A 109,805-nucleotide genomic window follows, 5' to 3' on the forward strand; every position below is an offset into this window, starting at 1 on the left:
GTTCGGTGCGGGGATCGAAATAGTCGAGCCGCAGGGCCGGCGCTTGCAGCCGGCCCGCGGTTTGCGGGCGCAGGTAAAGGGTAATGTCCCAGGTGTCGCCTGCTTCAGCGGAGGGTTCTTGGGTGCGGGTTACCTGCACGCCAGCAGGGCCGAAACGGGCGGGCAGCGCGGCGTTCCAGCGGTTTGCCACGCGCAGCACCTGCGCCCGGTCGAGGCCGGGGGCGGACAAGCGCAGCCGCCACGCGGTGGTGTCGCCCAAGGGCAGTTGGGCCGGGGCCGAGAGCACCTGCAACTGCGGCGCGCCGATCAGGCCGTCGGCCGGCCACCACTGCGGCAACGCCCGCGCGGTAAAGCGCAGCGGCGGCGGGGCGTAAACGCGCAGGCTGCCGAAGGCATGGGCGCGCAGCAGCCCAAAATCCATAGTCACCTCGCCAGCCTGCAAGGGCAGCACACGCCAGGCGAACACTTGCACGAGTTGAGGCGCGCCGTCGATGACTTCGCTGCGCACCGAGTCGGCCAGCGGCGCGATCTGCGCCTGCGCGCTGCGCGGCTGCGGCGTCGTCCACGCCAGATTGCCGCCGCCGATGGTCCACAGTTCCACGCGCAGCGCTTGCAGCGCGTAGGGACGGGCGGGCGTCATGCGGGTGCGCCATTGCAGCGGGGCTTCGCCGTTGGCGGCTGCGGCGACATCGAGCGTTTGCGCTGGGCAGCGCCCGCCGCCCGCTTGCACGGCGGGCAGGGGCAAACGCCCGCTGCGCAGGGGGTAGAGCGTGAGGGTGGCGGTCTGCTCGCTGTGCCCGTCCGTGCTGCCGCTGGCGCCTTGCTGGTCGGTCAGTAGCCAGTCGGGCGCGAACTGCGCGGAGGTGAAGCTGGGCAGCGGCGCGGCGAGGTCGCGCGCGATGAGCGTCCAATGCAACGGGTGGCCGAGCACGGCGGCAGCGGGCTCAGTGCGGCATTGCAGGCTGGCTTGCGCGGCGGCGGGGCGCGCGGCGGCGAGCAGGCCGAGGCTCAGGGCCAGCGCGGCGAGGGGGCGGGCCAGGGTCATCGTGCGCCCTCCTGCGCGGCCGCGCGGGTGTCGATGGCGGCGCGCTGGGCGAGCAGTTCGGCGCTGGCGTCGCGCAGCAGCTGCAAACGCTTGTCGGCCCCGGCCCAGTCGAGCGTAGGCGGTTGCCAAGGCGCGGGGACGGCGGCGGTTGCCCCTGCCGTGGCGAGCTGCCCGCCGGGCGCCAATGGCGCGGTTTGCTGCAGCGGCGCCGAAGCCTGCTTGGGCGGCTTGCGGCGCAGTTGCGAAGGCGTGTTCGAGCCCTGCTGGCCGAAGCGCGAGTGGTGGATGGGCGGCGCGCGTTTGGCGATGCCCACCAGATCGCTCGGCGGATGCTCGATTTCGTACTGCCGTTGCGCCAGCCGGGCGTTGCGCAGGGCGTTGGCATAGCCGGGGCGGATGCGCAGCGCGGCGTCGAACGCCTGCACCGCTTCCAGCGTGCGTCCGGGCAGGTGCAGGCTGGCATCACCCAGGTTGTAGAACGCAGCGAAGCGCTGCTCGGGCGTGTCGGCCTGCAGCAAGGCGCGGTGGAAGGCCTGCGCCGCAACCTGAAATTGCCGCAGCCGATAGGCCGCTGCGCCTTCGCCCATGCGGGCCGCGTAGCCGGGCAAGGCGGCATATAGCGCCTGCGCGCGCGCGAAGTCGCCCTGCTGCCAGGCCTGCCAGGCTGCGTGTTCGGCGCGCAGTGTGTCCGGTCTCGAAACCAAGGCGGGCGGCTGCGCCTGCGCGGGCGGTGCAAGGGGCAGACCGAGCACCAGCGCCAAGCCCAGCAGGGCCACGGCGGGCGACACGCGGCGCGGGCGCTCGCGCCAGAACAGTAGCGCCAATGCGGGCAGCAGGAACAGGCCGTAAAGCTCGCGCCAAGCGGTGATTTGCTGCACCCGACCAGTTGCCCCGACCGGCAGGCGGGCGATGCCGCGCGCATAGAGCGCGTTCCAGTTGTCCGCGCCGGTCTGGCCTGCGGTCACGGAAGCAAAACCGCCGCCGCTGATCTGCGTCACTGCGCGCAAAAGCGCCGCGCTCTCGGGCGGCAGACCCGGCAGGGCGAGGACGAATAGCGGCAGCCGGGCGCGGTGTAAAGACTCGCCCACCGCGCTGGCGTCGAAGTCTGCGGGCACTGGAACGCCTGCACCAGCCAGCAGCAGCACAGCGCCGCTTTCGCCCTCGGCTTGTTGTTTCAAGCGCTGGCGCGCGAGGGCGAGCAGGCCGGGCAGCGCGGTGGAAGCGGGCGTGTCGGCGAACACTTCGGGGCGGGCCTGCTGCGCGGCGTGCGCGAACAGGGCGGGGTCATTCGTCGGCGGCAGCAATTGCGCTGCGCCCACCGGTCCGCCCGGACGCGCTGCGCCATAAGCGATTAGTCCGAGTCGTTCGCCGCGCAGTTGCGGCCACAGCGCAGCCAGCAGCAGGCGCTGCTGCTCCAGCGCGGAAATAGGCGCTGCGGTCGCCGCTGCGGCGTCGGCGCTGGCATCCATCAGCACCATCACGGCGATGCGGTGCAGCCCGCCCGCCTCGCCGCCGCTCACCGGCTGGCGCGGCCCGGCTGCGGCGGCAGCGAGCAGCGCCCACAGCAGCAGGTCGAGCGCCAGCGCGCGCCGCAAGCGCTGCGGCGACGGCAGGCGGGTGGCGAAGGGCAGTAGCGCGGCGTCGGCATAGGCCAGCGCCCCGGCGCGCACACTGCGCGCGCGCCACAGCCGCAGCGCGGCCAGCAGCAACGGCACGGCCAGCAGGGCAAAGGCCCAGGGCCGCGCCCAGAACCAGGGCTGGGTGAGGAGCACATCCCAAGTCGTCATTTGCGGCTCCTGGGTGCGGCGCTTTCAGCCCACATCGCCAGCAACCACAACGCCGCTCCGGCAAGCAAAGGCCAGAGGAACAGCGGCTGCACGGCGCGACGCGTGGGCGGGGGATGCAGCCGGGGATTGAGCGCACCGATGTCGCGCACCGCCGCCTGTTGCGCCCCGGCGCTGGCGGCGAAGTAGAACCGCCCGCCAGTGGCTTCGGCGATGAGGCGCAGATCGGGCTGCGGCCCGCCGTAGGCCGGCACGGTGTAGGGGCGCCCGGGGTCGGGGGTGGTGCCGACTTCCACGGTGTAGGTGCGCACGCCCAGATGCCGCGCCAGCGCCACCGCGTCGGCCGGGCTGATGGCGCCGGTATTGCTCTGCCCGCCGTCGGTGTAGAGGATGAGAATAGGCTTCAGGTCGAGCTGCAGACGCACCTGCCGCAGCCCCAGAGCGATGGCGTCGCCTAAAGCGGTATCGGGGCCAAGCTGTCCCACGGCGAGCAGCCCGGCCATCTGGCCCGCGGCGCGGGCGTCGAAGGTGGGCGGCAGAAGGGTGGCAGCATGGCTGCCGAAGGCCACCAGCGCGAAGCGGTCGCCCTGGCGCGCGCGGGCGAAGTCGGCAAACACGCGCTGGGCCACGGCCAAGCGCGAGGCCGGCTTGCCCGCCCAGGTGAGGTCGTGCAGGCTCATGGTGAGCGAGGTGTCGAGCAGCACCACAATGTCGCGGCCTTCGGGCGCGGCGGCGATCCATGCGCCTTCGCGCTGCGGTTGCGCGAGCGCCAGTACGAAAGCCAGCAGCGCCAGCGCGCGCAGCACTGGCGCGATCCGGGGCTTGCGGTGCGGCGGCGACGCCTGCAGCAGGCCGTGCAGATCAGGGTGCAGCAGTTGGGGCGCTGGCGCTGCCTCGCTCAGATGCGCGCGCCGCGCCGCCAGCAGCGGCAAGACCGACAGTGGCAGCAGCGATAAGGCCAGCGGCTGCGCCCATTGCAAAACGGCCAGGCCCGAGGTGAGATCGGCCCAGGCGCTCATTGGACGGCCTTCAACGCAGCGTGCTGCAAACTGTGGACGAAGGCCGCGTGGGCGCGCGCTCTGCCCCACCAGGCGGCGCGCAGGGCTTGGGTGGCGGCGGATTCGAGCGTCTGCGCGGCGGCTTTCAGGTCAATCGACGTTTCTGCGCTGGCCGGGGCAAAGCGCAGGGCATCGAAGGCGGTGCGCAGGGGCTGCGGCCAGTCAGCCTCCGGCAAGGCGAGGCGTAATTGCGCGGCCAGATGGGTCGCCAACTGCGTTGCCAGTTCCGTCGCCAGCTGCGTGGTCTGCGGCCCTTGCGTTTCGCGTTGCAAAACCGCGCGAGCCTGCGCCCGCAGCAGCCGCCATGTCCGCCCGCGCCCCCAGCCCAGCACGACCCAGACGCACAGCGCCAGCGCAAAGACCAGCGCCAGCCACGGCTGCGGCGTCTGCCACCACGGCGCGGGCGGCAGCGGCGCTGGCGGAAGGGGCGGAAGAATGTCGGCGAGCGCGGCCAGACGATCCATCACATCCCCGCCACGCGCAGCGCCCGCAGCACGGCGACATCGCTTTGATCGACTCCGGCGGCTATGCAGCGCAGGCCGCGGGCGCGCCAGCGGGCCAACAGGGCGGTTCGGTGCTGCGCAGCGCGCCGCGAAAAAGCGGCGCGGGCTGCCGCATCGGGCCAGGGGCCGGATTGCTGGCGCGCCAGATCGACGAAGATGGCACCGTCCAGCGCAGCGTCTGCAGGCAGGCCCGCCTCGACCGGATCGGTCACGCGCAGCAGCAGTACCTCGACGCGGCTGCGCAGCGTCCAGAGCGCGGCGTCGATGTCGGGGGCGTCCTACCCCGCACCGTCACTGGCGAGCAGCACGCGTGCGCCTTCGGGCAGGGTGCGCGCCAGACGCAGCGCCCATGCGGCGAAAACACCGGCTGAGGTTTCAGGCGCTTCGGCGAGGTGATCGGCCTGTAGCGCTTCGATGCGTTCCTGCTGCAAGCGCTGCGCCAGGCGCTGCACCGCCAACAGACCGCGCCCGAGTTCAACACTGCGCACCGGCCCGCGCCAAAGGCTCAGGCCCACAGCACCGGCGGCGCCTTCGGCCGCGAGAGCTTGCGCGGCGCAGGCCAGCAGCAGCATGCGCGCCGCCTGCTCGGCCTTGGTGCGCACGCGGGTGCCGAAGACCATGCCCGGACGCAGGTCGAGCAGCAGATGCAGCGCCGGTGCGTGCTCTTCGCGATGCACCTTCACATACGGCCTGCCGGTGCGCGCGAGCAGGCGCCAGTGCAGGTCGCGCAGATCGTCACCGGGTTGATAGACGCGGCTTTCGGCATAGTCGAGCCCGCGCCCCGTCCAGCGGGAGAGGCTGTCGCCCGCTGCGCGCTGCGATACCGGCTGAGAGGCCGCGGCCAGACGCAGCCCGCGCGCCCGGGCGATCAGGGCTGCGGCGTCCGCCGCCAGCAGCAAGGGACGCGAAGCCTGCGGTGCGTGGCGGTCTTCCGCTTCGCCCCGCCAAATTGCGGACATCGCCTTCACGTCAGTCCAGCGCTCAAGGCCACTGGGTGGCGGCCAGCAGATCGGCGATCAGCGCGTCGCAGCTCACCGCGCGCAGCCCGGCGTCGAGCGAGAGCACGATGCGGTGGCGCAACACGTCGGGCGCCAGCGCCATGACGTCGTCGGCCAGCACGAAATCGCGCCCGCGCAGATAGGCCAGCGCCCGCGCCGCATGCGCCAGCGCCAGCACCGCACGCGGCGAGGCGCCCGCAGCCACCACGCCTTCCATACCCGGCAGGCGCTGCTGCGGCGCGCGGGTGGCGCGCACCAGATCGACGATGGCGCGCTGCAGGCTCTCGGCCACGTGCACTTGCAAGACCTCTTGGCGTGCCGCGAGCACGGTGGGCACGTCCACCGCCTGCGCCGGGCCCCCGCCCAGGCTGCGCGCCGGGTCGCTCGCCTGCAGATGCATCTGCAAAATGCGCAGCTCCTCATCGGCTGCCGGATAGTCCAGCCGCACATGCAGCAAAAAGCGGTCGAGCTGGGCTTCGGGCAGTGCATAGGTGCCCGCCTGTTCGAGCGGATTCTGCGTGGCCAGCACGAAGAACAGCGGCGGCAGCGCGTAGCTCACGCCGCCCACGGTGATCTGCCGCTCCTGCATGGCTTCGAGCAGCGCCGACTGCACCTTGGCCGGCGCGCGGTTGATCTCGTCGGCCAGCACGATGTCGTGAAACAGCGGCCCGCGCACAAAGCGCACCGTGCCTTCGGCGGGGTTGAACACCTCGGTGCCGGTGAGATCGCCCGGCAGCAGATCGGGGGTGAACTGCACGCGCTGAAAACTGGCATGCACCCGGCTGCTCAGCGCCTTGACCGCCGTGGTCTTGGCCAGCCCGGGCAGCCCTTCGAGCAGCAGATGGCCGCCGGTGAGCAGGCCGATGACCAGACGGTCGAGCAGCGCCGTCTGGCCGACGATGTCGGTGCTGAGTTGCTCGCGCAGGGCGGCGACTTCGGTCTGGTGCGGGTAGGTCATCGTGTTTGTGAAATTCAACGCATTGAGCGCATGCGCATGGGCTGATCATAAAAGTCTCGCCAAGCGCGACGTAGCGGAGGAACCCGAAGCCTGGCACGCGGGCCCTCATGGAAACTCTTGATGGACAAACATTCGCGCGTTCGTTAGATTGTTCTCCATGAACTCACGCGAACTCAAAAACAATCTGTATGAACAAGTCGCCCGCATCGGCGCGGCCGTGTCCAGCCCCAAGAGGCTGGAGTTGCTGGAAATTCTGGCGCAGGGCGAAAAGCCGGTGGAGGCGCTGGCGCGCGAAGCCGCGATCGACATCAAGCTCGCCAGCGCGCATCTGCGCGTGCTCAAGGGCGCGCAGCTGGTGCAGGTGCGCCAAGACGGCAAGAGCCGCATCTATCGCCTGAGCGGCGCCGACGTGGCCGCGCTTTGGGTGGCGCTGCGCAGCGTCGCCGAGGCGCATGTGGCCGATCTGCAGGTGGTGATGCAGCGCTTGTTCTCCGGCCCCGAGCGTCTCACGCTGGAGAGCAGCCAGACCCTGCTGGACAAGGTGCGCAAGGGCGATGCGGTACTGATCGACGTGCGCCCGGAGGCCGAATACCGCACCGCGCATCTGCCCGAGGCGCGCTCGCTGCCGCTGCCCGAGCTGGAGGCGCGGCTGCGCGAACTGCCGCGCAGCAAGGAGATCGTGGCCTATTGCCGCGGGCCGTTCTGCGTGATGTCCGACGCGGCGGTGAAGCTGCTGGTCGAACGCGGTTTTCGCGCCCGCAAGATCGCCGAGGGCGTGCCGGAATGGCAGGCCGCAGGGCTGCCGCTGGAGCAGGACTTCGCGCCCTGACAGCGATGCGCCGCGCGATGTCCCCTCCGTCCGCAAGCCGCTTGGGCACAGCCGACCTTAACGCGTCCGCCTCGCCCGAACCCTACCTGCAGGGCATCCGCATCAACCTGCACCAATTCATCTGGCAGGCGGTGCAGGTGGCTTTCGTCGGCCTGGTCATCGGCATGGAGCGCAATGTGCTGCCGGTGGTGGCGCAGCAAGACTTTGGCGTGCCCAAATCGTCCTTTCTCTACCTGATGAGCTTCATCATTTCGTTCGGACTGGTGAAGGGCATGCTCAATTTCGTCGCCGGGCGGCTGTCCGAGCGCATCGGGCGCAAGCCGGTGCTGGTGATGGGCTGGCTTGCGGCCATCCCCATCCCGCTGCTCATTTATTTCGCACCCAACTGGTGGTGGGTGGTCGCGGCCAATCTGTTCCTCGGCGTGAACCAGGGTTTCGCCTGGAGCATGACGGTGACCAGCAAGGTGGACATCACCCGCGCCGAGCAGCGCGGTTTAGCCACCGGCATCAACGAGTTCGCGGGCTATGCCGCAGTAGGGCTGGCGGGCATCGTCACCGGCTACCTCGCCACGCTTTATGGGCCGCGCCCTGCCCTGCTGGGCTTCGCCCTGGTGGTGATTGCCGCAGGACTCGGAACCGCGCTGCTGTTCGTGCGCGAGACCCTGCCCTGGGCGCGCGCCGAGAGCCAGCGCCATGCCGACGGCAAACATCAGGGCCTCAAGCCCAGGTTCGCTGAGGGGCTGCCCGCGCATCCATCTTCGCTGCAGGTTTTTGCCTTCGTCTCCTTCCGCCACGCCACGTTTTCTGCGCTCTGTCAGGCCGGGGTGGCCAACAAGGTGGCCGACACCCTGCTGTGGGTGCTGTTTCCGCTGTATCTGCACGGCCACGGCCTGAGCGTGGTGGACATCGGTTGGGTCACGGGGGTCTATGGCCTGACATGGGGCGCGTCTCAACTGTGGACCGGGCCGCTGTCGGACCGCATCGGCCGCAAGCCCACCATCGTTTTCGGACTGTGGCTGCTGGCGGCGGGCGTGGCTTCCGTCACGCTGGTCGCGGGCACAGTCGCCTGGCTGGCTGCCGCTGTGGTGATGGGCGTGGGCATGGCGTTGCTCTATCCCAACCTCATCGCCGCAGTGGCCGACATTTCACACCCGAACTGGCGCAGTTCCTCGCTGGGCGCCTACCGCTACTGGCGCGATACCGGCTACGCCCTGGGCGCGCTGGTGTTGGGCGGCATTGCGCAGGTTGCCGGGCTGATCGCCCCGGCGTTCTGGTTCACCGCGGCGCTGCTAACTGCATCAGGGTTTTGGGTGCTGCTGCGCGCGCAGGAAACTCACCCGCGACTTACTTCACCGTCACCGTCCCGGTCATGAAGGTGTGCACCGCGCAGTGGTAGGGAAAGCTACCGGGCTTGTCGAAGGTGTGGCTGAACGATTTGCCCGGTGCCAGCACGCCCGAGTCCCACAGCTTGGTGTCGCTGGTCGTGGTGTGGCCGAAGGCATCGTCGTTGGTCCAGGTCACCGTGGTTCCCGGCGCGACCGTCACCGTGTCGGGATGAAAGTTCATGCCCTTGATCTGAATCTGCACCGTGGCCGCCAACACGCAGCATGGCCAGACGAGCAAGGTGAGAATCGCGGTTCTGATGAACGGTCTGCGCATGGCAAGCTCCTGTAGAGCCGTTCAAATTAGGCGCACCGCCGCAACGTCGCAACAAGGACATTCCCCATGCCAGACGATCAACCCCCTCGCACACCACCGCCGGAGGCAACGGCGGCGATCTTCCTCGCATTCCTGCGGCTGGGGCTCACGGCGTTCGGCGGACCGATTGCGCATCTGGAATACTTCCGCCGCGAGTTCGTCGAGCGGCGCGGCTGGCTGTCGGCGCAGGCGTATGGCGATCTGGTGGCGCTGTGCCAGTTCCTGCCCGGCCCGGCGAGTTCGCAAACCGGCATCGGGCTGGGGCTGATGCGCGGCGGTTTGCGCGGCGCGCTGGCCGCCTGGCTGGGCTTCACCCTGCCTTCGGCACTGGCGATGACCGCCTTCGCTCTGCTGCTCACGCATGTCGGCGCGCTGGCCCACGGCACCTGGCTGCACGGGCTCAAACTGGTCGCCGTCGCCGTGGTGGCGCAGGCGCTGTGGGGCATGGGCCGCAGCCTGTGCCCGGATCGGGAGCGCGCTAGTCTGGCGGTGGCGGCTGCGGTGCTGGCCGCGCTGATGCCCGGCGTCAGCGGCCAACTCGCCGTCATTCTTCTCGGCGCGGTGGTCGGGCGCTGGCTGCTGCGCCCCCCGGTGGAAGCGGTGCATGCGCAGCTGTACGTGCCGCTGCGTCATCGCAGCGCCGTGGTGCTGCTCGCGGCGTTCGGCGCGCTGCTGGTCGGCTTGCCGCTGCTCGCGGCCAGCTTGCATCAATCCGCGCTGGCGCTGTTTTCCAGCTTCTATCAATCCGGCGCGCTGGTGTTTGGCGGCGGCCATGTGGTGCTGCCGCTGCTGCAGGCCCAGGTCGTTCCGGCAGGCATGGACAACTCCACCTTCCTCGCAGGCTACGGCGCGGCGCAAGCCGTGCCGGGGCCGCTGTTCACCTTCGCCGCGTTTCTGGGCGCCGCTTCGGCGCAGGGGCCGGGTGGCTGGCTGGGCGCGGGCGTGGCGTTGCTGGGTATTTTCCTGCCCAGCTTTCTGCTCGTCGCCGGCGCCTTGCCGCTGTGGAGCGGCCTGCGCCGCCACCCCGCCATGCGCAGCGTCCTGATGGGCATCAACGCCGCTGTCGTCGGCCTGTTGCTGGCCGCGTTCTACGACCCGGTCTGGACGGCCGCCATTCACTCCCCGCGCGACTTCGCCCTGGCGCTGGCCGCGCTGTTGCTGCTGCAAGTCTGGAAGGTTGCGCCGTGGGCGGTGGTGGTCGGCGGTGCGGTAGTCACCGCGATTGCGGGCTGGGCGTGAGCCCTCAAGCCAAGCCCGACTCCTGCCCTACCAGCGCCCGTGCGAACGCCTTCGCGTCGAAGGTTTGCAGATCGTCCAGGCTTTCGCCCACGCCGATGAAATACACCGGCACCGGCCGCTCGCGGGCGATGGCCGCGATCACTCCGCCCTTGGCGCTGCCGTCGAGCTTGGTGATGACCAGGCCGGTAAGTCCCAGCGCATCGTCGAAAGCGCGCACCTGCGCCAGGGCGTTCTGGCCGTTGTTGGCGTCGATCACCAGCAGGATTTCGTGCGGCGCGCCGTCCATGGCCTTGGCCGTCACGCGTTTGACTTTTTTCAGCTCTTCCATGAGGTGAAGCTGGGTGGGCAGGCGCCCGGCGGTATCGACGATGACCACGTCCATCTCGCGCGCCTTGCCTGCGCTCACGGCGTCGAAGGCCACGGCGGCCGGGTCGCCGCCGTCTTGCGAGATGACTTGCACCTGATTGCGCTGCCCCCACGCGACGAGTTGCTCACGCGCCGCGGCGCGGAAGGTGTCGCCTGCGGCCAGGAGCACTTTTTCATCGGCGCGTAGCAGGTGCTGGGTGAGCTTGCCGATGGTGGTGGTTTTGCCCGCGCCGTTCACGCCCACCATCATCAGCACGGTGGGGTTCTGGCGACCGATGTCGAGCGGCTTTTGCAGGGGACTGAGCAAATCGGCCAGCGCGTCGGCGAGCAGGCCGCGAACTTGGGCGGGGGTTTCGGCGCGGGCCGATTTCACGCGCCGACGCAGATCAGCCAGCAGCGCGGTGGTGGCGGGCATGCCGGCGTCGGCCATGATGAGGGCCGATTCGAGTTCTTCGTACAGCGCTTCGTCGATCTTGCTGCCGCCGAACAGGCCGCTGATGCCCGATCCGGTCTTTCGCAGGCCGGAGCGCAGGCGGCTGAACCAGCCGGAAGTCGGCTGCTCTTCGGCGACGAGCACGGCAGCCTGCGATGTCTCGGCCTCAGACCTCGTCGCAACGGCGGGATCCACGGCCGGTGCGGCTTCAGCGGGCGCGTCCAGTTGCAGTGCGGCAAGCGCGGTGATCGCCTCAGGCGCAACCTCGGCCGTCGCCTCGGGCACGGCGGTTTCGGGAGCGGATTTGCGTTTGAAAAAGCGGAACATGGACAACCGATCGAAGAAAAGAGAACAAGATGATGCACGACAGACTCCTACAATTTACCTGCCCATGAATACCCAGTCTCCAGGCCATCGCGCCCTAAGCCCTTCCGTCCGCCCCCGCCGCGCGCACAGCGGCGAAGTCCGCATCATTGGCGGGCTGTGGAAACGCAGCAAGCTCGCCGTGCCCGATCTGCCGGGCCTGCGCCCCACGCCAGACCGGGTGCGCGAGACCGTGTTCAACTGGCTCGGCCAGACGCTCGCCGGTCTGCGCGTGCTCGATCTCTACGCAGGCAGCGGCGCCCTCGGGCTGGAGGCGGCCTCGCGCGGCGCGGCCTCGGTGTTGCTGATCGAACAGCATCCCCGCTGTGTGGCCGCGATTGCCGCCGCCGCGCAGCGCCTCGGCGCGACCCAGGTGCAGGTGCGAGGCGCCGATGCGCTCTCCTGCGCGCACAGCCTGGCGCGTGCTGGCGAACGCTTCGACATCGTGTTCATCGATCCGCCCTATGTCAGCGCGCAACAACTCGCCGCGCTGCAGGCGGTGCAGCCGCTGGTCGCCTCACAAGGTCTGGTTTATGTGGAGACCGATACGGCCGAGCTATTCGATACGCTGGAAACCGAGGGCTGGGCTGTCTGGCGACGGGGTCGGGCCGGTCAGGTGCACTTTGCTTTGCTGCGACGCAACACTGTCGACGCGCTGGCGCCGCAAAACCCCTAAACTGCACTTCCTTTCCACGCTTACAACCCGTTGCCATGCTGCTCGCCATCTACCCCGGCACCTTCGACCCGCTCACGCGCGGCCATGAAGACCTGGTGCGTCGCGCCAGCAAGTTGTGCGACAGGTTGTTGGTCGCCATCGCCGCCGGTCACCACAAGAACGCCATGTTCACCCTGGAAGAGCGGCTGGACATCGCGCGCGAGGTGCTCTCGCCCTATCCCAACGTTGAAGTCAGCGGCTTTACCGGACTGTTGCGCGATTTCGTCGTGGCGCGCGGCGCCCAGGTAGTGGTGCGCGGGCTGCGTGCGGTCAGCGACTTCGAGTACGAATTCCAGATGGCCGGCATGAACCGCCAGCTCATGCCCGATGTCGAAACCCTGTTTCTCACCCCGGCCGATCAGTACCAGTTCATTTCCGGGACGTTCGTGCGGGAAATCGCCATGCTCGGCGGCGACGTGAGCAAATTCGTAGTTCCCTTGGTCATGGAGCGGCTGCAGGCCAAGGTGGCCCAGCGGCGCACCGCCCCGACCTGAAAATCATCATGGCCCTGTGGATCACCGACGACTGCATCAACTGCGATGTGTGCGAGCCCGAATGCCCGAACGAGGCGATTTTCATGGGCCCGGAAATTTATGAAATCAACCCCGACCGCTGCACCGAGTGCGTGGGGCATTTCGACACGCCGCAATGCGTGCAGATCTGCCCGGTGAACTGCATTCCGGTGCGGCCTGACCGTGTGGAAAGCAAAGATCAGTTGATGGAAAAGTATCGTCGGCTGACCGCGGCGAAGGCGCCCGTTTCCTGAAAGAACCGTTGCTGCGTCAGGGCGCCGCGTCGGGGCTCGGCGGAATGACTACGCGGCGTTCCCGTGTTTGTGGAAAGCGGTGTTTGTGGCGCACTGCGTGCGCTTTCTCAGCCGCCCTTTTTGCTTTTTTTGCCTCGCGCTGCTGCAAGGCCAGTAGGCGCTTTTGCTCGCGATAGACCGCTGCCGCTCTCTGCTGCTCTTGCGCCGCCTGCGCAGCGCGTTCCTGGTCGCGGGCATCGAGCAGCGCATTCAGCCGCTGCTGTTGCACTTGGGCTTTTTCGCGTTGTTCGGGGGTGCGGGCGTCCTGAGTAGGAACGGTCTGGCCCGATCCGCAAGGCTGGTGCGAGTAGGTATTGCCGCAACGCCAGACGGGTGCGGTGGGGCTTTCGGCTGAAGGTTCGGCGGTTTGGGCCCCGGCGGATACGGCGCCCAACGCCATCAGCACGCCCACGCCGAACCGCACCAGATTGCGCATGGCTTCATCCCCTCCCCGGCTGGGCCGCGGCGGCCGACTTGCCGCCGTCGCTGCGGTTGCTGCGATGAAGCTGCATCATCGCCGCTTCGAACTCGCCTTTGAGCAGTTGCGGCAGCACCGCCTGCGATTGCTCCATGCCCTGCTCGATCAGCTTCAGCTCGGATTGCGGCGGCTTGCCCAGCACGAAACCGATCACCGCGTCCCGGTCGCCCGGATGGCCGATGCCCAGGCGCAGACGCCAGAAGTTGGGCGTGCCCAGATGAGCGATGAGATCGCGCAGGCCGTTGTGCCCGGCGTGACCGCCGCCCAGTTTGAGCTTGGCCTGGCCCGGTGGCAGATCGAGTTCGTCATGCGCCACCAGAATGTTCTCCGGCGCGATTTTGTAGAAGCGAGCGAACGCGCCAACGGACTGGCCGGATCGGTTCATATAGGTGCTGGGCTCGAGCAGCCAAAGCTCATGCCCCTGCAGACGCACCCGGGCGACATCGCCGAAAAAACTGCGCTCGGGCTTGAGGCTGACGCCCGCGGCGGTGGCGATCTGATCGACCAGCCAGAAGCCGGCGTTGTGGCGATCGAGGGCATGTTCCGGCCCGGGATTGCCTAGGCCGACGAGAAGCTGAATCATGCGAAATCCACAGAGATGGAGAGGGACTCATTCTCCGCGCGGCTGGCGCTGGAGCAGACCACTGAGCGCGGCCTGCGGCGTGAGTTTGCCGTCGAGCAAACGGCTCACCGCTTCGGTGATCGGCATGGACACGCGGTGCGCGCGGGCGAGTTGCAAGGCCGTCTGCGCGGTATGCACGCCCTCGGCCACATGCCCCAGCGTGGCCACGATATGGTCGAGCCGCTGCCCCTGCGCCAGCGCCAGGCCGACGCGGCGGTTGCGCGACAGATCGCCGGTGGCGGTCAGCACCAGATCGCCCAGACCGCTCAGGCCCATAAAAGTATCGACCTGCCCGCCCAGCGCCACGCCCAGCCGCGAAAGCTCGGCCAGCCCTCGGGTGATGAGCGCCGCGCGCGCGTTGTGGCCCAGGCCCATGCCGTCACTCACCCCGGTGGCGATGGCCAGCACATTCTTCACCGCGCCGCCCACCTCCACGCCCACGACATCGGGCGTGGCGTAGATGCGCATCGCTCCGTGATGCAGGGCCGCCACGGCCGACTGACGCAGCGCGGCGTCGGTGCTAGCAAGAGTAAGCGCCACGGGCAGACCGCGAGCGACCTCCAGCGCAAAACTCGGGCCGGAGAGCGCACCGGTCGCCGGAGGCGCATCCATGCCAGCGAATACGGCGTCGATCACCGCATGCGGCAACAGCCCGCTGCCCTGCTCAAAGCCCTTGCACAGCCAGACCAGTTGCTGCACGCGCGCGCCTTGCGGCTTGTCGGCGTTGAAAATCCGCACCGCCTGCGCGGCGGCCCGCAGGCCGGAGACCGGCACCGCCAGCAACAGCAGACCGTGGGGGCCGGCTGCGTGGCGCAGCGCCGCGTCGAGGTCGGCCGTGACGGTCAAAGTCGGCGGCAAGGGCACATCCGGCAAATAGGCGGCGTTGACCCGCTCCGCCTGCAAGCGCTGCATCTGGGCCGCGTCGCGTCCCCAGAGCAAGACGGCCTGATGCGCCGCGATCTGACAGGCGATGCCCGTGCCCCAGGCACCGGCGCCGAGCACAGTCAGCGAGCGAGGCGGTTGTGACGACATCAGCCGTTAAAACGATCAGAACAAATCAGTTCAGGCGGTCGGGGGTGATGATGGAAGGCGCGTCATTGGCGGCCTGCTGTTGCGCCTGTTGCTGCTCGTACATGGCCTGGAAGTTGATTTCGGCCAGATGCACCGGCGGAAAGCCCGCTCGGGTGATGGCGTCGGCCAGATTGGCGCGCAGATACGGATAGACGGTCTGCGGACAGGCAATGCCAAGCAGCATGTCGGCATGTTCCTGCGGAATGTTGCGTAGTTCGAAAATGCCGGCCTGCTTGCCTTCCACCAGAAACAGCACGCGGTCTTGCATGCGGGCCGTGATGGTCGCCGCCACGGTAATTTCGAACAGCCCCTCGACCACGGGCTGCGCTTCCACGCTCATTTGCACGTCCACATTGGGCTGCTGCTGCTCCAGCAGGATTTGCGGCGAATTAGGCTGCTCCAGCGACAGGTCTTTCAGATAGCAACGCTGCAGCATGAAAACCGGATCGGCAGACTGCGTGTTCTCGGGGGTGGCGCTCATCAAAAATTCTCCATGGAAAAAAGCCCGCAGGATGCGGGCGTCGATTGCTTGTGGCTGATTCTAGGCCCGCCTCATGACAGCCCCGCCAGACCCATTGGCAAGCCGGGCTGCTGGATGAGCCGAGCGGGCTTCAGGCGGCGTCGCGCAGCAGGGGCATCAGGCCGCCCCGGGCGTCGAGGGCGTAGAGATCGTCGCAGCCGCCCACATGGATGTCGCCAATGAAAATCTGCGGCACGGTGCGGCGCCCGGTGGACGCCATCATGTGCTGGCGCTGACCCGGATCGAGATCGATGCGGATTTCTTCAATGTCCACCACGCCGCGTTTTTGCAACAGCGCCTTGGCGCGGATGCAATAGGGACAGACGGCAGAGGTGTACATGCGAACCTTGTTCATACGAAAGTCATCCTTTTTCAACCGGCAGCCCGGCTTCGCGCCAAGAGCGCATCCCGCCCGACACCGCCGCAGCGTTAACAAAACCCTGCTTGCGAAGTTGGGCCGCGGCGCGCTTGGCCCGCATGCCCGATGCGCACATGATCAGCACCGGCGTGTTTTTGTCTTTGGGGAGATCACTCAAGCGCTTATCGAGCTGGCCCAGCGGAATGCTCTTGCTGCCCACGGCATGGCCGGCCTGAAATTCATTGGGCTCGCAGACGTCGATGATCACGCCCTTTTCGCGGTTGACCTTGAGCACGGCCTGAGCCGCACTGACGCCATCCGACCCGGACGCGCCGCCGTAGGAACTCCACAGCAGCATGCCGCCGGAAGTCAGGGCAATGAGCACGAGCGCCCAGTTTTCGATGAGGAACTGCACTTCGGTTTTCTCCTTGAGAGGGTGAAATTCTAAAAAATCAAATCTGCTTGCGCTGATGTATGGTTTTGTTCCATCTGCCGCATGGCGTGCGTAGGGCACCGATTGCTGCAGTGCAGCGACATTCTGCAGCTGGACTACTATTGTCCTGTGCTCCGCATTGTTTCACTCCTTCGCACTTCGAGACCTCCCATGTACAAACTCGTCATGCTGCGCCACGGTGAATCCACCTGGAATCAGCAAAACCGCTTTACCGGCTGGACCGATGTCGATCTGACCGAGCAGGGCATCCGCGAAGCCCGCGCCGCCGGGCGCCTGCTCAAGGAACTGGGTTACAGCTTCGACCTGACCTATACCTCGGTGCTCAAGCGCGCCGTGCGCACCCTGTGGCTCACGCTCGACGAGCTCGACGCCATGTGGCTGCCCGTGGTGCACACTTGGCGGCTCAACGAGCGCCACTACGGCGCGCTGCAAGGTTTGAACAAGGCGGAAACCGCCGCCAAGTACGGCGACGAACAGGTGCACATCTGGCGCCGCAGCTACGACACACCGCCCCCGCCGCTCGACGAAACCCACCGTCTGGAACTGGCCGCCGATCCGCGCTATGCCCGCCTCAAACCCGAAGAGCTGCCGCTGACCGAGTGCCTGAAAGACACCATCGCGCGGGTTCTGCCGTTCTGGCACGAGTCGCTGGCTCCGGCCATCAAGGCGGGCAAGCGCACGCTGGTGGTGTCGCACGGCAACTCCATGCGCGCCATCATGAAGTACCTGGAAAACATCTCGGACGAAGACATCACCGGGCTGAACATCCCCAACGGCATTCCGCTGGTGTACGAGCTCGACGCCGATCTCAAGCCGCTGCAGCGCTATTACCTCAACGCTGCGGGCGGCAAGGTCTGAGGCAAGGTCTGAGTTAGGCCCGCGTGCCTTGTGTCTAATCAGTATCTGTTGACGTTATTCCGCAGACGCCCTGCGGGATGTGCAGTGCTCGCGTCACAAAAATAGCGCTACCCCTATACTGCCCGCTCCTTTAGCAGACACTCCGTTTGATCCACCATGGCCAGTAAATTTCGAGTCGCAGCCTGGGTTGTCGTTGGTGCCATCACCGGCATCATGGCGACCCTGCAAGTCCAGGCGCTGGCGCGCAACACCGTTTCGCCGCTACCGCTGGAAGAACTGCAGCAGTTCGCCGCGGTGTACGGACTGATCAAGGCCGACTTCTTTGAGCCGGTCGAGGGCAAGAAACTGATCGAAAACGCCATCAACGGCATGGTGAACAACCTCGATCCACACTCGGAATATCTGGACAAGAAGAACTTCAAGGACTTCAAGGAAAGCACCAGCGGCAAATTCGTCGGCGTGGGCATCGAAATCGCCGCCGAAGATGGATTGGTGAAAGTGGTTTCGCCCATCGAGGGCTCGCCTGCTGCCCGGGCTGGCATTCATGCGGGCGACCTGATTACCCGCATCGACAATACCGCCGTCAAGGGTCTGAGCCTGAGTGACGCGGTCAAGCTCATGCGCGGCAAGCCGGGCACCAAGGTCACCCTCACCGTGCTGCGCAAGTCGGAAAACCGCACCCTCACTTTCACCGTGACCCGCGAGCTGATTCAGGTGCAGAGCGTCAAGGGCAAGATGATCGCCCCGGGCTTTGGCTGGATTCGTATCACCCAGTTCCAGGCGGACACGCTGAGCAGCTTCGTCAAAAAAATCGACGCGCTGTACAAGGAAGACCCGAACATGAAGGGCCTGATCCTCGATCTGCGCAACGATCCGGGCGGTCTGCTCGAAAGTGCCGTGGGCGTGGCTTCGGTGTTCCTGCCGAACGACGCCGTGATCGTCAGCACCAAGGGGCAGATGCCCGAGGCCAACTCCACCTACCGCAACACCCCGAGTGACTACATGAGCCGCCCGGGCGACAACCCGCTCGACACCCTGCCCGCGGGCGTGAAGACGGTGAAGCTGGTGGTGCTCATCAACGGCGGATCGGCATCGGCCTCCGAAATCGTGACCGGCGCCTTGCAAGACTACAAGCGTGCAGTGGTCATGGGCACGCTGTCCTTCGGCAAGGGCTCGGTGCAGACCGTGCTGCCGCTCGGGCCCGACACCGCGCTCAAGCTCACCACGGCGCGCTACTACACCCCCAACGGCCAGTCGATCCAGGGCAAGGGCATCACCCCGAATTACGAGGTTGATCCGTTGGAAAGCGGCGACCCCTACGCCGCGCTGCGCATGCGCGAGATCGACTACAAGAACCAGATCGGCACCGGCAACGAGTCGGCCGACTCCAAGCGGGTCGAAGAAGATGTGCGCAAGCAGGAAGAAGCCCGGCGCCTGCTCGAAGCCGAACTCCAGAAAGACCCGAACAAGTTGCCGAAATTGCCCGAGTACGGCAGCAAGGAAGACTGGCAGGTGACGCAGGCGATGAATTATCTGGAAGGCAAGCCGGTCATCACGGCCAAGCAGCTGGCCAGCACCGCCAAGGCGAAAACTCCGGCCACGTCGGCTGCAGCCAGCGGCCCGAAGGCGGACGCCAGCGGCGCCACCAAGAGCAAGTAAGGACGAGCCATCGTCCGAGAGGGCGATGGCACCCGGCATGTCTCTCGACGATCGCCAACTGCTGCGTTATTCACGGCACATCCTGCTCGACGAAATCGGCATCGAAGGCCAGGAGCGCATCTGCGCGGGCCGCGCCCTCATTCTCGGCGCCGGCGGTCTGGGTTCACCCGCAGCGCTCTACCTGGCCAGTGCGGGGGTCGGCCGTATCACCCTGGTCGACGACGATACGGTCGACCTGACCAACCTGCAACGGCAGATCGCCCATACCGAGGCGCGCATCGGACAGCGCAAGGTCGATTCCGCGCGCGAGGCGATGCGACAGATCAACCCGTCTATCGAAGTCGATGTAATCGCCCGCCGCGCCGACGCAGCCTTGCTCGACGACCTCGTCTCGGCCGCAGACGTTGCCCTGGATTGCAGCGACAACTTCGCCACCCGTCAGGCGCTGAACCGCGCCTGCGTCGCGCGCAGCGTGCCTCTGGTCAGCGGTGCGGCCATCCGCTTTGCGGGCCAGGTCAGCGTGTTCGACACCCGCCGCGATGCGCAGGGTGAGCGCGGGCCCTGTTATGCCTGCCTGTTTCCGCCGGATGCGCCGGTGGAAGAAGTGCAGTGCGCCACCATGGGCGTGCTCGCCCCTCTGGTCGGTCTAGTGGGCAGTCTGCAGGCCGTTGAAGCGCTGAAAGTCCTCAGTCAAACCGGCAAAACCTTGCGCGGCAAGCTGTTGTTGATCGATGCACTGGACACTGATTTCCAGACCATCAACCTGCCGCGCAACCCGCAATGTGCGGTCTGCGGCGACCTGCACCTTCACGACTAAACACCAGCAGTCAAAACCCCGTTGCCAACGCCTGCCGCAAGTGCTCGACCAGCAGTTGGATCGCGCGGGGCGTATTGGGACTCCAGGGGCGGATCGCGTAGATCGCCTGCCCGAAAAACCCCACGGCCCGCCATTGAGGCAATACCGCACGCAGCGTGGATGAGCGCCCGCCCAAGTCGAGGCTGAAGTCGGGCGCCAGGGCGATGCCCAGGCCGGCGCGTGCCGCCTCGCGCAGCACTTCGCTGGTATTGGCGCGCAGCGGCCCCTGCACGGTGACGCGCACGCGCTGGGGCTCCGCGTCTTTGGCGTTTGGCTGCTCGAACATCCACACCGCCGCTCCGGGCCGCAAATAGGTCAGACAGGCATGCTGCGCGAGTTCTGCAGGATGTTGCGGCTGACCATGCCGACGCAGATACGCGGCACTGGCCACCAGCAGCGAGCGCGTGTCGCACAGTTTCCAGGCCACATGGTTTTCGGGCGGCGCGGCCACATGGCGCACGGCCAGATCGAAGCCTTCCTGCGGCAGATTGCTCAACCGGTCCGACAACTCCAGCTCCACCTGAATATCGGAATACTTGCGCAGAAAGCTCAACAAGTGCGGCGCTACATGCTGGCGTCCCAAGGCAACGGGCGCGGTCACGCGCACCAGACCCCGCGGCGTTTCCGCCAGATCGTGCACCGCCCCCACGCTGCGCACGATGTGGGCGAATGCGGGGGCCGTCTCGTCCACCAGTCGCTGCCCGGCCTCGGTCAGACGCAGGGTGCGCGTGGTGCGGCGCACCAGCGGCACGCCGATACGGCGCTCCAGTGCGGCAAGCTGCTGACTCACCGCCGCCTTGGAGACCCCGAGTCGCTGTGCGGCAGCCGTCAGGCTGCCCTGAGCGGCAATGGCGCCCAGCCAGTGCACTTGCTGCCAGAGCAAGTCGTCACGCGGGGGCGAAACGGTGGACATGGCGATCTCCTCCGGTCTAATTGTTCGTTTTTCAAAACAATGTTGTCAGTTTAGATCGCTATGCAAACGCGCAGGCGGCTCATAGACTTGTCGCCATTGCACATTCTTCCGTTCACAGGAGACTCGCTCATGGGCGCACCTCACCCGTTCACTGGCGCCGCCGATGTGGCGCATTTCATCGCGGGCCGCATCGTCTCGGCCGAAGGCGCGCGCAAGCAGGCCATATTCAACCCGGCCACGGGTGCGGTATCGCGACAGGTGGAACTGGCCGACGCGGCCCAGGTGGATGCCGCCGTCGCCGCCGCACACGCCGCGTTTCCGAAATGGGCCGATATGCCGCCTGTGCGCCGCGCCCGGGTGATGTTCAAGTTTCTCGATCTGCTCAACCAGCACCGCGACACCCTGGCCGCCATGATCACTGCCGAGCACGGCAAGGTGTTCACCGACGCGCAGGGCGAGGTCACGCGGGGTATCGAAATCGTGGAGTTCGCCTGCGGCATTCCCCAACTGCTCAAGGGCGACTACACCGAGCAGGTGTCCACCGGCATCGACAACTGGACCATGCGCCAGCCGCTGGGCGTGGTGGCCGGCGTCACCCCGTTCAACTTCCCCTGCATGGTGCCGATGTGGATGTTCCCGGTGGCCATCGCGGCGGGCAATACCTTCGTGCTCAAGCCCAGCCCGCTCGATCCGTCTCCCAGCCTGCTCATGGCCGAATTGCTCAGACTAGCCGGCCTGCCCGACGGCGTGTTCAACGTCGTGCAGGGCGACAAGGTGGCGGTCGACGCGCTGCTGGCGAACCCGGACGTCAAGGCCATCAGCTTTGTCGGCTCGACCCCGGTGGCGCATCACATTGCGCAAAAGGCCGCGCGCCGGGGCAAGCGCGTGCAGGCGCTGGGTGGCGCCAAGAACCACATGGTGGTGATGCCCGACGCCGACCTCGACCAAGTCGTGGACGCGCTCATCGGCAGCGCCTTCGGCTCGGCGGGCGAACGCTGCATGGCCATCTCGGTGGGTGTGCTGGTGGGCGATGTGGCCGAAAAAATTCTGCCCCGGCTGGTCGAGCGTACGCAGGCGCTGAAGGTGAAGAACGGCATGGAGCTCGATGCCGAAATGGGCCCCATCGTCACCGAGGCGGCGCGCGAGCGCATCACCGGCCTGATCGACTCCGGCGTGCAGCAAGGCGCGAAGCTGCTGGTGGACGGTCGCGGTCTTGCAGTGCCCGGACATGAAAAAGGTTTCTGGATCGGCGGCACGGTGTTCGATCAGGTCACCCCCGACATGCGCATCTATCAGGAAGAAATCTTCGGCCCGGTGCTCTCCTGCGTGCGCGTGCCCGACTTCGCCTCGGCGCTCGAGCTCGTGAACGCGCATGCCTACGGCAACGGCGTGGCGTGCTTCACGCGCGACGGCCACGTGGCGCGCGAGTTCGGCCGCCGTGTGCAGGCCGGCATGGTGGGCATCAACGTGCCCATCCCGGTGCCCATGGCCTGGCATGGCTTCGGCGGCTGGAAAGCCAGCCTGTTTGGCGACATGCATGCCTATGGCGAAGAAGGCGTGCGCTTCTACACCAAGCAAAAGAGCATCATGCAGCGCTGGCCGGAAAGCACGCCCAAGGGCGCCGAGTTCGTGATGCCCACGTCCAAGTAAGCGCAGCGTGGCCGATACCCCCTTCGACTACATCATCATCGGCGCGGGCACCGCGGGCAGCCTGCTGGCCAACCGCCTGAGCGCCGATGCCGACAAGCGCGTGCTGCTGATCGAGGCCGGGCGCAAAGACGACTACCCCTGGATTCACATTCCGGTGGGCTATCTGTACTGCATCGGCAACCCGCGCACCGACTGGCTCTACCAGACAGAAGCCGATCCCGGGCTCAACGGCCGCACCCTGCGCTACCCGCGCGGCAAAGTGCTGGGCGGGTGCAGCAGCATCAACGGCATGATCTATATGCGCGGCCAGTCCCGTGACTACGACGCCTGGGCCGCCCTGACCGGCGACGAGGCCTGGCGCTGGGACGCCTGCCTGCCGGACTTCATCGCTCACGAAAACCACTGGCGCCGCGATGCCAGCGCCGACCGCGCGACCGATCCGTCCTTCGCCGCGCTGCACGGCCACGGCGGCGAATGGCGAGTGGAAAAGCAACGTCTCCGCTGGGACATCCTCGATGCCTTCGCGCAGGCGGCGCAACAGACTGGCATTCCCGCCACCGACGACTTCAACCGCGGCAGCAACGAGGGCGTGAGCTATTTCGAGGTCAACCAGAAAGGCGGCTGGCGCTGGAACACGGCCAAGGCCTTTTTGCGCCCGACCTGCTATGGCCGCCCGAACTTCGAACTCTGGAATGGCGCCCATGTCACTCGCCTGCTGTTCGACACCGCGCCTGACGGCAGCCAACGCTGCACTGGCGTCGAAGTGTGGACGGGCCAGGAAAAAATCACGGCGCACGCTACCCGCGAGGTGCTGCTCAGCGCGGGCGCCATCGGTTCGCCGCAAATCCTGCAGCTCTCGGGCGTGGGGCCTGCGGCGCTGCTGCAGCAACACGGCATCACCCCGCTGATCGATCTGCCGGGCGTGGGCGCCAATCTGCAGGATCATCTGCAGATCCGCGCCGTGTTCAAGGTGAAGGGCGCGCGCACGCTCAACACGCGGGCGGCGTCAAACTGGGGCAAGGCGATGATCGGTCTGGAATACGCTCTCAGGCGTACCGGCCCGATGAGCATGGCGCCCAGCCAGCTCGGCGTGTTCACCCGCAGCAGCGCGCAGTACGACCACCCCAATATTCAGTACCACGTGCAGCCGCTCAGCCTGGACGCTTTCGGCGAACCGCTGCACAGCTTCGATGCCTTCACCGCCAGCGTCTGTAATCTCAACCCCGGCAGCCGCGGAACGGTGCGGATCAAAAGCCCGCGCTTTGCCGATGCACCGGCCATTTCGCCCCACTATCTCAGCACCGACGAGGATCGTCAGGTGGCGGCCGACAGTCTGCGCCTGACCCGCCGCATCGTGGCGCAACCGGCGCTGGCGCGCTACGCGCCGGAAGAGTTCAAACCGGGTCCGCAGTTTCAGACCGATGCCGAACTCGCCCGACTGGCTGGAGACATCGCCACCACCATCTTCCACCCGGCGGGAACGACGGCCATGGGCCGTGCCGACGACCCCGGTGCGGTGGTGGATACGCGGCTGCGCCTTCGCGATGGCCGCGGCGGCGTGGTGGCCGGGCTGCGCGTGGTCGACGCCGGGGTGATGCCCCGGATTCCCAGCGGCAACATCAACAGCCCGACGCTGATGATCGCCGAGAAAGCCGCACGCTGGATCCGCGCCGATGCGCAAACCCCGAGCTGATCACAGCGCTTCGGCGCTGTAGCGCACGCTCAGGGTGTGGGTTTCGCCGGGCTGCAAGGTAAGCGCGTTGTCTGCCGCGTTGGCCGACTCCACGCACAGCATGTTGCACCAGCCCTGCGCGGTGAAGTCGCCCATGGCGGCGGCTTTCTGCTCCCACGGCGTCCAGACCACGGTGGACGCCGACCCCTGCTTGGCAATGCGAATGCGCCGCTGCAGCAGCGGATCGACGATGACGCATTCCGCAGCTGTATCCACATACACCCGGTCGGTTTCGGCGGCGAAGCGCACCGCGCCTTGTTGCTGCTTGCGGGCGAAGGCCTCGGTCTTGTCGAGGTAGCTGCAGCCATCGAGCCCCAGCAATTGCACCTCGGCAATATCGCCGACCTGGAAATAAGTGTGCAGCGCCTCGCTGAGTGGCAGCGGCTGCGCGGTGGCGTTGTGCGTGATCAGGTCCATCTCCAACACCTCCGACACGCGGATGCGCAGGGAAACCGGCGTGTCATGCGGCCATTGCGCGCGGGTGGCGTCTGAAGGCTGCAGTTGCAGCGTGAGGTGCGTCGCGCCTTGCGATACCCCGCTGTACACCACCGCCCAGGGCACGGTGCGGGCAAAGCCGTGCGCCGGAAAACTGCTCTCGCTGGCGTGCGGCCCGAACCAGGGCCAGCACACTGGCACGCCGCCACGAATGGACTTGCCCGGCAAATAGCGCGCCGCCTCAGACACCCACACCACCGGCTCCGGCTGCGACTTGGGGCGAAAGCTGGTGAGGTGAGCGCCCTGCAGACAGAGGCTGGCCACGCCTGCGGCATGGTCGATTTCAGCGAAAATCAGCCCGGTTGGATGGGCATGGAACCGAAGTTGGCCGGGGATGGAAAAACGGCTGAGCGAGTCGAGGCTGTGCATGGCGGTGGAGCTTGCGAGTGGGAAGGGAAATGACATTTTCCACCGACCCGGGCGCGCGTCGTCAAATCGCCACGCGCGGCACCCGGGTGGAGGTCCAGGCGGCGAGCAGCGTCAGCCCGCCGGCACAGAAAAACGCCAGATGGAAAGCGCGAATCACCGATTGAGCCGCGGCGGGGTCTGCCGTGTGCAAAGCGGCCTGTAAGTCGGCGCTCGACGTCAGGCCGAACACCAGCGAACCAAACACCGCGGTGCCCACCGCCGCCCCGGTGGAGCGCGCCAGAGACACCGTGGCCGCCGCGGCGCCCAAGCGGCTACGCCCCGCCACCGTCTGCACCACCAGTTGCGCCGTCGGCATCACCGTGCCGAATCCCAGCCCCGCCGCAACCCCCAGCGCACCGATGACCCACGGCGCCGCAGGCACCACGCCCAGCAAGCCCAGCGCCATCGCCGCAACGCTCAACCCCCAGCGGGCCGGCACATCGGGACGGCCCGTGCGCGCCACCACGCGGCCTGTGGCGTTGGAGCCGAGCACCAGCCCGGCGGTGAGCGGCAACAGCAGCAGGCCCGCGTGCGCCGCGCCGGTGGCGTGTCCCACCTGCAGATAAACCGGCAGAAAGAACACCAGAGCGAACAAGCCCGCCGCAAACAGCACCATGGTGGCGGCCGTCCATCCGATGGCGGGCAGATGAAGCAACTCAAGGGGAAGAAACGGGTGGGGATGCCGCCGCTCGCGCCAGAACAGCACTATGCCCAGCACCAATGCCGTCCCCGCCATGAGCGCGCTGGGCAGCGAAGCCCAGGCGAAACGGTGCCCCGCCAGGGTGAGCCACAACAGCAGGGTGGAAGCCGAGGCGGCGAACAACAACACGCCCAGGGCATCGTGCGACTGCCCCGGTTGCGCATAGCGCGCGCTGGCCGGCAGGCGCGACACCCGCCACACCGCCAGCGCAGCCAGCGGCAGATTGCCGATGAATAGCCAGCGCCAGCTAAAGTGACTGACGACCAAGCCGCCCAAAACCGGCCCCGTCACGCTGGCCAGCACGAACACCACGCCGAAATACGCCTGAAAGCGCGGCCTTTGGCGCGGCGGCACCACTTCGCCGATGAGTGCCTGACTCATCACCATCAAACCGCCACCGCCCAGACCCTGCAGCAGCCGCGCGCCAATCAACCACCACATGCCCTGCGCTGCAGCACAGGCCAGCGAACCCAGCGCAAACAGGCCCAGCGCCGCCATGAGCGCATCGCGGCGGCCATAGCGATCTCCGAGACGTCCGTACAGCGGCGCCATGATGGTGGAGGCCAGCAAATAGCCCACGGCGATCCAGGCGCTATCGGCAAAGTCGCCCAGATCACGCGCGATGGCCGGTGTGGCGGCCGCCAGCAAGGTCTGATCGACGGCGGCCAAAAAAATTGGCAGCATGACCGCAGCGAACAAGCGCACAAATGCGGCTCGGCTGACGACAGCATCATCCGACTCTGTGGCGGGAGAAGAAACAGCAGTTTGCGACATGCAGAGCATCCCTCAAAACAACGCGCGGCCCAGTCGGGCCGCAATGCAAGCTTAGCCCGTGAACGCTAATCGCCGCCGATCTTGCAGGCCGCACACGGTCTGCAGATCGTTCTGCAAACCCATGCTCTGGCACAAACCCTTCAGCGCCTTGTTCAGATATTGAATGGCCCTGGCATCGCCTTTCATACTGCATTTCCAGAGGGTTTTATGGGCTGCGGAAAGTACCAAAGCGCAAGCGTAGCCGCGCGGCTCGTTCCAGATGTGATGGAGGGTGTCTCGCTTACCCACATCACCCACCTTCGCCCGCTAAGATGTCGCCTTTTGCGCGAGACGTTCCCGCGCAATCCAACAAGTTGGGCCGTTAGCTCAGTTGGTTAGAGCAGAGGACTCATAATCCTTTGGTCGCTGGTTCGAGCCCAGCACGGCCTACCAATTTTTTCCAAGTCAATACAAGAAGTTAGAGAAAATTCCGCTTGCAAGACAGCGCCTATTTGCCTCAAAATTTGCTCACACCCGACCGGGCGTGAGCAAACGTGAGCAAAAAGGAGTGGACATGGCATCCGTAGTGCAAATGCCCAGCGGGCGGTTTCGAGCATTCGCTCGCGTCAAAGAGATGAAGGCCGTTCAGTCCTTCGACCGCCGAGATGAAGCCGAAGTTTGGGCAAACGCGACCGAAAAACGGATGCGGGCTGGCAGATGGGTTGCGCCAACCGTCAAACGCCAGGACGTTCGCAAGACCGTCAAAGAAGGCTTCGCTGCCTATGTTGAATCTGAGGACTGGCTGAGCAAGGCTGAGGTGACACGACGGGTCGAACTCGCGAAGCAACTTCCAGTCATCAAGGAACTCGGTTCGAAACGCCTCAGTGAGTTGTCGCAAGACGACGTGCGCAACTACATCGCGATGCGGCGAAAAACGCGTCCCGCCCGAGTCAAACAGAGTGACCCGGATGCGCGCCTGAGCCCAGACCAAATCAGGCTCGAAGTCGCGGCCCTCTCCGCGATGTGCAATTTCGCTATCAGCCAGCACTGGATGGAGTCAAATCCGACTCGTGACGTCAAGCGCCCCACTTCAAATCGGCGGACTGCGCGCATCAACGACGAGCTAATCGGCCAAATCCTGTCCCATCCAAAGGTGCGGGGAGACACGCGTGCCTATGTCTTCTTTCGGCTGCTTTTCTCGTCGGTCTGCAGACCTGGCGAACTTGCAACCGCAAAAAAAGATTGGTATCGACGCAACCCTCCACAAATTCACATTCCACGGACGAAGAACGAGGATGAACGGGCCATCATCATCCCCAACTCAATAGCTCTCAGTTTCGAACGCTACATCGACTCCGACGACACAAATTCACCCTACATCTTTACCACTGCAGCACGCAAAAAAGGAACATGGAAGCCGTTCAACTACGCAAGTATCTGGGCTGTCGTCGCTCGCGACTTGAACCTCAAAGAGATGGGCATCGTCCCGCATGTCGCACGACACGAGGGTGTTTCACGTCTCTTTGAGAGGACTACCTTGTCCGACGGACAAATCGCGGCAGTCTCCGGCCATCGCACCGCTCAAGCACTATGGCGTTACAAGCACCTCAGGGCCGAGCATTCTCGTGGCGTCCTGAACGCGCTGGACAGCCTGATTCATAACGCTGTAGATGCCGCCATTAGCCCCGGAAAACACACATCTCGGGAACTCGCCCCAGGTGAGATGCTCGTCCCCATCAACCCGCCCCTCGAGCGGCGCATCAATCCCAAAAAGATGCAACAAGAGCTCAAAACCAGACAGGAATTTGAACGTCGCCACGGGGCCGTGTATTTTCATGAAAATCCGGCAAGAAAAGTGGAGCGGGAGAATCGGCTGCAGCCAGATGACGGCACCTCAACGGCACCGAATAAGCCCCTCACGCTCGAACAGTTCGAGGAATTGAGAGCGGCCTTGGTTCCTCGCACCGAATCAGATGGAGACTAATCCGTTAACGAGCGCACCGACTAGCAAATTTTCGATGGTTTCTCTGCAGGCTCGAACGTCCCGCGCGTTGCTTGGGCTGTGCGCACCGGCAGTTGGCTAGAAATGAATCGAGAGCGCATCGGCAGCTAGCAGGTTCAGTCCACCCACCCCGTCGGCAACATCTCTGCCGGCCGAACCGCCGACTCGGAGACATCCTCCTGCTTGTCAGGCGGGTGATTGGGTATTCGTAACGACGTATCTGACGTCTGTCCACCGCACTCCCGCCCAGCATGTTCCCATTGACTGCATCCGTAAGGTGCAACCGCTGACGCACGATGTTCACGGATGCATAACGACTCCCTGGTCAATCTCACCATGTATCACCAAGCCGGAATTTCCGGTTGCCCCAGAGGTCTGATTGCCGCCGAAATCTCCCGGGGCACCGCCAGCTGCACATGCGCTCAAAAGCAGCGGCATCAGCAAAATAATAATTATTCGCATATTGAACGGCGCTTCCTCATTCAATTCCTCATCGACCGCGGACAGTCGTGCTGGGCCGCCCGGCCCAGCGACTCGGTGCGCCCTGCACCACCCGCCCAGCCTCTTTGGCATCACGCCCTGAGTCGTCTGCAAATGGTCCGCTACAGGCTCGTTCGATGACTTCGGCTTGAGTAACGCCAAGGTCCAACTTGAGTTCCGATGCACGGTCGGTCAGCATCCTCGCTAGTGTCCTGTCCCGTAAATAACTGGCATTAATCTTGCATGCCAGTGCGGTATCTTTGAACCCGAGATACCGCGATGAAAACAGGCAGGCCGAAGGCCGAACTTTTGCTGACGGACGCGGAGCGTTCGCAGCTTCAATCCTTCGCTCGCAGCCGCTCGCTGCCGGCGGCGCTGAGCATGCGTGCGCGCATCATTCTGGACAGTGCGAGCGGTGAACAAAACAAGGACATCGCCGAGCGGCTCAAGCTGAGCATGGCCACGGTGGGCAAGTGGCGATCGCGCTTTGTCGATCGCCGCATTGCCGGCCTGTACGACGACATGCGCCCGGGCAAGCCGCGAACCATCGACGACGAACGCGTGGCGCAGTTGATCAAGACCACCCTGCATACCAAGCCGGTCGACGGCTCGACGCACTGGAGCGTGCGCTCGGTGGCCGCCGAGACTGGCATCTCCAAGAGCAGCGTGGCGCGCTACTTCCAGCTCTTCGGCTTGCAACCCCATCGCACCGAAGGCTTCAAGCTGTCCAACGACCCGTTCTTCATCGAGAAGCTGCGCGACGTCGTTGGCCTGTACCTGAGCCCGCCCGACAACGCGCTGGTCATCTGCGTGGACGAGAAGAGCCAGTGCCAAGCCCTGGAGCGAACACAGCCCATGCTGCCCATGGGCTTCGGCTACGTCGAGGGCGTCACCCACGACTACAAGCGTCACGGCACAACCACGTTGTTCGCCGCGTTGAACGTGCTCAACGGCGCGGTGCTGGCCAGTTGCAAACCGCGGCATCGTCATCAGGAGTACCTGTCCTTCTTGCGGGAGATCGAGCGAGCTGTACCGGCCGCGCTCGAAATCCACTGCATCGCGGACAACTACGCCACGCACAACCACCCGAAGGTCAAGGCCTGGCTGGCTGCACATCCGCGCTGGACCATGCACTTCATCCCGACGTACAGCTCCTGGCTCAATGCGTATTCCGGCGAACGTGACCGCTGATTCTGGCAACGTGACCGGCATTGCGGTGAACGTGACCGAGGGTCGGTATTGCGCGTTTTGAGTTTATGCCGGCTTGCATTTCCGGCTGTTTTTCCTTGTCTTTAAGGGGTTCGTTTTTAAATCAATAGGCCCCCGGCAGGCCGCCGGAGGCCCTCCTTGAACGGGCTGGATTAGCTTTCGGTGCTCTCCTCTTTTGCGGGGCGATTTTTCTTGCGCAGCGATTCCCCCGTGAGCGTGAAGCGGTGGTGGTTTTGCATCAGCCGGTCCAGCATGGCATCCGCCATGGTCGGGTCACCGATCCACTCGTGCCAGTGCTCAATCGGCAACTGGCTGGTGATGATGGTGGCACGCTGGCTGGCCCGGTCGTCAATGATCTCCAGCAGGTCCGCCCGGGTTTGGCTATCCATGCCAGCCATGCCCCAGTCGTCAAGCAGCAAGACGTCGGTGTTTTTGAGCGTATCGAGCCAACGCGTAAATGTGCCGTTGGCGTGGCGAATACGTAACTCTTCACCCAGGCGTGGAACCCTTTGGTACAGCGCGCTGTGGCCACGTCGGCAGGCATGCTGGGCCAGCGCGCACGCCAGCCACGACTTGCCCGCGCCGGTGGCTCCGGTGATCAGCACGGCGTGCCCGCACTTGACCCATTCTCCCAGTGCCAGGCTCATCACCGCGCTGCGCTCCAGGCCCCGCGTGGCGCGGCTGTCCAGGTCTTCAATGGCCGCTTGCGGGTATTTGAGCTTGGCCGACTTCAGCAAACGCGCACAGCGCCGGTCTTGCCTGCCATGCACCTCGCGGTCCACCAACAGGGCCAGCCGCTCTTCAAAGCTCATGGCGCTGATGCCGCTTTGTATGAGCTGCTGCTCCAGCGCCTGGGCCATGGTTTCCAGGCGTAGGCTGCGCAATTGGTTCAAGGTGGTGTTCATCATCATTTTGGAGTTCTCCGTACGGGGCTTGTTCACGCTAGGTTTCATTGGTAGTAGCTCGCGCCCCGCACATGGGCGTGTGCGGGAGAAGTCCACTCAGGAGTGGCGCTAGCTTGCAACAGGTCGCGCCGGTTGAGCAAGATGTCGCGGATGTGGGTGTATTTGCTGGTGCCCAGGCCCAGAGCCATGGTGCAGGCCGCCTCCAGCCGGGCCGGGCTATAGCGCTTGGAGAGCGACAGCAGGCCCAAGCAGGCGCGGTAGGCATGCTCGGGGTGGGGTTGACGCTCCAGCATCTTTTGCACCGTGGCCGCACAGGCCACGCCGATACGCTGGCCCCAGGCGATGAGCCGCTCGGGTGTCCATTGCGCCTGGTGTTGGTGGCGCTCGGGCAGGTGTTCGGTCACGGTAGTGAAGCCGCCCTTGTGCGCGCAGCGCATGTGGCTGGCCACCCGCTCTCCACGGTGCAGGGCTTCGAGCGCATGGGCCGTCACCCGCAACTCCAGCGTTCGCCCCACCAAGGCGGTGGGCACGCTGTAGCGGTGGCCTTCAAATTCGACATGGCTGTCGATGTGCACGCGCACCGTTTTGAAGACCGACCACTCCCAGGGCTGAACCGGTAAGGCCATCAGCGCCGGGGCGTCGATTTGGGCAAACACACTGGCACGGCTTCCAGGGAGCTTTTGAAAGGCACGCTGGTTAAGCCATTGCAGCAGGGGGGCAATGGCGTCGTTGACCTCCTGCACGCTGGCGAACTGGAATTTGCGCAGGCGCGCCAGGATCCAGCGCTCCACCAGCAGTACGCTCAATTCGACCTTGGGCTTGTCCTGCGGGTGGTAGGCGCGCGCGGGCAGCACTGAGCAGCCGTAGTGGCGGGCGAAGTCGCGCACCGTTTCGGTGAGCACCGGCTCGTAGCGATCGGCCTGGGTGACCAGGGCGCGCGGGTTGTCGGGGACGATGAGCTGGGGCACGCCGCCATAAAAGCGCAGTGCCTGTGCCGTCGCATCCAGCCAGTCCTTGGCCGCTTGTGCCGGCGTGGCCGTGCAGAAGCAGTAGCCCGACACCCCCAGGGCGGCCACGAAGAGATTGGCCCGCCCCACTTCCTGGCCCCCATCGATCAGGGCAATGGTGGGGCCCGCATAGTCGATGAACAGCTTCTCTCCTGCACGATGTACCTGACGCATGGAGCGCTTGAGAAGCCTGGCAAATCGGCGGTAGTTCTCGCAGAACTGCGAATAGCGCCACGGCTTGACGGGGTGGTCTGCACTGTGCTCGTCGCCAACTTGGGCGCAGTATTCCTCCCACAGCAGCGTGAGGGTGACGCCCTTGCGGGCAAGTTCCTGGTGGATGCGCCCGTAGTCGGGCTGGGCGTAGGTGTCGCTGGGGCGCGGTGAGGCCAGCAGGCGGCGCTCCAGCGTGGCCTCATCCATGGCGGCGATGGATTGCCCGTTCAATCCAGCCGCGACGGCCAGGCCCACGTACTTGGTGACCACACCTTTGGAGATGCCCAGGGCAGAAGCGATTTGCTGGTGAGACAGCCCACTTTCGAATTTGAGACGCAGGGCGTCTTTGAGTTTGCGCATATTGATCCTTAAAGCAGGCATGGGGCTCCTTGTCTAAAAAGGCAAGAAACTACCCGACCCGCGGTTGGGCTTATGCGCAACACCGCACTGGCGGCGTATACCGCCGCGCCGATTGGCGTGGCCGTTTGCAGCGGTCACGTTCGTCGGAATCACCGGTCACGTTGGGCCGGAATACTCATCCACGCCGGCCTGGGCGTTGTCGCTCTGCTCGAAGCCGCCGCCGGACACCGGCATGATGCGCGACTCCTCGTCCGTCAGGTTGATCTGGTCGCTGTCCTTGGGGCCAGCCTGGGGCGGCTCGGGATCCCTCCCGCGCGGCTTCTTGCCAGCCTCGCGCTGGGCCCGGCGCTTGGCCTCTTTGGCCTCAAACTCCTGCTGCTCCGCCTTGAATCGTTCGGCGGCGCGTTGCGCAATCTTGGCCTTGGCCTGCGCGATGGCGCGCAGACGGTCCTCGCGGCGGGCAATCTCGGCGGGCACATCCATGCCATCGGGCGCGCTGAGACGGTCGCTCTGCTCAGCCAAGGCCAGCAGGGTCTGGACTTCCTGGCGCAATTGCGCCTCAATCTTGTGGGCATGCGCCCACGACAGCGCCTTGTGCTTGCTCGCGTTGGCTCGGATCTTCGTGCCGTCCAGCGCAATGTGCCCAAGCTTGAGCAGCTTCATCTCGCGCGCCAGCACCAGCACCTGCACAAACAGCGCCTCAATGTCCTTCAGAAAGCGCCGCCGGAACGACGCCAGCGTGTCGTGGTCGGGGTGCGTATTGGCCGCCACATAGCGGAACGCCACCGAGTCGTAGGTCGCGCGCTCAATCTTGCGGCTCGAATGCACTCCATTGGCATACCCGTAAATCAGCAGTCCCAGCAGCACCGCAGGGTGATGCGCGGCCGAGCCCCGGCCCGCGTACTGCTTGACCAGATCATCCAGATCAAGCCGATCAATCACTTCGACCACAAAGCGCGCGAGGTGATCACTGGGCAACCACTCGTCCACCGACGGCGGTAAAAGGTAGGCTGTGTCTCGGTCGACACAAACGAAGCGGCTCATCGCGGGGAACTCCTCAATGGACTGTCGCCATTGTCTCGGATTCATCCATCAGGCGAAAGCCTGGAAAGTCCGACAGCCTCCTAGTGGATCGTGTGACGGCTAGTGCGCACAAGGGAGACATTGACGTGAATGCCGGCGTCGCACACCTTGCGTCTCATTCGCGGCGCTCTTAGCTAACAACCTGCCTTATCAGGCAGTGTTTGACGAAGCCCAAGGCTGTCAATCGCATCGGCGACGGTGGCGGTTCTTCTCAGCACACTTCCAGCACCACACGCGCCCGATCTCCACATTCGATCTCGGGGTCATGCGTTGTCTGCGGGTTGAATTGCTCTTCGAACGACTTGGCTGACTTCCACATCGCCACGTTGACGTAAGTGACGCCTTCACCGCCGATGGGCAGGCTTCTCATCGAATCAGGCAACTCGCTCGAATTGCCGACCTTCGTCAGTGTCTCTGAGACAAAGTCTGGGTGATCTGGTTTCTCGCGGGCCTAGGCCGCTAGTGTAGTGTTCCATTCTGTTTGGAACTTAAGCGTCTATTCGCGCGAATGACCTTCTGCAGGATGTCGCGAGCGCTCTTGGTCCAGATGAACGGCTTGGGGTTGACGTTGTGATGTGCGACGTATTCGTCGATGGCAGCCACGAGTTCGGGCACGCTGGTGAACACCCCGCGGCGCAGCCGCTCGGTGGTGATGTCGCGGAAGAATCTCTCGACCATGTTCAGCCACGACGCAGAGGTGGGCGTGAAGTGCATGTTGAACCTGGGGTGCTTGGCCAGCCACTCCTGCACAGCCGGGTGCTTGTGTGTGGCGTAGTTGTCGGCGATCAGATGCAGCGTCTTGTCCTTGGGCGTCTCGCGGTCGATCTGGCGCAAGAACTTCAACCATTCAACGTGGGTATGGTGCTGCTGGCACTGGCCGATGACCTGGCCGTCAAGCACGTTGAGTGCGGCAAACAGCGTGGTCGTGCCATTGCGCTTGTAGTCGTGCGTCATGGTGGCCGCACGGCCCCTCTTCATGGGCAAGCCCGGCTGCGTGCGGTCCAGCGCCTGGACCTGGCTCTTCTCGTCACAGCACAGCACCAGCGCATGCTCGGGCGGGGACATGTACAGCCCCACGATGTCTTCGAGCTTCTCGACGAATTTCGGATCGCGCGAGACCTTGAAGCCACGCACGATATGAGGCTTCAGACCGTGCGCCTGCCAATGCCGCATGACAGTGCTCGCACTGACGCCCAGAACCTCACCCATCTTGCGTGTGCTCCAGTGCGTGGCGGTCTCGGGCGTGCTTTGCGTGGTCAGCTCCACCAGCTTGGCTGCGTCCACCTTGACCGGCGGCGCGCCACGTGGCAGGTCGCGCTCGATGCCTTGCAGCCCCGCTTGCAGATAGCGCTCGCGCCAGCGCGCGACCTGCACGCGACCGATACCAAGCTGCTCGGCGATCTCCTTGTTCTGAACGCCCTTGGCGGCCAGCAGCACGATGCGCGCGCGCTGCGCCAGTCGCACGCTGGTGCGCTTGGAACGCGCCAGCCGCGTCAGCTCGCTTTCCTGCTCGGTGGTCAATTCAATCGCCGGGGCAACGCGCACTTGCTCTCTCCAATGCAAACCGTAGTAAAACATTGGAGACAAGCAACTCAATTAAGTTCACTCAAGAATCAAACACTACACTAGAAACTCCGCTTCCCTCTCTGGCCGTACGGAGCGGCGAATCAACACGATGACCACGAAACCTTCTCCTCTGCGCAGCAGCGCTCTGATGGTTTAGACGACATAGCCCGGCAAAGCAAGCACCAGCGTTCCCGCTGCGCTGCGCAGAGGCGTTACGGCACTGGCGGCAGGGCCTTCACCAGTGCGGCAATCGCGTCCTCGAAGCGTTGCAACGTGTCAGCAGAAAGTTTCGGCACAATCTCATGCTGGTGCGTTAGGAAGTACCCTGCCACGCGACCGTGATCGAACTCCCCGGCAACGCGCTCGATACGCTTGACGATGCGATCCTGACCCTTGAGGTCTTCCATCTTGAGCGATTGCTTCGTCGCACCGTTGTATATGGACAGATACTCATCCGCCTCGAAAAGGTCTTCAATGTCCGCGCCCTTGACTGGGCAAAACTGCTCGACGCTGAGAATGTTGCCGGCCTTGAGCCGGCCCTGCGCGATAGCGGCGTCGATGCGCTGGCGCTGGGCCTTGCCATCGAGCAGAACCACGATGTCCAGTTTGCCGCCGAGCAGCGCGATGAAAGTCGGAATGTTCGTGGCACCGCCTGCCGGAAGCAGGCGGCAGTTCGTTGGGAACGCCGCGCGCCCGAGCGAGCCTAAGTGCGACGAGAAAGCAACCAAGTAGATGAAATCCGACGTGCCTTCCAGCAGGATGTTCCGGTTCCCGATGAACAGGTTCTGCGCAATGTCATAGCCGAGCGCGGCCTGCAGCGGGAACAGCGTGTCGGGGTCGGACGTGGTGCCGGCATCGTTGGTTGCCACGGCGCCGAGATCCGGCCCCTTGTCTTCGACGATGCGCACACGGCCCAGCGATTCCGTCCGCACCATGAAAGGCGAGTGCGTCGTATACACCACCTGCCTACCGTCTGTGAGGTTTGTGTCGATAGCGTCTAGCAAGTCTTTCTGCGCCCGCGCGTGCAGGCTGAGCCCCGGCTCGTCCAACAGCAGGATCAGGTTCTTGTCCTTTTGGAACTCGAAGAACGATGCGATGAAGGAGACGAACCATCTGAACCCCGTAGACCGACGGTCGAGGCGGTTGCTGAAATCATGCCGCGTGTCCTCGACGCGGAACTGCAGATAGCGCTCAGTCTGCCCATTCGGCCGCAGTTCGGGCTCGATCTTCACCACGAGCCTCAGATGCTGGTTCTGCTTCCAGTTGGCTTTCACCATCCGCGTAAGCAGGCTAGAGATTGCCTCCAATTCGGCGTTCGACTGCTCGAAATCCCAAGTCTCGACGTTTGTCGGCGCCACTTTGGCCAGTGTAAGGAAATCGGCCGCGGCCTGAATCTCCTCGTCCGCGGAGGGCGTGCTCAACGCCTGCAACACTTCAGTGCCGAGGTTGTAGCGTCCGCGCAGTTGGGAATACTGGCTGAAGTAGAACGTTTTCGGGATCAGGGGGCACAGTATCTTTTCCAGCGCCGCGGTGAGCCCCTTGGATCCGTCCAGCAATGATTCAAGCTCGGTCTTGGCCTGCTTTGCCGCCTGGGCTTCCGGCGTGGGCTCGCCGCTTTCGCTCTTCTCTGCAGTTGCCGCCGTCAATTTCTCCAACAGTTCCGACGCGTTGCCGGCCCCGGCGACCTTCGGGCCGAGCAGACCAGCATCAATGTGCTGATCGCTGAACCACTTGACGAACCGGCCATTGTCGATGGGTAAATGTAACTGCAAATCGCCGCCGTACTTGCGAAATGCGGTAAGCGTCGGTGCGCTCAGCACCCCCTGCCCGAACTGTCCGTCCAACATGGCCATCTCGTCAGCCGAAAGCGTGAAATCGGCAGTGATCGGGACCGCATTGTCGATCTCACCAGAGATCTCGTGCTGCTTCTTCAGCCATCGCGGGTAGTCATCCAGCAGGACGAGCGGACACGGCTTCGCCGGGTTCAGGCGATGCAGCGCCTCAATGATGGATGTCTTGCCGGCCTCGTTCTTACCAACGATGCAGGTGCTGTCGGCCACCTTGATCGGCCCTGAGTCGATGACGTTGCGGAACAGACGAACTTGGAACGACTTCAGGCGCATGGGCGATCTCCTTGCTTCTTGGTCCTGCAATTCGGCGTGCAGCCGCACCCACCATCACACTTGGTTGACCAGTTTGAGCGAGATGTTAAGGCTTGGGTGTTGATGGGTCTCGATGGCTCTTTGGTGGCCGGTGTTCTCGTGAGCAGTCACCAGAGATATTGGGTCCGAGCGACTGCTACCGCTGCAAGGCGGCAGCCTGGTTCGGCTCGCTCAGTGCCCGCTTCGGCCGAGTTGCTGCCACTGGCCGGTCCTCGGCCACTGCTGACATTAGCGGAGGATCGTCGCAATGCCAGTAATGCACCGGAAGCTGCCCTTCCCCGTCAAGTTGTCAACAAATGGTATGAGTAAGAGGCGTCCTTCATATATATCGACCAAAAGACATAGAGAAATGCGAGACAGACCAAGTACGTGACAGACGCGATCGAAAGTGCAGCTCGGACAAACAGTGCAAATGAGAAAAAACCGGACAGAACATTTTTTTTCCGGTCCGACAAGAAATCGTTCATCGATATCGCCCAATCCGCTACGTAGTAAATAATGTACGTAAGAATCACGTTTGCTGCCAATGCAAATTCCCACCACGGCCAATTTCGAAGCTCAAGAAATGAATCGACGAACTCCTTGCTGACGTATTTATCTATAGCTGCTTTCTCAGTGATGAGACCGGCGTTCAAACCGATCTTGTAAACAAAAAAGACAAGCACGATAAGAGACACCTTGCGAACATCGGCCTCGAATTTTCCCTTCGAAATTCTTTCGGCCGTGTACGGCCACGGATTCGAATTTCGGAGCGTTATCTGAGACGCCCAAACCAAGGGCATGTAAACGATTGACGTTGCTTTGAATGAAATCCTGTAAATGATAGAAGGAATGTAGGGAAAAAACATAAAAAAAAGAAAAAAATAATACCAGATCTGCGATCTTCCGTGCCCGGCAACAATTAGCTTCACCTTCCGCGCGTTGCGCAGCATTTCAGGGAATGTTGGCAACCTGCTCCTGAAATTGTCGGCCAATATATTCTCGGATTGAAAAATCTCAGGGGGGTGGTAAATATCAGTACAGAGAGCTTGTCGAATCCAATTTCCGGGCATAGATCGAATCGCGACAATTGGCTGATGGAAGAATCCATTGATCGTGGTGATCACACGCAATAAAGGTCCGCCGATTAACCATATTAGAATAATCTTCGGTAGCGTTTTTTTCCCAGTGAGGAGGAGTCTTATCGTATACCCACCGGCCATCGCAAAACTGCTCGATAGTTCTGTTCGAAGTAGTGTCAAAGGAGCGAGAACAATCGCAATGCAGTAGAAAAGTACCGTGTGCAGATAAACACCTATCGCTGTATAGAGACAAACCGCGGCGATGCACTCGCCAATGGCAAGGAAAGTTATCTCTCCATCGTGAGCGGATGTGGGAGTTGAGTGCAGTCGCATAACTTCGTCCTTTTGTGGCCAAGATAATTTCTGACCGAGCCAACGTCAGAAAGTGGCCAGCGTAGTATTTCGCGACGGGCGCGAAAGGGAAGCCGAATCCCCGGCGCGCACCGAGTGGCACTGCACGCAGGATAGACCGTGTGCCTTTAGTTACTCTAGCAGGCCGTTGGAATGCCGCCCTCTGCCATTCGGCGAATGAATGTTGGCCATCTTAGAATCCCGCGGTAGGCGCCTTCCCCAGGAGAAGCCATTTCTCGGTAGTGCTGAGACGTCGTTTCGATAGTCGCAATGCATCTGTGAGCACCCTTCAAAACGGCATTTCAAAAACGTGCAAGAGAAAGCGCTCCGTAGTAATCAATCACCGCCGTTCCAATGTTTATCGACGTCTTAAATCCTCCGATTTTTCCTGCTTCGGCGATAGCGACGCGCCCCCCATATATCCCCGGAGTCCCTCGATCTATATGTTCCTGCACTTTCTCTGCAAGAGTCTTTGCAAGTTCGGAAAAAGGTGTAATATCTCCGGGCCTTGGGAGCCACACTTCTATGATCGGGCCAGCCACCTTTCCTATATTCGTGCGAAAATGGGATTCTAGGCGCCACCCTCCAAAATAATGTAAGTTCGGGGCCGAAATAACTATTGCAAATCTATCAGATTCGCCTGGGTGCAACAACTGCGCAACATCGCATTCGACCGAGTCCGAATATTCTTTTAGATCGCTAAAATCGACGTCGTACGTTGCAGAATAAGAAGCCTGACCTAGCGGCATACGCATCATAGATTCAAGCACCTGAAATTCGACCGAATTGATCAGCACGTCGGAATCTCCCCCATTGGAAGCTCTAATGTCGAGTATGCACGCTTTTCGATTTTCGGTCCAATTTACTCCAATTCTTGAGATTTCTAGTATGCCGGGGTGGCGCCTACCGATTGGAATTGAGACGCCAGCCATGTGTTGTTTAATCCGGTTTTCTTGGTTTCTTTTCCAGATTCGAAGTAATTCCTCTGTGTATTCTTTTAGATCTACGTCGATCAATCTTGCGCAATTCGAGCAAAGCCAAATTCCATTGATTATCGACGAGCGCTCTGGCGCGGTCAAAATCGAGTTGTATCGAGGGCCGCCGGCAGCGGCCGCAGTAATATGGGCCGCCACTCCGATGCTAACTGAACGATGTTCGTCCTGATGGGGGCCACTTGTGGGGATGCCACAACTCGGATTTGAACAATGCTGAGCCGCGCGGCGTGCGAGGTGTTCGCGGACGCCAGCGGGAAAATCGTCTCGATTTGTTATGTCGGCCTCCCTTGCGCTTGCCGACGTGGCTTGCCAAAAATCCCGTCTTGAAGTGAGAATCGGCGCATCGGTTGGAGTATGTCGGCTATCAAACTGTTCGTATGGAAGAGTCTTGTGGCGTGCACTGAAGACTGTTCTCCGTCTGCCGCGATCCACTTCCGTAGTCAGTCCGTGGTCAAAGGAGCATACTGGAACTCCATCATGCCAGCCTCAGCGGTTTTCGACCAAGGTTTGTGCGTGGCCTGCTCCGTATCACGCGGCGCCTGAGGCAGCAAGGGATGAGGCCATTTGCGCGGGTAGATGTGCTGTGTAACTGACCCTCTCCGTAATCGGCCATCGTAGCCCGGGCAAGACGAACGGGGGAATCCGTGGCGAGGGCGCGAGTTCGCGGGCGCAGGAGGCGGACGTTCAGGAAGCCGACTTTTCCTGCGACCGCTGGCTGCGGCATAGCGGTCGTCAGCACAAGCCGTGCCCAACGCCTGCTTCGGCCGAGAACCGGCCAGTGGCGGCAACTCGGCCGTTGCAGACAGTCGTCTGTTAGGCAGCCAGGTCACGATGGTCAACAAGCCACCTCAAAATCCGGGGCGTTTCACTAGCGGCGATAGCTCTGCAGCAACGTTTTGATCTGCGCGGGGTCGGTCGTGCCATTGACGTTGACAAACACGAGGCGGCCATGCCCCTGCCCGTAGTCATTACGAAAATCGTACACGGCGCCTATCACGGCAAGCTTGCCATCCTTCACCTCGGCGGCGAATTTCTTGAGCGCGACCTTTACCTGTTCATTGACGTTCTGTTCGACGTTGCGCTTCACCGCCTGCGCATCATCGGTATTTCCCTTGGTCACTTTCAGTGTGTCGAGTTCGCTTTTGATGGCAGGCTCAAGATCCGCGTAATTGCCCATCGCGGCCTTCACCGCCCCGCACGACGAATGCCCAACGATGAGTAACAGCGGCGTGTGTAGATGGCGTACGCCATATTCGACCGAGCCTTCGCCGCTCACCATCTGGTTGCCAATCTCGCGCACCATGAACAGGTCGCCCTCTGGATCCTCGTCGATTGCCTCGGCCTGCACACGGGAATCCGAGCAACTCACCACAGTAGCAGTCGGATGCTGTCCGGCGATCCGTGCCGCAAAGGAAGATGCCGCCCTGCCTTTGACATACTGGTCATTTCCCGTCAAGACATGCTGAATGGCGCCCTTGATCTGGGTAAGGTCAGGATGCGTGGGTGAAGCAGCAGGGCTGGCCGCACCGCTGGCGAGCGAGGTCAGTAGTAGTGCCGCGGCGAGCAACGTTTTCGCGAATATGGAATACATGGCTGGATCTCCAAAATGTCTCTGGACGTGCGTACCGAGATGGACTTGAGCAACATGCGGGTAGCGTTGTGACAAAGCGCTATCGACAAGCAATTCCCTCGTAACACACAAGGCGCGCCAGTGAACTTGGCATTCGTGTGGACACCACAAGGGCGCAAGCAGAGGCGGTTAAGCGATTTCGAGCCATTGTTGGTGTCATCATAGACTCCGATGCAACCGCCAACAGGCCCGGACGAGCGCATGTAACCACTTATAACAGCCGGGCGATGAGATTGCTTGACTTGCATCACCAAACGGCCCATCGAGGGCGCGGCGCACTGTCGCCAGCTCGATTGCCCCTCGGGACCGCAAAGAGTCGGGCCGGCGACTGGCCGAGCGCGGTTTCGGCGCCTCGAGCTACGGTGGCTGGGCCATGATCCAAATCCGGCCGCCGTCATGGATACACATGGGTCATGAGGTTCGACACAAGGTCGGCAAGGTGACTCACGCCGGGCTTCGCGTCGCCACACACAGTTCTGGAATGCTCGGCCCCCGGTTGCCAATACGGCGCCTGCATTCATGGCTGGAATCACCGACATTCCCTTCACATGAAACTGCCGGTCCGACACCTGCCGCGCAGTGAGGTAATGCGATTTGGCCGTCGGTCGGCCAGACTTCGCCGTCGCGCACGGTTGGCTGAAGCGACGATCCTAGAACCCTAGCGTTTTGTGGGCCTCGACAATGTTGTGGGCGATGTCCTCGATGTTGGCGCGTTTGAGCATGGATTGGTCGCGCAGCAGGGAGTAGGCCTCATCCTCGGACAAGCCGCGACCCTCCATGATGATCTGCTTCGCCTGTTGGACGACGCGTTGCTTGGCTGACTTTTGCTCTAGCCGTTGGATGTAATGTTCGCGACTGTCGCGTGCCTTGTGCTGCATGAGCGCCACGGCGATGGCCGTCAGCAGGCCGAACGAGCGCACCGGCGACGCGATCGTTGTGAAGGCGTTGAGTTGCAGGACGGCCTCGATGGTGATGGGGCTTTCGTAGGTGACCACCGGGATGACTGGCGGAGTCGATGGCTGGCCGATCCAGGGATACTCGATGCCCAGGGTCTCAGGACGAACCGCCAGCAGAATGAGTCCAGCGTCCGGTGGGAGGACCTTCAGCTCGGGCCAGTAGGTCAGGACCTTGCAACCGATGCGGTGCAGTTGAGCCGACAACTCCTCGCCGTCCTGATCCTGCGGATGGATCACGACCACTTGGAGCGACCGAATCTGCCGCAGAACCGAAGCGGGTTCGGATGCGCGTGTCATTTGCGCTCCTCCGCCGCCGCGGTTCTCCAATTCCCCAGGCCGAGCCAGTCCGGTGTCGAGTGCGATATGACATAGGGATCGGCCTTCACGCGTTCCGGGGCGCTCGCCAGAATGTCGAATTGGCCCTGCGCGTTGACGCGCCCGATTCTCGGCAGAAGGTATGTGTGATGGTTGTGTCCGTCGATGCGTACCCTGCCCTGGGGGGCGTCAAGTTCCAGACCTGGCAGAACACGCAGCAGATGTTCAGTGTCTTCGCTTCCGACACGCCGGATGGCATCGGCCAGCATGTGCATCTGAAAGTACGCCGCCTCCCAGCACATATTTGTGACGAGGTGATCGCCGAATCGTTCGCGGTAGCGCGCGATGGCCTGCCGATTCTCCGGCGTGTCGACGGACTGGAAGTAGGCGGCACAGGTGATATGGCCTTCGGCCAGATCGGCCCCCATGATGGAGACTTCGGCCTCGCTGGTCATGTGACTGGCGATCGGCATGGCATAGGGGTCCAGTCCGACAGCGGCGAAGGCACGGTGAAGTAGCGGCGTGCCCTCGCCGACGACGGTGGAAAAGATGAAGTCGGGCATGGCGTTCTTGATCTTTTGCGCGACCTCCAGATAACTCTCCCAGGGCGCATCGAGCGAAAGATAGGTTTCGGAGACTTTCTCGCCTCCACGTTCGAGAATGAGGTCGCTCATGACGCGGTTGGACTCGTAGGGGCAGATGTAGTCCGACCCCACCATCCATACTCGTGACCCGAAGTGCGACAGCATGAACCCGGCCAGGGGCAGGGAGTTCTGGTTCGGAGCCGCCCCCCCGTAGAACACGTTACGGCTGTATTCGAAGCCTTCATACGGCGTTGCGTAGAAGAGCAGTGCGTTGTGGCGCTCGACGATGGGAATCACCGCCTTGCGCGTACTGGACATATAGCAACCGAAGATGAGGTGTACGTCGTGCTCAAGGATGAGCTCCTCGGTAAGCCCCGCATAACGGCGCGGATTGCTCTCAGGGTTCACGCAGACCAGCTCGATCTCGCGGCCAAGGATGCCGCCTGCGCGGTTCACCTCCTCGGCAGCCATGATGACGGCGCGCTGCTGAGTTTGTTCGACCGTCGAGGTCACGCCGGTGGTGGAATAAAGAACCCCGATCTTGATCGGACCGTCTTTCGAATGCGACATGGTGTGGACAGAGTTGGCTAGGCGGGAAGAATGCGCACCAATTTGAGGTGGACCTTCGTCTTGTTGCACGATTAACGTGCGTTGTGCGTCATATCGGGGCACTTCCGCGCTGAGATGGACATGCGTTTTTAGCAAGAACCGTGCTCAGCGGCGGTGATGCAAGTCCTCTCCCCCTGCTGCCCGAGTCATGATGATCACAAACACCCCAGTCGTGGTGCGCTGGCACGGCACTTGCATGGGTTAAGCGTCGGCATCGGGATGAACCTTGAAGCCCCGATCCATCCGACTTGATTCAGTCGTTCGTGACAAAGGCGTCTCGAGCGGCACCGGCCATAGAAGCCCGAAAACCAGCGTGTCTGGTTTCGGGCTTTTTTTATTTGTGTTTTTCAGACCACTTATTTTGGAGCTATGTCATGAAAAGACGCGTATTCCTTTCCGCCCTCGGCTCAAGCGTGGCTGCTGTTGCGGGCACCTCGCTGCCGCAATCGGTGCTTGCCGCCGGGAGCAAGGAACCGATCAAGCTTGGCCTGCTGTTTTCACAGTCCGGAACCATGGCGAACAACGAGTCGCTCCTCAAGGACATCTCCCTGATGACCATCGACCAGATCAACGCTCGCGGCGGGGTCCTGGGACGCAAGGTCGAGGGTGTCGTCGTCGATCCGGGCTCCGATTGGCCGATGTATGCCCAGCTTTCCAAGCGGCTGATACTCAGCGACAAGGTTGCCGCCATCTTTGGCTGCTGGACCTCCGTGTCCCGCAAGTCCGTCCTCCCGGTGGTGGAGGCGCAAGATAGTCTGCTGTTCTATCCGCTGCACTTCGAGGGCGAGGAGCAATCGAAAAACGTGGTTTACCTGAATTCACCGCCCAGTAGCTCCGTGCTGCCTGCGGTGGAGTATCTGATGAGTCCGAGCGGCGGCGGTGCCAAGCGTTTCTACATGATCGGGAGCGACTATGTTTGGCCGCGCACGATCAACAAGATCCTGAAGGGTTACTGGAAGACCAAGGGCATCCCAGAGTCCGCTTGGCGCGAGCACTACGTTCCGTTCGGACAGTCAAATTTCCAGACCATCGTCCGCGAAATCAAGGAGTTTGCCGCCCAGCCCGGTGGCCAGGCCATCGTGGTGATGACGGTCGTCGGTGACTCCATCCCGGCGCTGTTCAAGGAGGCAATCAACCAGGGCATTCGCGCGACCGATATTCCCATCCTCGGCCTGGATGTCGTGGATAGCGACCTCCAGGGTCTCGACACCAAGCCGCTGGTTGGGCACCTGAGCTGCTGGGATTACTTCCAGAACGTCAATACGCCTCTGAACACCAAGCTGAAGTCCGACTGGAAGAGCTATGTCGAAACCAACAAGCTGAAGCACCGCCCGGATATGGTCATCGACCCCATGGTCTCCACGTACCTCGGCCTCAACCTCTGGGCCATGGCCGTCGAGAAAGCCAAGTCCACCAAGACGGCCGCGGTGCGCAAGGCGCTCGCGGGGCTGACGATTGAGGATCCGGCAGGCTACGTTGACAAGATGGATATGTCTAACCAGTACCTCTGGCGTGGCGACATGATCGGCTCGATCAACGCGAATCAAGGCTTCGACATCCTGTGGAAGTCGAAGGACGTTGTCAAGCCCATTCCGTTCAGCCCATTTGTCAAAGCCTGATCTCCCGCGCATGGCCCGTGCATCCCCCGAGTGGTCGCGGGATGCACGGAGCAATGCAGCCGAAACTTTCACGGAAGTCTCATGATGGATTGGAAACGGTTGTCGCTCAAGGTCGGGTTTGCCGCCATGGCGCTCTGCCTCTGCGGCCTGGGTGGCCAAGTGTCGTTCGCATCGAATGCCGTGTCGGCGATCGACCAGCGCGCTGCTGTGGTTCATGATTTTTGCGTCGCAGGCAATCAGATGGATGCGCTTGCCAAATTGGTTGGCCTTGGCACGCAAACTGACACATCGAACCGCGAGTGGTCCAACACTCTGGTACTGGCGATACGCGATGGGCAATTGGCTTGCGACTCCAGTGGCAGCGCAGTCATCCTGCATCCGTCGGGCAGCCTGGATGCTGTAACGCTCGCACCCACGCAGAGTGCTTCGAGCGGGGACCCCTATGTTCCGACCATTGTGATGATGCGCAAGCTCGCGGTGGCGAAGGCCGAGATGGACCTGTTTAGCAAGCAGAGGGATTTACGCGAGAGAGGGGCCGCTCAGATCAGCAAATTCTTCATGTTGCTCGATCCGGACATCCTCAAGCTTGCCATCAAGCGCCAGGGCGATGCCGACATCAAGGCCACGCTGGAACTTGCCATGGCCAAACGTGGTCTGTATTCCAGCGACCAGAAGGAACAACTGGATGCAATCGAAGCTCTCGGCAGCGCTCCCAGCGAGACTTCGCGCACCCTGCTCACCGACTACCTGACCAACGATCAGGTGCGTGCGGTTCCGCAGCTTGCCGATGCGGCCAGGGCGGCCTTGCGCAACATCGACAAGTGGCTCTCCATCGGCAAGGCGTTGTCGATGTTGTTCAGCGGACTGAGTTACGCAGGCATTCTGCTTCTGACCGCCATCGGCCTTTCCATCATTTTCGGACTGATGGGTGTGATCAATCTGGCCCACGGGGAATTCATCATGCTTGGGGCCTATGCCACCTATCTGGTCGAGCACCTCATGCGTGTCTATCTGCCCGGCATGTTCGATGTCTATCTCTTTGTTGCGATTCCGGTGGCATTCGTGGCATGCGGGCTGATTGGTGTGCTGCTTGAATACTTCGTGATCCGCCATCTCTATCGCAGGCCGCTGGAGACATTGCTGGCGACTTGGGCGGTGAGCATCGCGATCATCAAACTTGTGCAACTCACCTTCGGGTCTCAGAACGTCGAGTTCATCACGCCGGCCTTCCTGAACGGTGGCGCACAGGTCGTCGGCGGCTTCTTCGTCACCTACAACCGGCTCTTCGCCATCGGCTTTTCATTGGTTGTGTTCCTGGCGACTTATGCAGTCATCCGCACCACACGCATCGGCCTTCTGATGCGCGCGACGACGCAGAACCGCGACATGGCGAAGTGTCTTGGCGTGCCGGCACAGCGTATCGACAGACTGGCTTTCGCCATGGGTGCGGGGCTGGCTGGATTGGCTGGCGTGGTGCTGACCCAGATCGCTTCGGTGAACCCTTTCATGGGCGCCGGCTTCGTCATCGACGCGTTCATGGTCGTCGTGCTCGGGGGTGCCGGAAGCTTGGTGGGTACTGCAGTTTCATCCCTGGCGCTTGGCGAGATCAATCAGTTCATCGAACCTTTCTACGGGGCTGTTGCGGCCAAGGTGGCCGTGCTGCTGATCATCGTCTTGATCATTCAGAAACGCCCAAACGGGCTCTTCACGGTGAAGACGCGCGGCTGACGCCGAATCGATGGAGCGATATAGATCATGTTGATTAAGAAACGTCTTGAGCAGAAGGTCGAATTCGGATTTGCCGGGCTAATTGTCATGCTGGCGGTCTATATGCCGGTTTCGCATTACCTGTTTCCGCAGGGGAGCGTGTTTTCCCTGTCGCTGTTCAGCATCAATCTGATCGGCCAGATCATGAGCTTTGCCCTGCTCGCCCTGGCGCTTGACCTCGTCTGGGGAATGGCCGGAATGCTGAGCCTCGGACACGGCATCTTCTTCGGTATCGGCGGGTACATGATGGGCATGTATCTGCTGGATGCCTCGTATTCCCAGACACATGTCCTGCCCGACTTCATGCAGTACATGGGATGGAGCACTTTCCCGCCATTGTGGAACCTCGTGTCAAGCTTCGGCGCCATGCTGGTGCTTTGCGTCGCGCTCGTGGTCGCAGTCGCGACTCTGTTTGGTTTCGTCACGTTCCGGTCACGCATCAATGGTGTCTATTTCTCCATCATCACACAGGCGCTGACCTATGCTCTGATGCTGCTGCTGTTCATCAATGATGTCGGTTTGGGCGGAAACAATGGCTTGACGGGATTCACTCGCATTCTGGGTTTTCCCCTGTCGAATGTGTCGACGCAGATCGGGCTTGCAGTGGTGGCCTGCCTGGTGCTCGCCGCCGCCTATCTGCTGCTGCGCTTCCTGGCAGCATCGGGCTTGGGGCGGGCCTTGGTCGCCATTCGCGATGATGAAGCACGCATGCGTTTCCTTGGCTACAAGACGCATGTGCTCAAGCTTCTGGCGTGGGGCCTTTCCGCAGTGTTGGCAGCCTTGGCGGGAATGCTCTACGTCCCGCAGATCGGCATCGTGAATCCCACGATCGTGTCGCCGACTTTGTCGATTGAAATCGCGGTGTGGGTTGCCATTGGCGGCCGTGGCACCCTGATCGGCGCCATCATCGGTGCAATCCTCGTCAACGGTCTGAAGTTCTGGTTGACCGCCGCGGCACCAAGTATCTGGCCCTTCATTCTCGCTGGCGTCACCCTGCTGATCACCATTGCGATGGGACGAGGACTTTGGGGCGAAACACGCGTCGCGCTGATGCGCTTCTCGCGCTGAGGCCGGACGCTAACCGGGAACGCAGATCTAGCCCAGAAACGACTGACGATGAAACAACTCACTGCAATCTACGTGGACGGCCTGCACGTCAATTTTTCAGGATTCGCGGCCATCACAAACCTCACCATGGACATTCGCTATGGGGAAGTCCGCGCCATCATCGGCCCGAACGGTGCCGGGAAGACGACCTTGCTTGATGTCATCACCGGAAAGACGCGTCCGACGAGTGGAGAGGTCTATCTCAACAAGACGATCGACCTTTCGCGTCACGATGAGGCATCGATTTCCCGCTATGGCATCAGCCGGAAATTTCAGAAGCCCAGCATTTTCGATGCGCTCAATATTGAGCAGAACCTCGAACTCGCCATACGCCGTGGGCGGGGCTACATGGACATGTTGCGCTCCAGTCTGAGCAGCGAGCAGCACAGACAGATTGGCGATGTGATGGAACTGATCGGCTTGGCAGAGTTCCCGGGCCAGCTCGCCGGAACCCTGTCGCACGGCCAGAAACAGTGGCTGGAAATCGGCATGATGCTCGTGGCCAATCCGCAGGTTCTTCTGCTCGACGAGCCCGTTGCCGGCATGAGCGACCACGAGACCCAGCGCACCGCGGAACTCATCACCCGCCTGAAGTCTCCGGAGCGCGCCGTTGTGGTGATCGAACACGACATGGACTTCGTCGGGCAGGTTGCCGATCTGGTCACGGTGCTGCACGAAGGTCATGTTCTCGGCGAGGGTTCGATGGACAAGATCCGTAACGATCCCCGTGTGATTCAGGTTTATTTGGGACGCTGATCATGACGTTGCACATGCAGGGAATCAACCAGTACTACGGCAGCAGCCACACGCTGCGCAACGTATCCGTTGCCGTCGAAGAGGGCGCCTGTACCGTGGTGCTCGGGAGAAATGGCGTAGGCAAGACGACGCTCCTCAAATGCCTCATGGGCCTGCTGCCCACCGAGGCTGGGGAGATCACGCTCGCTGGCCGAAGTCTGTCCGCGCTGCCGACGCACAGGCGGGTGGCTGCCGGCCTTGGCTACGTGCCGCAGGGGCGTGACATCTTTCCCGAACTCTCGGTCGAAGAGAACTTGAAGGTCGGTGCCTATGGCGGCGAAAAGAGTGCCACGGCGCGGTTCGGATTTACGGACGTGTTTCAGATTTTTCCGGTGTTGAAGCAGATGCGCGGCAGGCTTGCAGGCAATCTCTCCGGTGGCCAGCAACAGCAGTTGGCGATCGGCAGAGCGCTACTGACAAACCCGTCGATTCTGGTCCTGGATGAGCCGACCGAGGGCATCCAACCATCGATCGTTCAGGAGATCGAGACGGTCATCAAGTCGCTCAAGGGGCAGCTCTCGATCCTGCTCGTCGAGCAGTACTTCGATTTTGCGCAGTCGGTTGCCGATGATTATGTCGTTCTGGTTCGGGGGCAGGTCGTCTCGTCTGGCAAGCGTGAAGACATGGACCGGAATGATGTACGCAGTTTGATCGCAGTTTGAACGTTTTTTGAATTTGATGTTTTGTGAGGCCAGTCCGGCCTTGTTTTCATGAATTTTTATGAGGGAGTGAACATGAATTGGCTCGAAGATTCGATCATGCATAACCGCGGCGTTGCAGGCGGAAAATTGGGTGAGACGCATGAACTCACGGAAGAACGGCAGGGCAAATTTCATTACACGATCGGGCCGTATTCGGAACCTGTGATGGAAATCAAACCAGGTGACCGGGTGATCGTCGAGACGCGTGACGCCTTCGAGGGAAAGATCAAGACCGAGCAGGATTTGCCAAGCCAGAAGCTGGAAGTCCCATTTCTGAATCCGCAAAACGGGCCGATCATGATTTCCGGCGCCGAAAAAGGGGACGTGGTTGCGATTCATATCGAATCCATCAGGCCGCGTGGCGACAATCCGCGGGGCACTTGCTGCCTGATTCCTCGATTTGGTGCGTTGACCGGAACCGAGTACACGGCAATGCTGAGTGATCCCCTGCCCGAGATCACTCGAAAAATCGATCTCGATGAAGAGGGCGTTTATTGGAGCAAGCGCGTGATGCTCCCCTACCACCCGCATATTGGGACGCTCAGCCTTTCTCCAGAAATCGATTCGATCAATTCGCTGACACCGGATAATCACGGCGGAAATATGGACGTGCCGGACATGGGACCTGGCAGCATCACTTACCTGCCTGTGCGTTCGGCCGGGGCGCGGTTGTTCATCGGCGATGCTCATGCATGCCAGGGGGATGGAGAGGTCTGCGGCACCGCCGTTGAATTCGCGAGCACGACGACCATCCGTGTCGATTTGATCAAGAACTGGGACATCGGCTGGCCGCGCCTCGAGACTGACCAGTTGATCATGGCCATCGGTAGCGCCCGCCCACTGGAGGACGCAACACGCATCGCGTATCACGAATTGGTGCAATGGATGGCAAAGGAATATGGCTTCGATCTTTGGGACGCCTACATGATGCTCAGCCAGTGTGGGCAGGTTCGACTTGGTAATTTCGTCGATCCGAAATACACGGTCGGCGCGGCGGTCAGCAAGAAATATCTCAAATCTATTTGACGGTACCTATCGAGGGTTTAAGAAATGGACCTGAAACTGCAGGGATTGAAAGTCATCGTGACCGGCGCCACCAAGGGGATTGGCAGGGCCATTGCGGAAACTTTTGCACAGGAAGGAGCGCACGTCGCCATCTGCGCCCGAGACTCTGAAGCTGTGGTGCAGACCGTGGCAATGCTTAAAGAATATGGCGTTGACGCACTTGGCGGCACTCTCGATGTGGCGGATCGTGATGCGCTGCAGGAGTGGGTGCGCGACGTTGCTGCCCAATGGGGCGGGCTCGATATCGTCGTAGCAAATGTCAGCGCCCTGGCGATCGGGCAGGATGAGCAGTCCTGGCGCAGTGAATTCGAAACCGACCTGATGGGTACGGTAAATCTTGTCGATGCCGCGATGCCTTTCCTCGAGGCGAGCGCGGCAGCCTCGATCGTGGCGATTTCCAGTGTTTCTGGGCGTGAAATTGATTTTGCTGCCGGTCCCTATGGGGCATTCAAGGCGGCGATTGTCCACTATATCCAGGGTCTGGCCTTTCAGCTTGCGGCAAAGAGCATTCGGGCCAATACGGTCTCTCCCGGAAACATTTATTTCCAAGGGGGCGTCTGGGAAAGCATCGAGAAAAATAATCCAGAACTTTATGCAACGTCCTTGGCACTCAATCCAACTGGGAGAATGGGTCGTCCAGACGAAATCGGTCGAGCGGTTGCTTTCATTTCCAGCCCTGCAGCAAGTTTTATTAGTGGCGCCAATCTGGTGGTTGATGGAGCACTCACCCGTGGTGTGCAGCTATAGGGCGCAAAGCACCAATATTGAACATTTTTCATTTTTGCATCATTGTGGAGCGAATTATCGTTAAGAAGCCTTCGCACGTATTTGTTAACAAGCCGTTGAAATACTGACGCGCCGCACCAGGATCAGCGAGGATGTCAGACAACGATGACCAGCAGTGAGAGAAGAAGGATGCGAGGAGCCGATAGCTGCAACGAGGCACTGTTCAGCACGGTGAAGCTGGAGGAATTTGTGCCTCAGACGCATCCACTGCGCCCGATTCGCAAGTGGATGAATGAGGCGCTGTCGAAGATGGACGCGAAGTTCTAGGCGATGTACGAGGCTGACGTCAAGGGCGGTCGCCCGAGCATCGCGCCGGAGAAGTTCATGCGCGCGATGCTGCAGGTGTGCTTACTGGCGGTCCCGGGCGCCGCCTGCAGTCCGTGATTCTCGACTCTCGGATTCACGGAACAAGGCAACCTGCGAACGGCTGCCGCGATGCGCCGATAGCCGGGCGCTTCGGCGGCACACAAGAAGCCTAAGGCCGCCTAAGGCGAGGGCGGGGAATCTGTGCGTCGGGCGCAGAGGTATGGTTGCGTTGGCTCAGGAAATGAGTCGCGCGCTCCGGTCCCGTCGAACGACTGGTCTACGCTGACACCGGCCACCGAGTGGTGGCGACGCCAAGCGGCTGCAAAGGGTCGAAAGCACCAACTCGCCAGCGCTGGAAGCAGCCGCTCAGGACGCTGACGACCTCAGCGACCGCTAAGCACACCATGGCTGTCGTTCCCACAAGCGTGAGCCAGTGACCGCTTTGGCCGATGATCAGTCATTCCGTGCCTGACGCAAACACCCGGGCCTGATCGCACATGGGGTGGAGCGGAGCCAGTGGTGGGTTTGAATCGGAATGCCCGTCGGACACCGACGATGCCGACGGACCTCACCGAACACGACGTGGGGAACGGGCCTTGCCCACGTCAGGACGGTGCCGCATCCTCCAAGTGCTCCGAGTCCGCCACTTCTGGACCCACAGACGTGGACCCGACCTGCTCCACCACGATTTGCGGCGCTTCGTCGCTCGAGTACGCCTCCTGCAAAGAGGTCGGCATCACCGGATCCGCCGCACGCTGCTTCCGCAGCTTCTGTAGCACCCAACTTGCCAGCACGATGACAGCAGCAACCGGCACCACCGCAACCAATGACAGGTGCCGCAACAGTTTCTGACTGACCGGATGCGTCGGCTGCTTTTCAGCGAATCGCACCACCGCCGCTACAGCTTGCGCGGGATCTGGACTTGGGTGGTTCTGTCCGGCCGACGCAAGATTGGTCGCCACCCCGAGCACCTGCTTCGCCTCCTCCCGCTGCCGCGTGCGTTTTGGCGTACGGGCGCGTGCTAGCCGCTCCACATCAATGCCTTGGAAGAAGCGCTCCACATCCGCCTGACGCAACCGAAGGTCCTGGCCCTGGGCTTTGGCCGCGCGGTTAATCAGTCGCCCCAGACCATGCACCGCACCGGTCTTGTCGATCAGCGACCAGCCCCGGTCGCCACGCTTCACCGTATAGCCTGCCCCGTAGAGGGCGGCGAGGAAGGCAATGGGCTTGTCGGCAAACCGGCCATACAGGTTGAGGACCTGCAGGGCTAGTTTGCCGACGTCCACGCCCGTCCGCCGTTGTTGCTCGATTTCCGATTTCGTCGGTTCAGAATTCTCACTGGCGAAGGCAGGTGGTCCCTCACACAGACCCTGTGCCAGCATGGCCTGCACCACGTCACTCCTCCCCTGCGCCTGGAGGATCAAGGCCGCATGGCGGTTGTGCCGCCCTTTGGTCATCGGCACGGTCGGGCCATAGCAGTCATATTCCACTGCCCGGGCCACCGCCTCGTTGCGCGCAAACTGGTTGTCCAGGTTCACCACCGTCCGTTTGACCGGATCGATGGTCGCGTACACGCGGTGGCAATGGGTGATCTTGGACCCATCGGCCCGCGCTTTGACGTGCCGAGCCTGCACATACTCCCGCCCCACCAGGCCGAATTGCGCCTCATACACGTCCCAGGCATGCTGCCATTGGACTGCGCTGAGCTCGCGCGTCGGATTGATGCTGATGTGCAGCAGGGTGCGCCGGGTGCCGCGCCGGGAACGGGCCTTGGACAGCGCATGGAGTTCGGCCACGCCCGTGATGGAGTCCGGGGACACACCGAGTGCCGCGATCTCCACCGATTCGTTGTCCTCGGTTTTGATGAGATGCCGACCCAGGTTGTCATAGCCGCTGTGGATGGTCGCCTTCAAAGTGGTCATGGCAGTAGCCTCCCAATCTCCCGCACCAGGCGGTCGACCTCCACCAGAACGGCCTGCGCTTCGTCCGGCAAGGTGCCGCAGGTATTGCCCAGCCGCGCGATCTGATTGAGGTTGGAACCGATGCGTGGCAGGTGGTGGTGATAGCTTTGCAGCAGTTGCACCTGCTCGACAGAAAACACGTCGCGACTCAGCGCCAGTTCGACGACCCGGGAGCGGCTGACATGCAACTCACTGGCCAGCCGCTGCACTCGTGCGTAAATCAGATCGGGCAAGGTGATATTCAGCGACTTGCGACCACGCGATGTATGGCTGCGATTGACCCAACCCGGCGTCGGCTTGCGTTTTGTAGAAGAACGTTCATTTGCATCGCTCATCATGAACCCTCCGCGATGGTCATCAGAGGGGTCAAGGGGAGGCTCTCCCCTTGCGAGCTAGTGTTCCCGTAGGGAACACGACGGCTCGCTTGTTCATCGCTTTGCAAAACGACTGACTTGTGACTGGGGTGGCCAATTTGCCAACACGGGTTTGCCGCGAAGCCTGACTGGGATTCAGCAGGACAGCACATGCCAAGGCACGCGGTGTTCATCTTTGGGTGAATCATGGGCAGGGCATGGGACTGCCCAAACAACGCCACCGGAAGGTGTGCAGGGATATCTACGAGGGAGGTCATCAGCATCTCCAAAAGCCAAAAGGAAATGCCGGCAAGAGAATGAAGCCGCTGCGGCTCGGGGGCCGGCAGGGGATTTACAGGTGCCAAGCAGCACCGCACCCCGCCACTGCCGCGGCGGGTGAATCAGGAACTCAGCAACGATCCCAACCCAACCCGCCTGCGGCGGGGACGCGCGGGCGTTGCCCACGCTGCAGGCGCCTGCAAAGTGCATGCGTGGGCACGGCGCGTCCCCCAACCCGTGTCTGCGGCGGAAGCACAGCCGCCTGCACCTGCCTCAGCCGGTTCAGTGCGCGAGACAACACCCCCGCGGCAGTGCGCAGCAGCGCACGCCAAGCCCGCAGCAACCAGCGCGTGCAGGCATGCCGCGCACGCAGGCGAACCAGGACGGACCGGCGCGCTTCGTCGAAAGCGACGATGACCCCTGCCAACGCGCAGATCGGCGCGATGAGCACGGGAATGAGCAGATCGAGCGCCGAGGACGTCCCCGGAGTGCCATACACGTCCAGGAGGCGACCGAGAGCAATCGCCAACAGCAAGATGCATCCCGCCACCAGCAACCGTCGAACGTCGCTCTCGTGCGCGGGCTGGCACGACGGTGTTGGATGCCGATGACAGCAAGGGTGGTGGTGGGACTGCATGCTGGCAATCTAAGGTCGCGGCGCATTAGATGCAATCCAGTAACGGACGCTCCGACGTCGATGCAAGGGGTGCGAACATCCGCCGCCCGACCGATGGACGACTCGGGGCAGCGAAATAGGCCAAAAGAAAGGGCCATTTCTCAGGAATGGGCCAAAAGAAAGGGCCATTTCCTGGGAATAGGCCAAAAGAAAGGGCCATTTCCGGGTGCGCCGCGGTGCCCGGGTCCTGTCGCGATTGCAATCAGCCCGCGTCGATCGCGCGGTCAGGATGCGTGCATCTAGGGCTGGTGGGAGATCGGGTAGCTCGGGCTTTTACTTACAGGAATTGCATGCGGGCACCAACTGGGTTCGGTCGCGGACTACACCTCGGCCGAAGTAAGCGGCATAGCTTCTCGAGACTCGCTCTGCATTGAAACTGGCAGGCATCTCCAAACGAGATACGATTGTGAAAACGCCAAGCCCTTGATTCATGACCTTGGCGCCTCTCAAATCAAACACTCTAGAGAACGGTGGTTGTCGATGTTAGAAACGGTCGCAGTTGCTGGCTGTAGGCGTGTTTGATTCCTGAACTAAAGAATCCACCGCACTCTTGCTGTCGGGCGCAAGGCTTGCATTCCGGCGCATACTCATTCTTCCAGTCGCTGATTGACTTGACATATGCATGCTCGACATCTTGGTTCACGAGGCAAAGTGGATGGTTGTAGACGGCGCATCGCATTCCGTAGGCTTCGAGAATACCGACAGTTTCACTGAGTACGTCACGGTAGTCGCCTGGATCAATCCATAGGGACTGGAGATTCGCCCTCGTGAATCCCGTGATTTCCAGGCCCATCAGGGCGACCTGATCGACGAACAGCAAGTTGCGGGCAATGTACTCAGCTAGTTTTGGCAGGCGCTCGATCGTTTGCCGATGCAACACGACGCGGATCTCTACTTTCTGCTCAAGTCGTTTAAGGTTCAAAATGCCGCGAATTGTCTCGTCGAAGGCGCCAGATGCTTGCACGACATAGTCGTGACGCGCCGGATCATCCGAATACACGGGGATTCCAACCATGAGATCAGGGTGTGCAATTCCGGCGTAGCTTTTGGCAAAGGCCGAATCGGCGAAACGCCTCCCGTTCGATAGGACGTGGAGCGACGTGTGCGGTAGGTACGCCTTGGCCAATCGCAAGATATCTAGAAAATCCTCCCCGAAGAGGGTGGGCTCCCCACCGGTGAATCCGAGTTGTTTGGTCGTCCGCGGAATCATCGGTAGAAGCTGCTTTATCTCCCGCAAGAGCCAGCTATCGTCACCGCTCTTCGGAGGTTGCGAGCACATGAGACAGTAGTGATTACATTGCTCGGTTACCAGGATACTGTTGTGTGGCGAGTTAGCTCGAAACAGCACCCGGATGTGACCATCATCGGTGAGCCGGATGACATCATCCTGCCCCAGGTAGCGAAAGTCGGCTGGCAAGACAATGTGCGGTTCCGCGCAGACCGATCCGGTGGGCTCCTGCGTGCCCACAAACCCCGATGGCCACCCTAATTCCCCCATCTGTGGCCACCTCAAACTCCCCCACCCTGGCCACGGCGCGATGAGGTGCTGAAGCCGGCGATTTCGCCGGCGGCCTGAGGTCTGGCAGGACGTTACTTTCTCCCTCTCACCGCAGGGGGGCAAGGAGTGAACGTCTTGAAGCCGCATTTGCAAACAACGATCTGGACGCTGCTGAGGAACGACACCAGCCAGCACGAGATCGCACGCGTGACGGGGATCGATCGCAAGACGATCCGCGCCTACGCGAAGCGTTTTGCCGCCGCCGAACCGGCAAACTCCCCCGGGGTGGCCACCGACTCGCCAGCGCAAACTGCTCCACCCCGGCCACCGACTCCGACGACCACCTCGGTGTCGGCGTGCGAGCCGCACCGCGCGTTCGTCGAGGCGCAGTTGCGGCTGCAGCGCAACGCCATGGCGATCTATCAGGATCTGGTCGACCAGTACGCGTTCACCGGCGCCTACAACTCGGTCAAGCGCTTCGTCGCCCGCCTCAGGAAGAAGCAGCCCGAGCAGTTCGACCGTCTGAGTTTCGTGCCGGGCGAGGAGATGCAGGTCGACTACGGCGAGGGCGCGTTGACGCTCGTGCCCGGCACCGACCGCTATCGCAAGCCAAGGCTGTTCGTGGCCACCCTGCGCTACTCGCGGGCCAGCTTCCGGCGCGTGGTGTGGAAGTCCAGCCAGCAGGTCTGGGCCGAACTGCACGAGCAGGCGTGGAGGTACTTTGGCGGATCGTGCCATTACGTCGTGCTCGACAACCTGAAGGAGGGGGTGCTCAAGCCCGACCTGTACGAGCCCCGGCTCAACCCGGTGTACGCGGCCACGCTCGCCCATTACGGCGTCGTCGCCGACCCGGCGCGGGTCCGTGACCCGAACCGCAAGGGCACGGTGGAGAACGCTATTCAACACACCCAGGCCACCGCGCTCAAGGGGCGCCGCTTCGCCTCGATCGAGGAGCAGAACACCTTCCTCGACCACTGGGAGCGCAAGTGGGCGGCCACGCGCATCCACGGCACCGAGCGCCGCCAGGTGAAGGCCATGTTCGAGGAGGAACGCCCGCTGCTGCAGCCGCTGCCGGTCCTGGGCATGCAGTCCTTCAAGGACGAGGAGCGCACCGTCTATGACGACTCCTGCGTGCGCGTCGAGCACTGCAGCTACGCCGCGCGCCCGGCGCCGATCGGCTCCAAGGTTCTGGTGCGCATCTTTGCCCGGCGCATCGAGATCCGCGACCTCGCCACCCAGGCGCTGCTGCGCAGCCACACCAAGGCCGAACGCCCAGGCACCGTTGTGCTGCCGCAGGACGAGCGCGTGTTCAACCCCTCGCGCGAGACACGCCGCATCCTGGCGCAGGCCAAGGACATCGGCCCCGACACGTCGCGGCTGTGCGAGATGCTGTTCGCCATCGAAGGCCGCGTTGGCCAGCGCAAGCTCTGGGGCATCGTCGGTCTGGCGCAGCGCTATCCCCGGCGCCTCATCGACACCGCATGCGCGACCGCCATCAGCGACGGCCTGCACAGCTACCGCCACGTCAAGGCGCTGACCGAGAAACTCGTCGCCGACGCGCTGGCGGCGCTGGACGTGCCGCCGCAGGCCGAACTGGCCCTGACCCAGGAACACGCCCTGATTCGCCCCGGTGACGACTACGCCGAACTGTTCGCGCGCAGCGCCGCGCAGGCACCCGAACCCACCACCCCGAGGAGATTCACGCATGACCATGAATGAGATCGATCGCGCGCTGCGCGAGTTGCGTCTGTCGGGCATTGCCGACACGCTGAGCACCCGCCTCATGCAGGCCCAGAGCACCCAGGAACCGTTCCTGGAAACCTTCGCCTCGATGCTGCAGGACGAACTCGACCGGCGCCGCTCGCGCCTGACCGAGCGCCGCTTCAAGCACTCGCGACTCGACGAGCGCCTGAGTCTGGCCGACTTCGATTGGCGCTTCAACCCCAAGCTGCCGCGCCAGGCCTGCTTCGAGTTGCACACCCTGAAGTTCATCAGCGAGGGAGCCAACGCCATGATCATCGGCAGGCCCGGCACCGGAAAAAGCCATGTCGCGAAGGCCGTGGCCTATCAGGCCACGCTGCAGGGCTTTGATGTGCGCTACGTCGAGGCCGACACCGAGTTCGCCAAGTTCGCACTGGGCAGCGCCGCCGAGCAGGCCGCACTGCTGCGCGGCTACGTCGCGCCCGATCTGCTCGTCCTCGACGACCTGTTCCTGGCACGCCGCATCGGCGACGCTGCAGCCGAACTGCTGCAGACCGTCGTGCACCAGCGCTACAAGCATCGTCGCTCCATCGTCGTCACCTCCAACCGCGTCGTGCAGGACTGGGGCAAATACCTCGGCGACGCCACCATGGCCACCACCATCCTCGACCGCCTCATGCACCGCGCCGCCATGCTCGAGTTCGACGGCAAGAGCTACAGGCTCAAGGAGGCCGCCGCTCGCATCGCCCTCAACACCACCGCCGACGCATAATTAACCCGTCCTGCACTGGGGGAGTTTGGGTGGCCACAGATGGGGGAATTTGAAGTGGCCATCAGGGCCCACAAATACGTACAAAGCGAAACCAATTGGTATTGGCTGCTGTGAATTGCGCACCAAAAATGCCTTGCTAGTCCGAAGCACTGTTGGCAGATCAGCACGAGTTTCCAAGCTGAACAGACCGCTCGGGCTACGTAACTCCGCAACTCTGCCGTGCAACTTCAGCATCGATGAACCCAGCGCCGGAAGATTTGGGATGTCACTTTGTCACCATGCATCAAATCGATAAGGTGTTTGAACATGCCCATGTTGCGTTGGCAGTACGCTGACTCCGGCTTGCGGCCCAGAACGTCGCCGAATACGGCATGGTGGTACACCGGATCTGCGCCGCAATATGGCTCGAACGCACAGTCCGAACAGCCCGGCGCAGAAAGCGTGAAGGAGTCCTCCAGCGCATCCAGCAGCACTGGCGCGGTGAAAATTTCTTCATAGCTGTTTCGATGCACGTTGCCGAGCTTGAATGTGTCGTCTCCCATTTCGCGCAGCATGCGCGATTCGTCGGACGCATAAACGTCGCCGTCATAGTTGTAGACCACTGCCTCGATCCCGGCGCCAGACGGATTGCGCATGTCTACGAATCCTGGGTCACTCGATGTCAGCATTTTGGTCAACAAGATCGTGGAGTATTGCTCGACAAAATGGACTCCCTGCTTGTTGAGCTCCAGGATGTATGCAAGCGCAGCCTTGTAGAACTCCAACCACCGCTGGGTGCCGTACGCGGCGTAGCGTTTCGTCTTCAGAGCGAATCCGTAGGGCGACAGCGGGCGCAGAAAAATGCTCTGGAAGCCAAGCCGCAAATACTCATCCACAATCTCGCGCGGTCGATCCAGACTCGCCAAGGTCGTCGTCATCAGGGCAGAAACCCGGTCGAATCCCAGCACTTCACGAGCCAGATGCAAACCGCTTTCGAAGCGACTGTGGCTGTCGTGCCCTGGGCGCGGCCGGTTCCCGTCATGTAATTCCTGAGGGCCGTCCAGCGAAGTAGATAGCAGGATGTCGTGTTGTCGGCAAAACTCCAGCATCTCGAACGTGATGAGTGAAAGGGTCGTCGCGATGACGAACTCCAGGGGCCGACTCTGTATATTGCGCAGCTTCGCCTGTTCAACGATGTAGCGGACGATCGGGAAATTAAGCAGAGGCTCACCGCCTTGAAACTCGATTTTGAGCGCCGGCGCCGGCGAACGAAATACCAAATCTAGTGCCCGGTCAGCTGTTTCCCGAGTCATGTCGAATTGGGCGCGGTTTTCTGATTGGCGCGAAACTTGGCAGTAAGGGCAACTGTGGTCGCAGCGCAGGGTGACTACGAAAATGTGCAGGCAGGTGAAATCTCGCAAGCCTTGAAAACGTGTGCGCAGCTTTAGGCTGAGCAGCTCGACGGGGGCTTCTTCATCCTCCTGCCGGAGAAAATGGCGCGCGCGAAGGTCTGCGTATTCGAGGTCGTCTGGGTTGAGTCGGTGAGCAACAAATGCGGCCAACTTTTCGTTAGACAGGAACGCCATTTCGCCGACCATATTCGATAGAAAAACCGTTTCGCTATCCCACCTAGCAAAGCGAAACGGCAGCAGCTTGTAATTCGGTGCCTGCTTCCGGAATAATGTGATCGGATGAAATCTACTCAAGCGACTGGAACTCGGTGCGGGAAAACGCAAGACTGAGAATCAGGTTTCGCTCCTGCTCGGTCTCCCTCTTGATACGCAAACGCAACTGCTGATCCAGGACCTCCTTGTTAAAGTCCTGTCGTAATCGGTCCGCTTGATCCTGTGACAGTGGTTTGTCAGAACGCAACTCGCAGATTATCTGAGAATTCACCAGCGCGATTTGGGCGGCCAAGCGGTCGATAAAGCGATACGCAGCCTTTTGGATCGACTCGGCCTCGTAGAGCTTCGCATCGAATGACAGAGTCAGCATCTGCATTAGGACGAGGAGTAATGCGACCGATGAGATGCGTGCGACGCATGGCTGGCGTGGGATTCGTGATAGGCCATCATCTGCCCCAGTTCATTGCGTTTGAGCACGAAGTTGAAGAGATCTCTGTTGGACTTCACAGATACGCTGCCATCTTGGCGCGGTGCACCGACAACGGGCTGAGCCGGTGAGAGAGCATCAGTGGCTGATGGTTTTGGAGAGGGGGAGGCTGACGCTTGACCGGACGGAAGCGCGGCAGCCAGCACTGCAAAAGGGGTCAGAAACGTCTTTTTCATCGGAACCTCTCTTCAATCGATAGGCCAACTGGCAATGCAGAAGAATCAAGAGAGCCAATTATCTTAAGGAATGACAGCAAAACAGCACAATTCGCAATGTGTTACACATAAGTTCGGCACGTATGGTAGCGGCGCTGGATCGATATGTGACTAATTATGCCAAGCTTGTTGGCGCCGAGTCCGCCGTGAGCCAACTTGTCGACTTTGTGCGGAACCGCTTGCTACCCCACCCCGGTAAGCGACTGCATGGACTCTTACTGATTCTGTCGGTTCATGCCCCAGCCGACACATTACCCTGAACTGGCTCAATATGGCGCTGGAGCCAACAGCCGGATCACTGAGCCACTTGCCTCTAGACTAGACCGAAGCTTGATGCGCGCTCCGCAATGATTGGTTTAGCTCACCGATGTGCCGGTGGGCTGGCTCATTCTCCGCGGTCGGTGCAACGGCCTTTGCACTTGCTGGCGACGCGCCCCGCTGCGTTCCCCTCAACCCGTCCTGCGTAGCGGCAGCACATTCGTCCTTGCCTCGCTGCTGAGCAAGTCGAACAGCATGTGCAAGGCGCTGAGCTTCTCCTCGAAGTACTCGTGAGCGTCGTAGTGCCGATCTTGCACTCCACCCAGCCCATGGCTTTGCAAATGCCCTCGGACTTTGCTGCTGACGCCCATTGCAGACAGCGCAGTCTCGACACCACTGCGTAGCCGCTTGGGTTGAAAGTCTTTGATCCTCTCGCCTACCGCGTCCGCCTCCCAGTCATGCACAGTCTCTGGACGAATCGGCGTATCGCCGTCGACAGCGAACACGAAACCGCTGCCACTGAACAGCCCGAGATCGGCAGCCGCGGTGGGCAATAGAGGCACGACGTGCCTGCGGGGTTCTGGCCGCCTGCCCTTGCCATCGTCCAAGACGATGTGGTCCTCGCGCACATCGTCGCGGCGCAAGCGCAGCAACTGCGCGGAGCGCTGGCCGCCAAGCAACAGATGCAATCGCATCAGCGCACCGCGATGCCCGGGCGTCTCTTGAGCGATGCGCCAGTAGGTCCGCATTTCGTCCACCGTGAGTGGCCGCTTGTCCGCACGCGCCGGGGTGGCACGAATTGCAGTCAGGGGATTGATGCCGATGCGATAGTGCTCGAACCGCCCAGGGATGGCGGGATCCGTGGCAGCAAACAAGGCGACTTGATAGGCAGCATGTGCGTAGCTCCGTACCTTGCCGGGTTCGCGCACCTTGCCGGCCTCGTTCAGCGCCCGCAAGCCCGGTACAAAATCTTGGGCCGTCGCCTCGCTCGCCACCTTGCTTCCAAGGTCGGGATTGGCCGTGATGAACCGTCGAAGTGTCGTCTTGGCGTCTTGGTGGTCAAGTTTTCCGCGCTGCGCCTGCAAGGCCGCGTAGTCATCGAACAGGGCCTGCACGGTCATGTCTTGGATCGCCACCCGCTCAGCGTCAGCATGCTTGCGCTGGGCCGTTTGCTCGCGCTTTCTCGCGGCCAATCCTCCCGCGATCGTCCTGTGCTCTACGGCCAGTTGCACGGCTTTCGCTTGTGCGCCCGCAAGGGAGTACCCACCCTTGGCACTGACGTCCAGGGACCGCGGGGGATGTGTGGCATCGAACAGGCCAATGCGCTCTCGCACCTCTTGCCCATCGCGCTTGGCCCTGTAATAAAGCGTGCAGGCACCCGCACGGTCCACGCGCGCTTGCAGGGTTCCACCTTGCGCGAGTTTTTCCACCGTGACGAATGCACCAGGCTTCGCACGCACGTTGTCGATCCAACTCATAGCCGCCTCCGTTTCCACTTCGTTTCCACCTTTTCGGTAAGATGGCAACGCACACAGATGGACTATAGCGACAACTGGAATACGCGGAAATGACTATTTTTCTCTTGACATTTCAATAACTTATGAAAACATCAGCGTCCGTTGATGTCCGTGCTTGTGCGTTGGAAAGCGTGATCGATTTTGCATCAAAGCGGACTCTTAATCCGTAGGTCGACAGTTCGAGCCTGTCACAACCCACCAATAAAATCATGCACTTAGCCCACCTTCACCGGTGGGCTTTTTGCTTCCTGGGGCACTGGTGGGGCACTCAGAGACAAAAACAAGCAACACAGCGCAGCACAAGAGCGGGAAGGTGCAGACTTGACCCCGGCTTTTTTCCCCCTGTCACCCGAGTTCGACACCAACAGCGCCAAGTCTTTGTTTTCATTGGTGTCGGCTAAAAAATTGCCACTACAGCAGGGGCATCTGGGCGTCGCGGGTCGGTCTGGGCAGCTTGAGGGCCTGGAAGAGAAGCGCCTGGTTGGCGTCGATGCTGGAGATGCCGTCGATCGAGTCGGCGCCGTTGATACGCACACGGTGCCGCTGGATGGCGCGCAGTTGTTCGAGCGCGCGTTCCGGGGAGACCTTGGCGCCTGCGAGCTTGAGGCGGCTGCGCATGACCCTGTACAGGATTAGGGCGATGAAGCACAGCATCGCGTGGGCGCGGATGCGATCGGGCAGACGGTGGAACACCGGCGCGATCTCGATTTCGGATTTGAGGGCCCGGAAGCCGCGCTCGATGTCGGCCAGGGCCTTGTAGCTGGCCACGACCTCCTTGGGCGCGAGGTCGGCCACGTTGGTCACCAGCAGCAGCTTGCCGTCCATCAACTCGGCACGCGCCAGCGCCTTGTCGTCGAGACTGTAGACGACCTGCGGGCTCTTGAGATCGACACGCACGATGCGCAGCAGGTGCGACTCGCTGACCTCGTGATAGAAGCGCGCCGTGGCGCCACCGTCGGAGAGCTGGCAGCCGCGGCTCTTGACGCCGGTGTCCTGTCCGTCGAGCTTGCCCGCGAGCTGGGCGGCACGCACCCCCAGTTCCTTGATGCGCTCGCGCCGCCGTGCCGTCTGCTCGGCGGCCTGAGCCGGGTTGTGCGCCACGACCAGGCGCAGGTCCTGCCAGCGGGCCTCGTCAACGACCTCGCTGCTGGCGCCCTCGGCCGTGGACTGGAAGGCCTGCAGGATGTCGGTGAACTCCCCGTAGCGGCGCCCCGGCACGGCCAGGATGAACTCCAGCGGCTGGCCGTCGGGCAGGGTGATGCGGCGCAGCTCCTCGATGTTGTCCAGAGACAGCAGACCGCGGTCGAACCCTACGCCTTTCCGCGCGACGTCGGCTTCATGCTCAACGCCGCGCTCGGCCGCGGCGCGGAAGTTCACTGGCATCTGCGCGGGCTGCAGCAGATGGCGGTGCCGCTGCTGAAGTATTTTCACAACTCCCGTGCGCAGTCGCATGCCCGTGCGACCCTGGCCTACAGCCAACTGATTGCCCACGCCACTGAGGAGCACGCGCCGCTGATCGAGGCTGCTGGCGCCGAGGATCTGGTTCGCCGCGACGGCTTCCGCTTCGTCTTCCGCTCGGCCCGGGCCTTCGACGACGCGCTAATCCGCGCCCGCGACCTGCAGGCCCGGTTCGGTGTGCGGCACGCACCCGAGGATGGCGCCGCGCTCGCCCGCACCGAACCGGCGCTGCGCCTGCGGCTGGCCGGGGCCGTGCATTGGCTCGACCCCTGGGCGATCCGCGATCCGGGCGCACTGGTGCAGCGTTATGCGGCGCTGTTTGTCGCCCGTGGCGGCCGCATCCTGCTGGGCGATGCCGCGACGCTCCAGCCCGCCGGCGCCGGCTGGTCGGTTCTGTGCGAAGCCGGTCGCATCGATGCCGGACAAGCCGTGTTGGCGACTGGCCCGTGGGCCGACGGCCTGATCCGCAAGCTCGGCTACCGCTACCCGCTATTCCTCAAGCGTGGCTATCACCAACACTATCCATCGGCGGCGGTGGACCTGCCACTGCTCGATGCCGAGCGCGGCTACGTTCTCGCGCCGATGCGGCGCGGCCTACGCCTCACGACGGGCGCCGAATTCGCCCCCATCGACGCGGCCCCCACACCGATCCAGCTCGCGAAGGCCGAAGCCCTGGCGCGCGAGCTGGTCGATCTGGGCAGCGCGCTGCCGGAACCACCGTGGCACGGAGCCCGTCCCTGCACTGCCGACATGCTGCCGGTGACCGGCCCCGCACCGCGGCATTCCGGGCTGTGGTTCAACTTCGGGCACGCCCACCAGGGATTCACCCTCGGCCCGGTGGCCGGCCGCCTGCTCGCCGAGATGGCGGCCGACGAGCGTGGCTGGATCGATCCGACACCGTATCTGCCAACCCGCTGGCACTGAGGACTGCCTTCGCCACCCCCCGAAGGGTTCTGGCCCAGCTGGCAGGCGCCCAGGCCTCCATCATCCGGGCTCGCGCGGCCTGCAGTCGGCCGACATCGGTTCGGCAAAGGTCTTCATCACCGCATAGCCCCGCACCGGATCTGTTCGAAGGCTGCTGCCATATGCACAAAGTCATAAGAATTGCCCAACTCCAGAACTTGCAAGGCTTGGAGCGATTTTTGATCCACTTGGCGCTAGGTTGCTTTGGCCAACAGATCGCTAAACGTTTCCAATCTGCAAGACCACTAACGCAATGTCCACCGTTTGCTTTGATCTACCCCCGTTATCCTTATAACGATGAAGTTTGTGGAGTACATCGAATCACGCAACGGTTTTCTACCCGATCAAAAGGAAGAATGTCTGTATTACTCACCAGTCGATAAATAAGTCGACAAAAAGGGGAACTCATGGAGGGTAAGTGCATCATTATGGACATGAAACGAGATGGACGGACTTTGGACCACAAAACGCTCGAAGCCATCCGGCTGATGGCGGTCGAGCGCGTGCGTGAAGGCGAACCTGCTGCGAAGGTGATTGAAGCCTATGGGTTCAACCGCACCACGATCTACAAATGGCTGCGGGCGGCGATGCAGCCCGGCCCTGGCATTCGCGCCCTGCGCTCCACGCCCGCCACGGGGCGGCCGCGCACCTTGACGCCCAGGCAGGAGAGTCAGGTGTTGCGCTGGGTCAACGGGCGCGATCCGCGGCAATACGGCCTGGACTTTGGCTTGTGGACCCGCGCCGTGGTGGGCGAACTCATCGAGCAGAAGTTCGGCCTCACCTTGGGGCTGAGCGCCATCGGCGCCTTACTGGCCCGGTTGGGACTGACTCCGCAGAAACCCCTGCAACGCGCCTACCAGCGCGACCCCGAAGCCACCCGACGCTGGCAGCGCGAGGTCTTCCCCGGCATCGCCCGGCAGGCACGCCAGGACGGGGCCGACCTCTTCTTCTGGGACGAGTCGGGCTTTCGCGCCGACACCGTGCATGGCAAGACCTGGGGACTGCGCGGCCACACCCCGGTGGTGCAACGCCCGGGACAGCGCCAGTCCATCAGTGCCGCGTCTGCGGTCAACGCCCGGGGTGCCTTCTGGTTCTGCACCTATGAAGGCGCGCTCAGCGCCGCGCTGTTCGTCGAGCTGCTCGAGCGCATGATGCGCGATCAACAAAGACCGGTGCATCTGGTCGTCGATGGCTTGCCTGCGCACAAGACGGCGCTGGTCAAACAGTATGTCACCTCCACGCAGGGCCGTCTCACGCTGCACGTCTTGCCCGGCTACGCCCCCGAGCTCAATCCCGACGAGCTGGTCTGGAGCCATGTCAAGCGCACGGGCACGGCACGGCGCCCCTTGCGTAGGGGCGAAAAACTCCGCGACAAGATTGAAGAGCAACTCGCCAAACTGCAGCAAATGCCCCACCTCATCCACTCATTCTTCAAGGCGCCTTCTGTCGCCTATATTCTCGACTGCTGAGTAACGCTGCTTCTTGCCGTTGAAGGATGTTTCACACGCCGCGCCGCGCTTGCATGGCCTTGCCAATCTCTTGGAGTTGTTCCTCGCTCAAGAGCCGTTTGGCCATGGGAAGTAGCTCGCTTTCTTCGCGCGCAATGTGGCGCGTATGGTGATCGACGAATTCATCCACCGCGGAAGAGTCAAGCGCGCCCGCTTCGCCGAGCGCCACGCGCTCCAGTTGCGGGCGCAACGCCTGCCAGACGGCAGCGAGTTCACGATGGTCGTGGCTCAGCGCCTGGGTGATATCGCGCAAGCAGACGGGGTCTGAGCCTGCCATCGATTCCAGCAGCGCGGGAAACAGATCGTGCTCTTCATCGGCGTGATGATCACGCCCCGCGGTGTCGAAATAGCGCATCACGTTCGCGGCGGCTTGCCTGGCGTCCTGATCGACTCCGTGCTCGTCGAGATGCCGCACCAGGCGGCGCAGCGTCGCGCATTGTTTTTCGATGCGCGCGTGGCAGGCCGAAAGCATGTCCAGCGGCGCGTCGAATCCCGCGGCAGCGGACGTCGAGGAAAGAAGATTGATTTCCATATCGAATCTCGCAAAAAACTTGGTACGCACACGCAATACACGCAGCCCGCGGTCGCAAGCCCAAACACTGTAACCAGTCTATGGCTTGAAACAGGTAAACGCAATGCATGTTTAATCGACAGGGTTTTGCGAAATGGCCATGATGACGGCTTGTGCCACATACAGGAGTCTTTTCATGTCAACGTCCCCCGTCTATCCGCAGGCTGATCGTGAGTTGACGCAAATGCGTCAAAGCCATGCCCCGAGTCAGTTTGCTGCCTTTCAGCAATTCAGCCAGCAGGCCTTCGCCAAGGGCGCGCTGGACGTGCGGACCAAACAATTGATCGCGGTCGCCGTGGCGCATGTGACCCAGTGTCCCTATTGCATCCGAGGCCACACCAAGGCGGCTCTCAAGGCGGGCGCTAGCCGTGAGCAAATCATGGAGGCCGTTTGGGTTGCCGCCGAAATGCGAGCGGGCGCCGCCTATGCGCATTCGCTTTTGGCGCTGGATACGATGCGCGAGGAGGATGCCAAAGCCGATTCCGCGTAGTCGCGTCAGTGTGCTGTATCGACCGGCGAAGCAGATCGCAGACGTCGGCGGCGCGCTGGCCGCCCGATGCCCAGATGCTGAATTTCCACTGTCTGCTCAGGCAGCTCGGTTGCGCTGACCAACGCATCTCACAGTCCGCAGCTACAGGAGAAACCTGAACATGGCCTCGAACCCGGCTGAGGACATCCCCGCGCAGCATGTGGCGATGCTGGCGACAGTGCAACGCATGCGCTTGGGCTTGCTCGTCGGCAACCTGATTGAGGCGCGCGCCGCACGCGATGTGCTGCAAGGCTTGCACGCAGCCCATATCGCGCTCGAAGAAACCGCGCTGATTCCGAAGCTGCCGGCCAGCGCACGCTGGTCGGCAAAGGTCTATCTGGCCGAGCATGCCAAGCTGAGCGCGATGCTCGGCGAATGGCGCGAGATCTTGGCACGACAACCTGACCGAATCGATCCGCCCGAACAACGTCTAACGCTGCTCGACGCCTCCGCGCCTTTGCAGCATCTGCTCGAACATCATTTCGAGCGTGAAGAAAAGGGCTTGTTGATCGAAACCCGGCGCTGAGCCGCGCTCAAGCTGTGGACAGCGGCACGGCGACGAACTTGCGCAGCGCAGGATTGAGGCAGTCTGCCAAGGTGGTTTCGTTGAGTGCGGCATAGAACGCGCGGCGGGCGCGTTCGAGTTTGGGCCGCAAGGCGCAAAAGCCGGTGAGCAGGCACTGGCCGCCATCGTCGCGGAAACACTCAGTCAGCGGGGCGTCGTCTTCCAGCCATTGCAACACCTCACCGATGCGAATGGCTGTGGCGCGCCTGGTGAGCCTGACGCCACCGCCGGCGCCGCGCGTGGTCTGCACATAGCCCCCGGCGGCAAGGCGTTGCAGCACCTTGATGAGGTGATCACGCGAAATATCGAGCTTGGTCGCAAGTTCGACGCTCGACCAGGTCTCGCGTTCGCTGCCGGCCAGCACGAGCAGGGCGCGTAGGCCAAAATCGGAAAAAGAGGTCAGCCGCATGGTGGAATCCTTCAGAAGAGGTATTGCAAATACCACTCAAGAATTTTATAGTGGGATTCATTCTACCTTTTTACAGCTCCACATCATTGATTGCACAGGACCTTCCGCCATGCACACCCAAGACCCCCCAGCAAGCTCCTCCTCACCGTTCGCCGCCCTCCCCCTGGGCCAACTGGCGCGCGATCTGCCTGGTTCCACCGCCGTGTTCCGACGCCACCGGTTGGACTTCTGCTGCGGTGGCGACACGACCCTGGAAGCGGCCGCGCAGGCGCGCCAGCTTGATCTGGCGACTATTGAGCGCGAACTCTCGGAGTTGAGCCCGCAAGCGCTGGATGACACGCCCACCGACACGCTGCACGACCCCGATGCCCTGATCGACCTCATCGTCAGCCGCTTCCACGACGCGCACCGACGCGAGCTTCCGGAATTGATCACTCTGGCCGTCAAGGTCGAGCGCGTGCACAAGGATCATGCCGAGGTGCCGGCCGGTCTGGCGGCCCTGCTTCAGGAGATGCTCGACGAACTGCAGGAGCATATGCAAAAGGAAGAACAGATCCTGTTCCCGATGATGCGCCGCAATCCCGGTGCGGTTCTCACCCCGCCGATCGCGCGCATGCGCGCCGAGCATGATGACCACGGCCGGATGCTGCAACGCGTGCAGGATCTCACCCGCGATCTGAGGCTGCCCGCCGAGGCGTGCAACACCTGGCGCGCGCTGTATGCAGGTCTGGACAAGTTCACCGCCGATTTCATGCAGCACGTCCACACCGAAAACAACATCCTGTTCCCGCAGTTCGAAGAACAGGCGTGAAGCCTGCTGCGCTGCCCTCCTCTTTCAACCCCGACTCACTTCAACCCAAGGAACCCGCCATGGAACCCCTCACCGTCGTCAACCAACCGCATTCCCACCGCCGCGCTGATCGGCGCTACGCCTTCGACGCCAGCGGCATCGCCAAGCGCTTTCGCCATGCTGCCATCTTCGGCGCGCTGAGTGCGCTGGAGCCGGGAGAGACCATGGCGTTTTTCAACGACCATGATCCCCTGCCGCTGCTGGCACAGATCGCGCAGCATTTCGGTGACAGGGTGCGCATCGAATACGTCAGCCGCTCGCCCGAAGGGGTGCAAATCGACTTTCACGTGCAAGACGTGCAAGCCGGCGCCTGAGGCGAAGGATCGAACCGACGGCGGCTGAGCGGCGAAGCTGAGCGGCCCCGCCTGGCCACGCCGGATCACTCACTCACCACAGCCCCGCCTGCAGCCGTGCCGCCTCGGACATGCGCTCCAGGCTCCACGGCGGGTCCCAGACGAGTTCCACGTTCACTCGCGCGATTCCTGGAATGCGACGCACCTTGTCCTCGACCTCAGCGGTGAGGATGTTTCCCATGCCGCAGCCGGGTGCGGTCAGCGTCATGTCGATGTCCACCGCCCAAGCGGCGCCGCTGGCGTCGGTCGGTTGCACGTCCAGGCGATAGATTAGACCTAGCTCCACGATATTGACCGGAATTTCCGGGTCGTAGCAGGTGGCGAGTTGTTCCAGCACGGCATTTTCGGCTTCCTCGCGCGTCGTTGGCGCGGGAATATCTTGCCGCTGCCCGTCATTCAGCCCAAGCGCATCGGCATAGCGGCCGTCGATGCGGTACATGCGGCCCTCGGACACCACGGTGACGTGGCTGCCCAGCCGTTGGGTGATGCGCACCTCGGTGCCCTGCAGCAAGGTTCCGGCAGTGCCCAGCGGCACCAGGGTCGCGGGGACGTCGCGCTGCAGGATGATGGGGCCAGAGTCGATGGGGTCGTCCATGGTCAACCCTCCGGCGTGGACAAATCTTCGGTGCGCGCCACCTGGGCGGTTTGGGTGAGCGCGTTGCGCAGGGTATGCCAGGCGAGCATGGCGCACTTCACCCGCGCGGGAAACTGCCTGACGCCTGCGAGCACGGCGAGTTTGCCCAGACCGACCTCGGCGCCGGTGTCGCCATCGACCAGGATGTCGTGCATCTGCGCGAACAAGGTCAGCGCCTCGTCCACGCGCTTGCCCTTGACCGCTTCGGTCAGCAGCGAGGCCGACGCGGTGGATATCGCGCACCCCTCGCCGGTGAAGGCCACGTCCTGGATGCAGCCCGCGCCGTCCACCTGCAATTCGAGTTCAAGGCGGTCGCCGCACAGCGGGTTGTCACCCTGCGCGCAGCGGTTGGGCTGCGGCAAATGGCCGAAGTGTCTGGGCCTGCGGTAATGATCGAAGATCACCTCCTGGTAGAGGTCGCGCAGGTCGGGAGGGGCGTCGTCGGATGGGCTGTCAGGCATGGGTCGTGGGCTCCGTGTTCAGGCGGCAAACATCACCTGCGCCTTGCGCACCGCGCGTACCAGTGCGTCGATGTCGTCTTCTTTGTTGTACACGCCGAGCGAGGACCGCGCCATGGCCGCGACGCCGTAGCGTTTCATCAGCGGCATCGCGCAGTGGTGGCCGGCGCGGATGGCGACTCCCTCGGCATCGGCGATGGTGCCGAGGTCGTGGGCGTGAAGACCGTCGATGTTGAAGGAGATGACGCCGATCTTGTCCGGAACCGTGCCGTAGATGCGAAGCCCGGGGATGCGGGAAAGCGCGCTTTGCGCCCGCTCCAACAGCGTGCGCTCGTGCTGCGCGATGGCGTCCCAGCCGAGGCCCTGCACGAAGTCGATCGCAGCGGCCAGGCCCACCGCGCCAGTGATGTGCGGAGTGCCGGCCTCGAAACGGGTTGGCGGATCGGCGTAGGTGGTGCGTTCGAAGCTGACGCTGCGGATCATGTCGCCGCCGCCCTGATACGGCGGCATCGCGGCCAGCATCTCGGCGCGGCCCCACAGCACACCGATGCCGGTGGGGCCGTAGAGCTTGTGACCGGAGAAGACATAGAAGTCGCAACCCAGCGCCTGCACGTCCACCGGCAGATGCGCCACGGCTTGCGCGCCATCGACCAGCACCGGCACGCCGCGGGCATGGGCAAGCTGCGCCACGCTCGCCACATCGTTGACGGTGCCCAGTACGTTCGAGACATGGGTGACGGCCAGCATGCGCGTGCGCGGCCCGAGTAGCTCCGGCAAGGCCTGCAGATCGAGCGCGCCGTCGTCGCGGATCGGCGCCACGCGCAATTTGGCACCGGTGGCATCGCACACCATCTGCCAGGGCACGATATCGGCATGGTGCTCCATCGCCGTCACCAGCAACTCGTCGCCGGGCTGCAGGCGCGGCCGTGTGTAGCTTTGTGCGACCAGATTGATCGCTTCGGTGGCGCCACGCACGAACACGATCTCGTCGGCGCTGCGGGCGTGGACAAAGGCCGCAACCTTCTCCCGCGCGGCCTCGAAGGCGTCGGTGGCGCGCTGCGACAGCGCATGGACGCCGCGGTGGATGTTGGCGTAATCGCGCAGTTCGAAGGCGCGCATCGCGTCGAGCACGGCCAGCGGCTTTTGCGTCGTCGCCGCATTGTCCAGATACACCAGCGGCTTGCCGTGCACCGTCTGGGCGAGGATGGGGAATTGCTCGCGGATCGCCGAAAGTTGCGGTGCCAGACGCGCTGGCGTGACAGGCGCATTCATGCCCAGACCTCCGAGGCTTCGATTTCCAGACCGCGCCGCGCGGCAAGCCGTGCGCGCATCTGTGCGCGCAAGGGCTCCCAGCCGATGTCGGGCAGGGCTTGCGCCACGAAGGCCTGCACCAGCAGGGCGCGAGCGAGCGGCGCAGCGATGCCGCGCGACTGCAGATAAAAAAGCGCCTCGGCGTCGAGCTGACCGACCGTGGCGCCGTGGCTGCAAAGCACGTCGTCCGCATCGATCTGCAGTTGCGGACGGGTATCGGCCTCGGCGCGCGGCGACAGCAGCAGGTTGCGGTTGATCATGCCCGCGTCGGTTTTCTGCGCGCCCGGATGCACGGTCACACGGCCGGTGAAAACGCCGTGCGCAGCGTCGTCGAACACGCCGCACACCACGGTGCGGCTGGTGCCGCGCGGGTGTCGGTGGTCGATGCCCATGTGCACATCGCCATGCTGCTCGCCTGCGAGCACGCTGACCCCGCGCAGATCGGTATGGCAGCCCGGCGCTGCGTGCGCGATGTGAAATTCCTGGCGCGATAGTCTCGACCCCAGCACCAGGATTTGCGCATCGAGAACGCTGTCCTCACCCTGAGCCGCATGCAGGTGCGACACATGCACCGCGGCGTCGGATTCGTCCTGCAGGCGCACATGCTGCAGCTTCGCCCCGCGCGCCAGTACGGCACGCGTCACACAGCTTGCCAGATAGGGGCCGGCCTGCGCCAAGCCGACATGCTGCTCGATCACCCGCGCCGAAGATCCCTGCCCCAGGCGCAGCACATGGCGCACATGGCTGGCGCCCGCGCGTGTTTGCACCATGATGACGATGATGGGCGCATCAAGACAGACGCCCGCGCCTAATTCGAGCACCATACCGTCGCGTGCGAACATGCGGTTGATCGCGTCGAAGGCGCCGCCAGGCGCGACGGCATCCAGCACCTCCAACGCCCCTGTGACTCTGTGCGACAGGCGCGCCCCCCAGGGCGCGAGGCGCACCCCCGGCGGCAGGTCATTCAAATGGGAAAGTTCGGCGTCAACGGCGCCATCGACGAACACCAGACGCGGGCCGCCGCTCACCAGCAAGGCGCCCGCATCGCGCAGCGCCTCCTGGTTCAATCGTGCGCTGGGCGCGGTGGCGGCGAGATCCATTGCGTCCAGCGCACGCAGGCTGGTGTATTTCCAGTCTTCGGTGTGGCGCGTGGGCAAGCCGCTGCGCAGCAAGTCCTCCAGAGCCTGACGGCGCGCCTGCGCCACCCGTTCGGGCTCGCCCGCAGCATCGACGCCGATCACGTCGAACGCCCGGACGAATGTTTCGAGCGCTCCCATGCTCAGACCTCCTGCGTACTCGCCAGAGCCGCGCCCTGCTGCAGCCAGGCATAGCCCTCGCGCTCGATGCGCCGCGCCAATTCGGCCCCGCCCGAGGCGACGATGCGGCCTTGCCACAGCACATGCACGCGGTCGGGGACGATGACTTCCAGCAGCCGCTCGTAATGGGTGATCAGCACCAAAGCCCGCTCGGGTGAGCGCATGGCGTTGACTGCCTGCGCCACGGCCTTGAGCGCGTCCACGTCCAGCCCCGAGTCGGTTTCGTCGAGGATGGCCAAGCGCGGCTGCAGCAAGGCCATTTGCAGCATGTCGTTGCGCTTTTTCTCGCCGCCGGAAAAACCTTCGTTGACCCCGCGCTGCAGGAACTTCTCGTCCATGCCGAGTTCACGCATCAGCGCTTTGACCCGTTGCAGGAATTCCATCGCGTCCAGCTCGGGCAGACCGCGGTGTTTGCGCTGCGCGTTGAGCGCGGCCTTGAGCAGGTAGACGTTGGACAGGCCGGGAATCTCCACCGGGTACTGAAACGCGAGGAACAGCCCGGCGAGCGCGCGCTCCTGCGGTGGCAGCGCCAGCAGATCCTGGCCGTCGAAGCGCACCGTGCCGCCGGTCACGCGGTAGAGCTCGCGCCCGGCGAGTACTTGCGCCAGCGTGGTCTTGCCCGATCCGTTGGGCCCCATGATGACGGCGACCTCGCCGGGGGCGATGTCGAGATCGATGCCATTGAGCACCCTTTTGCCGTCGATTTCGGCCTGCAGGCCACGGATTTGCAACAGCGGCTGCGTCGCTTGCGGTTGAAGCTTGGCTGGCATTTGCATTTTCATTTCCTCTTTGGCGTTTCAGCCCACGCTGCCTTCGAGGCTCACGCCCAGCAGCTTCTGAGCCTCGACGGCGAATTCCATCGGCAGTTGTTTGACCACTTCCCGGGCGAAGCCGCCGACGATCAGCGCCACCGCGTCCTCTGCGGAAATGCCGCGCTGCATACAGTAAAAAAGCTGGTCTTCGCCGACGCGCGAGGTCGTCGCCTCGTGCTCGACCTGCGCGCTGGGGTTGCGCACTTCGATGTAGGGAAAGGTGTGCCCGCCGCAGCGGTCGCCGATCAACAGCGAGTCGCACTGCGTGTAGTTGCGCGCCCCTTCGGCCTTGGGCAGCACCTTGACCAGGCCGCGGTAGGTGTTGCTGCCGCGTCCTGCGGAAATGCCCTTGGAGACGATGGTGCTTCGGGTGTTGCGGCCGATGTGGATCATCTTGGTGCCTGTGTCGGCCTGCTGGAAATGGTTGGCCAGCGCCACCGAATAGAACTCGCCGACCGAATCGTCGCCGCGCAGCAGCACGCTCGGATACTTCCAGGTGATCGCCGAGCCGGTTTCCACTTGCGTCCAGGAAATGTGCGAGCGGGCGCCGCGGCATTCGCCGCGCTTGGTGACGAAGTTGTAGATGCCGCCCTTGCCGTCCTTGTCGCCGGGGTACCAGTTCTGCACCGTCGAGTACTTCACCCGCGCGTCGTCGAGAGCGATGATCTCCACCACCGCGGCGTGGAGCTGGTTTTCATCCCGTCGTGGCGCGGTACAGCCTTCCAGGTACGAGACCTGCGCGCCCTCGTCGGCGATGATCAGCGTGCGCTCGAACTGGCCGCTGTCCTTGGCGTTGATACGGAAGTAGGTTGACAGCTCCATCGGGCAGCGCACCCCCTTGGGGATGTAGACGAAGCTGCCGTCCGTGAACACCGCGGCGTTGAGCGCGGCGAAGAAGTTGTCTCCCGGCGGCACCACCGTCCCGAGGTATTGCTGCACCAGTTCGGGGTGGTTTTGCACCGCGTCGGAGAATGAACAAAAAATGATGCCGTGCTGCGCCAGCTTGTCTTTGAAAGTAGTGGCCACCGACACCGAATCGAACACCGCATCCACCGCCACCCCAGCCAGCGCGGCGCGTTCGTGCAGCGGGATGCCGAGTTTTTCATAGACGCGCAGCAACTCAGGGTCGACCTCGTCGAGGCTTTTTGGCGCCTTGTCGCGCTTGGGGGCAGCGTAATAATGAATCGCCTGGTAGTCGATGGGCGGATGGTGGATCTTGGCCCAGGTCGGCTCGGCTAGGGTCAGCCAGTGACGATACGCCTTCAGCCGCCATTGCAGCAGGAACTCCGGCTCATTTTTTTTCGCGGAAATGAGCCGGATGATGTCTTCGCCCAGCCCTTTGGGAGCGAGGTCGGACTCAATCGGCGAGATGAAGCCCGCGGCGTAATCGCGTTCGAGAAATTCGACCAGTGAGGGATTGCTCTGGTTCATGCGGTCTCTTCCTTGGAAGGACTTGGGGCTGTCCTCAGGCGGTTTGGATAGCTTGGGCGGCTTTGATGCCTGATGCCACCGTTTGGGCGATTGCCGTGTGCCTCGCACCCGAAGCCAAAACCATCTGGCACACATGTTCCAGCCGCTCCACATGCTCGAAGGCATCAAAAGGCGAGTGACCAATGGCAACGCAGCCATGACGATCCAGACCGACGATATGCGGCATGTCGCTCTGCGGCGGAGCGAAGGACGCGGCGCAAGCCCGCGCGAGTTCCTCGCTGGTAGCCACCAACGGCGGCACATTGCGCCCGACCCGGGTATAGCGGGTCACCTCCGGGAATTGCTCGGACAGCTCACGCAAATCCCAGTTGGCGAACATCGCCGCCACGATATGAGTCGGATGCAGATGCAACACAGTGTTGAAACCCGCTGGCAGCAGCACCTGCAGCAGTTGATGCAACGCGAATTCTCCGGAAGCTCCAGCGGGTGCAGTAATGGCGCGACCAGGCACTAGCCGGTCCGCGGGGACGTGAAGCATCTGCGCGACATTCAGCTGTGCCTTGATCACGCCGCTTTGTGAAATCCAGAATCCATCGCCCGCAGCATCGCTCACCGAGATATTGCCATCACGGTGGGTGATCCAGCCTTTGGCGTACGCCGCATGCAGGGCGCTGCAAGCCTGCGCGATTGGTGTGGAGGATTCAGGAGCGAGTGTCGGTGGGGTGTTCATGAGGGGGATGATTTCATTTATGAGGTGGTGCGGTATTGCTCGGGTGTGTGGCCCAGCTATAAGTCGAAAAGCTGACGCCCAGATCACGCCATGGAATGCCTTGAATAGGTAATGTTTTTACCACTTAAAGGGTGCGGGTGAACTCCTCAGCACAATACCCCTTCTCAGGAAGGGGAGGTCATCGAAGTGATCAGCAGAGGCTGCAAATCGCCCGAGGGCAATCTGAATGCCCTGTGGAAAATCAGCTACTCAAAGGAGTGACTTGAGCGAGTCAGAGCTACGGCGTGCGGCAAGAAATCATGCAATCAACGTCGCGCCTTGCTTTACTTTGCCTTTTTTGCTTCTTTTGCGTCAAGACCGAAGTCCATCCAGTCCTCACCTAGTAATTCAACGGGGTGCTGTGTGCGCTCGGAGCCGTTTCCGCAGCGCATGGAGTCGGCCGGGCAGTACCGGCTACATCCCCAGCAAATGCGTTCAGGGTGTGCCGGATGATTGGGGAATTTTTTCTGCTCGAAAGTCATAGCAATCGGTTTGCCTTCCGTTTTCGCTTTACGAGAACATGCCAAACCGCCCAAAATTGCCTCATCCCCTCTGGGAGTCTGACGCGAACGAAGCGCGTCTGAGGACGTTTTCATGGGACACCAGAAACTGTGCTGCGTTCCTGATACACGTCAAACCGTCACCAAATCGACAGGATCGCGCCCTGCGGGGACAATCTGCGCTCGAACCGCACGCCATGCCGTCATGAAACGCAACTGGACACTCACCGCCAAAATCGCCCTATTCTCTGGGACGTTCCTGCTGTTGTCATTGATGTCCGTTGGAGCGACCTTATGGATTTCCTGGAATCTCGAGGGCGGCGCGGCGGCGGTTAACGTCGCCGGGCAATTGCGCATGCTCAGCTACAAAGTGGCGCTGTCCGCGAAGGACCTCGACGACACCCAACTTTCCTCCGATCTGCAGCTTATCCAGGACAATCTTGTGTTGCTGCGCGCGGGCAGCCCGTCACGACCTCTTTATGTTCCTTGGGATGGCATCATTCGCCAGCGCTACGACGCCGTGCGTGCGCACTGGCAGAGTTTGCAACCACGCTGGGAAAGCGCATCACAAGCCCACCCCGTGCCGCGAGAGGAAGTTAACCAGTTCGTCACACAAATCGATGCTTTCGTCAGATCCATAGAGCATCGCCTGGATTTCTGGACGACTGTGCTCCACGCGTTTCAGATGGGTCTGGCCGTTCTGGTAGTGATCGGAGCGCTGTTGATGTTCTACGCAGCTTACCTATTTGTGCTCGATCCGGTAGGGCGCCTCAGTCGAGGCGTGCAAGCGCTTGAGCAGGGCGATTACTCGGCACGGGTCGACATCAATACCACCGACGAGCTCGGCGATCTCGCCATCGGGTTCAACCGCATGGCCGGACAACTACAGGCTGTCTATGACGAATTGGAGGAGCGGGTGCGGCAAAAGACGGCCGCCCTGCGCACCGAGCAGCAGCGTCTTGCGGCGCTGTATGAGGTGAGTGCGCTGGTGTCGAAGGCACAAAGCCTGGACGAGTTGTCGCAGTCGTTCGTCCAAGTCGTGCGGCGCATCGCCGGAGCGGATGCTGCTGCCTTGCGCTGGACCGATGAATCAGCGCGCCGTTACCTGCTGCTGGCCTCCGATGGATTGCCCGCGGTACTGGCCGAAGAAGAGCAGTGTCTGATGTCGGACACCTGCTTTTGCGGGCAGGCGCAGCATCACGGCGGCCCGCAGATCGTGCAGTTTCACCGGCTCCAGCCCGAAGGGCGAGCGCTGCCTGGGCGTGTGGCGTGTGAACGTCTGGGCTATGCCACGCTGCTGAGCATTCCCGTGCGGGCGCAGCAGCGCCTGCTCGGCGAGATCGATCTGTTCTTCCACGCCGAGCAATCCGCCGATGAAGCGCAGCATGCCCTGCTCGACACCCTCGCGGGCCACCTGGCTGCAGCCATGGAAAGCCTGCGCAGCGCCGCGCTGGAACGCGAGGCCGCGGTGTCGCAGGAGCGGGCTTTCCTCGCACGCGAGCTGCACGATTCCATCGCGCAATCGTTGGCGTTCATGAAAATTCAGCTTCAATTGCTGCGCACGGCCCTGCAGGCGGGCAAGGTGGGGAAGATCGAACAGGTGGTGAGCGAGCTCGATGTGGGCGTGAAGGAAAGTCTGGCCGATGTGCGCGAGCTGCTGCTGCACTTTCGCACCCGCACCCAAGAGCAGGACATCGAGCCGGCGCTGCGCAGCACGGTGCAGAAGTTCGAGCTGCAAAGCGGTCTATCCGTCGACCTGGTGTTTCACGGGCATGGCCAGCCGCTCGATCCGGACGTGCAGATTCAGGTGCTGCACATCGTGCAGGAAGCGCTGTCCAACATCCGTAAACATGCCAAGGCCACGCAGGCCCGGCTGGTGGTGGACAGCCTGCCGCGCTGGCGCTTTGTCGTCTCGGACGATGGCCGTGGCTATGATCCGGAGGTCATCGCCCAGGATGGACAGGCCCATGTGGGCCAGCAGATCATGCGAGAGCGCGCCGCCGCCATCGGCGGGCATTTGAGCATCGAAGCCCAGCCCAAAGGCGGTGTGCGCGTCACCTTGGAACTGCCGGAATTCCCGGCCGCCGCGTCTGCACGCGCAACACGAAACACCGAGATTTCTCCCTATGCCACCTGACATCCGCATTCTGCTGGTCGACGACCATGCGCTGTTTCGTCGCGGCCTGGTGGCCTTGCTCGGTGAAGCGCCTGCCATGCAGGTGGTCGGCCAGGCCGGCGATGCGGGCGAGGCGCTACGGCTGGCCACGCAGTTGCAGCCCGACATTATTTTGCTCGACAACCATCTGCCGGGTGTTCGAGGCATCGACGCCGTAGAGAGTCTGCGGCAGGCCGCCCCGGCTAGCCGCGTGTTGATGCTCACCGTCAGCGAAGAGGCGGCCGACCTCGGCGCGGCGCTGCGCGCCGGAGCGAGCGGCTATCTGCTCAAGACCTGCGAGACCGACGAGCTGATCGGCGGCATTCAGCGTGCGCTGCGCGGAGAAGTCGTCATCGGCGCCGACATGACCGCAAAACTTGCACAAGCCTTCATCGCTCCAGAAACGACGGACTCCGCGAAGGAAGCCCTCCCGGCGAACGCGCAGAGCGAGAAAACGCCGCTCAGCCCCCGCGAGCGCCAGATCGCCGCGGCCATCGCTCGTGGCGCAAGCAACAAGGTCATCGCACGCGAACTCGACATCGCTGAAACCACAGTGAAGGTGCATGTACAGAGTATCTTGCGCAAGCTCGACCTCAGTTCACGGGTGCAGATCGCCGTGTATGCCAGCGAACATGGCCTGTCGGTTTGATCTCTATCTCTTCGGGACTACACCATGCAAATCGCCGATTTCTCCGATCTCCTGCGCGCCGCAAAACAACAGGAGCTGCCGCAACGGCTGTACTTTGTTTTCGCTGCCATCGAACTTCCGGAAGATGCCAGTCCGGCGCAGCGCGCCCGTCATGCGGCGGGCGGTGGCGGCGCGCTCGTGCCCGTCATGGCGGTGGACAAATCACCAGACGATCTGTCGGATTTCGAAACGCTGGTTGAAGAGTCTCGGCACACTGGCACACCCTGGGACATGGTGTTCGTCACCACGCAGGCCCTTCCAGACCAGGCGATTCCCGACTTCGCAGAGGTGGAGCAGACCCTCACCGAGCTGATCGAGAACATTCGCATGGGCCAGATCGACCATTTTCTGACTTTCGATCACTCCGGCCGTCTGGTGCAACTGCGCTGAATCTGCTCCTGAACGGGATTTCACTCCTTCTTTCGGAGTAGTTCGGCGGAGCAGGGCGCCCAGCGCCTTTCTCCGCCTTCAGGTCGATACCGCAAAAGACCAGCGGTTTCTAGAGTCTCCTTATCGACAAGGAGATTCGTCATGGTCGCGAATGTGCAGCAACACAACCGGCAAGCCTGGTCGGTGCTGATCGTCAGCACCTGGGCTTTCATGGTGTGTTTCATGGTGTGGATGATGTTTGCCGTCATCGGCATCCCCATCAAGAAAACCCTCGGACTCAACGCCACCGAATTCGGTCTGCTGACCGCCATGCCGGTGCTCAGCGGCTCGCTGATCCGCGTGCCGCTGGGCATCTGGACGGATCGCTACGGCGGCCGCATCGTGTTTGCCGCCATCATGGCGGTTACCGTCATCCCCATTTGGATGCTGTCTTATGCCACACAGTACTGGCAATACCTGACCATCGGTCTGTTCATCGGTCTGGCCGGAGGTTCGTTCTCGGTGGGTACGCCTTATGTGGCCCGCTGGTTTCCGAAGGAGCGCCAGGGGTTGGCGATGGGCATTTTCGGCGCGGGTAATGCCGGCGCGGCAGTGAACAAATTTCTCGCTCCGGCTTTGGTTGTGACCTTCGGTTGGACCATGGTGCCGCATGTGTATGCCGCCGTCATGCTCGGCACGGTCATTCTGTTCTGGGTGTTCAGCCACCACGACAAAAGCCATGTGGTGCAGGGACAGACCCGTTTCATGGATCAGTTGAAGGCCCTGCGCGATCCCGGCGTGCTCAAGTACAGCCAGTACTACAGCATCGTGTTCGGCGGCTATGTGGCGCTGGCGCTGTGGATGGTGCAGTACTACGTCGGCGAATACAAACTCAGCCTGCCTGTGGCCGCACTACTGGCCGCGGCCTTCTCGTTGCCTGGCGGCGTGTTGCGCGCGGTGGGCGGCTGGCTGTCCGACAAATTCGGCGCGCACAGCGTGACCTGGTGGGTGCTGTGGGTGAGCTGGGTGGCGCTGTTTCTGCTGTCTTACCCGCAAACCCAGCTCACGGTGCAGACCACCGGCGGGCCGACGACCTTCCACATCGGCCCGAATGTCTACGCCTTCACCGCGCTGATGTTCATCCTCGGCATCGCCTTCGCTTTCGGCAAAGCCAGCGTGTTCAAGTACATCGCCGACGACTATCCGGCCAATATCGGCACGGTCTCGGGCATCGTCGGGTTGGCAGGCGGCATGGGCGGCTTTCTGCTTCCCATCCTGTTCGGCGCGCTGCTCGACCTCACCGGCATTCGCTCTTCGGCCTTCATGCTGATGTATGGCGTGGTCTCGGTTTCGCTGGTGTGGATGTTCTTCACCGAGGTCCGCCGCACCGATGTGTTCAAGCCGGCTTCCCCATCGAACAACCCCAAAGCATCTGGAGGCGGCCTGTCGCACGGCCAGCCTGCTGCTGCCGATCGCCATTGAGATTCCAGGAGAAACAACATGTCCAGTCAGGTCATCAAACATTGGAACCCGGAAGACCCCGCGTTCTGGAAAAGCGAAGGACAGATGATTGCGCAACGCAATCTCTGGATTTCCATTCCGGCGCTGACCCTCGCCTTCGCGGTGTGGATGGTGTGGTCGGTGGTGGTGGTCAAGCTGCCGCAGGTCGGGTTCAAGTTTTCGACCAATCAGTTGTTCTGGCTCGCGGCGCTGCCCGGCCTGTTCGGCGCCACGCTGCGCATCTTTTATTCCTTCATGGTGCCGATCTTTGGCGGGCGGCGCTGGACGGCGATTTCCACCGCCTCGTTGCTGTTGCCCGCTCTGGGCATCTATTACGCGGTGCAGAGCCCTTCGACCCCGTATGAGATCTTTGTCATTCTGGCCTTGCTCAGCGGTTTTGGCGGCGGCAACTTCGCCTCATCGATGGCCAACATCAACTTCTTCTTTCCCAAGGCGCAGAAGGGCCTGGCGCTGGGACTGAACGCCGGGCTGGGCAATCTGGGCGTGTCCATCGTGCAGTTCATCGTGCCGCTGGTCATCACCGCAGCGGTCTATGGCGTGCTCAGCGGCGATCCGCAGACCGCCGTGACGGGGGGAAAGAGTGCACCGATCTGGCTGCAGAACGCCGGGCTTGTCTGGGTGCCCTTCATCATCGCCTCCACTCTGGCGGCCTGGTTCGGCATGAATGATCTGGCCGACGCCAAAGCATCCTTCGCCGATCAGGCGGTGATTTTCAGGCGCTCGCATACCTGGCTGATGAGCCTGCTCTACACCGGCACCTTCGGTTCGTTCATCGGCTACTCGGCAGGATTTCCGCTGTTGATCAAGTCGCAGTTTCCCGGCATCGTCGCGCTGGACTATGCCTGGCTCGGGCCGTTCGTCGGCGCCCTCATTCGTCCGGTCGGCGGTTGGTTGGCCGACAGGCTCGGCGGCGCGCGCGTGACCTTCTGGAACTTCATCCTCATGGCGCTGGGTGTCGTCGCCGTGCTGTATTTCCTGCCGCAAGGCGGGGTAGGCGGCAACTTCACCGGCTTTCTCGCTGCGTTCATGCTGCTGTTCGCTACCACGGGCATTGGCAATGGCTCGACCTTCCGCATGATTCCGGTCATCTTCCTCACCGATCGCACGCGCGCCGCTGCCGGACAAGGCCCTGCTGCGCAGGAGCAGGCGGTGAAAGACGCCAACAAGGAAGCGGCTGCGGTGATTGGTTTTTCCTCGGCCATCGCGGCTTACGGCGCGTTCTTCATTCCCAAGAGCTACGGCAGTTCCATCGCCATGACCGGCGGCCCGCAGGCTGCGCTGTACGGCTTCATCGCCTTTTACGTGCTGTGCGTGCTCGTGACTTGGTGGAACTACAGCCGCAAGAACGCCCCGATGCCCTGCTAATACCCTGAACCCACGGAGACCATCATGAGTCATTTTCTCGACCGCCTGACCCACTTCACCAAATCCCGGCCCAAGTTTGCCGATGGCCACGGCGAGGTCACCACCGAAGACCGCACCTGGGAAGACGCCTACCGCGGCCGCTGGCAACACGACAAGATCGTGCGCTCCACTCACGGCGTGAACTGCACCGGCTCGTGCTCGTGGAAAATTTATGTCAAGGGTGGCATCGTCACCTGGGAAACGCAGCAGACCGACTACCCGCGCACCCATCCCGACATGCCCAACCACGAGCCGCGGGGTTGTCAGCGCGGCGCCTCGGCGAGCTGGTATCAATATTCCGCCAACCGGGTGAAGTACCCGATGGTGCGCGGCCGCCTGATGAAAATGTGGCGCGAGGCGCGCAAGACCCTGGGCCCGGTCGACGCCTGGGCCAGCATCGTGCAGGACAAGGCCAAGCGCAGCGAGTACCAGAAGCTGCGCGGCATGGGCGGCTTTGTGCGTGCGGATTGGAACGATGTCAACGAACTCATCGCTGCCGCCAACACCTACACCATCAAGACCTACGGGCCCGATCGCATTTTCGGGTTCTCGCCGATTCCGGCCATGTCAATGGTGTCGTTCGCCTCGGGCGCGCGTTACATCAGCCTGCTTGGCGGTGTGATGGGAAGTTTTTACGACTGGTATTGCGACCTGCCGCCCGCTTCGCCGCAGACCTGGGGGGAACAAACCGACGTCCCCGAGTCGGCCGAGTGGTTCAACGCCAACTACATCATGGCCTGGGGCTCGAATGTGCCGCAGACCCGCACGCCCGACGCGCATTTCTACACCGAGGCGCGCTACCGCGGGGCCAAGACCGTGGCGGTTTCGCCCGATTACTCCGAGGTCGCCAAGCTCAGCGACGAGTGGCTGCATCCCAAACAGGGCACCGACGCGGCGATGGCCATGGCGTTAGGCCATGTGATCCTGCGCGAATTCCACTTCGGCGAAAAGCCTTCGGCCTATTTTCTCGACTATTGCCGTCGCCTCACCGACATGCCCTTGCTGGTGCGCCTGGAAGAACGCACCTTGCCCGACGGGCGCAAGGTGCTCACAGCAGGCCGCACGCTGCGCGCCAGCGATTTTGCCGACAAGCTTGGGCAGGGTGACAACCCCGAGTGGAAAACCGTGGCCTTCGGCAGTGAAGGCGAGGTGGTGCTGCCGCATGGCTCGATCGGTTTTCGCTGGCAAGCGCAGGGCGAGGCCAGGAGCCAATGGAATCTGCAGCCGCGCGACGCGCGCAGCGACAAGGAATGTGAATTGGCCCTCACCCTGATCGAGCGCATGGACGGCGCAGCCGAGGTCGGGTTTCCGTACTTTGGCGGAGTGCACGCCGAACACCATCCGGGCAATGTTCAGGACGACGTCCTGATCCGCAAGGTTCCCTACCGCACACTGAGTCTGGTGGACGACCGGGGGGAGCAAACCGCCGCAAGGGTCGCCACCGTGTATGACCTTCTTGCCGCGCACTACGGGATCGACCGTGGTCTCGGCGAAGAACCCCATCCTTGCGCCAAAAGCTACGCGGACAATGTTCCCTACACCCCTGCCTGGCAGGAAAAAATCACCGGCGTTCCCGCTGACGTTGTCGAACGCATCGCCCGGGAATTTGCCAGCAACGCGGACAAGACGCATGGGACCTCAATGGTGATCCTCGGCGCCGGGATCAACCACTGGTACCACGCCGACATGAATTACCGGGCCATCATCAACATGCTGATGATGAGCGGCTGTATCGGCGTGCCCGGCGGCGGCTGGGCGCATTACGTCGGGCAGGAGGCGCTTCGCCCGCAATCGGGCTGGTCGGTGCTGACGTTTGCACTGGATTGGGTCAAACCGCCTCGCCAGATGAATGCCACCAGTTTTTTCTACGCGCACACCGATCAGTGGCGCTACGAAAAACTGGGGGTCGATGAAATCCTCTCGCCCCTGGCCGATCCCAAGGCATTCGGCGGCAGCATGATCGACTACAACGTGCGCGCCGAGCGCATGGGCTGGCTGCCCTCTGCGCCGCAGCTCCAGGCCAATTCCCTGCACCTGGCGCGCGACGCCGCAGCAGCCGGGCTTTCCGCCAAAGACCATGTGGTCAACGGCCTCAAGAGCGGATCGCTGCACATGAGCTGCGAAGACCCGGACAACCCGGTGAACTGGCCGCGCAATATGTTCGTCTGGCGCTCCAACCTGCTGGGCGCCTCGGGCAAGGGTTCGGAGTACTTCCTCAAACATTTGCTCGGAGCGAACAACGGTGTGCTCGGTAGCGAACTCGGCCCCGATGATCCACGCCCGCACGAAGTGCAGTGGCGCGACGATGCCCCCGAAGGCAAGCTCGACCTGCTGGTCACACTGGACTTTCGCATGAGTAGCACCGGTTTGTTCTCCGACGTGTTGCTGCCTGCGGCGACTTGGTACGAGAAAAATGACCTCAACACCACCGACATGCACACCTTCATCCATCCGCTGTCGGCGGCAGTCGATCCCTCCTGGGAGGCACGTTCGGATTGGGAGATATTCAAAGGGATCGCGAGCAAGTTTTCCGAGGTCTGCGTCGGGCACCTCGGCGTCGAGCGCGATGTGGTGCTCACCCCGTTGATGCATGACAGCGCAGCGGAACTCGGTCAGGGACTGGAGGTGCGCGACTGGAAACGCGGGGAAGTGGAACTCATTCCCGGCAAGACCGCTCCGAACATCACCGAGGTGCAGCGTGACTATCCCCATGTGAGCCAGTGTTTCACATCGCTTGGGCCGCTGATGGACAAACCAGACGGCGGTCACGGTCATGGCATTTCGTGGGATGCGCGCGAGGAGGTCCAAGCTCTGGGCGCACTCAACGGCCGGGTCAGTGAATCCGGCCCGGCTGAAGGCAGGCCGCGGATTTTGAGCGACATCGACGCCACCGAGATGGTGATGATGCTTTCGCCTGAAACCAATGGAAACGTCTCTGCCAAGGCCTGGGCTGCCTTGTCGAAAAAAACCGGATTGAATCTCAGCCACATGCCTGCGGGGCGAGAAGACGAGAAGATTCGTTTCCGGGACATCGTGGCGCAGCCCAGGCGGGTGATCAACTCGCCGACCTGGTCGGGCATCATCGATGAAAAGATTTGCTACAACGCCAGCTACTCCAATGTCCATGAAAACATTCCTTGGCGCACGCTGAGCGGGCGGCAGCATTTTTACCAGGACCACGCCTGGATGCGGGCCTTCGGCGAAGGTTTTGCCTTGTATCGCCCCCCGGTCAACCTCAAGGCCGTCCAGCCTGTGCTTGGCAAGTTCGCCGGGAACAAGGAAATCGTGCTGAACTGGATCACGCCGCACCAAAAGTGGGGCATCCATAGCACCTATGCCGATGGCCTGATCATGCTCACGCTCAGCCGTGGCGGACCCTGCGTGTGGATTTCCGAGGACGATGCCAAAGAGGCAGGAATCGTCGACAACGACTGGATCGAGGTGTTCAACGCCAATGGCGCGCTCGTCGCCCGCGCCGTGGTCAGCCAGCGCGTCAAACCAGGTATGGCCATGATGTACCACGCCCAGGAGCGCACGATCAATACCCCGGCGTCGCAGATCACCCAGGCCCGGGGCGGTGTGCACAACGCGGTCACCCGCGTGGTGCTCAAACCAACGCACATGATCGGCGGCTATGCGCAGCTCTCCTTTGGCCTGAATTACTACGGCACGATCGGCTCCAATCGCGATGCCTTTTGCATCGTGCGCAAGATGGACAAGGTGGACTGGATGGACGAGCCTGCGGGCCCGACCTACAGCCACGAGCGCCCGCACCACATCGAACCGCAAGCCTGACCCCACGCCAACAGGAGAAACACAATGAAAGTTCGCGCCCAGATCGGCATGGTGCTCAACCTCGACAAATGCATCGGCTGCCACACCTGCTCCGTGACCTGCAAACAGGTCTGGACCACACGACCCGGGATGGAATATGCCTGGTTCAACAACGTCGAAACGAAACCCGGCATCGGCTACCCCAAGGAATGGGAAAACCAGAACAAATGGAAGGGCGGCTGGACTCGCACGGCAGGCGGCAAGCTGCAGCCCCGGCAGGGCTCGCGTCTGTCCATCCTGATGAAGATTTTCGCCAACCCCAACTTGCCGGAAATCGACGCCTATTACGAGCCCTTCACCTTCGACTACGAGCACCTGCACAAGGCGCCCGAACTCAAGGCCGCGCCTACCGCACGTCCGCGCAGTCTGATCAGCGGGCAGCGAATGGAAAAGATCGAGTGGGGCCCGAACTGGGAGGAGATTCTCGGCGGCGAGTTCGCCAAACGCAGCCGCGACGCCAACTTCGAGGCGATGCAGAAGGACATCTACGGCGAGTTTGAAAAAACCTTCATGATGTATCTGCCGCGGCTGTGCGAGCACTGCCTGAACCCGGCCTGCGTCGCCTCGTGCCCATCCGGGGCGATCTACAAGCGCGAGGAAGACGGCATCGTGTTGATCGATCAGGACAAGTGCCGCGGCTGGCGCATGTGCATCTCGGCCTGCCCGTACAAAAAGATTTACTACAACTGGGAAAGCGGCAAGTCCGAGAAGTGCATCTTCTGCTACCCGCGCATCGAAGCCGGGCAACCCACGGTGTGTTCGGAAACCTGCGTGGGCCGCATCCGCTATCTGGGCGTGCTGCTGTATGACGCCGACCGCATCGAAGAAGCTGCCAGCGTGGCCAACGAGAAGGATCTCTACGAAGCGCAGCTCGGCATCTTCCTCGATCCGCATGACCCGCAAGTCATCGATCAGGCCCGGCGCGACGGCGTGCCCGATGCCTGGCTTGAGGCCGCCAAGCGTTCGCCGGTTTACAAGATGGCGATGGAGTGGAAGATCGCCCTGCCGCTACACCCGGAATACCGCACCCTGCCGATGGTCTGGTATGTGCCGCCGCTCTCGCCCATCCAGACCGCGGTGCAAAGCGGCATGGTGAGCGACAACGGCGCGCTGCCCGATGTGTCGCAACTGCGCATTCCGCTGCAATACCTCGCCAACCTGCTGACCGCGGGCGACATCGCCCCAGTCAAGCGGGCGCTCGAACGCATGCTGGCCATGCGCGCCTATATGCGGGGCAAGCATGTCGATGGCGCGGCCGATGTGGCGGCCATCGAGCAGGTGGGCATGCCTGCAGCCATGGTGGAAGACATGTACCGCATCCTGGCGATTGCCAATTACGAAGACCGCTTCGTCATTCCGACTGCCCACCGCGAATATGCCGAAAACGCCTTCGACCTGAAGGGATCCTGCGGCTTCACCTTCGGCAACGGCTGCTCGGACGGAGAGTCCGCGCCCTCGCTGTTCAGCGGTAAGAAGCGCCGCACCTTTGCCATCAAAGCGGAGATGTAATCATGCACGATCTATCCCGACAATTACGCGCTCTGGCGCTGCTGCTCGACTACCCGAGCGAGGCGATGCAGACGCATCTCGCCGATCTCGCCTCGGTGCTGGGCGCACTTGAGCCCGACCAGCCTGCCCCGCGTGAATCGCTGCGTGGCCTGATCGACCATATGACCGCCGCCGATCTGATGGACTTGCAAGCCGAGTTCGTTGACACCTTCGACCGCGGTCGCAGCACCTCGCTCAATCTGTTCGAGCAGGTGCATGGCGACTCGCGTGATCGCGGCCAGGCCATGGTCGACCTGCTGGCGCAATACCAGGAAGTCGGCCTCGACCTGCAGGCCAAAGAGCTGCCGGATTACCTGCCGGTCTATCTCGAATATTGCTCGGTTCTCGACCCGAGCGCGGCGCGGGAAGCGCTGGAAGAGGTCGCGCTCCTGGTGGCGCATCTCACCGTCGCGCTCGACCGTCGGGAATCCCCCTGGGTGGCCGTTACGGCCGCTGTTTGCCGCCTCTGCGGTGTGAACGACTGGCGCGCCTTGGTGGAACAGCAGATGGGACAAGAGACACGGCCGCCTACCCCCGGCCCGCGCGACATCCAGAAAGAAGGGCTGCCCGCCGACTGGACTCCCGCCGGACTCGATGCGGTGTGGGCCGAGGAGCCGGTGGACTTTCTCGGCGCCTGTAACCCGCAGCAGGCAAAGCCTTCCGTGCAGACCGTGCAGTTCATGCCACGCGCTGCGCAACCTCACTCTGCAGGAGTTTGACATCATGAACTGGAACGACTTTTTCTTCGGCGTCTACCCCTACATCGCCGGCACCATCTTTCTGGGCGTCAGCCTGGTGCGTTTCGACCGCGAGCAGTATCTGTGGCGCAGCGAATCGAGCCAGATGCTGCGCACCGGCACGCTGCGCTGGGGCTCCAATCTGTTTCACGTCGGCATCATCGGCCTGTTCTTCGGCCATCTTTTCGGCCTGCTCACACCGCTCGCCTTTTTTGAGGCGCTCGGGCTGGAGCCGCATACCAAGCAGATCATCGCCATGGTCACCGGCGGCGCACTGGGCGTGCTGATTTTCATCGGTCTGGTGCTGCTCATCTGGCGCCGCATCAGCGATCCGCGCATCGCCGCCAACACCAAACCGATGGACTGGGTGACGCTGCTGTGGCTGCTGGCGACCTTGCTGCTGGGTCTGTCCACCATCATCGAGTCGGCGCAGCACACCGACGGCGTGGAAATGCTCGCGCTCATGTCCTGGGCCAAGCACATCGTCACCTTCCAGGGCATTGCCGCAGCCGCCTACATGGAACATGCATCCTTGATTTTCAAGGTGCACATTTTCTTCGGCCTGACCCTGTTTCTGATCTTCCCCTTCACCCGCCTGGTACATATCTGGAGCGGCTTCGCTTCCGTGGGCTATCTGCTGCGCCCCTGGCAACTGGTTCGCAGCAAGCGCTAAGACCTGAGGAGACTCGAATGGACACCCCAATTTCCGCACCCGACATGCAAACCGAAGTCGTGCTGGATCGCCTGCGCCAGCGCGCCGCCGAACTCGGCATCCAGGCCGATGACGATGAAACCTTGCTTGAAGCGGTGCTGCAGCATGATGTGCAAACGCCGGAGCCAGGCGTGGCTGAATGCGAACGCTATTACGTGCAGCACGCTGACGCCCTGCGCCAGGGCGATATGGTTGAGGCCGACCACATTCTGTTTGCCGTCACACCGTCCACCCCCATCGACGCCCTGCGCCACAAGGCCGAAGATACCCTCTACGCCCTGATGGCCGACAGCAGCGGCTTTGCCGAGATGGCGCGCGGCTTGTCCAACTGTCCGTCGGCCCAGATCGGCGGCAACCTGGGCCAACTCACCGCCGACCAATGCGTGCCCGAGTTCTGGCAAGCCTTGATGGAACATGCTGAGCCGGGCCTGCTGCCGCGACTGGTGCGCACCCGTTTTGGCCTGCATATCGTGCGTATTGCCCGTATCGCCCGGGGGCAGTTGCCTCCGTTCGAGGCGGTGCAGGCGCAGGTCGCACAGACCCTCAGACAGCAATCACTGGTGAGGGCGCTGCAACTCTATGCTGAAGACTTGGAGCAGCATGCCATGCCGTCAGAGGGCTCTACGCCGCCCGTTGCCTGCCCCAGCCCGCAAAACTGAAGGCCGCCAAACCGGCCGGAGTCACACCATGTCTGCCGTCTCGATACTCGACACGCCCGCACCGGGCGCCGTGGCGCGCACCGCCTATGCCGACCTCACGGCAACGCTGATTCAAACCCGGCAGCAGCTCGCCCCCAAGCGCCTGTTCGCGCCAGGGCCGGATGCGCGGCAGATTCACGCCTATTTTCAAGCCGCAGCGGCGGCGCCGGATCATGGGCAGATTCTTCCCTGGCGCTTCGTTGTGGTGCCCGCAGCAAGCCGTGCTGCACTTGGCGAGGTTTTCGCTCAGGCCCTGCGGGAGCGCGACGCCAGCGCCAGTGACAAGGAACTGGCAGAGGCTCGCGACAAGGCGCACCGCGGGCCATTCGTCGCGCTGGCCATCGTGCGTGACGCTACAGACGATCACCCCGAGATTCCATTGCAGGAACGGTTGATCTCTCTGGGCTGTGCGATTCAAAACCTGCTGCTCAGCGCCCATGCCGATGGATTTGGCTCTGGCCTGGTCAGCGGTCAGGCCATGCAGACCGCCCGCTTGCGCCGTTTGTTTGCCTTGGCGCACAACGAGCAGGCCGTGTGCTTCGTCGCCATCGGTACTGCAGACCGGCGCAAGCCCATCCGCCCACGGCCTGACCCGGTCCTGTTCGTATCCGAATTGAACTGCGCGAACGGCCATGCCTGATGACCTGCTCGCGCGTCGTGCCACATCTGCTCATGGGCACGAGGCCGGAGGCGCGCTGTATGGAGAAGCCCCGACCGAAGCCCGCAATCTAAATCCTGGCTGGCGTTGGGGAAAGAGACCATCCTGCCCGCCGCCGACCCTGGGCCCGAAGTACCGCGCCGCACAGAGCAGAGAGCGGTCGTTTTGCTACTCGAACGCTTGATGGACTACCCCATGGTGCGTCGGCGCGTCGAGCAACACAACCTCAGTCTGCCCAGTCTGCACGGTTGGCACTATGTGATCGAAGAGGGTCAGGTGCATGTGTTCGATGTGCGCGGAGGTCGCTTCATTCCGTCCTCCGAATCGGCCCATAGCGGCACGGGCCCCTATGCCGACGCTCCCGCCGATGACGGCCAGCCGACAGCTCTGCCCCACGCCCTATGAATATCGCAGATCTAGGCGACGCGGTGCGCCAGTCCATTTCGGCGCAGCTCGACATCCTGCCCCCAATTGCAGAGGTCAGTTCGCTGCTGTTCAACTTCGAATCGGACTACGCAAAGACCTTGTGCTGCATGCCCATGCTCGTGCGCTACAGACTTGATGAGTGCCGGATCAAACTCTCGCTGCAAGACTGGCAAACCCTCGATCTGGCAACGCGCAAAAGACTCATCACCGAGGACCTCGATCCACTTGGAGGGAAGAGACGCTATCGGCACCTGCTCGTGCAGGCCATCGTCCATCAGGCCAAGACCCGGGTGGTCAGAATGCCTGCAAGCCAGGAGGAATTGGAATGGAACTGCTTGTATCTGCCGGATCGCGTGCGGCAAGCCGCTGTGGATAAGGCCCTGCGACTTGATGGCCCGCGTGCCTGGTCAGAACTCAACGCCCTGCAACGCTTCACCCTGTTCAAACTGACCCGGCCGGGTCACAGGAATCGCAACTTCACTCTTGCCCTGCGGGAGTTCGGCTTGTGCTCTCAGTCTGCGCCCAAAGAGAGGGGCTGCTCGACCACGGCCGATGCGCTGTTGGCACCGATACCTGAACTCCCATGCAACAAGCCAACCCGAACCTGATTGCAACAGTGTGGCAGATTTGATGCCTGACGGGTCGCCTTGGTTGGCCCCGATCGCGTGATTCGCCCATGCCAGTGGCGTCACGCCACCGATACGTTGCCACCGAGTCGATACCCCATCGCCCTGTACCCACGCTGGCGCTTGTCCCACATCCGCAGCAGCGCCGGGTGACCGGTGTCCACAAAGTCGATGATCCGCACGTCAGTCTTGCTGGCGTGCTCGCGGTGCAGGCGCCCGGCATACTGCTGCAGCGTCCCCTTCCAAGACACCGGCATCGCAAGGACCAGGGTGTCGAGCGGCGGGTGATCGAATCCCTCGCCCACCAGCTTTCCGGTGGACAGGAGGACGCGCGGCGCATCGGGCGCAAGTGTATCCAGATCAGCCACCAGCGCCGCTCGCTGCTTCCTGGACTGTTGATTTCCATCCAGAACTGACCCAGTAACCCCCAGGATTTCCATCTCAATCTGACCCACGTACTAACCCTAACCTGCTGCTTTGTTAAGCAGCAGGAGACCAGGAGTGATAGACGTGGCAACACTGAGTGTTATCAGACGCTGGGCCCTGCGCGAGCAGATGTCCATCCGCGAGATCTCCCGCCGCACCGGCCTTTCTCGCAACACCATCCGCAAGTACCTGCGTGCAGATTTCAGTGATCGTGGACGCCTGTTTCAGTCTGATCGTGGACGGCGTTTCAGCGTGATCGTGGACGCGCCGGGGTGCGCGCAAGCGATGGGTTTCAATGTATCTCAATCGTCCACGATCCGTCTGAAACGGTTGTCGCGAAGCGGTCGGTGAGGGGCTGCTGCGCAGCCTTATCCACGGCGGCGGACGGCGCTTGCGACGGACCGGCCGCCGCGGTGGATAAGGCGTGTTCGGCGCGGCGATGGCGGCGGTTCTGGGGGATCATTGGTCTTTGTCCTTCTCGCGCAGCGAGGGGCCTTTGAGCTCGATCTTGTGGCTGCTGTGCACGATGCGGTCGAGGATGGCGTCGGCCAGGGTGGGGTCGTCGAGGTAGGCATGCCACGCCTTGACCGGAAGCTGGCTGGTGATCAGCGTAGAGCGGCTGCCCACGCGGTCGTCGAGCAGTTCGAGCAGATCGTTGCGCTCGGCAGCGCCCATGGGCGCGATGGCGAAGTCGTCAATGAGCAGCAAATCCAGCTTGGCCAGTTGCGTCATGCGCCGCGCATAGCTGCCGTCGCCGTGGGCGACCTGCAGTTCGCCGAACAGGCGCGCCGAGCGCGTGTAGAGCACCGAGAAACCTGAACGCGCGGCCTGATGCGCCAGGGCGCAACCCAGCCAAGTCTTGCCGCACCCAGTGGCGCCGGTGATGAGCACGTTGTGCGCCTGGCGCAGCCAGTCGCCGCCGGCCAGGTTGGCGACAAGGTGACGGTCGAGGCCGCGGCTGGCGCGCCAGTTGATGTCCTCCACGCAGGCCGCGGAGACTTTGAGCCGGGCGGCCTTGAGCAGGCGCTGCAGGCGGCGGTCGTCCCGCCAGGCGATCTCGCTTTGCACGAGCAGCGTGAGCCGCTCATCGAAGCCCAGGGCGGCGGCTGTCGAGCGGCTGGCCTGCTCCGTCAGGGCGTGGACCATGCCGTCCAGGCGCAGCGCGCGCAGTTGGTTGAGGGTGTGTTCATTGAGCATCGTGCTTCTCCTTCAGTGGTAGTAATCGGCGCCGCGCACGTTCTCGTGCTCGGGCAAGGCGGTGGACGCCGTCGTGGGGGGATAGGCGTGCTGGCGATCGAGCCCGCTCTTGAGAATCGAGGCCACGCTGCGGTAAGTGGGCGAGCGGATCGCCAGCGCCCTGGCGCAGGCGGCTTCCAGGCGCGCCGGGGTGTACTCGCGCGCCAGGCGCTTGAGGCCCAGGCAGGCGCGGTAGCCCTGCTCGGGATGTGGTCGGTTCTCCAGTTGCCAGGCCACCACGCCGGCGGTGGCCCCGCCGATGCGCTGGCCCCACGCGATGAGCTTGGCCGGGGTCCACTCCAGGTGCGCGCGGTGCGAGGCCGGCATGTGCTCGGGCGTGGTGGAGTGCTGACCCCGCCGGGCGTTCAGGGCATGGCAGGCCACGCGCTGGTTGGCGTGGAAGATCTCCAGTAACCCGGCGCCCGCGCGCATCTCCACCGTGGCGCCCACCAGGCGGTGCGGGACACTGTAGTAATGGCCTTCGAACTCGACGTGGTAGTCGACGTTGACCTTGGCTTGCTTCCAACGCCCGACCGCATAGCGCGTGGGCGGCAGGGGCGAGAGTGCCGGGGCGTCGAGCAACAGGAAGGCGTCGCGGCGGCAGCCAGGCAGCTTCTGGAACGGGCGCAGGTTCAGATCGGCCATGAGCGCAGCGATCGCCGCGTTGAGCTCGACCAGGCTGAAGAAGCGGCGGTTGCGCAGCCGCGCCAGAATCCACCTCTCGACCAGGAGCACCGCGCCCTCGACCTTGGGTTTGTCTCTCGGGTGCGCCGGGCGTGCGGCCAGCAGCGCACAGCCGTCATGGCGGGCGAACTCCTCGTACGTGCGGTTGGGCAGCGGGTCGTAGGTGTCGGGATGTTTGATCAGCGCGCGCGCCTGGTCGGGCACGATCAGCCGCGGCACGCCGCCGAAGAACTCCAGCGCCTGCACTTGCGCGCCGATCCAGTCGGCGGTGGTCTGGCGCGGCGTGGCGCAGGCGTAGGTGTAGCTCGACGCCCCCAGCGTGGCCACGAAGATCTGCGCGGCGCTGATCTCGCCGGTGGTCGGGTCGGTGATCGGCACGGTCTGCCCGGCGTAGTCGACGAACAGCTTCTCGCCCGCCTCATGCACCTGGCGCATGGAGCGCTTGAGGCGCTGCGCCCACGCGCGGTACTTGATGCAAAAACTCGTGTACTTGTAGGCCTGCGCGTTACCGCGGGCGTACTCCTCCCACAGCAGCATCAGGGTCACGCCGGGGCGTTTGAGCTCCTGGTGAATGACCGCGAAATCGGGGGCGAGCTGATCGCTGGCGCGCGGCACCGGCGGGCGGTACAGCCGCCCCTGCAACTCGACGTCGGTCAGCGTCTGGGCCACCGCCCAGTCCACCCCGGCCGCCCGGGCCAGCGACACGTACTTGCCCACCGCGCTCTTGGACAGCTTGAGCGCGCGGGCCACTTCGCTATAGGTCAACCCAACCTGCAGGTGCAGGCGTAATGCTTCTCGGATCTGGCGCATCGTGATTCTGGTTGTGGGCATCGGCTTCGATCAAAAAATCGACCAGCCTAGACCCGCTCAGGGGATCACTTGCGCGCCTCCCGGCGTCCACGTTCACGCTGAAACAGCGTCCACGTTCAGCCTGAAACGCCGTCCACGATCACGCTGAAATCCCGTCCACGATCAGCCTGAAATCCCGTCCACGATGGGCTGAAATACGCANCGGCACGGGCCCCTATGCCGACGCTCCCGCCGATGACGGCCAGCCGACAGCTCTGCCCCACGCCCTATGAATATCGCAGATCTAGGCGACGCGGTGCGCCAGTCCATTTCGGCGCAGCTCGACATCCTGCCCCCAATTGCAGAGGTCAGTTCGCTGCTGTTCAACTTCGAATCGGACTACGCAAAGACCTTGTGCTGCATGCCCATGCTCGTGCGCTACAGACTTGATGAGTGCCGGATCAAACTCTCGCTGCAAGACTGGCAAACCCTCGATCTGGCAACGCGCAAAAGACTCATCACCGAGGACCTCGATCCACTTGGAGGGAAGAGACGCTATCGGCACCTGCTCGTGCAGGCCATCGTCCATCAGGCCAAGACCCGGGTGGTCAGAATGCCTGCAAGCCAGGAGGAATTGGAATGGAACTGCTTGTATCTGCCGGATCGCGTGCGGCAAGCCGCTGTGGATAAGGCCCTGCGACTTGATGGCCCGCGTGCCTGGTCAGAACTCAACGCCCTGCAACGCTTCACCCTGTTCAAACTGACCCGGCCGGGTCACAGGAATCGCAACTTCACTCTTGCCCTGCGGGAGTTCGGCTTGTGCTCTCAGTCTGCGCCCAAAGAGAGGGGCTGCTCGACCACGGCCGATGCGCTGTTGGCACCGATACCTGAACTCCCATGCAACAAGCCAACCCGAACCTGATTGCAACAGTGTGGCAGATTTGATGCCTGACGGGTCGCCTTGGTTGGCCCCGATCGCGTGATTCGCCCATGCCAGTGGCGTCACGCCACCGATACGTTGCCACCGAGTCGATACCCCATCGCCCTGTACCCACGCTGGCGCTTGTCCCACATCCGCAGCAGCGCCGGGTGACCGGTGTCCACAAAGTCGATGATCCGCACGTCAGTCTTGCTGGCGTGCTCGCGGTGCAGGCGCCCGGCATACTGCTGCAGCGTCCCCTTCCAAGACACCGGCATCGCAAGGACCAGGGTGTCGAGCGGCGGGTGATCGAATCCCTCGCCCACCAGCTTTCCGGTGGACAGGAGGACGCGCGGCGCATCGGGCGCAAGTGTATCCAGATCAGCCACCAGCGCCGCTCGCTGCTTCCTGGACTGTTGATTTCCATCCAGAACTGACCCAGTAACCCCCAGGATTTCCATCTAAATCTGACCCACGTACTAACCCTAACCTGCTGCTTTGTTAAGCAGCAGGAGACCAGGAGTGATAGACGTGGCAACACTGAGTGTTATCAGACGCTGGGCCCTGCGCGAGCAGATGTCCATCCGCGAGATCTCCCGCCGCACCGGTCTTTCTCGCAACACCATCCGCAAGTACCTGCGCGCAGGCGAGTCCGAACCGCACTACGCCAAGCGGGTCAGCCCCAGCAAGCTCGATCCTTTCGCTGGCAAACTCGCTGGCTGGCTCAAGGCCGAGGCTGGCCGATCACGCAAGCAGCGGCGCACCGTCAAGCAGATGCACGCGGATCTACAGACCCTGGGCTACCCGGGCTCCTACAACCGCGTCGCGGCCTTCGTCCGGCTTTGGCACGAGGAGCGCCTGGTGGCCCAGCAGACTACGGGCCGTGGCACCTTCGTGCCCCTGACCTTCGGCCCAGGTGAGGCCTTTCAGTTTGACTGGAGTGAGGACTGGGCGGTTATTGCCGGAGTGCGCACCAAGCTGCAGGTGGCGCACTTCAAGCTCAGCCACAGCCGGGCGTTCTACCTGCGCGCCTATCTGCTGCAGACCCACGAGATGCTGTTTGACGCGCACAACCACGCCTTTGCGGTGTTCGGTGGCGTGCCGCGCCGGGGTATCTATGACAACATGCGCACCGCTGTGGATCGGGTTCGCAGGGGTAAGGAACGGGATGTCAACGCACGCTTTGCGGCCATGGCCAGCCACTTCTTGTTCGAGGCCGAGTTCTGCAACCCCGCCTCCGGCTGGGAGAAGGGCCAGGTGGAGAAGAATGTGCGTGATGCGCGCCACCGGCTGTGGCAAGTCGTGCCGGCCTTCCCGGCCCTCGACGAGCTCAACGTCTGGCTGGAACAACGCTGCCAGGCGCTATGGCGCGAGATTGCGCATGGCAAGCTGCCGGGTACCGTAGCTCACGTCTGGGCCCAGGAGCGGGCCGCCTTGATGCCGGTGCCACGGCCCTTCGATGGCTTTGTGGAACACACCAAGCGGGTCTCGCCCACCTGCCTGATCCACTTCGAGCGCAACCGCTACAGCGTGCCAGCGCCGTATGCCAATCGGCCTGTGAGCCTGCGGGTCTACGCGGATCGCCTGGTTGTCGCGGCCGAGGGCCAGATCGTCTGTGAGCATCAGCGCCTGATCGAGCGCAACCACCATGGCGCTGGCCAGACCGTCTACGACTGGCGCCACTACCTGGCGGTGCTGCAGCGCAAGCCCGGGGCCCTGCGCAACGGTGCTCCGTTCCTGGAGCTGCCTGGAGCCTTCAAGCGACTGCAGGCTGCACTCGTGAAACAGCCGGGTGGAGATAGGGAGATGGTGGAGGTTATGGCGCTGGTGCTGCACCACGACGAGCAGGCTGTGCTGGCGGCGGTGGAACTGGCCTTGGAGGCCGGAGCCGCCAGCAAGACCCACATCCTGAATGTCTTGCACCGCTTGCTCGATGGCAAGCCGGCCCCGGCGCCTGTCACCTCTCCCCAGGCACTCAAGCTGTCTGTGGAACCCCAGGCCAACGTGCTTCGCTATGACCAACTGAGGGAGGTCCGCTATGCGTCATGACCCTGCCATCGCTTCCATCGTGATCATGCTGCGCGAGCTCAAGATGCACGGCATGGCCCAGGCGGTCACTGAACTGGCCGAGCAAGGTGCTCCCGCTTTCGAGGCAGCCCAGCCGATCCTGTCGCAGTTACTCAAAGCGGAGACCGCCGAGCGAGAAGTGCGCTCGGTGGCCTACCAGTTGAAGGGGGCAAGATTCCCGGCGTATCGGGACCTGGCAGGCTTTGACTTCTCGCACAGCGAAGTGAACGAAGCCCTGGTGCGCCAGTTGCATCGGTGCGCGTTCCTGGAGGATGCCAACAACGTGGTCCTCGTGGGCGGGCCCGGCACTGGCAAGACCCACATTGCCACAGCCCTCGGTGTGCAGGCCATTGAGCACCATCACCGCAGGGTTCGGTTCTTGTCCACGGTGGAGCTGGTCAATGCATTGGAGCAGGAGAAGGCCAACGGCAAGTCCGGACAGTTGGCCCACCGGCTGGCCTATGCCGATCTGGTGATTCTCGATGAGCTGGGTTACCTGCCGTTCAGCGCTTCAGGCGGTGCCTTGCTGTTTCACCTGCTGTCCAAGCTGTACGAGCGCACCAGTGTCGTGATCACCACCAACCTGAGCTTCAGCGAATGGGCCGGCGTGTTCGGGGATGCCAAAATGACCACGGCACTGCTAGACCGGCTAACGCATCACTGCCATATTCTGGAAACCGGTAACGACAGCTTCCGGTTCAAAAACAGCTCTGCACAGCAACCCCCACAGACGACCAAGAAGGAGAAGATACCCAAGAACTTATCCACAACGTGAGCTTCAAGTTCACAAACAAGGGTGGGTCAGATCGAGATGAAAATAGTGGGTCAGGTTTGCATGGAAATCAACAAACCGGGATGGCTCGGGCTCCTGTTCGGCAACTACTGGCTGTGGCAGCGCCCGCCATTCGATCTCATGAGATTCGAGCAGTGAGATCAGGCGGGCGTTTTCGACTTGGAGGGCTTTCAGCTCCAAGGCCAGATCGACCTCCGAGCCGTTCATCCGGCGCGAACCGCAGTGAAAGCCGAGTCGTCGCCCAGATGAATGAAGATACGCCCCTGCGCCTGATCGCCTGTCACCTCCAGCCAGCCGCGCCCGCTCATCGGGTCGTTCTCGTCGAACCCTGACCAGGAGAATTCGACACGCGCCACGCCGCCAACCCCGCCGACACGAGCATCGATGTCGCCCTGCACCAAGCCGAATTGGAACGCGCCCGTCAAATCGTCACGGAGCTTGATATGCGCCGGAACTTCGCTATCAAAGTAGTCAGCGTCCCAGACTTCCATGCCGGTAATGCGCCAGGCGCCCAGCACAGCCTTCTCGGATTTGTTCATTCGTCCCCCTCCAATCCGGCCTCCGACCAGATGTGATCAAAGTCATCACCCACGCCCCAGCCGACGTCCTGGCCGAGTTGGCGCACTCGGTCGAGCCGGGCGAGGAATGCTTTCTGCTGCGCCTTGGGCAAGGCCAGCACGTATTTGAGCGCCTGCTCGAACATCCGCACCAGCGCGTCATAAAAGCCATCGTCGTCCATGCCGCATCCGGCCAGAAAATCGAACACTTCCTCGCAGTAAAACACCGTGAGTTCGGCCAAGCCCTCGGGCTGACCAACCGCTTTTTTGTAATCGCTGATGGCCTTTTTGGCCTTGGCTACAGAGATCGGGTTGCGAAAGTGCTGCGGGTGCCAGGCCAAAGCGGCTAGTCAAGTCAGGCCGCCCAACTTCACCCATGTAGTACAGACGAAAGTCGATATACGCCAAGCTCTCGCGTTGGGCTTGGCTCAAACTTTCGACACGCTGAGAGTGCATGGTCAGAGACTCCTGATCCATGCATCACGACCGAAAGACCGCGAGATTTGGATTCACCACTCATCATGGCACCTTGCATGTCATCATTTTGATTACATGACGCGCCATCACTTGTATCTGAGAAAAGAGGGTTAGGTGCCGCTGTTCGCCCAGTCGCAGGCTCCTAGGTGCGTGGGCAGGCCAGCGAAGAAGCCAAGCTCGGCATTTGCTGCACGCTGGATCAAGGCTTGACGGAGTTCAAGCGCAGCATCAGCGTCATCGGATGCTGCGGCGACTCCTGGAAGCCGTAGTGCTCGTAGAACTGCTTGGCGCGGTCGTGCAGGGCGTGGACGAGCAGCGCCCGCACGCCAGCGTTCTGCGAAACGCTCACCGCGCGACCGACTGCGTCCTGCAGCAAAGAGGCTCCGAGCTTGACGCCCTGCGCTCGATGGTCAACGGCCAGTCGGGCCAGAACCATCACTGGAACAGGATCGGGCATGTTGCGTCGCACACTGCTGGTTGCCGCCTGATGTGAAACCGCACCTGCGGCCATCGCGTAGTAGCCGAAGACTCGCGTTTCCTGGTCCGTGACCACGAAGGTGCGGCTGGCGCCGCTCAATTGGTTGGTTAGTGCCCGGCGCTTGAGCCATTCATCGAGACTGGCTTCACCGCAAGCGAAATCGTCCAGGATGTGGATGGCGACGAGCGGATTCGGTGCGCTTAAGTGCAAGCTCATGCCGTATCGGTGCTCCAGGGCGCCTTGACGGACATGAGACGTTCAAGCCCGGGGTTGGGGCCGATAGGTGCGTCGAGCATCGCGGTGAACTGCTTGAACTTGTCAGTGTCCAGGCTGAAAAAGACCTGATCGAGCACCACTGACTGGGCGCGGTCGCAGGCTGCTTCAAGCATGAAGTCTGATCGGTTCTTTCCGAGCAGGCTGGCGGCGTGATCGATCAGGTCGCGCTGCTCAGGCAGGGCCCGCAAATTGATGGCGGCGTCACGCATTGGTTTTCTCCTATTCGTGCATACACAAAAGATATACAGATTGTGACGCAGCGTGTAGCCGTTGTCAATACGCTGGCCCGCCCATCAAGCGCCACACGAAAGCCACACGAAAGTTCGACACTATGCTGACCCGTTCGACCCGGCATGGACCGAATACTTCCAGCTTCGAGGCGACCACCCGGTGCTGCGCGTTGCGCCGCCAAGCATCCTCAAGCATGGGTCACACCAGGACACGGAGACGTTATTGCGACGCTCCCGTTTATTGCCTGACTGCTGTCCTTAGCCGCGCCTGCGTCGATCCTTGCTGCCATTGCGCGACAACCAGAAAACTAAGCCCGTCAATGCGCCTACACCGATCACGGCGACGGCGCACATCACATAAATCCCTGTGACTATTGACATGGAAGTTCCAAGCTCAAATTTAACCTGAAGGTTGTCGTTCTAGGCGACGACGCAGAATGCCTGGCCCGTCGGTCAACTTGCTCCGCAGGCGATGAACTCATGATAGAAGTTGCCGAGCGCATCAAAGGCGCTCATGGAAGGGTCGGTGACGACTTTCTGCACGCTCGCCTGGAGGATGCTGGCAAACCCTTTGAGGGGCGTCATCCTGAGTTCGGGGTGAACCCGGTTCAGTGCGGACGATTTTTCGATGAAGACAAACTGGTCGAGCAGCGTGCCGACTTTTTGCTGCGGCCCAAATCCCTTCTGGATCATGTATTCGTTGGCAGCCCGGTAAATTTTCTCGTCGTCTGAGTCGCACGGCATGGTTTCGCTGCCGTCGGTCAGCCGCTTTGAGACTTTCAACCGACGCGGTCTTTGCGCAGAAACTGCGTGATGCCGTAGATCGCGCCGCCAGCCAGGCCCAGTTTCAGGAGGCGCCCGAGCAGCAAGCGCGAAAGACGCCTGCGCAGCAGCATCGAGACGACGGAGCCCATGATGGAGCCGACGTAGGGGTGGCTGCGGGTAAAGCGAAAAAGACCCAGCACCGAACTGGCCGGGTTGAGCGCACCGAGCACCGAGCCGGAGAGAGCGGCCTTGATCAACCGAGCCGGCTGCGCCCGCTCGCGAAACTGTTCCGCCGCCTGCACGAACTCGACGCGCTCGACGGCGATGCGCGCCACCAAAAGCTGCTTGCGTACCGAGGTCGGCAACTGCTTGGTGAAGTCGGCTGAAGGCTGAGTCATGGCCATGGTGCGACAGCGCAGGAAGCGTAGGTCAGGCTCGGGAGCGCCACACTGCGGCGTCTTTGGCCAGTTCGGCGCGGGTAGCAGCAAAGGGCACAGGGGCATGCCGGATGGCGGCGCGGATGCGGTAGACACCATACGCGGCCACGGCGATGTAAAGCAGGCAGAGCAAAGCCAGCACCAGCCAATGGCTGCGATCCCAGAACAGAATGACGAGCAGCGCGGTGAGGCTGCCAACGGCGAGCAGGCCGAATAGCATGGCCACCGCGCCGAGCACGATCAGCGTCACCAGGCGCTGGCGCTCTTCGGCCAGCTCGATGCTGGCGAGCTCGATGCGGCTTTGCAATAGCGCAGCCGCGCTGCTGAGCAAACGCTGACCGGCCGCGCCCAGGCCTTCGGACTGTCCGGGTTGCGCGTCTTTGGCCATGAGCTGACGAAATCAGCGGCTGCGGTTGATCAGCAGGCCCACGGCCAGGCCCAGGGCTGCGGCCATGCCGATGGCCTTCCAGGGGTGGTCGTGCACATAGTCGTCGGTGGCCTGAGCCGCGGCCTTGCTGCGCTCGACCACGGCGTCCTGCAGGTCTTGCGCTTTCTCGGCGGCTTGGCGCAGCAGTTTCATGCCGCGGCGCTGCAGTTCAGCGGCTTGCTCGCCACTGCTGGCTGCAGCCTGTTTGAGCAGATCTTCTGCGTGGTCGATCACTAGCGCGACATCGGATTTGATCTCTTGGACTGACTTGGTCATGGTGGACTCCTGAATGGAAAAAACGTGAAACGCTGCGAAACATGTTAGCCCGCAATGCAGCGCCGCAGTTGACGCGCTGCAAACACATCGCTCAAGGGCGCAAGGCGGCGATCAGGCGCTGGGGCTGCAAAAATAAGTCGAGGGCAGCGTGAATGCCGGGAGCGACGAGTTGCGCAGCCGCCAGCGTGAGCGCATGAGTGCATTCCGGCCCGAGGACGGCGATGCCCAGGGTGGCGGCTCGCAGCATGTCCACATCGTTGCGTCCGTTGCCCAGGGCGGCCACGCCGCCGCCTTCGGCCAGCAGGGTGCGCACGCGAGCGGTTTTGTCAGCGCCGGTGAGCACGACGGCGTGACGTACCGGCAGGCCCGCAAGCGTCCGCGCGACCGTGCCGTAGGTGTCTCCGGTCAGCACCTCGATCTCCAGGATCTGGCTCAGCGCGCTCAGGCGCTCGGCCACACCGTCGATCAGCGCGCCGTTGCAGGCGAGGGTGCCGTTGAAGTCGATCAGCAGGTGGCGCAGAGCCAGCCTGTCGGCGCCGGGAATGGCAACGGCCAGCCCGGGCAAAGCAGCGTGGGCACGCGTCATGACGACTCCCGGATACGCTGCACCAGCGCGGTGGTCGAACGTCCCTCGACAAAGGGAATGGCCACCGAGCGGCCGCCCCAGGTCTGCACCAGCGCGGTCTCGGCCAGCGTGGCCATGTCGTAATCGCCCCCTTTGACATACACATCAGGGCGCACGCGCTCGATCAGACTCAAGGGCATGCGCTCTTCGAACAGCGTGACGAGGCTGACGCTTTCCAGCGCGGCGAGCACGGCGGCGCGGTCGTCCTGCGCGTTGAGCGGGCGCTCCGGCCCTTTGCCCAGCAGGCGCACCGAAGCGTCGGAGTTCAGCCCCAGCACCAGGCTGCCCCCCAGTGCGCGGGCGGCAGCCAGATACACCACATGACCCCGGTGCAGGATGTCGAACACGCCATTGGTGAACACCAGCGGCCGCGGCAAGGCGGCCAGCCGCGCTTCAAGGTGCTCTGAAGCCACGATTTTTTCAAGAAAATGCATGGGCCAAAGCTTAGCGGCTGTGGGTGACGCTAGATTCTGCAGGCGCGTTCACTTTTGTTCACGCCTGCGCCAAACGGAAGTCGATATGATTTTGATCAATCTATTTCCATCCATTCATCGATTGACCTGCATGTCGGGCGCTTCGAGAAAGTGAGTCTGTTGCCGTGACCTCCGCATTGTTCGGCCGACTGCGCCTGTTTTGGCGGAACATCGATCCGATGGTGCCCATGACGCTGGTCGGCGCTGCGGTGGGTTTCATCGCTGCAATCGCGGTTGAGGGATTCCGCCAGGCCATGTACGCGGTCATGCGCCTTTACACCGAACAAGAACATCTCGTGGCCGCCGCCGCGGGGCTGCCGCTCTGGGCACGGGTGGTCATCCCCACAGTAGGCGCCACGCTAGGAGGCTTGATCATGTGGGCCGGGCACCGCTGGATCAAGCGTCCGCGCGGGCCGGAATACATGGAGGCGGTGCTGGTGGGCGATGGTCGGTTGCCTCTGGGCCCCAACCTCACGCGCACGCTGTCGTCTCTGGTCGGGGTGAGCAGCGGCATCACCATCGGCCGCGAGGGCACCATGATCCAGTTCGCGGCGCTGGTGTCGTCTTTGTTGGGCCGCATCGGCAAGACGGATGCGGCGCATCGTCGGCTGATCGTGGCGTGTGGGGCGGCCGCTGGTTTCGCCGGGGCGTATCACGCGCCGATTGCGGGCACGCTGTTCGTTGCCGAAATCATTCTGGGCGGTCTGGCGCTGCGTGAAATCGCGGCCGTGCTGGTCGCCGCGGTGATGGGCGAACTCACCACGCAAGCGCTGTTCGCCACCGGGCCGCTATACCTGTCTCACGCCATCCCGGTGGTGGGGTTTTCTGACCTGGTCGATGCCGTGTTCATCGGCGTGATCGCCGGGCTGCTCGGGCCCGCCTTCCTCTGGCTGCTCGACACGGCACGCAAGCGCTATCAGCCGCTGATCAATTTTTTGCCGCTGCGCATGGGGCTGATGGGCCTGCTCATCGGCCTGCTGTCGATGATCCGCCCGGAGGTCTGGGGCAATGGCTACAGCGTGGTGCAATCCATGTTGGTCGATCACTGGGCGCTGTCCACCCTCGTGCTGGTGTTCGTGCTGCGCATCATTGCGGTGACAGCAGCGAGCGCGGCGGGCATTCCGGGCGGCGTGCTCACGCCCACGCTGATGCTCGGCGGCGCCATCGGCCTGATGGTGCAGCACACCCTGCTGCTGGGTGACGCCACGCACGCGCAGGCCTTGTGGGTGCTGGTGGGCATGGGCAGTCTGCTGGCGGCCACCACCCATGCGCCGGCGATGTCGGCCATCATGGTGTTCGAGATCACGCGCAATTACAACGTGGTGCTGGCCGCCATGCCGGCCTGCGTGGTGGCCTCGGTGATCGGTAGCCTGCTGCGCGAGCGCTCGGTGTATGCCGAAGCCCTGGGACTGAAGGAGGGCGCCAGCGGCCGTACCTCGCTGTTCGACGCCATCACCGGGCGCCAGCACGCCGTCTCCAATGCGTCGGTTGGCGACAGCGAAGCGCCGCCGCCGCTCAATCCGCGCAACGTCGATCAGTCGCGCGATTAGGGTTTGGATCAGAAACCGCTCACGCGATGCCGTTCGCGCCAGTCGTGAACGCTATGCGCCAAGTCCGTTAAAGCCGCGGTCACCCGCACGCCCTCGGGCAGACGTTTGCGTAGCGCCGGATTGGAGCCGCCCGCCCACAGCTCGACGGCACGCGGCAGACGGTCACGCAGTTCGGCCAGGGCGTCGAACACCTGCGCGGCCTGCAGCAGAGACGAGAAACTCAGCACCAGCACATCGGCCGCGTGCGCCTGAGCGGCCATGAGCATATTGCCCAGCGGCAGTTGCGCGCCGAGCTGAACGCAGCGGCAACCCTCCAGCGCCAGCATGGCTTCGGCCATGAGCAGGCCCAGCACATGCGGCTCCTGCGGCACGGTGGTCATCAACACTTTGGGACGCGACTGCGCCGCTTCGCCCAGCGGAATGGCGTCGATGGCGGTGCGCAGCACGCGCTGTATGACCTCGGAATACAGGTGCTCTTCAAACACCTCCAGTTCGCCGCGCATCCACGCCTGCCCCACGCCGTAATTGAGCGGAGCGACCACTTCAGTGACAAAGCGGCTGATGCCCATGCGCATCGCGTCTTGCAGCAGTGCGCGCCGCAACAGTTCGGCATCGTGCCGTTTAAGCAGCGCGAGGTAGGCGTGCACTTCGGCGCTTTGCGTCGGCATTTGCTCGCTTCCCGACGCAGCGGCGGCATCGGGCGAAGTCTCGACCGAGCTGCGGCCGCGCGCCAAGGCATCGAGCTCGTCGATCGGCAGTGCCACAACCTGCGCGGGACGGTGCCCGCCGTCGAGCAAACGCTTGATGACCCGCAGGCGCTCGACCTGATCGAGCGGATAGAGCCGGTCGCCCGACGCATCTCGGTGGGGCTGAGGAAAACCGTAGCGCCGCTCCCAGACCCGCAGCGTGTCCTTGCCGATGCCGGTGTCGCGCTCGACGGCGGCAATGCTGAGTTGCAAGGCGGTATTCACGGTGCGGTCGTTCATCGGAAAGATCGTCGTCTTGGACAAAGCATTTCGGTTTGCATTTCTTTGCTTGTCCAGCAGTAGGTAAAGAAGTTGGATCCAAGGTTGAATCCATTAGCGCTTTCTCAGCGTAACAGTATGGTAAGCCGTCTGACCCCAGACTGATAACCCTACTTATGTCTAGGACAAATTTGAAAATACTTGGTACTGAAGTTGAACTCAAGCATCATTGTCCTAGACAAACACCCACCCGTCTACAGGAGTTGTCCATGCACCGCACCACGCTTAACCCGATCTCTCGCTTCGCAGCAGCCGCGCTGCTCGCGCTTGGCGCCCAGCTGTTCAGCCCGTCCGCTTCCGCAGCTCAGTCGGCGCCCGCAGCGTCGGCCACCTGCCCTGCCCTGCTCAACCAGACTTTCCCCCGCCTGCAGGACGACAAGCCCGAGAGCCTTTGCCAATACGCGGGCAAAGTCATCCTCGTGGTCAACACGGCCAGCTATTGCGGCTTCACCCCGCAATACAAGGGGCTGGAGGCGCTGTACCGCGAGTACGGCAAGCAGGGCCTGGTGGTGCTGGGCTTTCCGTCCAACGACTTCCATCAAGAGATGGACAACAACGCCAAGATCGCCACGTTCTGCAAGGACACCTACAACGTGCAGTTCCCGATGTTCGCGCCCTCGCACGTCACCGAGCCCAAGCCGAACGCGCTGTACGAGCAACTCATTCTGGCCACTGGCGATCAGCCCAAGTGGAACTTCTACAAGTACCTGATCGGCCGCGACGGCAAGGTCGTGGGCGTCTATCCCAGCCTGGTCTCGCCAGACAACAAAGACTTTGTTGCCAAGATCAAGACTCTGCTCGCGCAGAAACCCTGAGTCATTTCTCCTCCCCCGCCACCGCCACAGAAAGGCCCGCCATGAACGCCCCGGAAAAACTGTTTGCCCAGGCTGCCGCAGCCACCCTGCCCGATGTGCAGGCCACGCCTGACCGCCGCAACATCGCCATTCAGCAAGTGGGTGTGCGCGGTGTGCGCTATCCCGTGCAGATTCGTTCTGTGCAGGGGGTGCAGCCCAGCGTGGGCACCTTTGAGATGACGGTGGCGCTACCGCCCGAAGTGAAGGGCACACATATGTCGCGCTTCATCGAAATGCTCGAAGCGCACCGCGAGCCGCTCGATGCACAGCAACTTGGCGTGCTGCTGCAGCACATGCTGATTCGCCTGCAGGCCAGCGAAGGCGCCATCACCGCGCAGTTCACCTACTTTGCCCGCAAGACCGCGCCGGTGTCGGGCGTGGAGAGCCTGATGGATTACGAAGTCACCCTGCACGCGGCGCAAAAAGCGGGCGCGCTGACGCTCACGCAGAAGGTGCAGGTGCCGGTCACCAGCCTGTGCCCGTGCTCCAAGGAAATCTCCAATTACGGCGCGCACAACCAGCGCTCACACGTCACCATCGGCGCCACGCTGCGCGGCGATCTGGGGCTGAACGAGCAGATTCGCATCGCCGAGACGGCGGCCTCGTGCGAACTCTGGGGCCTGCTCAAGCGGCCCGACGAAAAGTACGTCACCGAGCGCGCCTACGACCATCCCAAATTCGTCGAAGACCTGGTGCGCGATGTCGCCGTGGCGCTGGAGCGCGATGAGCGCGTGGCCGCCTACACCGTGGAATCGGAGAATTTTGAATCCATCCACAACCATTCGGCGTATGCCTTGGTAGAAGGCCGCAAAACCTAACGCGGCCAGGGAGCCAAAACCATGCGCATCGCCATCATTGGAACGGGAATCTCAGGCCTCGGGGCGGCGTGGGCCTTGCGCCATCGGGCGCAGATCACGCTGTTCGAGGCCGGTTCGCACTTTGGCGGCCACACCCACACGGTGGATGTCGATCTGCCCGGCGAAGTGCCTTTCGCCGTGGACACGGGTTTTCTGGTGCTCAACGAGCGCACCTATCCCAAGCTGCAGGCGCTGTTCGCCGAGCTGGACGTGCCGCTGGCGACCTCCGACATGTCGTTCTCGGTGCAGGCCCCGCTGCCCGGCGGCAATACGCTGGAATGGAGCGGCTCCAACCTGAACACGGTTTTCGCCCAGCGCCGCAACCTGACCCGGCCGACCTTCTGGCGCATGCTGCGCGACATCCTGCGCTTCAACCGTGAGGCCACGGCGCTGGCGCGCAAACCCGACGCCGAACTCGACCTCAACCAGACCGTGGGCGACTACCTGCGGCGCGAAGGCTACGGCGATCCGTTTCTGCACTGGTATCTGCTGCCG

At 62.8% G+C, this 109,805-nt stretch carries 109 protein-coding genes, 1 tRNA gene and 6 pseudogenes (2 of these 116 running past the window's edge); 51 read left to right on the forward strand and 65 right to left on the reverse strand.

The annotated features are described in order from the left end of the window. The 7 genes from BIO17B3_RS05115 to BIO17B3_RS05140 form a co-directional block, all read right to left on the reverse strand. A protein-coding gene (locus tag BIO17B3_RS05115) for a BatD family protein (protein WP_156053282.1) crosses the window boundary here: on the reverse strand, positions 1-1,045 show its 5' portion. Its footprint begins 422 nt before the window's first position; the window shows 1,045 of its 1,467 coding nt (coding positions 1-1,045); it begins with the start codon at positions 1,043-1,045; its stop codon lies off the left edge, out of view. Next, positions 1,042-2,832 carry a hypothetical protein gene (locus BIO17B3_RS05120; protein ID WP_156053283.1) on the reverse strand — a complete coding sequence of 597 codons (1,791 nt, stop codon included), beginning with the start codon at positions 2,830-2,832 and terminating at the stop codon, positions 1,042-1,044. The genes BIO17B3_RS05115 and BIO17B3_RS05120 overlap by 4 nt, the downstream gene beginning before the upstream one ends. Further along, complete coding sequence (locus tag BIO17B3_RS05125; protein ID WP_156053284.1) at positions 2,829-3,848, reverse strand: VWA domain-containing protein; 1,020 nt, start codon at positions 3,846-3,848, stop codon at positions 2,829-2,831. Before BIO17B3_RS05125 ends, BIO17B3_RS05120 begins: the two co-directional genes overlap by 4 nt. Continuing rightward, positions 3,845-4,351: a hypothetical protein gene (locus BIO17B3_RS05130; protein WP_156053285.1), complete on the reverse strand. Its 507-nt coding sequence runs from the start codon at positions 4,349-4,351 to the stop codon at positions 3,845-3,847. The genes BIO17B3_RS05125 and BIO17B3_RS05130 overlap by 4 nt, the downstream gene beginning before the upstream one ends. Further along, on the reverse strand, positions 4,351-4,602 hold the full coding sequence (locus BIO17B3_RS19190; protein ID WP_232054187.1) for a hypothetical protein: 252 nt from the start codon (positions 4,600-4,602) through the stop codon (positions 4,351-4,353). The genes BIO17B3_RS05130 and BIO17B3_RS19190 overlap by 1 nt, the downstream gene beginning before the upstream one ends. 66 nt (positions 4,603-4,668) lie before the next feature. Then, entirely contained in the window at positions 4,669-5,349 is a 681-nt protein-coding gene (locus BIO17B3_RS05135) for a DUF58 domain-containing protein (RefSeq protein ID WP_232054188.1), read from the reverse strand. Positions 5,350-5,371: 22 nt separating this feature from the next. Next, positions 5,372-6,346, reverse strand: a complete 975-nt coding sequence (locus BIO17B3_RS05140) for a MoxR family ATPase (RefSeq protein ID WP_156053286.1) — start codon at positions 6,344-6,346, stop codon at positions 5,372-5,374. Positions 6,347-6,503: 157 nt separating this feature from the next. Between BIO17B3_RS05140 and BIO17B3_RS05145 the strand changes: the two genes are divergently transcribed. Continuing rightward, on the forward strand, positions 6,504-7,175 hold the full coding sequence (locus BIO17B3_RS05145; protein ID WP_156053287.1) for a metalloregulator ArsR/SmtB family transcription factor: 672 nt from the start codon (positions 6,504-6,506) through the stop codon (positions 7,173-7,175). Positions 7,176-7,192: 17 nt separating this feature from the next. Next, positions 7,193-8,548 carry an MFS transporter gene (locus tag BIO17B3_RS05150; protein ID WP_232054189.1) on the forward strand — a complete coding sequence of 452 codons (1,356 nt, stop codon included), beginning with the start codon at positions 7,193-7,195 and terminating at the stop codon, positions 8,546-8,548. Here BIO17B3_RS05150 and BIO17B3_RS05155 read toward each other — a convergent pair. Beyond that, positions 8,520-8,834 (reverse strand): cupredoxin family copper-binding protein, encoded by a 315-nt coding sequence (locus BIO17B3_RS05155; protein WP_156053288.1) that lies wholly within the window; start codon positions 8,832-8,834, stop codon positions 8,520-8,522. The genes BIO17B3_RS05150 and BIO17B3_RS05155 overlap by 29 nt on opposite strands. Before the next feature lie 66 nt (positions 8,835-8,900). On the opposite strand from BIO17B3_RS05155, the gene chrA reads away from it, so the two are divergent. After that, positions 8,901-10,112, forward strand: a complete 1,212-nt coding sequence (gene chrA / locus BIO17B3_RS05160) for a chromate efflux transporter (RefSeq protein WP_156053289.1) — start codon at positions 8,901-8,903, stop codon at positions 10,110-10,112. Positions 10,113-10,116: 4 nt separating this feature from the next. Here the strand turns inward: chrA and ftsY are convergent, their stop codons facing one another. Further along, on the reverse strand, positions 10,117-11,238 hold the full coding sequence (gene ftsY, locus BIO17B3_RS05165; RefSeq protein WP_156053290.1) for a signal recognition particle-docking protein FtsY: 1,122 nt from the start codon (positions 11,236-11,238) through the stop codon (positions 10,117-10,119). Positions 11,239-11,302: 64 nt separating this feature from the next. On the opposite strand from ftsY, the gene rsmD reads away from it, so the two are divergent. Genes rsmD through BIO17B3_RS05180 form a run of 3 tightly spaced genes read left to right on the forward strand, consistent with a single transcriptional unit; the run spans position 11,303 to position 12,755 of the window. Then, a complete protein-coding gene (rsmD, locus tag BIO17B3_RS05170) occupies positions 11,303-11,950 on the forward strand; it encodes a 16S rRNA (guanine(966)-N(2))-methyltransferase RsmD (protein WP_156053291.1) in 648 nt (215 codons plus the stop codon). A gap of 35 nt (positions 11,951-11,985) precedes the next feature. Next, entirely contained in the window at positions 11,986-12,483 is a 498-nt protein-coding gene (coaD, locus tag BIO17B3_RS05175) for a pantetheine-phosphate adenylyltransferase (RefSeq protein WP_013105032.1), read from the forward strand. Between the two features lie 8 nt (positions 12,484-12,491). Next, on the forward strand, positions 12,492-12,755 hold the full coding sequence (locus BIO17B3_RS05180; protein ID WP_156053292.1) for a YfhL family 4Fe-4S dicluster ferredoxin: 264 nt from the start codon (positions 12,492-12,494) through the stop codon (positions 12,753-12,755). Between the two features lie 16 nt (positions 12,756-12,771). Here the strand turns inward: BIO17B3_RS05180 and BIO17B3_RS05185 are convergent, their stop codons facing one another. The 6 genes from BIO17B3_RS05185 to BIO17B3_RS05210 form a co-directional block, all read right to left on the reverse strand. Then, the gene (locus BIO17B3_RS05185; protein ID WP_156053293.1) at positions 12,772-13,230 is read right to left on the reverse strand and encodes a hypothetical protein; all 459 of its coding nucleotides are present in this window, start codon (positions 13,228-13,230) and stop codon (positions 12,772-12,774) included. Between the two features lie 4 nt (positions 13,231-13,234). Further along, on the reverse strand, positions 13,235-13,855 hold the full coding sequence (gene pth, locus BIO17B3_RS05190) for an aminoacyl-tRNA hydrolase (protein ID WP_156053294.1): 621 nt from the start codon (positions 13,853-13,855) through the stop codon (positions 13,235-13,237). Positions 13,856-13,882: 27 nt separating this feature from the next. Further along, positions 13,883-14,926, reverse strand: a complete 1,044-nt coding sequence (locus BIO17B3_RS05195; protein WP_156053295.1) for an NAD(P)H-dependent glycerol-3-phosphate dehydrogenase — start codon at positions 14,924-14,926, stop codon at positions 13,883-13,885. Positions 14,927-14,951: 25 nt separating this feature from the next. Next, positions 14,952-15,446 carry a protein-export chaperone SecB gene (secB, locus tag BIO17B3_RS05200; RefSeq protein WP_013105027.1) on the reverse strand — a complete coding sequence of 165 codons (495 nt, stop codon included), beginning with the start codon at positions 15,444-15,446 and terminating at the stop codon, positions 14,952-14,954. A gap of 130 nt (positions 15,447-15,576) precedes the next feature. After that, a complete protein-coding gene (gene grxC, locus BIO17B3_RS05205) occupies positions 15,577-15,840 on the reverse strand; it encodes a glutaredoxin 3 (protein ID WP_013122477.1) in 264 nt (87 codons plus the stop codon). Positions 15,841-15,847: 7 nt separating this feature from the next. Beyond that, positions 15,848-16,258, reverse strand: a complete 411-nt coding sequence (locus BIO17B3_RS05210; protein ID WP_013105025.1) for a rhodanese-like domain-containing protein — start codon at positions 16,256-16,258, stop codon at positions 15,848-15,850. Positions 16,259-16,447: 189 nt separating this feature from the next. On the opposite strand from BIO17B3_RS05210, the gene gpmA reads away from it, so the two are divergent. The 3 genes from gpmA to BIO17B3_RS05225 all read left to right on the forward strand — a co-directional run bounded on the left by gpmA (position 16,448) and on the right by BIO17B3_RS05225 (position 19,631). Continuing rightward, positions 16,448-17,155 (forward strand): 2,3-diphosphoglycerate-dependent phosphoglycerate mutase, encoded by a 708-nt coding sequence (gpmA, locus tag BIO17B3_RS05215; RefSeq protein ID WP_156053296.1) that lies wholly within the window; start codon positions 16,448-16,450, stop codon positions 17,153-17,155. 156 nt (positions 17,156-17,311) lie between these two features. Next, on the forward strand, positions 17,312-18,814 hold the full coding sequence (locus tag BIO17B3_RS05220; protein WP_156053297.1) for a S41 family peptidase: 1,503 nt from the start codon (positions 17,312-17,314) through the stop codon (positions 18,812-18,814). A 25-nt stretch (positions 18,815-18,839) separates the two neighbouring features. Beyond that, complete coding sequence (locus BIO17B3_RS05225; RefSeq protein WP_156053298.1) at positions 18,840-19,631, forward strand: molybdopterin-synthase adenylyltransferase MoeB; 792 nt, start codon at positions 18,840-18,842, stop codon at positions 19,629-19,631. A gap of 10 nt (positions 19,632-19,641) precedes the next feature. On the opposite strand, the gene BIO17B3_RS05230 is transcribed toward BIO17B3_RS05225, so the two are convergent. Then, positions 19,642-20,583: a LysR family transcriptional regulator gene (locus BIO17B3_RS05230; RefSeq protein WP_013105021.1), complete on the reverse strand. Its 942-nt coding sequence runs from the start codon at positions 20,581-20,583 to the stop codon at positions 19,642-19,644. A 129-nt stretch (positions 20,584-20,712) separates the two neighbouring features. Here BIO17B3_RS05230 and BIO17B3_RS05235 point away from each other — a divergent pair, with 129 nt between their 5' ends. Next, complete coding sequence (locus BIO17B3_RS05235) at positions 20,713-22,233, forward strand: CoA-acylating methylmalonate-semialdehyde dehydrogenase (protein ID WP_156053299.1); 1,521 nt, start codon at positions 20,713-20,715, stop codon at positions 22,231-22,233. A 7-nt stretch (positions 22,234-22,240) separates the two neighbouring features. Then, positions 22,241-23,926, forward strand: coding sequence for a GMC family oxidoreductase (locus BIO17B3_RS05240; protein WP_156053300.1), 1,686 nt, complete (start codon positions 22,241-22,243; stop codon positions 23,924-23,926). Here BIO17B3_RS05240 and BIO17B3_RS05245 read toward each other — a convergent pair whose 3' ends face one another. The 3 genes from BIO17B3_RS05245 to BIO17B3_RS19350 all read right to left on the reverse strand — a co-directional run bounded on the left by BIO17B3_RS05245 (position 23,927) and on the right by BIO17B3_RS19350 (position 26,528). After that, entirely contained in the window at positions 23,927-24,829 is a 903-nt protein-coding gene (locus BIO17B3_RS05245) for a D-hexose-6-phosphate mutarotase (protein ID WP_156053301.1), read from the reverse strand. Positions 24,830-24,890: 61 nt separating this feature from the next. Next, complete coding sequence (locus BIO17B3_RS05250) at positions 24,891-26,342, reverse strand: MFS transporter (protein WP_156053302.1); 1,452 nt, start codon at positions 26,340-26,342, stop codon at positions 24,891-24,893. Positions 26,343-26,393: 51 nt separating this feature from the next. Next, positions 26,394-26,528, reverse strand: a complete 135-nt coding sequence (locus tag BIO17B3_RS19350) for a hypothetical protein (RefSeq protein WP_255421397.1) — start codon at positions 26,526-26,528, stop codon at positions 26,394-26,396. A gap of 169 nt (positions 26,529-26,697) precedes the next feature. Between BIO17B3_RS19350 and BIO17B3_RS05255 the strand changes: the two genes are divergently transcribed. The 3 genes and pseudogenes from BIO17B3_RS05255 to BIO17B3_RS05265 form a co-directional block, all read left to right on the forward strand. Beyond that, positions 26,698-26,774: transfer RNA gene (locus tag BIO17B3_RS05255), tRNA-Ile, on the forward strand. Positions 26,775-26,895: 121 nt separating this feature from the next. Next, the gene (locus BIO17B3_RS05260) at positions 26,896-28,305 is read left to right on the forward strand and encodes a tyrosine-type recombinase/integrase (protein ID WP_156053303.1); all 1,410 of its coding nucleotides are present in this window, start codon (positions 26,896-26,898) and stop codon (positions 28,303-28,305) included. Positions 28,306-29,082: 777 nt separating this feature from the next. Beyond that, positions 29,083-29,967, forward strand: a pseudogene (locus BIO17B3_RS05265) (IS630 family transposase); the annotation flags it as partial. Between the two features lie 197 nt (positions 29,968-30,164). On the opposite strand, the gene istB (BIO17B3_RS05270) reads toward BIO17B3_RS05265, so the two are convergent. The 11 genes and pseudogenes from istB (BIO17B3_RS05270) to BIO17B3_RS05320 all read right to left on the reverse strand — a co-directional run bounded on the left by istB (BIO17B3_RS05270) (position 30,165) and on the right by BIO17B3_RS05320 (position 43,770). After that, the gene (gene istB, locus BIO17B3_RS05270; protein WP_156053304.1) at positions 30,165-30,923 is read right to left on the reverse strand and encodes an IS21-like element helper ATPase IstB; all 759 of its coding nucleotides are present in this window, start codon (positions 30,921-30,923) and stop codon (positions 30,165-30,167) included. 38 nt (positions 30,924-30,961) lie between these two features. Then, positions 30,962-32,518, reverse strand: a complete 1,557-nt coding sequence (gene istA / locus BIO17B3_RS05275; RefSeq protein ID WP_156053305.1) for an IS21 family transposase — start codon at positions 32,516-32,518, stop codon at positions 30,962-30,964. A gap of 156 nt (positions 32,519-32,674) precedes the next feature. Continuing rightward, positions 32,675-33,541 (reverse strand): annotated as a pseudogene (locus BIO17B3_RS05280) (transposase); the annotation flags it as partial. Positions 33,542-33,791: 250 nt separating this feature from the next. Then, a complete protein-coding gene (locus BIO17B3_RS05285; protein ID WP_156053306.1) occupies positions 33,792-33,950 on the reverse strand; it encodes a hypothetical protein in 159 nt (52 codons plus the stop codon). An 89-nt stretch (positions 33,951-34,039) separates the two neighbouring features. Continuing rightward, a complete protein-coding gene (locus tag BIO17B3_RS05290) occupies positions 34,040-35,125 on the reverse strand; it encodes an IS630 family transposase (protein ID WP_370512643.1) in 1,086 nt (361 codons plus the stop codon). A 233-nt stretch (positions 35,126-35,358) separates the two neighbouring features. Continuing rightward, a complete protein-coding gene (locus BIO17B3_RS05295) occupies positions 35,359-37,269 on the reverse strand; it encodes an AAA family ATPase (RefSeq protein WP_156053307.1) in 1,911 nt (636 codons plus the stop codon). Positions 37,270-37,589: 320 nt separating this feature from the next. After that, positions 37,590-38,702, reverse strand: coding sequence for a hypothetical protein (locus BIO17B3_RS05300; protein ID WP_156053308.1), 1,113 nt, complete (start codon positions 38,700-38,702; stop codon positions 37,590-37,592). Positions 38,703-39,022: 320 nt separating this feature from the next. Next, entirely contained in the window at positions 39,023-39,517 is a 495-nt protein-coding gene (locus tag BIO17B3_RS05305) for a hypothetical protein (protein ID WP_156053309.1), read from the reverse strand. A 1,066-nt stretch (positions 39,518-40,583) separates the two neighbouring features. Continuing rightward, a complete protein-coding gene (locus BIO17B3_RS05310) occupies positions 40,584-41,306 on the reverse strand; it encodes a carbonic anhydrase (RefSeq protein WP_156053310.1) in 723 nt (240 codons plus the stop codon). Between the two features lie 689 nt (positions 41,307-41,995). Then, positions 41,996-42,598 carry an ANTAR domain-containing response regulator gene (locus tag BIO17B3_RS05315; RefSeq protein ID WP_156053311.1) on the reverse strand — a complete coding sequence of 201 codons (603 nt, stop codon included), beginning with the start codon at positions 42,596-42,598 and terminating at the stop codon, positions 41,996-41,998. After that, a complete protein-coding gene (locus BIO17B3_RS05320; RefSeq protein WP_156053312.1) occupies positions 42,595-43,770 on the reverse strand; it encodes a transporter substrate-binding domain-containing protein in 1,176 nt (391 codons plus the stop codon). The genes BIO17B3_RS05315 and BIO17B3_RS05320 overlap by 4 nt, the downstream gene beginning before the upstream one ends. A 413-nt stretch (positions 43,771-44,183) precedes the next feature. Between BIO17B3_RS05320 and BIO17B3_RS05325 the strand changes: the two genes are divergently transcribed. The 8 genes and pseudogenes from BIO17B3_RS05325 to BIO17B3_RS05360 form a co-directional block, all read left to right on the forward strand. Continuing rightward, positions 44,184-45,428 (forward strand): urea ABC transporter substrate-binding protein, encoded by a 1,245-nt coding sequence (locus tag BIO17B3_RS05325; RefSeq protein WP_172979055.1) that lies wholly within the window; start codon positions 44,184-44,186, stop codon positions 45,426-45,428. An 81-nt stretch (positions 45,429-45,509) separates the two neighbouring features. Further along, complete coding sequence (urtB, locus tag BIO17B3_RS05330; protein ID WP_232054190.1) at positions 45,510-47,156, forward strand: urea ABC transporter permease subunit UrtB; 1,647 nt, start codon at positions 45,510-45,512, stop codon at positions 47,154-47,156. Positions 47,157-47,183: 27 nt separating this feature from the next. Next, positions 47,184-48,263 (forward strand): urea ABC transporter permease subunit UrtC, encoded by a 1,080-nt coding sequence (urtC, locus tag BIO17B3_RS05335; RefSeq protein WP_156053313.1) that lies wholly within the window; start codon positions 47,184-47,186, stop codon positions 48,261-48,263. A 48-nt stretch (positions 48,264-48,311) separates the two neighbouring features. Next, positions 48,312-49,058, forward strand: a complete 747-nt coding sequence (urtD, locus tag BIO17B3_RS05340) for an urea ABC transporter ATP-binding protein UrtD (protein WP_156053314.1) — start codon at positions 48,312-48,314, stop codon at positions 49,056-49,058. Between the two features lie 2 nt (positions 49,059-49,060). Then, on the forward strand, positions 49,061-49,759 hold the full coding sequence (gene urtE, locus BIO17B3_RS05345) for an urea ABC transporter ATP-binding subunit UrtE (protein WP_156053315.1): 699 nt from the start codon (positions 49,061-49,063) through the stop codon (positions 49,757-49,759). 72 nt (positions 49,760-49,831) lie between these two features. Further along, entirely contained in the window at positions 49,832-50,824 is a 993-nt protein-coding gene (locus BIO17B3_RS05350) for an acetamidase/formamidase family protein (protein ID WP_156053316.1), read from the forward strand. 24 nt (positions 50,825-50,848) lie between these two features. Continuing rightward, positions 50,849-51,610: an SDR family NAD(P)-dependent oxidoreductase gene (locus BIO17B3_RS05355; protein WP_156053317.1), complete on the forward strand. Its 762-nt coding sequence runs from the start codon at positions 50,849-50,851 to the stop codon at positions 51,608-51,610. Between the two features lie 168 nt (positions 51,611-51,778). Further along, positions 51,779-52,009: pseudogene (locus tag BIO17B3_RS05360) on the forward strand (IS5/IS1182 family transposase); the annotation flags it as partial. Between the two features lie 551 nt (positions 52,010-52,560). On the opposite strand, the gene BIO17B3_RS05365 reads toward BIO17B3_RS05360, so the two are convergent. From BIO17B3_RS05365 to hxsC, 4 genes are all read right to left on the reverse strand, one after another. Beyond that, entirely contained in the window at positions 52,561-53,877 is a 1,317-nt protein-coding gene (locus BIO17B3_RS05365; protein ID WP_156053318.1) for a hypothetical protein, read from the reverse strand. Further along, entirely contained in the window at positions 53,874-54,254 is a 381-nt protein-coding gene (gene mobC / locus BIO17B3_RS05370) for a plasmid mobilization relaxosome protein MobC (RefSeq protein WP_156053319.1), read from the reverse strand. Before mobC ends, BIO17B3_RS05365 begins: the two co-directional genes overlap by 4 nt. A 424-nt stretch (positions 54,255-54,678) precedes the next feature. Next, positions 54,679-55,077, reverse strand: coding sequence for a hypothetical protein (locus tag BIO17B3_RS05375; RefSeq protein WP_156053320.1), 399 nt, complete (start codon positions 55,075-55,077; stop codon positions 54,679-54,681). 607 nt (positions 55,078-55,684) lie between these two features. Next, complete coding sequence (hxsC, locus tag BIO17B3_RS05380; RefSeq protein WP_232054191.1) at positions 55,685-56,641, reverse strand: His-Xaa-Ser system radical SAM maturase HxsC; 957 nt, start codon at positions 56,639-56,641, stop codon at positions 55,685-55,687. A 207-nt stretch (positions 56,642-56,848) separates the two neighbouring features. Here hxsC and istA (BIO17B3_RS05385) point away from each other — a divergent pair, with 207 nt between their 5' ends. Then, positions 56,849-58,441, forward strand: coding sequence for an IS21 family transposase (gene istA / locus BIO17B3_RS05385; RefSeq protein ID WP_156053322.1), 1,593 nt, complete (start codon positions 56,849-56,851; stop codon positions 58,439-58,441). Then, positions 58,428-59,195 carry an IS21-like element helper ATPase IstB gene (istB, locus tag BIO17B3_RS05390; RefSeq protein WP_156053323.1) on the forward strand — a complete coding sequence of 256 codons (768 nt, stop codon included), beginning with the start codon at positions 58,428-58,430 and terminating at the stop codon, positions 59,193-59,195. Before istA (BIO17B3_RS05385) ends, istB (BIO17B3_RS05390) begins: the two co-directional genes overlap by 14 nt. A gap of 227 nt (positions 59,196-59,422) precedes the next feature. On the opposite strand, the gene hxsB is transcribed toward istB (BIO17B3_RS05390), so the two are convergent. From hxsB to BIO17B3_RS05415, 5 genes and pseudogenes are all read right to left on the reverse strand, one after another. Further along, positions 59,423-60,880, reverse strand: coding sequence for a His-Xaa-Ser system radical SAM maturase HxsB (gene hxsB / locus BIO17B3_RS05395; RefSeq protein WP_156053324.1), 1,458 nt, complete (start codon positions 60,878-60,880; stop codon positions 59,423-59,425). Beyond that, positions 60,873-61,175 carry a His-Xaa-Ser system protein HxsD gene (gene hxsD, locus BIO17B3_RS05400; RefSeq protein WP_156053325.1) on the reverse strand — a complete coding sequence of 101 codons (303 nt, stop codon included), beginning with the start codon at positions 61,173-61,175 and terminating at the stop codon, positions 60,873-60,875. Before hxsD ends, hxsB begins: the two co-directional genes overlap by 8 nt. Then, entirely contained in the window at positions 61,175-61,462 is a 288-nt protein-coding gene (gene hxsA2 / locus BIO17B3_RS05405) for a His-Xaa-Ser repeat protein HxsA2 (RefSeq protein WP_156053326.1), read from the reverse strand. Before hxsA2 ends, hxsD begins: the two co-directional genes overlap by 1 nt. Before the next feature lie 488 nt (positions 61,463-61,950). Then, positions 61,951-63,237, reverse strand: a complete 1,287-nt coding sequence (locus BIO17B3_RS05410; RefSeq protein WP_156053327.1) for a hypothetical protein — start codon at positions 63,235-63,237, stop codon at positions 61,951-61,953. A 450-nt stretch (positions 63,238-63,687) separates the two neighbouring features. Beyond that, positions 63,688-64,581 (reverse strand): annotated as a pseudogene (locus BIO17B3_RS05415) (IS1634 family transposase); the annotation flags it as partial. Positions 64,582-64,614: 33 nt separating this feature from the next. Here BIO17B3_RS05415 and BIO17B3_RS05420 point away from each other — a divergent pair. Beyond that, on the forward strand, positions 64,615-65,658 hold the full coding sequence (locus BIO17B3_RS05420; protein WP_156053328.1) for an FAD-binding oxidoreductase: 1,044 nt from the start codon (positions 64,615-64,617) through the stop codon (positions 65,656-65,658). A 473-nt stretch (positions 65,659-66,131) separates the two neighbouring features. Continuing rightward, positions 66,132-67,166, forward strand: coding sequence for an IS630 family transposase (locus BIO17B3_RS05425; RefSeq protein ID WP_172979086.1), 1,035 nt, complete (start codon positions 66,132-66,134; stop codon positions 67,164-67,166). A 31-nt stretch (positions 67,167-67,197) separates the two neighbouring features. Here BIO17B3_RS05425 and BIO17B3_RS05430 read toward each other — a convergent pair whose 3' ends face one another. Further along, entirely contained in the window at positions 67,198-67,737 is a 540-nt protein-coding gene (locus BIO17B3_RS05430; RefSeq protein ID WP_156053330.1) for a hemerythrin domain-containing protein, read from the reverse strand. A 175-nt stretch (positions 67,738-67,912) separates the two neighbouring features. Here BIO17B3_RS05430 and BIO17B3_RS05435 point away from each other — a divergent pair, with 175 nt between their 5' ends. Further along, a complete protein-coding gene (locus BIO17B3_RS05435) occupies positions 67,913-68,266 on the forward strand; it encodes a carboxymuconolactone decarboxylase family protein (RefSeq protein WP_156053331.1) in 354 nt (117 codons plus the stop codon). 160 nt (positions 68,267-68,426) lie between these two features. After that, on the forward strand, positions 68,427-68,831 hold the full coding sequence (locus BIO17B3_RS05440; RefSeq protein WP_156053332.1) for a hemerythrin domain-containing protein: 405 nt from the start codon (positions 68,427-68,429) through the stop codon (positions 68,829-68,831). A gap of 7 nt (positions 68,832-68,838) precedes the next feature. Here the strand turns inward: BIO17B3_RS05440 and BIO17B3_RS05445 are convergent, their stop codons facing one another. Then, positions 68,839-69,279 carry an Rrf2 family transcriptional regulator gene (locus tag BIO17B3_RS05445; protein WP_156053333.1) on the reverse strand — a complete coding sequence of 147 codons (441 nt, stop codon included), beginning with the start codon at positions 69,277-69,279 and terminating at the stop codon, positions 68,839-68,841. A gap of 109 nt (positions 69,280-69,388) precedes the next feature. On the opposite strand from BIO17B3_RS05445, the gene ytfE reads away from it, so the two are divergent. Beyond that, positions 69,389-70,090 carry an iron-sulfur cluster repair protein YtfE gene (gene ytfE, locus BIO17B3_RS05450; RefSeq protein ID WP_156053334.1) on the forward strand — a complete coding sequence of 234 codons (702 nt, stop codon included), beginning with the start codon at positions 69,389-69,391 and terminating at the stop codon, positions 70,088-70,090. Positions 70,091-70,149: 59 nt separating this feature from the next. Beyond that, positions 70,150-70,443, forward strand: a complete 294-nt coding sequence (locus tag BIO17B3_RS05455; protein WP_156053335.1) for a DUF2249 domain-containing protein — start codon at positions 70,150-70,152, stop codon at positions 70,441-70,443. A gap of 73 nt (positions 70,444-70,516) precedes the next feature. Here the strand turns inward: BIO17B3_RS05455 and sufT are convergent, their stop codons facing one another. From sufT to BIO17B3_RS05495, 8 genes are all read right to left on the reverse strand, one after another. Further along, on the reverse strand, positions 70,517-71,077 hold the full coding sequence (gene sufT / locus BIO17B3_RS05460) for a putative Fe-S cluster assembly protein SufT (RefSeq protein ID WP_013106748.1): 561 nt from the start codon (positions 71,075-71,077) through the stop codon (positions 70,517-70,519). A gap of 2 nt (positions 71,078-71,079) precedes the next feature. Then, positions 71,080-71,577 (reverse strand): Fe-S cluster assembly sulfur transfer protein SufU, encoded by a 498-nt coding sequence (gene sufU / locus BIO17B3_RS05465; protein ID WP_156053336.1) that lies wholly within the window; start codon positions 71,575-71,577, stop codon positions 71,080-71,082. 18 nt (positions 71,578-71,595) lie between these two features. Next, a complete protein-coding gene (locus tag BIO17B3_RS05470; RefSeq protein ID WP_156053337.1) occupies positions 71,596-72,846 on the reverse strand; it encodes an aminotransferase class V-fold PLP-dependent enzyme in 1,251 nt (416 codons plus the stop codon). Further along, positions 72,843-74,162: a Fe-S cluster assembly protein SufD gene (sufD, locus tag BIO17B3_RS05475; protein ID WP_156053338.1), complete on the reverse strand. Its 1,320-nt coding sequence runs from the start codon at positions 74,160-74,162 to the stop codon at positions 72,843-72,845. The genes BIO17B3_RS05470 and sufD overlap by 4 nt, the downstream gene beginning before the upstream one ends. Before the next feature lie 2 nt (positions 74,163-74,164). After that, positions 74,165-74,935 carry a Fe-S cluster assembly ATPase SufC gene (sufC, locus tag BIO17B3_RS05480; RefSeq protein WP_156055235.1) on the reverse strand — a complete coding sequence of 257 codons (771 nt, stop codon included), beginning with the start codon at positions 74,933-74,935 and terminating at the stop codon, positions 74,165-74,167. Positions 74,936-74,998: 63 nt separating this feature from the next. Then, positions 74,999-76,444, reverse strand: coding sequence for a Fe-S cluster assembly protein SufB (gene sufB / locus BIO17B3_RS05485; RefSeq protein WP_156053339.1), 1,446 nt, complete (start codon positions 76,442-76,444; stop codon positions 74,999-75,001). A gap of 34 nt (positions 76,445-76,478) precedes the next feature. Continuing rightward, a complete protein-coding gene (locus BIO17B3_RS05490; protein WP_156053340.1) occupies positions 76,479-77,174 on the reverse strand; it encodes a class II aldolase/adducin family protein in 696 nt (231 codons plus the stop codon). A 323-nt stretch (positions 77,175-77,497) separates the two neighbouring features. Next, positions 77,498-77,695 (reverse strand): DUF3079 domain-containing protein, encoded by a 198-nt coding sequence (locus BIO17B3_RS05495; RefSeq protein ID WP_079668507.1) that lies wholly within the window; start codon positions 77,693-77,695, stop codon positions 77,498-77,500. Between the two features lie 223 nt (positions 77,696-77,918). Between BIO17B3_RS05495 and BIO17B3_RS05500 the strand changes: the two genes are divergently transcribed. The 13 genes and pseudogenes from BIO17B3_RS05500 (at position 77,919) to BIO17B3_RS05560 (ending at position 93,071) form a co-directional block, all read left to right on the forward strand. Beyond that, positions 77,919-79,850 carry a type IV pili methyl-accepting chemotaxis transducer N-terminal domain-containing protein gene (locus BIO17B3_RS05500; RefSeq protein WP_156053341.1) on the forward strand — a complete coding sequence of 644 codons (1,932 nt, stop codon included), beginning with the start codon at positions 77,919-77,921 and terminating at the stop codon, positions 79,848-79,850. Further along, on the forward strand, positions 79,840-80,517 hold the full coding sequence (locus tag BIO17B3_RS05505; RefSeq protein WP_013106757.1) for a response regulator: 678 nt from the start codon (positions 79,840-79,842) through the stop codon (positions 80,515-80,517). The genes BIO17B3_RS05500 and BIO17B3_RS05505 overlap by 11 nt, the downstream gene beginning before the upstream one ends. 24 nt (positions 80,518-80,541) lie before the next feature. After that, a complete protein-coding gene (locus BIO17B3_RS05510) occupies positions 80,542-80,946 on the forward strand; it encodes a hypothetical protein (protein ID WP_156053342.1) in 405 nt (134 codons plus the stop codon). A 141-nt stretch (positions 80,947-81,087) separates the two neighbouring features. Then, on the forward strand, positions 81,088-82,407 hold the full coding sequence (locus BIO17B3_RS05515; protein ID WP_156053343.1) for a nitrate/nitrite transporter: 1,320 nt from the start codon (positions 81,088-81,090) through the stop codon (positions 82,405-82,407). A gap of 18 nt (positions 82,408-82,425) precedes the next feature. Further along, on the forward strand, positions 82,426-83,811 hold the full coding sequence (locus BIO17B3_RS05520; protein ID WP_156053344.1) for a NarK family nitrate/nitrite MFS transporter: 1,386 nt from the start codon (positions 82,426-82,428) through the stop codon (positions 83,809-83,811). 24 nt (positions 83,812-83,835) lie between these two features. Then, a complete protein-coding gene (locus BIO17B3_RS05525; protein WP_156053345.1) occupies positions 83,836-87,645 on the forward strand; it encodes a nitrate reductase subunit alpha in 3,810 nt (1,269 codons plus the stop codon). Positions 87,646-87,669: 24 nt separating this feature from the next. Continuing rightward, complete coding sequence (gene narH / locus BIO17B3_RS05530; protein ID WP_013106762.1) at positions 87,670-89,193, forward strand: nitrate reductase subunit beta; 1,524 nt, start codon at positions 87,670-87,672, stop codon at positions 89,191-89,193. 2 nt (positions 89,194-89,195) lie between these two features. Continuing rightward, positions 89,196-89,951 carry a nitrate reductase molybdenum cofactor assembly chaperone gene (gene narJ / locus BIO17B3_RS05535; protein ID WP_156053346.1) on the forward strand — a complete coding sequence of 252 codons (756 nt, stop codon included), beginning with the start codon at positions 89,196-89,198 and terminating at the stop codon, positions 89,949-89,951. A 4-nt stretch (positions 89,952-89,955) separates the two neighbouring features. Further along, positions 89,956-90,642: a respiratory nitrate reductase subunit gamma gene (gene narI / locus BIO17B3_RS05540; protein WP_156053347.1), complete on the forward strand. Its 687-nt coding sequence runs from the start codon at positions 89,956-89,958 to the stop codon at positions 90,640-90,642. A gap of 17 nt (positions 90,643-90,659) precedes the next feature. Beyond that, positions 90,660-91,340, forward strand: coding sequence for a peptidylprolyl isomerase (locus tag BIO17B3_RS05545; RefSeq protein ID WP_156053348.1), 681 nt, complete (start codon positions 90,660-90,662; stop codon positions 91,338-91,340). 28 nt (positions 91,341-91,368) lie between these two features. Then, the gene (locus tag BIO17B3_RS05550) at positions 91,369-92,019 is read left to right on the forward strand and encodes a nitroreductase family protein (protein WP_156053349.1); all 651 of its coding nucleotides are present in this window, start codon (positions 91,369-91,371) and stop codon (positions 92,017-92,019) included. A gap of 7 nt (positions 92,020-92,026) precedes the next feature. Continuing rightward, positions 92,027-92,442 (forward strand): annotated as a pseudogene (locus BIO17B3_RS05555) (carbonic anhydrase); the annotation flags it as partial. Beyond that, positions 92,439-93,071: a nitrate reductase associated protein gene (locus tag BIO17B3_RS05560; RefSeq protein ID WP_156053351.1), complete on the forward strand. Its 633-nt coding sequence runs from the start codon at positions 92,439-92,441 to the stop codon at positions 93,069-93,071. The pseudogene BIO17B3_RS05555 and the gene BIO17B3_RS05560, both read left to right, overlap by 4 nt. Before the next feature lie 80 nt (positions 93,072-93,151). Here the strand turns inward: BIO17B3_RS05560 and BIO17B3_RS19195 are convergent, their stop codons facing one another. Continuing rightward, entirely contained in the window at positions 93,152-93,529 is a 378-nt protein-coding gene (locus BIO17B3_RS19195; protein WP_370512634.1) for a hypothetical protein, read from the reverse strand. Between the two features lie 61 nt (positions 93,530-93,590). Between BIO17B3_RS19195 and BIO17B3_RS19200 the strand changes: the two are divergent. Continuing rightward, positions 93,591-93,713, forward strand: a pseudogene (locus tag BIO17B3_RS19200) (helix-turn-helix domain-containing protein); the annotation flags it as partial. A gap of 261 nt (positions 93,714-93,974) precedes the next feature. On the opposite strand, the gene istB (BIO17B3_RS05575) reads toward BIO17B3_RS19200, so the two are convergent. Both istB (BIO17B3_RS05575) and istA (BIO17B3_RS05580) read right to left on the reverse strand, forming a co-directional pair. Next, on the reverse strand, positions 93,975-94,712 hold the full coding sequence (gene istB, locus BIO17B3_RS05575) for an IS21-like element helper ATPase IstB (RefSeq protein WP_156053352.1): 738 nt from the start codon (positions 94,710-94,712) through the stop codon (positions 93,975-93,977). 12 nt (positions 94,713-94,724) lie between these two features. Further along, complete coding sequence (gene istA, locus BIO17B3_RS05580) at positions 94,725-96,266, reverse strand: IS21 family transposase (protein ID WP_156053353.1); 1,542 nt, start codon at positions 96,264-96,266, stop codon at positions 94,725-94,727. A 247-nt stretch (positions 96,267-96,513) separates the two neighbouring features. On the opposite strand from istA (BIO17B3_RS05580), the gene BIO17B3_RS05585 reads away from it, so the two are divergent. After that, positions 96,514-97,146 carry a nitrate reductase associated protein gene (locus BIO17B3_RS05585; protein WP_156053351.1) on the forward strand — a complete coding sequence of 211 codons (633 nt, stop codon included), beginning with the start codon at positions 96,514-96,516 and terminating at the stop codon, positions 97,144-97,146. An 80-nt stretch (positions 97,147-97,226) separates the two neighbouring features. On the opposite strand, the gene BIO17B3_RS19205 is transcribed toward BIO17B3_RS05585, so the two are convergent. Further along, positions 97,227-97,532, reverse strand: coding sequence for a hypothetical protein (locus BIO17B3_RS19205; protein ID WP_370512635.1), 306 nt, complete (start codon positions 97,530-97,532; stop codon positions 97,227-97,229). A 133-nt stretch (positions 97,533-97,665) separates the two neighbouring features. On the opposite strand from BIO17B3_RS19205, the gene istA (BIO17B3_RS05595) reads away from it, so the two are divergent. After that, positions 97,666-99,192, forward strand: a complete 1,527-nt coding sequence (istA, locus tag BIO17B3_RS05595) for an IS21-like element ISThsp10 family transposase (RefSeq protein ID WP_156053024.1) — start codon at positions 97,666-97,668, stop codon at positions 99,190-99,192. Continuing rightward, positions 99,182-99,985: an IS21-like element ISThsp10 family helper ATPase IstB gene (istB, locus tag BIO17B3_RS05600; protein ID WP_013104582.1), complete on the forward strand. Its 804-nt coding sequence runs from the start codon at positions 99,182-99,184 to the stop codon at positions 99,983-99,985. The genes istA (BIO17B3_RS05595) and istB (BIO17B3_RS05600) overlap by 11 nt, the downstream gene beginning before the upstream one ends. Positions 99,986-99,994: 9 nt before the next feature. Here the strand turns inward: istB (BIO17B3_RS05600) and BIO17B3_RS05605 are convergent, their stop codons facing one another. The 11 genes from BIO17B3_RS05605 to rfaE2 form a co-directional block, all read right to left on the reverse strand. Continuing rightward, positions 99,995-100,210, reverse strand: coding sequence for a hypothetical protein (locus BIO17B3_RS05605; RefSeq protein ID WP_156053354.1), 216 nt, complete (start codon positions 100,208-100,210; stop codon positions 99,995-99,997). Continuing rightward, a complete protein-coding gene (locus BIO17B3_RS05610) occupies positions 100,207-100,542 on the reverse strand; it encodes a hypothetical protein (protein ID WP_156053355.1) in 336 nt (111 codons plus the stop codon). Before BIO17B3_RS05610 ends, BIO17B3_RS05605 begins: the two co-directional genes overlap by 4 nt. Continuing rightward, entirely contained in the window at positions 100,539-100,901 is a 363-nt protein-coding gene (locus BIO17B3_RS05615) for a hypothetical protein (protein ID WP_156053356.1), read from the reverse strand. The genes BIO17B3_RS05610 and BIO17B3_RS05615 overlap by 4 nt, the downstream gene beginning before the upstream one ends. Before the next feature lie 335 nt (positions 100,902-101,236). Then, positions 101,237-101,731: a GNAT family N-acetyltransferase gene (locus BIO17B3_RS05620; RefSeq protein WP_156053357.1), complete on the reverse strand. Its 495-nt coding sequence runs from the start codon at positions 101,729-101,731 to the stop codon at positions 101,237-101,239. Further along, positions 101,728-102,000 carry a DUF1778 domain-containing protein gene (locus BIO17B3_RS05625; RefSeq protein WP_156053358.1) on the reverse strand — a complete coding sequence of 91 codons (273 nt, stop codon included), beginning with the start codon at positions 101,998-102,000 and terminating at the stop codon, positions 101,728-101,730. Before BIO17B3_RS05625 ends, BIO17B3_RS05620 begins: the two co-directional genes overlap by 4 nt. A 474-nt stretch (positions 102,001-102,474) precedes the next feature. Beyond that, on the reverse strand, positions 102,475-102,804 hold the full coding sequence (locus BIO17B3_RS05630; RefSeq protein WP_156053359.1) for a hypothetical protein: 330 nt from the start codon (positions 102,802-102,804) through the stop codon (positions 102,475-102,477). Then, entirely contained in the window at positions 102,801-103,184 is a 384-nt protein-coding gene (locus BIO17B3_RS05635) for a hypothetical protein (protein ID WP_232054193.1), read from the reverse strand. The genes BIO17B3_RS05630 and BIO17B3_RS05635 overlap by 4 nt, the downstream gene beginning before the upstream one ends. Positions 103,185-103,215: 31 nt before the next feature. Then, positions 103,216-103,611, reverse strand: coding sequence for a phage holin family protein (locus BIO17B3_RS05640; RefSeq protein WP_156053361.1), 396 nt, complete (start codon positions 103,609-103,611; stop codon positions 103,216-103,218). 12 nt (positions 103,612-103,623) lie between these two features. Continuing rightward, entirely contained in the window at positions 103,624-103,926 is a 303-nt protein-coding gene (locus tag BIO17B3_RS05645; protein ID WP_013106777.1) for a YqjD family protein, read from the reverse strand. Between the two features lie 91 nt (positions 103,927-104,017). Further along, positions 104,018-104,512 carry an HAD family hydrolase gene (locus BIO17B3_RS05650; RefSeq protein ID WP_156053362.1) on the reverse strand — a complete coding sequence of 165 codons (495 nt, stop codon included), beginning with the start codon at positions 104,510-104,512 and terminating at the stop codon, positions 104,018-104,020. Next, positions 104,509-104,985, reverse strand: a complete 477-nt coding sequence (rfaE2, locus tag BIO17B3_RS05655; RefSeq protein WP_156053363.1) for a D-glycero-beta-D-manno-heptose 1-phosphate adenylyltransferase — start codon at positions 104,983-104,985, stop codon at positions 104,509-104,511. Before rfaE2 ends, BIO17B3_RS05650 begins: the two co-directional genes overlap by 4 nt. A 164-nt stretch (positions 104,986-105,149) precedes the next feature. Here rfaE2 and BIO17B3_RS05660 point away from each other — a divergent pair, with 164 nt between their 5' ends. Further along, a complete protein-coding gene (locus tag BIO17B3_RS05660) occupies positions 105,150-106,574 on the forward strand; it encodes a chloride channel protein (protein WP_156053364.1) in 1,425 nt (474 codons plus the stop codon). 8 nt (positions 106,575-106,582) lie between these two features. Here the strand turns inward: BIO17B3_RS05660 and BIO17B3_RS05665 are convergent, their stop codons facing one another. After that, positions 106,583-107,560, reverse strand: a complete 978-nt coding sequence (locus BIO17B3_RS05665; protein WP_156053365.1) for a MerR family transcriptional regulator — start codon at positions 107,558-107,560, stop codon at positions 106,583-106,585. Positions 107,561-107,808: 248 nt separating this feature from the next. On the opposite strand from BIO17B3_RS05665, the gene BIO17B3_RS05670 reads away from it, so the two are divergent. The 3 genes in view from BIO17B3_RS05670 to BIO17B3_RS05680 are tightly spaced (at most 41 nt apart) and all read left to right on the forward strand, a layout consistent with a single transcriptional unit that may run on beyond the window. Then, positions 107,809-108,414 (forward strand): glutathione peroxidase, encoded by a 606-nt coding sequence (locus BIO17B3_RS05670; RefSeq protein ID WP_156053366.1) that lies wholly within the window; start codon positions 107,809-107,811, stop codon positions 108,412-108,414. A 41-nt stretch (positions 108,415-108,455) separates the two neighbouring features. Then, entirely contained in the window at positions 108,456-109,271 is an 816-nt protein-coding gene (folE2, locus tag BIO17B3_RS05675; RefSeq protein ID WP_156053367.1) for a GTP cyclohydrolase FolE2, read from the forward strand. A gap of 21 nt (positions 109,272-109,292) precedes the next feature. Then, a protein-coding gene (locus BIO17B3_RS05680) for an NAD(P)/FAD-dependent oxidoreductase (RefSeq protein ID WP_156053368.1) crosses the window boundary here: on the forward strand, positions 109,293-109,805 show its beginning. Its footprint extends 792 nt past the window's final position; 513 of the gene's 1,305 nt are visible here — the first part of the coding sequence; its start codon is at positions 109,293-109,295; its stop codon lies off the right edge, out of view.

Source organism: Thiomonas sp. OC7 (genome assembly GCF_900634595.1).
Taxonomy (GTDB): domain Bacteria; phylum Pseudomonadota; class Gammaproteobacteria; order Burkholderiales; family Burkholderiaceae_C; genus Thiomonas; species Thiomonas arsenitoxydans.

What these genes read in the sequence shown, in the direction of transcription:
- BIO17B3_RS05120 (WP_156053283.1), bottom strand. Translation starts at nt 2,832, where the DNA reads ATGACGACTTGGGATGTGCTCCTCACCCAGCCCTGGTTCTGGGCGCGG.
- BIO17B3_RS05125 (WP_156053284.1), bottom strand. Translation starts at nt 3,848, where the DNA reads ATGAGCGCCTGGGCCGATCTCACCTCGGGCCTGGCCGTTTTGCAATGG.
- BIO17B3_RS05130 (WP_156053285.1), bottom strand. Translation starts at nt 4,351, where the DNA reads ATGGATCGTCTGGCCGCGCTCGCCGACATTCTTCCGCCCCTTCCGCCA.
- BIO17B3_RS05135 (WP_232054188.1), bottom strand. Translation starts at nt 5,349, where the DNA reads ATGTCCGCAATTTGGCGGGGCGAAGCGGAAGACCGCCACGCACCGCAG.
- BIO17B3_RS05140 (WP_156053286.1), bottom strand. Translation starts at nt 6,346, where the DNA reads ATGACCTACCCGCACCAGACCGAAGTCGCCGCCCTGCGCGAGCAACTC.
- BIO17B3_RS05145 (WP_156053287.1), top strand. Translation starts at nt 6,504, where the DNA reads ATGAACTCACGCGAACTCAAAAACAATCTGTATGAACAAGTCGCCCGC.
- BIO17B3_RS05150 (WP_232054189.1), top strand. Translation starts at nt 7,193, where the DNA reads ATGTCCCCTCCGTCCGCAAGCCGCTTGGGCACAGCCGACCTTAACGCG.
- BIO17B3_RS05155 (WP_156053288.1), bottom strand. Translation starts at nt 8,834, where the DNA reads ATGCGCAGACCGTTCATCAGAACCGCGATTCTCACCTTGCTCGTCTGG.
- chrA (WP_156053289.1), top strand. Translation starts at nt 8,901, where the DNA reads ATGCCAGACGATCAACCCCCTCGCACACCACCGCCGGAGGCAACGGCG.
- ftsY (WP_156053290.1), bottom strand. Translation starts at nt 11,238, where the DNA reads ATGTTCCGCTTTTTCAAACGCAAATCCGCTCCCGAAACCGCCGTGCCC.
- rsmD (WP_156053291.1), top strand. Translation starts at nt 11,303, where the DNA reads ATGAATACCCAGTCTCCAGGCCATCGCGCCCTAAGCCCTTCCGTCCGC.
- coaD (WP_013105032.1), top strand. Translation starts at nt 11,986, where the DNA reads ATGCTGCTCGCCATCTACCCCGGCACCTTCGACCCGCTCACGCGCGGC.
- BIO17B3_RS05180 (WP_156053292.1), top strand. Translation starts at nt 12,492, where the DNA reads ATGGCCCTGTGGATCACCGACGACTGCATCAACTGCGATGTGTGCGAG.
- BIO17B3_RS05185 (WP_156053293.1), bottom strand. Translation starts at nt 13,230, where the DNA reads ATGCGCAATCTGGTGCGGTTCGGCGTGGGCGTGCTGATGGCGTTGGGC.
- pth (WP_156053294.1), bottom strand. Translation starts at nt 13,855, where the DNA reads ATGATTCAGCTTCTCGTCGGCCTAGGCAATCCCGGGCCGGAACATGCC.
- BIO17B3_RS05195 (WP_156053295.1), bottom strand. Translation starts at nt 14,926, where the DNA reads ATGTCGTCACAACCGCCTCGCTCGCTGACTGTGCTCGGCGCCGGTGCC.
- secB (WP_013105027.1), bottom strand. Translation starts at nt 15,446, where the DNA reads ATGAGCGCCACCCCCGAGAACACGCAGTCTGCCGATCCGGTTTTCATG.
- grxC (WP_013122477.1), bottom strand. Translation starts at nt 15,840, where the DNA reads ATGAACAAGGTTCGCATGTACACCTCTGCCGTCTGTCCCTATTGCATC.
- gpmA (WP_156053296.1), top strand. Translation starts at nt 16,448, where the DNA reads ATGTACAAACTCGTCATGCTGCGCCACGGTGAATCCACCTGGAATCAG.
- BIO17B3_RS05220 (WP_156053297.1), top strand. Translation starts at nt 17,312, where the DNA reads ATGGCCAGTAAATTTCGAGTCGCAGCCTGGGTTGTCGTTGGTGCCATC.
- BIO17B3_RS05225 (WP_156053298.1), top strand. Translation starts at nt 18,840, where the DNA reads ATGGCACCCGGCATGTCTCTCGACGATCGCCAACTGCTGCGTTATTCA.
- BIO17B3_RS05230 (WP_013105021.1), bottom strand. Translation starts at nt 20,583, where the DNA reads ATGTCCACCGTTTCGCCCCCGCGTGACGACTTGCTCTGGCAGCAAGTG.
- BIO17B3_RS05235 (WP_156053299.1), top strand. Translation starts at nt 20,713, where the DNA reads ATGGGCGCACCTCACCCGTTCACTGGCGCCGCCGATGTGGCGCATTTC.
- BIO17B3_RS05245 (WP_156053301.1), bottom strand. Translation starts at nt 24,829, where the DNA reads ATGCACAGCCTCGACTCGCTCAGCCGTTTTTCCATCCCCGGCCAACTT.
- BIO17B3_RS05250 (WP_156053302.1), bottom strand. Translation starts at nt 26,342, where the DNA reads ATGTCGCAAACTGCTGTTTCTTCTCCCGCCACAGAGTCGGATGATGCT.
- BIO17B3_RS19350 (WP_255421397.1), bottom strand. Translation starts at nt 26,528, where the DNA reads ATGAAAGGCGATGCCAGGGCCATTCAATATCTGAACAAGGCGCTGAAG.
- BIO17B3_RS05260 (WP_156053303.1), top strand. Translation starts at nt 26,896, where the DNA reads ATGGCATCCGTAGTGCAAATGCCCAGCGGGCGGTTTCGAGCATTCGCT.
- istB (WP_156053304.1), bottom strand. Translation starts at nt 30,923, where the DNA reads ATGATGATGAACACCACCTTGAACCAATTGCGCAGCCTACGCCTGGAA.
- istA (WP_156053305.1), bottom strand. Translation starts at nt 32,518, where the DNA reads ATGCCTGCTTTAAGGATCAATATGCGCAAACTCAAAGACGCCCTGCGT.
- BIO17B3_RS05285 (WP_156053306.1), bottom strand. Translation starts at nt 33,950, where the DNA reads ATGAGAAGCCTGCCCATCGGCGGTGAAGGCGTCACTTACGTCAACGTG.
- BIO17B3_RS05295 (WP_156053307.1), bottom strand. Translation starts at nt 37,269, where the DNA reads ATGCGCCTGAAGTCGTTCCAAGTTCGTCTGTTCCGCAACGTCATCGAC.
- BIO17B3_RS05300 (WP_156053308.1), bottom strand. Translation starts at nt 38,702, where the DNA reads ATGCGACTGCACTCAACTCCCACATCCGCTCACGATGGAGAGATAACT.
- BIO17B3_RS05310 (WP_156053310.1), bottom strand. Translation starts at nt 41,306, where the DNA reads ATGTATTCCATATTCGCGAAAACGTTGCTCGCCGCGGCACTACTACTG.
- BIO17B3_RS05315 (WP_156053311.1), bottom strand. Translation starts at nt 42,598, where the DNA reads ATGACACGCGCATCCGAACCCGCTTCGGTTCTGCGGCAGATTCGGTCG.
- BIO17B3_RS05320 (WP_156053312.1), bottom strand. Translation starts at nt 43,770, where the DNA reads ATGTCGCATTCGAAAGACGGTCCGATCAAGATCGGGGTTCTTTATTCC.
- BIO17B3_RS05325 (WP_172979055.1), top strand. Translation starts at nt 44,184, where the DNA reads ATGAAAAGACGCGTATTCCTTTCCGCCCTCGGCTCAAGCGTGGCTGCT.
- urtB (WP_232054190.1), top strand. Translation starts at nt 45,510, where the DNA reads ATGATGGATTGGAAACGGTTGTCGCTCAAGGTCGGGTTTGCCGCCATG.
- urtC (WP_156053313.1), top strand. Translation starts at nt 47,184, where the DNA reads ATGTTGATTAAGAAACGTCTTGAGCAGAAGGTCGAATTCGGATTTGCC.
- urtD (WP_156053314.1), top strand. Translation starts at nt 48,312, where the DNA reads ATGAAACAACTCACTGCAATCTACGTGGACGGCCTGCACGTCAATTTT.
- urtE (WP_156053315.1), top strand. Translation starts at nt 49,061, where the DNA reads ATGACGTTGCACATGCAGGGAATCAACCAGTACTACGGCAGCAGCCAC.
- BIO17B3_RS05350 (WP_156053316.1), top strand. Translation starts at nt 49,832, where the DNA reads ATGAATTGGCTCGAAGATTCGATCATGCATAACCGCGGCGTTGCAGGC.
- BIO17B3_RS05355 (WP_156053317.1), top strand. Translation starts at nt 50,849, where the DNA reads ATGGACCTGAAACTGCAGGGATTGAAAGTCATCGTGACCGGCGCCACC.
- BIO17B3_RS05365 (WP_156053318.1), bottom strand. Translation starts at nt 53,877, where the DNA reads ATGACCACTTTGAAGGCGACCATCCACAGCGGCTATGACAACCTGGGT.
- mobC (WP_156053319.1), bottom strand. Translation starts at nt 54,254, where the DNA reads ATGATGAGCGATGCAAATGAACGTTCTTCTACAAAACGCAAGCCGACG.
- istB (WP_156053323.1), top strand. Translation starts at nt 58,428, where the DNA reads ATGACCATGAATGAGATCGATCGCGCGCTGCGCGAGTTGCGTCTGTCG.
- hxsD (WP_156053325.1), bottom strand. Translation starts at nt 61,175, where the DNA reads ATGCAGATGCTGACTCTGTCATTCGATGCGAAGCTCTACGAGGCCGAG.
- hxsA2 (WP_156053326.1), bottom strand. Translation starts at nt 61,462, where the DNA reads ATGAAAAAGACGTTTCTGACCCCTTTTGCAGTGCTGGCTGCCGCGCTT.
- BIO17B3_RS05410 (WP_156053327.1), bottom strand. Translation starts at nt 63,237, where the DNA reads ATGAGTTGGATCGACAACGTGCGTGCGAAGCCTGGTGCATTCGTCACG.
- BIO17B3_RS05420 (WP_156053328.1), top strand. Translation starts at nt 64,615, where the DNA reads ATGCTCAACGCCGCGCTCGGCCGCGGCGCGGAAGTTCACTGGCATCTG.
- BIO17B3_RS05425 (WP_172979086.1), top strand. Translation starts at nt 66,132, where the DNA reads ATGAAACGAGATGGACGGACTTTGGACCACAAAACGCTCGAAGCCATC.
- BIO17B3_RS05430 (WP_156053330.1), bottom strand. Translation starts at nt 67,737, where the DNA reads ATGGAAATCAATCTTCTTTCCTCGACGTCCGCTGCCGCGGGATTCGAC.
- BIO17B3_RS05435 (WP_156053331.1), top strand. Translation starts at nt 67,913, where the DNA reads ATGTCAACGTCCCCCGTCTATCCGCAGGCTGATCGTGAGTTGACGCAA.
- BIO17B3_RS05440 (WP_156053332.1), top strand. Translation starts at nt 68,427, where the DNA reads ATGGCCTCGAACCCGGCTGAGGACATCCCCGCGCAGCATGTGGCGATG.
- BIO17B3_RS05445 (WP_156053333.1), bottom strand. Translation starts at nt 69,279, where the DNA reads ATGCGGCTGACCTCTTTTTCCGATTTTGGCCTACGCGCCCTGCTCGTG.
- ytfE (WP_156053334.1), top strand. Translation starts at nt 69,389, where the DNA reads ATGCACACCCAAGACCCCCCAGCAAGCTCCTCCTCACCGTTCGCCGCC.
- BIO17B3_RS05455 (WP_156053335.1), top strand. Translation starts at nt 70,150, where the DNA reads ATGGAACCCCTCACCGTCGTCAACCAACCGCATTCCCACCGCCGCGCT.
- sufT (WP_013106748.1), bottom strand. Translation starts at nt 71,077, where the DNA reads ATGGACGACCCCATCGACTCTGGCCCCATCATCCTGCAGCGCGACGTC.
- sufU (WP_156053336.1), bottom strand. Translation starts at nt 71,577, where the DNA reads ATGCCTGACAGCCCATCCGACGACGCCCCTCCCGACCTGCGCGACCTC.
- BIO17B3_RS05470 (WP_156053337.1), bottom strand. Translation starts at nt 72,846, where the DNA reads ATGAATGCGCCTGTCACGCCAGCGCGTCTGGCACCGCAACTTTCGGCG.
- sufD (WP_156053338.1), bottom strand. Translation starts at nt 74,162, where the DNA reads ATGGGAGCGCTCGAAACATTCGTCCGGGCGTTCGACGTGATCGGCGTC.
- sufB (WP_156053339.1), bottom strand. Translation starts at nt 76,444, where the DNA reads ATGAACCAGAGCAATCCCTCACTGGTCGAATTTCTCGAACGCGATTAC.
- BIO17B3_RS05490 (WP_156053340.1), bottom strand. Translation starts at nt 77,174, where the DNA reads ATGAACACCCCACCGACACTCGCTCCTGAATCCTCCACACCAATCGCG.
- BIO17B3_RS05495 (WP_079668507.1), bottom strand. Translation starts at nt 77,695, where the DNA reads ATGACTTTCGAGCAGAAAAAATTCCCCAATCATCCGGCACACCCTGAA.
- BIO17B3_RS05500 (WP_156053341.1), top strand. Translation starts at nt 77,919, where the DNA reads ATGAAACGCAACTGGACACTCACCGCCAAAATCGCCCTATTCTCTGGG.
- BIO17B3_RS05505 (WP_013106757.1), top strand. Translation starts at nt 79,840, where the DNA reads ATGCCACCTGACATCCGCATTCTGCTGGTCGACGACCATGCGCTGTTT.
- BIO17B3_RS05510 (WP_156053342.1), top strand. Translation starts at nt 80,542, where the DNA reads ATGCAAATCGCCGATTTCTCCGATCTCCTGCGCGCCGCAAAACAACAG.
- BIO17B3_RS05515 (WP_156053343.1), top strand. Translation starts at nt 81,088, where the DNA reads ATGGTCGCGAATGTGCAGCAACACAACCGGCAAGCCTGGTCGGTGCTG.
- BIO17B3_RS05520 (WP_156053344.1), top strand. Translation starts at nt 82,426, where the DNA reads ATGTCCAGTCAGGTCATCAAACATTGGAACCCGGAAGACCCCGCGTTC.
- BIO17B3_RS05525 (WP_156053345.1), top strand. Translation starts at nt 83,836, where the DNA reads ATGAGTCATTTTCTCGACCGCCTGACCCACTTCACCAAATCCCGGCCC.
- narH (WP_013106762.1), top strand. Translation starts at nt 87,670, where the DNA reads ATGAAAGTTCGCGCCCAGATCGGCATGGTGCTCAACCTCGACAAATGC.
- narJ (WP_156053346.1), top strand. Translation starts at nt 89,196, where the DNA reads ATGCACGATCTATCCCGACAATTACGCGCTCTGGCGCTGCTGCTCGAC.
- narI (WP_156053347.1), top strand. Translation starts at nt 89,956, where the DNA reads ATGAACTGGAACGACTTTTTCTTCGGCGTCTACCCCTACATCGCCGGC.
- BIO17B3_RS05545 (WP_156053348.1), top strand. Translation starts at nt 90,660, where the DNA reads ATGGACACCCCAATTTCCGCACCCGACATGCAAACCGAAGTCGTGCTG.
- BIO17B3_RS05550 (WP_156053349.1), top strand. Translation starts at nt 91,369, where the DNA reads ATGTCTGCCGTCTCGATACTCGACACGCCCGCACCGGGCGCCGTGGCG.
- BIO17B3_RS05560 (WP_156053351.1), top strand. Translation starts at nt 92,439, where the DNA reads ATGAATATCGCAGATCTAGGCGACGCGGTGCGCCAGTCCATTTCGGCG.
- BIO17B3_RS19195 (WP_370512634.1), bottom strand. Translation starts at nt 93,529, where the DNA reads ATGGAAATCCTGGGGGTTACTGGGTCAGTTCTGGATGGAAATCAACAG.
- istB (WP_156053352.1), bottom strand. Translation starts at nt 94,712, where the DNA reads ATGCTCAATGAACACACCCTCAACCAACTGCGCGCGCTGCGCCTGGAC.
- istA (WP_156053353.1), bottom strand. Translation starts at nt 96,266, where the DNA reads ATGCCCACAACCAGAATCACGATGCGCCAGATCCGAGAAGCATTACGC.
- BIO17B3_RS05585 (WP_156053351.1), top strand. Translation starts at nt 96,514, where the DNA reads ATGAATATCGCAGATCTAGGCGACGCGGTGCGCCAGTCCATTTCGGCG.
- istB (WP_013104582.1), top strand. Translation starts at nt 99,182, where the DNA reads ATGCGTCATGACCCTGCCATCGCTTCCATCGTGATCATGCTGCGCGAG.
- BIO17B3_RS05605 (WP_156053354.1), bottom strand. Translation starts at nt 100,210, where the DNA reads ATGAACGGCTCGGAGGTCGATCTGGCCTTGGAGCTGAAAGCCCTCCAA.
- BIO17B3_RS05610 (WP_156053355.1), bottom strand. Translation starts at nt 100,542, where the DNA reads ATGAACAAATCCGAGAAGGCTGTGCTGGGCGCCTGGCGCATTACCGGC.
- BIO17B3_RS05620 (WP_156053357.1), bottom strand. Translation starts at nt 101,731, where the DNA reads ATGAGCTTGCACTTAAGCGCACCGAATCCGCTCGTCGCCATCCACATC.
- BIO17B3_RS05625 (WP_156053358.1), bottom strand. Translation starts at nt 102,000, where the DNA reads ATGCGTGACGCCGCCATCAATTTGCGGGCCCTGCCTGAGCAGCGCGAC.
- BIO17B3_RS05635 (WP_232054193.1), bottom strand. Translation starts at nt 103,184, where the DNA reads ATGACTCAGCCTTCAGCCGACTTCACCAAGCAGTTGCCGACCTCGGTA.
- BIO17B3_RS05640 (WP_156053361.1), bottom strand. Translation starts at nt 103,611, where the DNA reads ATGGCCAAAGACGCGCAACCCGGACAGTCCGAAGGCCTGGGCGCGGCC.
- BIO17B3_RS05645 (WP_013106777.1), bottom strand. Translation starts at nt 103,926, where the DNA reads ATGACCAAGTCAGTCCAAGAGATCAAATCCGATGTCGCGCTAGTGATC.
- BIO17B3_RS05650 (WP_156053362.1), bottom strand. Translation starts at nt 104,512, where the DNA reads ATGACGCGTGCCCACGCTGCTTTGCCCGGGCTGGCCGTTGCCATTCCC.
- rfaE2 (WP_156053363.1), bottom strand. Translation starts at nt 104,985, where the DNA reads ATGCATTTTCTTGAAAAAATCGTGGCTTCAGAGCACCTTGAAGCGCGG.
- BIO17B3_RS05665 (WP_156053365.1), bottom strand. Translation starts at nt 107,560, where the DNA reads ATGAACGACCGCACCGTGAATACCGCCTTGCAACTCAGCATTGCCGCC.
- BIO17B3_RS05670 (WP_156053366.1), top strand. Translation starts at nt 107,809, where the DNA reads ATGCACCGCACCACGCTTAACCCGATCTCTCGCTTCGCAGCAGCCGCG.
- folE2 (WP_156053367.1), top strand. Translation starts at nt 108,456, where the DNA reads ATGAACGCCCCGGAAAAACTGTTTGCCCAGGCTGCCGCAGCCACCCTG.